Here is a 113473-nt window from a genome sequence, read left to right as displayed (position 1 = left end):
GGCACCTTCGAGGCCCAGCTGGCCCGCACCGAGGGACCGCCCGCCCCCGGCACCACCCTCTTCGACACCCAGACCGGGTTCGCCGTACGCCGCTGGTGCCCGCCCCTGCTCGGCCTGGAGCCGCACTGCCCGCCCGCCCGGTACCTCGCCCGGCGCCGCGAACTGGGCATGCTCGAGGCCGGGCGCCGGCTGCTGCGGGGCAGCGGCATCACCGCCTACCTCGTCGACACCGGCCTGCCCGAGGATCTCACCGGGCCCGCCGAGCTGGGCCGGGCGGGCGACGCGGACGCGCACGAGATCGTGCGCCTGGAGCAGCTCGCCGAACAGGTCGCCGACACCTCCGGCACGGTCGGCTCCTTCCTCGCCAACCTCGCCGAGTCCGTGCACGGCGCCGCCGCCCACGCGGTCGCCTTCACCTCCGTCGCCGGGCCCCGGAACGGGCTGGCGCTCGCCCCCGAGGCGCCGGGCGCCGGGGAGGTGCGCGGTGCGGCGGGGCGCTGGCTGGCCGGGCGCCGGGCCGGGGACGAGCTGAACGACCCGGTGCTGCTGCGGCACCTGCTGTGGATCGCGGTCGCCTCCGGTCTGCCCCTGCAGCTCCATGCCGGGCTCGGCGCCCCGGGCGCCCGCGTCGACCGCACCGACCCGGTGCTGCTGACCGACTTCGTCCGGGCCACCGCCGGGCTCCGCACCGACCTCGTGCTGCTGCACGGCTACCCGTACCACCGGCACGCCGCTCACCTCGCCGGGGTGTTCCCGCACGTCTACGCCGACTGCGGGGCCGCCCTGGTGCGCACCGGCGCCCGCGCGGCGACCGTCCTCGCGGAGATCCTGGAACTCGCCCCCTTCGGCAAGATCCTCTTCTCCAGCGGCGCCCGCGGCCTGCCCGAGCTGCACGTGGTCGGCGCGCAGCTGTTCCGCGAGGCGCTGGACCGGGTGCTGGGCACCTGGGTGGCCGAGGGGGCGTGGTCGCTCGACGACGCCCAGCGGGTGGCCGGCCTGATCGCCTCGGGGAACGCGGGCAGGGTGTACAGACTGCACTGACCTGTGAAGACTGGGCGGATGCCGACCGACGCGTTACTCGACCGCTTCCTCACCGGCCTGGCGCCGCTCACTCCTGTGGCCGTATGGGCGCACGGCTCGCTGGCCGCCGGTGACTACCGGGAGGGCCGCAGCGATCTGGACGTGATCGCGGTCCTGGACCACCCGGTCACGGCCCGGACCCTGTGGCGCGTCGCGCTGCTGCACGCCCGGCTGCGGGACGAGCCGCTCGCCGACCGGCTGCACTGCACCTATCTGACACCGGGAACCGCGGCGGGTGCCGAGCGGCGCCACCTGACCTGGGCGCACGAGCAGCTCTTCAAGCGCCCCGTCACCCCGGTCACCCGCACCGAGCTGCACCGCTTTGGCCGGGTCCTGCGCGGGGTGCCGCCCGCGGACGTACTGCCGCCGGTGCCGGACGGCGAGCTCGCCGACTTCGTGGTGCGCGACCAGCGCGACTACTGGCGGCGGGAGGTGGACCGGGCCGCCAACTGGACCCAGGACGTGTGGGTCGACCTGGGCCTGCTGACCTTCGCCCGCGCCACCGTGACCCTGCGCGAGGGCCGTCTGATCTCCAAGCGGGAGGCCCTGGACGTGCTGCCCGGCCTCGGCGCGCCCGGCGAGGTCGTCGAGGACATCAGGCGGCGGCGCTACGACGATCCCGCGCCGCCCGCCGGGGGATGGACCGTACGCCGGGCCCGGCTGACCAGGGACTACCTGGGGCCGGCGATCGACGCGCTGGTGGCGGGCGCCTGAGCAGCCGGTACGGCCGCCTCCGGCACCGCGGCCTCCGGCCGCTCGCGCAGCGACAGCAGCACCCGGAGCACCCAGATCCACATCACGCACGAACCGAACATGTGCAGGCCGACCAGGACCTCGGGAAGGTCGGTGAAGTACTGGACGTAGCCGATGGCTCCCTGGAGAAGCAGAATGACGAACAGCTCTCGGGTGCGGGCCAGTGGGCCCTTGGGGGCGTCGACCGCCTTCAGCACGAACCAGAGGGCGAACGTCAGCGTCACCACGATCCACGCCAGCACGGCGTGCAGCTTGCTGACCGTCTCCCAGTCCACCGGCATCCGCGGGACCTCGCTGGAGTCACCCGCGTGCGGACCCGCCCCGGTGACCACCGTGCCGACCGCGATCAGCAGCACGGAGGCGGCCACCATGAACCACACCAGCTGCCGCACGGCCTTGCCGACCAGCGGACGGGGCTCGGCGTCGCCCTCACGTGTGCGCTGCCACATCACCGTCGCCACCGCGATCAGCGCCGAGGAGAGCAGGAAGTGCGCCGCGACCGTGTACGGGTTCAGGCCGACGAGAACCACGATGCCGCCGAGGACCGCGTTGCCCATGACGATCCAGAACTGGGCCCAGCCCAGCCGGGTCAGGCCGCGCCGGTGCGGCTTCCGGGAGCGCGCGGCGACGATCGCCCAGCCGACGGCGGCGCACAGCACGTACGTCAGCAGCCGGTTGCCGAACTCGATGACGCCGTGCATCCCCATCTCGCGGGTGTTGGTCAGCGAGTCGTCGGTGCACTTGGGCCAGGTCGGGCAGCCCAGGCCGGAACCGGTGAGCCGGACGGCACCGCCGGTGACCACGATGACCACCGCCATGGTGAGCGCGGCGAGGGCCGCCCTGCGGACGGTCCGGGGATCCGGGGTCCAGCGGGCGGCGATGAAGGCGAGCGGGTTGCGCAGGACCGTCGGGGTGTCGGCGCGGGTCACGTTTGGCACGCGTCCCATCGTAAGGCGCCGCTTGTGCACGCTTTCACGAGGGTCGGTTCCGGGCACGGGGCCTACTCCCAGCGGAAGAACTTCCCGGCCGCCGCGAGCCCCGCGACCGCCCACACGGCGAGGACGGCGAGGTTGCCCCACGGCATCCCGGCGCCGTGCTGGAGCACGTCCCGCAGGCCCTCCGAGAGGGCCGAGATGGGCAGCAGGCCGAGCACGTCCTGGGCCGCGTCCGGGAACCTGTCCAGCGGCACGACCACCCCGCCGCCGACGAGCAGCAGCAGGAAGACCAGGTTGGCGGCGGCGAGCGTCGCCTCGGCCTTGAGGGTGCCGGCCATCAGCAGACCGAGCCCGGAGAAGGCGGCCGTGCCCAGGAGCAGCAGCAGGGCGACGGACAGGGGGTCGCCCTGCGGGGACCAGCCGAGCGCGAGGGCGATGACCGTCACGAGGAGTACCTGGAGCACCTCGGTGACCAGGACCGACAGCGTCTTCGCGGTCATCAGCCCCCAGCGGGGCAGCGGCGAGGAGGCGAGCCGCTTCAGCACCCCGTAGCGGCGCTCGAAGCCGGTCGCGATGGCCTGCCCGGTGAACGCCGTCGACATCACCGCGAGGGCGAGGATGCCGGGGGCGAGGAAGTCCACCGGCTCGCCCTCGCCGAGGTCCACGACGTCCACGGTGCCGAACAGCACCAGCAGCAGCGTGGGGATGATCACGGTCAGCAGCAGCTGCTCGCCGTTGCGCAGCAGCATCTTCGTCTCGAGCGCGGCCTGGGCGGCGATCATGCGGGCCAGGGGGGCGGCCCCCGGCTTCGGGGTGTAGGTGCCGGTGGCGGTCACGCGCGCAGCTCCTTGCCGGTGAGTTCCAGGAAGACGTCCTCGAGGGTGTGGCGTTCCACCGAGATCCGGTCCGGCATCACGCCGTGCTGTGCGCACCAGGACGTCACCGTGGCGAGCAGCTGCGGGCCGACGTCGCCGATCACCCTGTACGTGCCCGGGAGCACCTCGGCGGCCGTGCAGCCGTCGGGCAGGGCCTTCAGCAGCGAGGCCACGTCCAGTCCCGGCCGCCCGGAGAAGCGGAGCGTGTTCTCGGCGCCGCCCCGGCACAGCTCCTCGGGGGAGCCCTGGGCGATGACCCGGCCGGCGTCGATGACCGCCACGTCGTCGGCGAGCTGCTCGGCCTCGTCCATGTAGTGGGTGGTGAGGATCACGGAGACGCCGTCGGCGCGCAGGTCCCGTACCAGGTCCCAGGTGGCGCGGCGGGCCTGCGGGTCGAGGCCGGCCGTCGGCTCGTCCAGGAACACCAGCTCCGGGCGCCCCACCACGGCCATCGCCAGCGCGAGCCGCTGCTGCTGGCCGCCGGAGAGCCGCCGGTAGGTCGTACGGCCGCAGGAGCCGAGCCCGAGGCGCTCGATCAGCGCGTCCACGTCCAGGGGGTGCGCGTGCAGCTTCGCCACGTGCCGGAGCATCTCGTCGGCCCGCGCGCCCGAGTAGACGCCGCCGGACTGGAGCATCACGCCGACGCGCGGACGCAGCGCCGCCGACTCCCGCACCGGGTCGAGGCCCAGGACGCGTACGGTGCCGGAGTCCGGCCGCCGGTACCCCTCGCAGGTCTCGACCGTGGTCGTCTTGCCCGCCCCGTTGGGGCCGAGCACGGCGGTCACGCCCTGCCGGGCCACCAGGTCGAGGCCGTCCACCGCGGTCTTCGTGCCGTACCGCTTCACCAGGGCCTGCACCTGGACCACGGGCTCACTTCGCATGGGACACGAGTCTAGGGAGGCGGCCGGGGTCTCAGACCGTGGGGTGCTGGAACTCCTCCTCACGGGGCCGGTGCGTCGCCAGCCGGCCCTCCGCGTAGGCCACCGCGTCCGCCACCCCGAACAGCCGCGCTGCGGCGGCTCCGACCCGGCCGCGTACGACGGGACGGTCGCGTTCGAAGTCGTGCCCCAGCTCGTCGAAGCCCTCGGAGGTGATCGACACCTCGGTGACCGTCTCCCAGCCGTCCGGGCCGGGGCGGCCCACCTCCACGCGTGGAGAGGGAACGCGGTATTCGGCCAGGTGGAAGGCGGTGCAGGTGTCGTATCCGGCACCCAGCAGCAGCACCCGCGCGGCGAGCCGTTCCAGTGTCGCCAGCGGACTCCGCTCACCGAGCCGGCAGTCGGCGGCGTGCCCGGCGACGATCTCCGCCGCGCGGGAGCCGACCGCCGCGAACGAGGTCTGGGGGTGACCGCTGCGCAGGGCTCCCGGCCAGGTCCGTACGGTCTCGGGTATGACGCCGACACCGCGCGAGGGAGTGGTCAGCGGGTCGTAGGCGGGCATCGTGGCCCGGATGGTCTCCCACCACTCCTCCGGCACCGGCGGTGCCTGCCACAGCGCAGGATCGGAGAGATCGCCGGACTGGGTGGGAACCACCAGCGTGCCGTCCGGGCCGAGCACGTCGAGCAGCGCGCGGACGACCGTGACCGGTCCGCCGTTGACCCAGCCGAGGGAGCTGAGCGAGGAGTGCGCGAGGAGGGTCTCGCCCGGCCGGACGCCGAGCTCGCGCAGGTGCGCCGTGAGGGTGTCGCGGGTGACGAGTGGGCCGGTCGGAGCGGGTGCGGTCATGGTCGGGGAGTGTGCGGGAAGCAGCCGCCGGGCGCCACCGGTTTGATCGATCAGAGATCGTTTCCGCAGGTCGGATTAGGTTTGCCTAAGTGACGCAGGGCACCGTCGGGCCGTCCGGTCGCGGCTTGCCGGTCGCGGATGAATTACGCAACAATGGCGTTGTGAAAAACGTTGGCGAGGCTCCCCACGAGGAACTGGCAACCGGTGAGCGGTCCACCCGCAACCGCGTCGCCCGCTCCATCCTGGACCACGGCCCGTCGACCGTCGCCGAGCTGGCCGAGCGTCTCGGTCTCACCCAGGCGGCCGTACGCCGGCACCTGGACACGCTGACCGGTGACAACGTCGTGGAGGCCCGCGAGCGGCGCGTCTACGGCGCCCGTACGCGCGGCCGGCCGGCGAAGGTGTTCGCCCTCACCGACTGCGGACGGGACGCCTTCGACCAGTCCTACGACAAACTGGCCGTGGACGCCCTGCGGTGGATCGGAGAGCGGGAGGGCGGCGGCGAGGCGGTCGCCGCGTTCGCCCGTGCCCGGATCGCCGCCCAGGCCGAGACGTACCGCAAGGCGGTCGAGGGCGTGGCGCCCGAGGAGCGGACGGAAGCACTGGCCAAGGCGCTGAGCGCGGACGGGTACGCTGCAACCGCGCGCAGCGCACCGGTCGGCGAACAGCTCTGCCAGCACCACTGCCCGGTCGCCCACGCCGCCGAACAGTTCCCGCAGCTGTGCGAGGCCGAGACGGAATTCTTCGCCGAGCTCCTCGGTACGCATGTACAGCGGCTGGCGACGATCGCGCACGGCGACGGCGTCTGCACGACGTTCATCCCCAAGATTTCCCACCAAGCATCTGAAAGCACGTCCGGGAGGAACCCCGCATGACTCTCCCCACGGAGACTGCCCACCCCGAGCTGGAGGGTCTGGGCACCTACGAATACGGCTGGGCCGACCGTGACGAGGCCGGTGCGGCGGCGCGCCGCGGCCTGAACGAGGACGTCGTCCGGGACATCTCCGCGAAGAAGGACGAGCCGGAGTGGATGACCAAGCTCCGTCTCAAGGGCCTGCGCCTGTTCGAGAAGAAGCCCATGCCGAACTGGGGCTCCGACCTCTCCGGCATCGACTTCGACAACATCAAGTACTTCGTGCGCTCCACGGAGAAGCAGGCGCAGTCCTGGGAGGACCTGCCCGAGGACATCAAGAACACCTACGACAAGCTGGGCATCCCCGAGGCCGAGAAGAAGCGCCTCGTCGCCGGTGTCGCCGCCCAGTACGAGTCGGAGGTCGTCTACCACCAGATCCGTGAGGACCTGGAGGAGCAGGGCGTCATCTTCCTCGACACCGACACGGCCCTGAAGGAGCACCCGGAGCTCTTCAAGGAGTACTTCGGCACCGTCATCCCCGTCGGTGACAACAAGTTCGCGTCGTTGAACTCCGCCGTGTGGTCCGGCGGCTCCTTCATCTACGTGCCGCCGGGCGTGCACGTGGAGATCCCGCTCCAGGCCTACTTCCGGATCAACACCGAGAACATGGGCCAGTTCGAGCGGACCCTGATCATCGTCGACGAGGGTGCCTACGTGCACTACGTCGAGGGCTGCACCGCCCCGATCTACAAGTCGGACTCGCTGCACAGCGCCGTCGTCGAGATCATCGTCAAGAAGAACGCCCGCTGCCGTTACACGACCATCCAGAACTGGTCGAACAACGTGTACAACCTGGTCACCAAGCGTGCCGTGGCCTACGAGGGCGCGACCATGGAGTGGGTCGACGGCAACATCGGCTCCAAGGTGACGATGAAGTACCCGGCCGTCTACCTGATGGGCGAGCACGCCAAGGGCGAGACCCTGTCCATCGCCTTCGCCGGCGAGGGCCAGCACCAGGACGCGGGCGCCAAGATGGTCCACATGGCGCCGAACACCTCGTCCAACATCGTCTCCAAGTCGGTGGCGCGCGGCGGTGGCCGCACCTCCTACCGCGGACTGATCGAGATCGGCGAGGGCGCCCCCGGCGCCAAGTCGAACGTGCTGTGCGACGCGCTGCTCGTCGACACCATCTCCCGCTCGGACACCTACCCCTACGTGGACGTCCGCGAGGACGACGTGTCCATGGGCCACGAGGCGACCGTCTCCAAGGTCTCCGAGGACCAGCTCTTCTACCTGATGAGCCGCGGTCTGAGCGAGTTCGAGGCGATGGCGATGATCGTGCGCGGCTTCGTCGAGCCGATCGCCAAGGAACTGCCCATGGAGTACGCGCTCGAGCTCAACCGGCTGATCGAGCTGCAGATGGAAGGCGCGGTCGGCTGACACCGGCCGGGGGCGGCCACCGGCCGCCCCGCCGTTCCGTCAAGCCCCCTTACGTAAGGAAAGCGAGCACTACGACAGCCATGGCTGAGGCTCAGAACATCCCGGTGGGCTCCACCACCGCCGGCTCGATCGCGGTGGCCGCCGAGTCGACCGTCGCCACCCGTATGAGCGCGCCCCCGTCCTTCGACGTGGCGGACTTCGCCGTCCCCCACGGCCGCGAGGAGGAGTGGCGGTTCACCCCGCTGGAGCGGCTGCGCGGGCTGCACGACGGCACCGCCACCGCCACCGGCGAGGGCGTCAAGGTCGCCGTCGAGGCGCCCGAGGGCGTCACCGTCGAGACCGTCGGCCGCGACGACGCGCGGCTCGGCCGCGCCGGTACCCCGGTCGACCGCGTCGCCGCCCAGGCGTACTCCGCCTTCGAGCAGGCCTCGGTCGTGACCGTGCCGAAGGAGGCCGTCCTCACCGAGCCCATCCGCATCGCGGTGCACGGCGAGGGCGGTACCGCCTACGGCCACCAGCTGATCGAGCTCGGCGCCTTCGCCGAGGCCGTCGTGGTCATCGACCACACCGGCGACGCGGTGCTCGCCGCCAACGTCGACTACGTCCTCGGTGACGGCGCCAAGCTGACCGTCGTCTCCGTCCAGGACTGGGACGACAAGGCGGTGCACGTCGCCCAGCACAACGCCCTCGTCGGCCGTGACGCGACCTTCAAGTCGGTCGTCGTCACCTTCGGCGGCGACGTCGTACGCCTCCACCCGCGCGTGGCCTACGCCGGCCCCGGCGGCGAGGCGGAGCTGTTCGGCCTGTACTTCACCGACGCCGGCCAGCACCAGGAGCACCGCCTCCTGGTCGACCACAACGTGCCGCACTGCAAGTCCAACGTCGTCTACAAGGGCGCGCTCCAGGGCGACGACGCGCACGCCGTGTGGATCGGTGACGTGCTCATCGAGGCCAAGGCCGAGGGCACCGACACCTACGAGATGAACCGCAACCTGGTTCTCACCGACGGCGCCCGCGTCGACTCCGTGCCCAACCTGGAGATCGAGACCGGCGAGATCGTCGGCGCCGGCCACGCCTCCGCGACCGGCCGCTTCGACGACGAGCAGCTCTTCTACCTGATGGCCCGCGGCATCGCCGAACAGGACGCCCGCCGGCTGGTCGTGCGCGGCTTCTTCGCCGAGCTCGTCCAGCAGATCGGCGTCCCGGACATCGAGGAGCGCCTGATCGCCAAGATCGAGGAGGAGCTGGAGGCGGCGGTCGGATGACCTTCCAACGCGCCTGCGGGCTGAGCGAGCTGGAGGAGGACACCCCGAAGCGGGTGGAACTCGACGGCACGCCGGTCTCCATCGTGCAGACCGGGGGCGAGGTGTTCGCGATCAACGACATCTGCTCGCACGCGAACGTCTCCCTCTCGGAGGGCGAGGTGGACGACTGCCACATCGAGTGCTGGCTGCACGGCTCGCGTTTCGACCTCCGTTCCGGCAAGCCCGACGCCCTTCCGGCGACGCGCCCCGTCCCCGTATACCCCGTAAAGATCGAAGGGGACGACGTGCTCGTCTCCCTCACCCAGGAGTCCTGAGGCACCCATGGCAACGCTTGAAATCCGAGACCTGCACGTCACCGTCGAGGCCGACAACGCCACGAAGGAGATCCTCAAGGGCGTCGACCTCACCGTGAAGCAGGGCGAGACGCACGCCATCATGGGCCCCAACGGCTCGGGCAAGTCGACTCTCGCCTACGCGCTCGCCGGTCACCCCAAGTACACCGTCTCCGGCGGCACCGTCACCCTCGACGGCGAGGACGTCCTGGAGATGTCCGTCGACGAGCGCGCCCGCGCCGGCCTCTTCCTCGCCATGCAGTACCCGGTCGAGGTCCCCGGCGTGTCGGTCTCCAACTTCCTGCGCACCTCCGCCACCGCCATCCGCGGCGAGGCCCCGAAGCTGCGCACCTGGGTGAAGGAGGTCAAGGAGGCCATGGAGCGCCTCAACATGGACCCCGCCTTCGCCGAGCGCAACGTCAACGAGGGCTTCTCCGGCGGTGAGAAGAAGCGCCACGAGATCCTCCAGCTCGAACTGCTCAAGCCGAAGATCGCGGTCCTCGACGAGACCGACTCGGGCCTGGACGTCGACGCCCTGCGCATCGTCTCCGAGGGCGTCAACCGCGTCCGCGAGTCCGGCGAGGTCGGCACCCTGCTGATCACGCACTACACGCGCATCCTGCGGTACATCAAGCCCGACCACGTCCACGTCTTCGCCAACGGCCGTATCGTCGAGTCCGGCGGCCCGGAGCTCGCGGACAAGCTGGAGGCCGAGGGCTACGAGGCATACGTGAAGGGTGGCGCATCCGCGTGACACAGCTGCCGGGCCTCCTCGACACAGAGGCGATCCGCAAGGACTTCCCCATCCTGGACCGCCAGGTCCACGACGGCCGGAAGCTCGTGTACCTGGACAACGCGGCGACCTCGCAGAAGCCGCGCCAGGTGCTGGACGCTCTCGCCGAGTACTACGAGCGCTACAACGCCAACGTCCACCGCGGTGTGCATGTGCTCGCCGAGGAGGCCACGGCGCTGTACGAGGGCGCGCGCGACAAGGTCGCGGAGTTCGTCAACGCGCCCTCGCGCGACGAGGTGATCTTCACCAAGAACGCCTCCGAGTCGCTCAACCTCGTGGCCAACATGCTCGGCTGGGCCGACGAGCCCTACCGGGTGGACCACGAGACCGAGATCGTCATCACGGAGATGGAGCACCACTCCAACATCGTGCCGTGGCAGCTGCTCGCGCAGCGCACGGGAGCGAAGCTGAAGTGGTTCGGCCTCACCGACGACGGCCGGCTCGACCTGTCGAACATCGACGAGATCATCACCGAGAAGACGAAGATCGTCTCCTTCGTGCTGGTCTCCAACATCCTGGGCACGGTCAACCCGGTCGAGGCGATAGTGCGCCGCGCCCAGGAGGTCGGCGCGCTGGTCTGCATCGACGCCTCGCAGGCCGCGCCCCACATGCCGCTGGACGTCCAGGCCCTCCAGGCCGACTTCGTGGCCTTCACCGGCCACAAGATGTGCGGCCCGACCGGCATCGGCGTCCTCTGGGGCCGCCAGGAGCTGCTGGAGGACCTGCCCCCGTTCCTCGGCGGCGGCGAGATGATCGAGACCGTGTCGATGAGCTCGTCGACCTACGCGCCCGCCCCGCACAAGTTCGAGGCGGGCACCCCGCCGATCTCCCAGGCGGTCGGGCTCGGCGCGGCGATCGACTACCTGTCGGCCATCGGCATGGACAAGGTCCTCGCCCATGAGCACGCCATCACCGAGTACGCGGTGAAGCGCCTCACCGAGGTCCCGGACCTGCGCATCATCGGCCCCGCCACGGCCGAGGACCGCGGCGCCGCGATCTCCTTCACCCTGGGGGACATCCACCCGCACGACGTGGGCCAGGTCCTCGACGAACAGGGCATCGCGGTACGCGTGGGGCACCACTGCGCCCGCCCCGTCTGCCTGCGGTACGGAATTCCCGCGACCACGCGAGCGTCGTTCTATCTGTACTCCACGCCGGCCGAGATCGACGCACTGGTCGACGGCCTGGAGCACGTACGGAACTTCTTCGGATAGGGGCTGAGGCGTGAAGCTGGACTCGATGTACCAGGACGTCATCCTGGACCACTACAAGAACCCGCACGGGCGTGGTCTGAGGGACGGCGACGCCGAGGTGCACCACGTCAACCCGACGTGCGGTGACGAGATCACCCTGCGTGTGAAGTACGACGGTACGAAGATCACTGACGTCAGCTACGAGGGGCAGGGCTGTTCCATCAGCCAGGCCTCCGCCTCGGTGCTGAACGACCTGCTGGTCGGCAAGGACCTCGCCGAGGCGCAGCGGATCCAGGGCACCTTCCTGGAGCTGATGCAGTCCAAGGGGAAGATCGAGCCCGACGACGCGATGGAGGAGATCCTGGAGGACGCGGTCGCGTTCGCCGGGGTGTCCAAGTACCCGGCCCGGGTCAAGTGCGCCCTCCTCAGCTGGATGGCGTGGAAGGACGCGACGGCCCAGGCGCTGGGCGCCGACGCCGAAAGGACAACGGCATGAGTGAGACCGTGGAGATGAAGCCGGCCTCCGAGGAGGAGGTCCGCGAGGCCCTGATGGACGTCGTCGACCCCGAACTGGGCATCGACGTCGTCAACCTCGGGCTGATCTACGGCGTCCACATCGACGACTCCAATGTGGCGACCGTCGACATGACCCTGACGTCGGCGGCCTGCCCGCTGACGGACGTCATCGAGGACCAGGCGAAGTCCGCCACGGACGGCCTGGTCAGCGAACTGCGCATCAACTGGGTCTGGATGCCGCCGTGGGGACCGGACAAGATCACCGACGACGGCCGTGAGCAGCTCAGGGCGCTCGGCTTCAACGTCTGACCCCCCGCACCGCAGCCAGGAACGGCGACGCCCCGCATCGGGCGCCGCCGTTCCTCTGTTCGCGCGCCCTTCATGTGTACGCTCGTACACATGGGATATCTGCTGCTGGCCGGCGCCATCGTCGCCGAGGTGTGCGCCACGACCGCCATGAAGTACAGCGACGGCTTCAGCAGGCTCTGGCCCTCGGTGCTGACCGTACTCGGATACATCGTGTCCTTCGCCCTCCTCGCCCAGACGCTCCGCACCGTCGCCGTCGGTACGGCCTACGCCATCTGGGCCGGGGTGGGCACCGCCGCCATCGCCACCATCGGCGTGGCGTTCCTCGGGGAAGGGCTGACCGTCACCAAGGCCGCCGGGATCGCCCTGATCATCATCGGTGTCGTGGTGCTGAACCTGGGAGGCGCGCACTGATGGCCCGGCGCCACGACCCCGAGCGGCGGCAGCGGATCATCGACGCGGCGATCCGGGTCGTGGGCCGCAGGGGCATCGCCGGGCTCAGCCACCGCACCGCCGCCGCCGAGGCCGACGTTCCGCTCGGCTCCACCACGTACCACTTCACGACCCTCGACGAGCTGCTGGTCGCCGCCCTGCGGCAGGCCAACGAGGGCTTCGCCGGGCTGATCGCCGCGCGCGGGGGCCTCCAGGACCCGCACACCGATCTGGCGGCCGAACTCGCGGCCCTGACGGGCGAATGGCTGGCCGGTGAACGCACCGGCGTCGAGCTGGAGTACGAGCTGTACCTGGCCGCACTGCGCCGCCCCGCCCTGCGCCCCGTCGCGGCCGAATGGTGCGAGGACATCGCCGAACTGCTCTCCCGCCGCACGGACCCCGTCACCGCGCGGGCGCTGGTCGCGCTGATGGACGGCATCTGCCTCCAGGTGCTGCTGACCGACACCCCCTACGACGAGGCGTACGCGCGGGAGGTGCTGGGGCGGCTGATCCCGCCGGAGTGACGCCGCGCGGGCGGGCCGTTTCCCGGCGGGGGCGGGCCGGTGGGCCCGGCACGTGAGATGCCCGGGGACCGGTTCGCATCCGTGGCCGCCGGGCGGTTAGGTTGCCCTCATGACCGACACGACTGCTCAGAGCACCACCGGCGCGGTGGCCGCCGGCCTCGCCACCCTCGCCGCCGACGGCACCGTCCTCGACACCTGGTTCCCCGCCCCCGAACTCGTCGCGGAGCCCGGCCCCTCCGGCACCGAGCGGCTCTCCGCCGAGCGGGCCGCCGAACTGCTGGGCGGCGGCGCCACCGCGGCGGTCGGCCCGGACGCCCGCCGGGGCGTCGAGGTCGTCGCGGTCCGCACGGTCATCTCCTCGCTGGACGAGAAGCCGGTGGACGCGCACGACGTCTACCTGCGCCTGCACCTGCTCTCGCACCGCCTGGTGAAGCCGCACGGCCAGAACCTGGACGGCGTCTTCGCCCACCTCGCCAACGTCGCCTGGACCTCGCTCGGCCCGGTCGCCGTGGACGACCTGGAGAAGGTCCGGCTGAACGCCCGCGCCGAGGGCCTGCACCTCGCCGTGACGTCCGTCGACAAGTTCCCCCGCATGACGGACTACGTGGCCCCCAAGGGCGTCCGCATCGCCGACGCCGACCGGGTGCGGCTCGGTGCGCACCTCGCCGAGGGCACCACCGTCATGCACGAGGGCTTCGTCAACTTCAACGCCGGCACGCTCGGCACGTCGATGGTCGAGGGCCGTATCTCCGCCGGTGTCGTGATCGGCGACGGCTCCGACATCGGCGGCGGCGCCTCCACCATGGGCACCCTGTCCGGCGGCGGCAACGTGCGCATCTCCGTCGGCGAGCGGTGCCTGGTCGGTGCCGAGGCGGGCGTCGGCATCGCCCTCGGAGACGAGTGCGTGGTCGAGGCCGGGCTGTACGTCACCGCCGGCACCCGGGTCACCATGCCCGACGGCGAGGTCGTCAAGGCGCGTGAGCTGTCCGGCGCCTCCCACATCCTGTTCCGCCGCAACTCCGTGACCGGCACCGTCGAGGCGCGCCCGAACAACGCGGTCTGGGGCGGCCTGAACGACGTTCTGCACAGCCACAACTGACCGTTTTGTCACGCCCGAACGGGTTACTCCCCGTGACCTTCGGGTCGTTTTGGCAGATGAGCGGGTGGACACAGAGTCCGATCAGAAGCCGGGACGGCCGAAGTACAGGAAATGGGGACGGGCGATGGTGAACAAGTGGGTGTGGGGCATGCTCCGGCACGCGGTCGGAGTGATGGGCGTCGCGGCCATGCTGGTGCTGTGCGGAACGCTGGCGGGCACCGCACACGCGGACGAGAGCTCCGTCGACTCGGGCAACGGTCACCGGGTGGCCCTGCTCAACGCCGACGTCGGACAGATCGACGACCCGGCGGAGGATGTGCTGGAGCACTTCCTGCTGTTCGGTGACGGGTACGTCTGGGACTGACGCGCGGGCCGGACCGCACCGGACCGCCCCGCGGGCCGGATCCCCACTCGGTGGGGGTCCGGCCCGTTCGCCGTCAGGCGGTCACCAGGTCGTACACCGTCCTGAGCTCCTCCGCCGTGCGGGGGTCGGCCGGCCGCAGCGGCGGGCGGACCGGGCCCGCGGGAAGGCCCAGGCCGGCGAGGAGGGCCTTGGCCGTGACCGTGCCCGGGAGCCCGTTCGCCATCACCGCCTCGATCAGGGGCGTCAGCCGGTGCTGGAGGCTTGTGGCACGGGCCGTGTCGCCCGCGTCGAAGGCGTCCAGGACGGCGCGCACGAGGCCCGGGGCCACATTGGCGACGGTGCTGACACAGCCCGCGCCGCCGACCGCGTAGAGGGCCAGGTTGTGCTCGTCGCAGCCCGCGTAGTACGCGAGGTCGGTGCGGGACATCAGCTTCTGGGCCGACAGGAAGTCGTAGGAGCAGTCCTTCACCGCCACGATCCGGGGATGCTCCGCGAGGCGCAGCAGCGTCTCCGGTTCGACGCGGATGCCGGTGCGGGCGGGGATGTCGTACACCACCAGGGGGAGGCCCGTGGAGTCCGCGACCCGCAGGAAGTGGTCCTCGATCGCGTCCTGCGGGGGCCGGCTGTAGTACGGGGCGACCACCAGGAGGCCGTCGGCGCCGGCCTTCTCCGCCGCGCGGGCGAGTGCGACGGTGTGGGCCGTGTCGGGGGTACCGACGCCGGCGACGATCGTGGCCCGGGTGCCGACCGCCTCGCGCACCGACGCGACGAGGGCCGACTTCTCGGCGTCCGTGGTGGTGGGGGACTCGCCCGTGGTGCCGGACAGCACCAGCCCGTCGCAGCCCTGGGTGACCAGACGGTCGGCGAGGCGCCGGGCGCCGTCCAGGTCGAGCGCGCCGGCGGGGGTGAACGGGGTGATCATCGCGCAGAGGGTGCGGCCGAAAGGGGTCATGGGGGTAGTGTCGGCCGTCCGGTAGTGAAGTTCCACTTACAGGTGATGACGGATACCGGTAAGCATTGCTTTATGGATAGGCGGAGGTGCGCAGGGGTACTCGGGCTTCCCGACCCGAGAGGAGACGCATCGTGACCGGAACCATCGAGCGACGGCCGGTCCGCGACGAGCACACCGTGGGCGAGCTCGTCGGGCAGGCCACCGAACAGATCTCACGGCTCGCACGGCAGGAAGTGGCGCTCGCCAAGGAGGAACTGGCGGAGAAGGGCCGCCGTGCCGGGAAGGGCGGCGGGATGCTGGGGGCGGCGGGCGCGTTCGGCTACGCCGGGCTGCTGGCCCTGGCCGGTACGGGTGTCGCTGCGCTGGACCTGGTGCTGCCCCTGTGGGCCGCGGCGCTGATCGTCACGGGTGTGCTGTTCCTCGTCGCCGGTGTGCTGGCCATCGCCGGCCGCGGGCAACTGCGCCGGGCCACGCCCCCCAAGCCGGAGCGGACGCTCGGCAGCGTGAAGGCCGACGTGGAGGAGATCAAGGGAAGGGCGCACCGATGACCCACGATGTGAGGCGCGCGGGATCCGCTGCGGGGTCCCATGTCGACGCGGGCGCGGAGGCCGCCGCGGCCGGACGGGGCGCCAAGGGACCCGACGAGTTGCGGCGCGAGATCGAGCGGACGCGGCACGAACTCGGCGACACCGTCGAGGAACTGGCCGGGAAGATGGACGTCAAGGGACGCGCCCGGGCACGGGCGGAGGACCTCCGGGACCGGGCCGGGGCGATGAGCGTGCAGATGCGCAGCAGCGCCGCGCACGCCGGTCGGACCGGGATGCGCTACCGCAAGCCCGCCATGATCGCGGCGGCGGTCGTCGCCGTGGTGACGGGCGCGGTGATGGTGCGGCGCCACCGCTGCTGAGCGGGCCGCGCCTTCGGCCGAGGGGCCGTGAGGGGACGGACGGCAGGACCCGCCCGCCCCCTCACCGGCGTGCTGCTGGCCCTACGGCCGGAAGCGCAGGATCTGCGGGTCGTGGTCGCTGATCTGGTCGTGGAACTCCGCGTTGATGTGCACGCTGTCGTAGCTGAAGCGGCGGATCGACGGGCTGATCAGGATCTGGTCCAGGACCTGGCTGTTGCCCTGGTAGACGTAGGAGTAACGCTCCGACTTCGGCAGCGACTTGACGGCCGACCAGAGCACCCCCCGCCCCTCGAGGATGTCGGTCGTCTCCGAGAACTCGAAGTCGTTGATGTCGCCGAGGGCCACGACCCTGGCGTTCTTCTGCGTCTTGAGGATCTTCGCGGTGAAGTCGTGGACCGCCTCGGCCTGGAGGTGACGCTGGGTCTCCGAACCGCGGGACGGCGGCTGGTACTGGGACGTCAGGCTCTGGTCCCCGCCCTTGGAGGCGAAGTGGTTGGCGATCACGATGACCGTGCGGCCCCGGAAGACGAACTCGCCCGCCAGCGGCTTGCGGCTGTCCGCGAACGCCTCCGAGGCCGGGTCGACCCGGCCGGGGGAGAGGGTCAGCGCCGCCTTGCCCCGGACCTCGACGACATCGGTGGGGGTGGTGGCGTCGCCGCCCGGGCGGTCCGTGAAGGAGACCCGCGCCGGGTTGAAGAGGAACGCCTGGCGGATGTTGCCGCCCGGCTGGCCACCGTCCGCCTTGTCCGCCGGATCGACGGAACGCCACTCGTAGCGCGGGCCGCCCGCCGCCTCGATGGCGTCGACGAGCAGACCCAGGGTCCGGTCGGCGGCGACCGTGCCGTCGTCGGTGGCGCCGTTGTTGTCCTGGATCTCCTCCAGGGACACGATGTCGGGGGACCGGAGGTTGTCCACGATCGCGCCGGCGTGGGCGGCGAAGGTGTCGTCCGAGGGGTCGAGGTTCTCGACGTTGTAGGTGGCGATCGCCAGTTCGGAGCGGTGCTGCGCGCGGGTCGTCTCGCGCCGCAGGTCACCGGGGTCCAGGTCGCCGAGCTCGTTCGCCACCAGCGTGTAGCCGCCGAACTGGTTGTAGTCCAGGGGGCCCGCGGTCCTGCCGGTGAGGGTGTCGCCGACGTTCGCGTCGGGGAAGTCGGCCGCCCTGCCGAGCGACTGGATCTGCAGACGCCCGGTGTTCTGGGAGTCGTACGAGCCGTAGACCGTGCCGCCGCGGAGATTGCGGTGCTCCCACGGCTTCACCGTGACCCACAGCTCCGTGTACGGGTCGGTGGCGCCCACCACCCTGGTGTCCGAGACCTGGACGTTCATGCCCTCCAGGGACTCGTAGAGGTCCAGCGCGTACCGGGTGGGCCGCAGGCGGAGATCGTTGACCGAGCCGTTCGGGGTGGGGGCGTAGGCGGCCGGGACGGATCTCGCCGTGACCGGTGTCGCGGCCGGGACCGCGTTGCCGCGGGAGACGACCGTGAAGGTGGGGCGGGTGATCTCCGTCAGGGACTGGTTGCCGGACGCCGTGCCGCCGGGGACGTACTCCGTCACCGTGCCGGAGACGCTGACGGCGTCGCCCACCGCGACGCCCTGCGGCGTGGACCCGGTGAAGACGAAGACGCCCTCGCTGGTGGCCGGGTCGGAGTCCGGGGCGGGGTCCTGGATCCAGAAGCCGCGGGACGATCCGTAGGTGCGGACGCCGGTGACGATTCCGGTCACGTCGGTGACCTGCTCGCCCGCGTACGGCGATATACGGGTGTCGCCCTGGATGTCATGGATGCGCGGCGAGTCCGCGTGCGCGGGCGAGGTGAGGACGACGGTGGACGCCGCGGTGCACACGGCGGCGACGGTGAGCGCGGCGAGACGCGCGGACGACATGCTCGGCAACGGATTCCCTCCGGGAACGTGATCTACGCCGGGACGAGGGTGGAGCGTGGGTCACTCCCTGTCTACGCGCGTCAATCTCCAGCCTGGCCAAGCCACTTGTCAAGGTTTCGGCCATGTACGGTCGCCGAAGGAGAGATGAAGCGGGCGGCATGGGTGGAAATCCGTCTAGGCTGAGCGGCCGAGTAGCGAGAGGCCTAGGAGAAACAAGCCGATGTCAGACAGCTCCATCCTGCCGCCGGCGCGGCTGCGTCCCGAAGCGGAGCTGGCGCGCGACGCCCTGGCCGCCCCGGTGCTGTCCCGCGCCGCCCGGCTCGCCCGCTGGGCCGGACCCGGAACCCGCGTGGACGCCGGCGGCGTGCTCGTCGAGGAGCAACTCCCGCAGGCCGCCGCGGAACTCGCGCTGACCGGGGACGACGCCGCGGCCCTCGCCAGTGAGGCCTGGCGCGTCGCCGTCGACACCGGACTCGTCGAGATCGCCGACGAGGAGGAGGGGACCGTCACCGCGGGCGCCGAACTGGCGCTGCTCACCGGCGGATCGCCGCGGGACGTGCTGGGGGTCTGGCTCGCCGCCCTGGAGACGGTGATCGGCGACGCGAGCGTCCCGGACCTGGGCGGACTCGTCGACGCCATCGCCGAGGGGGAGGGCTCCGGGGAGCTCGACCTCGACGCCCTGGACTGGGACCCCGAGGCCGAGGCCGACTTCCTGGACGGCGTCCTCGGCAACCTCTACCTGCTCACCGTCGGGGCGGAGGGGCCCGGCGGCGCTCCCGTGCCGCTGCCCGCGCTGGCCGCCTCCGTGATCGTGCCCGACGACATGGCCGAACCCACCGACGACGTCCTGGAGCAGATCTCCGACGCGATGATGCGGCTCGACGACCAGTTCCGCGTGCTGGAACCGGCGGGCCTCGTCGAGTACCACCCGGTCGACGAGGCGCTGATGGCCGACGCCGACGAGGAGCCCGCCGCACCGGGCGACGACACCGACGTCTCCCGCTACGGCATGGTGCGGCTCACCCCGCTCGGGCTCTACGGACTGCGCGCCCGGCTGCTGGAGGCCGGGTTCGAGGCGCCGGTGGTCGGGGACCTCGCGGACAAGGGCGCCGACGCGCTGCTCGACGGCACGGCCGTCTTCCCGCCGGAGGCCGCCCACGCGGAGACCGAACAGTGGCTGGCCCGGCGCGAACCCCTCGCCTCCGCCCGGGAGTTGCTGGCCGCGGCCCGCGGCAGCGACCGGGGCGCCCCGCTGCGGCGGCTGCGGTGCCAGCAGGCACTGTCGCTCGTCGGCGCCTCCGCCGAGCCCGCCCTGCGGGAAGTCCTGGCCGATCCCGAACTGGGCGGGCTGGCACGGGTGTGGCTGGCCGAGCACGGGGCGGCCGATGTGCCGCCGCCGTCCGAGGCCCTGATCTTCTGGCTGACCATCGACACCGTCGCCGCCCAGCTTGCCGCGGAGGGCAACTCCGAGGAACTGCGCTCCCTGGTCGAGGGCCTGGCCCGGCAGCACAGCGGCTTCTTCGACACCGCCTGGCGGGTGGACCACCCGGCCACGGCGGACGTGCTGGAGGCCATGGGACGCCTGCACCCGGACAAGAAGGTGGCCAAGGAAGCACGGAAGGCGGCGTTCAAGGCCCGCTCGCAGCACGGGGGTTGAGCTTCACGGGAGCGAGGCGTGCCGTGACCCCGGCCGTTCAGCCGGCGTTCAGGTAAGGGCGGGAGCGTGACGGACGCACCGCCCACGGTCTGCCCACCGCCACCTGGAGACAGCATGCCGCTCACCCGCAGGGACTTCGCCAGGACCTCCGCCCTCACCGGTGCCGGGGTCGCCCTGGCGGGCACCGCCGGTGCCCTCGCCTCCGCACCCCACGCCCTCGCCTCCGCCGACGTCGCCGGGGCAGCGGCCGGCCGGCCCGGCGGTGCCGGGTACGGGCCGCTCGTGCCGGACCCGGAAGGGCTCCTCGCCCTGCCGGCCGGATTCACCTACCGCGTCCTCACCCACACCGGGCGCACCCGCCTGGAGACCGGTGAGTTCACGCCCGCCGAGCACGATGGAACGGCCGCCTTCCCCGGCCCGCGCGGCAGCACCCTCCTGGTCAACAACCACGAGATGGACGGCCCGCGCGACGAGGCCGAGTTCCCCGTGCCGCTCACCGAGGGCCTGGTCTACGACCCGGCCGCACCCGGCGGCTGCACGATCGTCGAGGTGCGCCCCGACGGCGGCGTCGCCGAATGGGTCGGCATCGCCGGCACCGCCAACAACTGCGCGGGCGGCAGCACCCCCTGGGACACCTGGCTCACCTGCGAGGAGAACTCCGACCGGGCCGGCGAGAACGGCATGACCAGGGACCACGGCTACGTCTTCGAGGTTGACCCCGCCGACCGGCGCGCCAACCGCGACCCCAAGCCGCTGAAGTTCTTCGGCCGCTACGACCACGAGGCCGTCGTCATCGACCCCCGGCGCGGCCACGCCTACCTCACCGAGGACGCCGACGGACCCAACGGCCTCTTCTACCGCTGGACCCCGCCGCAGGGCTTCCGCCACGGCCCCCGCGGGTTCCGCGCCCTCGCCGACGACGCCGGCGTCCTCCAGGCCGCCAAGTGCTACGACTCCGGCGGCCGTTACGTCGACGACCTCTCCCGCGCCACCCGGGCCGGCACGGTGTACGGCGTCGACTGGGTGGACGTCCCCGACCGGGACGCCCGCGAGGTGGCGGTCCGCGAGCAGTTCGGCCCCGGCGAGGTCACCCGCGGCCGCAAGCTGGAGGGCATGTGGTGGGGCGACGGCGGGGCGTACCTCGTCTCCTCCTACGCCCGTGAGGAGAGCCCCGGCCGGCACGACGGCCAGGTCTGGTTCTACGACCCGAGGCGCCGCACCCTGACCCTGAAGGTGCTGCTCGGCGCCGACCGGGACCCGGCGCCGGGCGGCGCCTTCGACGGCCCCGACAACATCACCGTCTCGCCGTACGGCGGACTGATCATCGCCGAGGACGGGGACGGCGCGCAGCACCTGTTCGGGGCCACCGACAGCGGACGCACCTACCCCATCGCCCGCAACGAACTGAACATCGGTACCGAGGAGGAGCCGGAGTACAGCGAATTCACCGGCGTGACCTTCTCCCCGGACGGCCGGACCCTGTACGCCAACATCCAGGAGCCGGGCATCATGCTGGCGATCACGGGGCCCTGGAAGCGGCAGAAGCTGCGCTGATTAATTCGCTCGCCCGGACGAGGGCCGCCCTCTTAGAGTGATGCACGTCCAGGTGCGAAGGCAGGACCTACTTCCACTCATAATGGGGCGGTCACGGGTTCGAGTCCCGTCACCGGCACAACGCGCCGGTGTAGCTCAGGGGTCAGAGCACCATCGTCGGTTCCGCCGGCCTCGATCTCTGGACACCACAACTTCATGCACCTCCCGGTGCGCGGGCGACGGCTCCTTCACTGTAAATGAATCCAGGCCGCCGCCGATTCGATCTCGGGAGGCGCAGCAGATGGGTGCCCGGTGTGCAGGCAGCGGATACTTCTCGACCAAGTGATTCCGCAGCCGACCCTTTTTCTCGGGCACCCCTTTGTCGCGCCTCCTTCCGGAAACAGACATGAATTCGGGGGAATTCAGCATGGCGCGTTTCAACACCCGGGCGGCCAAGCCGCAGCCGACGTCGCGCGTGACGTCCACCGGCCGTGTGCTGCGTACGTACGAGGGCGGCCGCGGCCGCGAGCGGGACGCACGCTCCGAGCTCTTTCTGCTCGCGGTGTCCAACCTCGTGAACCAGCAGACCTTCTACGAGAGCGGCGAGGGCCGTGACGAGCGGTTCGTGAAGCTCGTGCGCAAGCTCGCCGTGACCGACCCGGACTGGACGGCGGGACTCCTCGGCTGGCTGCGCGGTGAGGGCAACCTGCGGACCGCCTCGCTCGTGGGCGCCGCCGAGTACGTCAAGGCCCGCCTGGACACCGGCGTGACCGACGGCCCGTCGAACCGGCAGGTCGTGGACTCCGTACTGCGACGGCCCGACGAGCCCGGTGAGCTGCTCGCCTACTGGACCGCGACCTACGGCCGGAACATCCCCAAGCCCGTCAAGCGCGGTGTCGCCGACGCCGTGCGCCGGCTCTACGGCGGCAAGGCGCTGCTGAAGTACGACACCGCCTCCAAGGGCTACCGCTTCGGAGACATCCTGAACCTGGTGCACGCCGCTCCCGACCCGGACAAGCCGTGGCAGGGCGAGCTGTTCCGGTATGCCCTCGACCGCCGGCACCACCCCGACACCGCGGAGCCTCCCGCCTCGAACCGTGTCCTCATCGCGCACCGCGAGCTGATGGCGCTGCCCGTCGAGGAGCGGCGCGCGGTCGTCACGGAGCCCGGCGGCGCCGAGCGGCTCGCCGCCGCCGGCCTCACCTGGGAGGCGCTGGCGGGCTGGCTGCGGGGGCCGATGGACAAGGCGGCCTGGGAGGCCGTCATCCCGTCGATGGGTCCGATGGCACTGGTGCGCAACCTGCGGAACTTCGACGAGGCCGGGGTCTCCGACGAGGTCGCCGCGGAGGTCGCCGCGCGCATCGCCGATCCGGCGGAGGTCGCTCGGTCTCGGCAGTTCCCCTTCCGCTACCTCGCCGCGTACCGGCACGCGCCGTCGCTGCGCTGGTCGTACCCGCTGGAGCAGGCGCTCGGCCATTCGCTGGCCCATGTGCCCGCGCTGCCGGGCCGCACGCTGGTCCTCGTGGACCGCTCGGGTTCGATGTTCCACTCGCGGATGTCGGACCGCTCCGAGCTCACCCGCGCGGACGCGGCGGCGGTCTTCGGCGCGGCGCTCGCGCTGCGGGCCGCGAAGGCGGACCTCGTCGAGTTCGGCTCGACCAGCGAGCCGGTGCGGTTCCGCCGGGGCGAGTCGGTGCTGAAGGTCCTCGGCCGGTTCGGTGACCTCGGCGGGACCGATACCACCGAGGCGGTGCGCCGGCACTACAAGCGGCACGACCGGGTGCTGATCGTCACCGACGAGCAGTACGCCCACAACCGGCACGGCGACCCGACCGAGCAGGTCCCGGCGCGGGTGCCGGTCTACACCTGGAACCTCGCCGGACACCGCGCGGGTCACGGCCCGTCGGGCACGGCGAACCGGCACACCTTCGGGGGCCTGTCGGACGCCGCCTTCCGGATGGTCCCGCTGCTCGAGGCAGGGCGGGACGCCGACTGGCCGTGGACGGCTGCGTGACATGACACCGGGCGCCCCGCGACAGGGGCGCCCGGTGTCGCATACGGGTGGTTACAGGGCCTGGGCGGCCGGCTTGACCATGCCGCGGACCGTGCGGCCCTTCACGAAGTCGCCCATCGCCGTCATCTCCCACTCGCCGGAGAACTGGCGGATCAGCTTCGCCATCATCACGCCCGTCTGCGGTTCGGCGCTCGTGAGGTCGAAGCGGACCAGTTCCTCGCCGGTGGTGGCGTCGAGCAGACGGCAGTACGCCTTGGCGACCTCGGTGAACTTCTGGCCGGAGAAGGAGTTGACGGTGAAGACCAGGCCGGTGACCTCCTGGGGGAGCCGGCCGAGGTCCACGGTGATCACCTCGTCGTCCCCGCCGCCCTCGCCGGTGAGGTTGTCACCGGAGTGGCGGATCGCGCCGCCCACGATCTGGAGCTTGCCGAAGTAGCAGCTGTCGATGTGGTTGCGCTGCGGGCCGTAGGCGATGACCGAGGCGTCCAGGTCGATGTCCTTGCCGCGGTAGGCCGGCTCCCAGCCGAGGCCCATCTTGACCTGGGAGAGCAGCGGGCGGCCGCCCTTCATCAGGGAGACGGTCTGGTTCTTCTGGAGGCTGACCCGGCCCTTGTCGAGGTTGATCTTCCCGGTGCCGGGGGCCGCCGGGGCCGCCGGGGCGGCGGCGGGCGGGGCCGGGGGTGCGGCGGGGGCGGGGGGTGCCTGCGGAGTGGACATCGGCGGGGCGGCCGGCTGGGCGGGCGGTGCCACGGGCTGGGGGGCGGGGGCGGCCGGTTCCTCGACCGTGACGCCGAAGTCGGTGGCGATGCCGGCGAGGCCGTTGGCGTAGCCCTGGCCGACGGCGCGGGCCTTCCAGGCGCCGTTGCGCCGGTAGATCTCGACGACCACCAGTGCCGTCTCGGAGCCGAGGCCCGGGGGCGTGAACGTCGCCAGGACGGCGCTGCTGTCCGCGTCGCGGAGGGTGGCCGTCGGCTCGATGCCCTGGAAGGTCTGGCCGGCGGCGTCGGGGCTCGCGGTGACGACGATCTTCTCGATGCCGGGGGGTACGGCGGTGGTGTCGACCGTGATGGCGTCGGGGGTGCTGCCGCCACCGGAGCGGTAGGTCACGCCGGGGCCGGCGGGCTGGTTGTAGAAGATGAAGTCGTCGTCGGAGCGCACCTTGCCGTCGGCGGTGAGCAGCAGGCCCGAAACGTCGAGGCGCACGGGGGCGGCGACGTCCACCGTCACTCGGGCGGTGGGGAGGGGGATGTTCGAGCCGGGGGTCATAGCTGTCATGCCGGGTGAACGAGCGAGGGCGTTTTACTGTTCCCTTACCTGTGGGCCGATCGGGGGGACGCGGGTCCCCCGGGGCCCGAGGGGGATTTCGCCCCCGCCGCCCCTTCCCATTCCCGTCCCCGGGGGCGCTGCCCCCGGACCCCCGCTCCTCAAACGCCGGAGGGGCTGGAATCAGCCCTCCGGCGTTTGAGGAGCGGGGGTCCGGGGCGGAGCCCCAGGTTCGGGACGGGAAGGGGCGGCGGGGGCGAGGAAAACCTATGGCACCACCACGATCTTCCGGCCCACGCCCGCCGCGAACTGGTCCAGCGCCTGGGGGTACTGATCCAGCGGAAGACGGTCGCTGATGAAGACGTCCGGGTCCAGCACACCCCCGGCGAACAGCTCCGCCGCCCGCTCGTAGCTGTGCAGCACGGCCATGGACCCCGTGATCGTGATCTCCTGGTTGTAGATCCGGTACGGATCGATCTGCACCCGCGTCGCATAGTCCGCGACCCCGAACTGCAGGAACGTCCCCGCCTTCGCCACCCGCTCCAGTCCGTCCTGGATCGCCGCCGCGTTCCCCGTCGCGTCGATGACGAGGTCCCAGCCCTGCGGCCGGTCCAGCTCGTCCGGTGTGGCCGCCGAGGCCGAGACCCCCAGCTGCCGCGCCGTCTCCAGTCGCGCGGCGTTCAGGTCCACCACGTCCACGCTCGCCGCGCCGGTCCGCTTGGCCAGCTCCAGCATCATCAGCCCCATGGTCCCGGACCCGTAGATCAGCACGTGCGCGCCGAGCCGCGACTGGAGCACGTCGTAGCCGCGCACCGCGCAGGACAGCGGCTCGATCAGCGCCGCGTCCTGCGTGCGGACGTGCTCGGGGAGCTTCACGCAGTTCGCCACCGGCGCCACCGCGTACTGGGCGGCGCCGCCCGCGGTGGAGACGCCGATCGCGGCCCACCGCTCGCACATGTTGTTGTGGCCGGTGCGGCAGTAGCGGCACTCGTAGCAGTAGAGGGAGGGGTCGACCGCCACCCGGTCGCCGACCGACACCTCCGTGACCCGCGCGCCCACGCCGACGACCTCGCCGGCGAACTCGTGCCCCGGCACGATCGGCAGGCTGGGGGCGAACTCGCCCTGGAGGATGTGCAGGTCGGTGCCGCACAGTCCGCAGGCCGCGACCTCGACGACGACTTCGCGGGGCCCCGGCGTCGGGTCGGGGACCTCGGTGACGAGGGCCTTGCCCACGGACTCGATGACGGCGGCCTTCATTTGACGGCTCCCAACGACAGGCCCTGGACGAGTTTGTCCTGGGCGGCGAACCCCGCGGCGAGCACCGGCAGGGAGATGACGAGCGACGCGGCGCACACCTTCGCCAGGAACAGGCCCTGGCTGGTGATGAAGCCGGTCAGGAAGACGGGGGCGGTCTCGGCGACCACGCCCGTCAGCACCCGGGCGAACAGCAGTTCGTTCCAGCTGAAGATGAAGCAGATGAGCGCCGTCGCCGCGATACCGGGCAGGGCGATCGGGGCGACCACGCGGGCCAGCACCGTCGGCAGCCGGGCGCCGTCGATCTGGGCGGCCTCGATGACCGCGACCGGGACCTCGGCGAGGAAGGACTGCATCATCCACACCGCGATCGGCAGGTTCATGGAGGTGTAGAGGAGGACGAGCAGCCAGATGTTGTCGAGCAGCCCGGCGTTCTTGGCGAACAGGTAGATCGGCAGCAGGCCGGCCACGACCGGCAGCATCTTGGTGGAGAGGAAGAAGAACAGGACGTCGGTCCACCGCTTCACCGGGCGGATGGACAGCGCGTAGGCCGCGGGGAGGGCCAGCAGCAGGACGAGGAGGGTGGAGGCGACGGACGCCACCGTGGAGTTGATCAGGGCCGGCCAGGGGCTGGCGCCGCCGCCCGCGCCGAAGAACTCGCGGTAGCCGTCGAGGGTGAGGGCGGCCGTGAAGGACGGCGGGTTGGTGGCCGCGTCCGTCTCGGAGTGGAAGGACGTCAGGGCCATCCAGGCGATGGGCAGGAAGAACACGATGCCGGCCAGCCAGGCGACCAGGCCCAGGCCCGCTCCGCCGCGGAATCGGCCGCGGGTGCGTACGGCGATGCTGCTCATGCGCGGGACACCTCCTCGCGGAACAGGGACGACACCACGCGCAGGGCGAAGGTCGCGATGACGATGGAGCCGATGACGACCAGGACGCCGGCGGCCGAGGCGAGGCCGTTCTCGTGGGCCTGGTAGAAGGTCTGGTAGACGGTGTAGGGGAGGTTGGCGGTGCCCAGGCCGCCGGAGGTGATGGTGAAGACGGCGTCGAAGTTCTGCACGATGTAGATCGAGCCCAGCAGGGCGCCCAGTTCGAGGTAGCGGCGCAGGTGGGGCAGGGTGAGGTGGACGAAGATCTGCCAGTCGCTCGCCCCGTCGACCCGGGCGGCCTCGAGCTGCTGCTGGTCCCGGCTCTGCAGTCCGGCGAGCAGGATCAGCATCATGAACGGGGTCCACTGCCACACCAGCGCGGCCTCGACGGCGAGCAGCGGGGTGTTCGAGACCCAGTCGGGCTGGGGGCCGCCGACGTAGTGCAGCAGGCCGTTGAGGAGCCCGTACTCGGGGTTGTAGAGGACGTGTTTCCACAGCAGGGCCGCCGCCACGGGGACCACCAGGAACGGGGCGATGAGCAGGGTGCGGACGACGCCCCGGCCGCGGAACCTGCGGTCCAGGAGCAGGGCGAGGAACAGTCCGAGGACCAGGCTGGCCAGGACGACGCCCACGGTGAGCAGGATCGTCGTCCATACGGACTGGCGCAGGTCCGAATCGGTGAGGACCTCCTGGTAGTTGGCGAAGCCGGCGAAGCTGCGGGCGTCGGGGTAGAGGGAGTTCCAGTCGAAGAAGGAGATCACCAGGGTCGCCACGAAGGGCAGCTGGGTGACCAGGATCATGAAGATCAGGGCGGGCAGCAGCGGGCCGCGGGCGGCCCAGGCGCGCAGCCGGCCGGAGGACCGGCGAGGGGCCGGGGGTGTCTCGGGTGCGGCCGCGGGGGCCGTGGTCGTGGCGGTCATCGTCCCTCGTACTCCTCGGAGATCTCTTCTGCGAGCTGCTGGGACTTCCTCAGGGCCGATTCGACGGACTGGCGTCCGGCGATGGCCGCGCTGATCTCCTGGGAGACCTGGGTGCCGAGGTCGGTGAACTCGGGGATGCCGACGAACTGGATGCCGGGCGCGGGGCGGGGCTGCACTCCCGGGTCGTCGGGCCGGGCCTGTTCGATGGCCTCCTTGGTCATCTCCTGGAAGGCGGCGGCCTCCGCGTGGTAGTCGGGGTTGGCGTAGGTGGAGGCGCGTTTGCCGGCCGGGATGTTGGACCAGCCGATCTCGTCGCCGACCAGCTGCTCGTACTCCTTGCCGGAGGCCCAGGAGACGAACTTCCAGGCGTTGTCGGGGTTGCGGGAGGCGTCCTGGATGCCCCAGGCCCAGGTGTAGAGCCAGCCGGAGGACTCGGTCTTCTCGACGGGAGCGGGGGCGTAGCCCACCTTGTCCTTGACGGGGGAGCCGTCGGCCTCGAGGGAGCCGGCGGCGGAGGTGGCGTCGTACCACATGGCGACCTTGCCCTGGGTCATGTTGTTCAGGCACTCGGCGAAACCGGCCTGGGGGGCGCCGGATTCGCCGTGCTCCCGGACCAGGTCGACATAGAACTTCGTCGCCTTCTGCCACTCGGGGGAGTCGAGCCGCGCGTTCCAGTCCTGGTCGAACCAGGTGCCGCCGAAGGTGTTCACCACGGTGGTGAGCGGGGCCATGACCTCGCCCCAGCCGGGCAGTCCGCGCAGGCAGATGCCCTTCATGCCCGGTTCGGCGCCGTCGAGTTCGGCGGCGAGGCCGGCCACCTGCTGCCAGGTGGGCTCGGCCGGCATCGTGAGGCCCTCCCGTTCGAAGATGTCCTTGCGGTACATCAGGAAGGACGACTCGCCGTAGAAGGGCTGGCCGTAGAGCTTGCCGTCGTCGCCGGTGAGGGACCGGCGCATCGGTTCGAGGACGTCCTGCTGGTCGAAGCCGGGGTCCTCGGCGACGTAGGAGTCCATCTCCTTCAGCCAGCCGTTGCGGGCGTAGATGGGGATCTCGTAGTTGGACAGGGTGGCCACGTCGTACTGGCCGGCCTGGTTGGCGAAGTCCTGGCTGATCTTGTCGCGGACGTCGTTCTCCGGCAGCACGGTGAAGTTGACCTTGATGCCGGTGTCCTTGGTGAAGTGCTCCGCGGTGAGCTTCTGGAGTTCGACCATCTGCGGGTTGTTGACCATCAGGACGTTGACGGAGTCACCGCCGGAACCGGCGCCGCCCGCCCCGGCCCAGCAGCCGGAGAGCAGCGGGGCGAGCAGCGTCCCCGCGGCGGCCGCGGCGAGTGCGGCGCGCGGGGGCCGCCATCGGCTGTGGGTTTGCATGGATCACTCCTCGGCGAAAGCGGCGTATGGGGAGAGGGCGGGCGGCGCCCGGCATGGCTCCGCCCCGGGGGGACGTGCGTCGGTGTGCTGCTGTGGTGGCGGGTTCCGGCTCAGACCCGGACGACCTGCGGTCCGAGCAGGGAGTAGCGGTGGGCCTCGGCGGCCGGGAGCAGGGTGCTGGTGACGATCGCCTCCAGCGCGCCGATCTCGGCGAACCGGCAGAAGCTGACCGCCCCGAACTTGGTGTGGACACCGGCGAACACCACCCGGCGGGCGGCCCGGACGGCCTGTGCCTTGACCTCGCTGACGGCGGGGTCGGGTGTGGTCAGCCCGTGTTCGCGGGAGATGCCGTTGGCGCCGATGAACGCCAGGTCGATGACGAAACCGGCCAGCATCTTCGTGGTCCAGTGGTCGACGGTGGCGAGGGTGCCGGAGCGGACCCGGCCGCCGAGCAGCAGGACGGAGACGGTGCCGGTCTCCGCGAGCGCGCCCGCGACCGGCAGGGAGGCGGTGACCACGGTGAGCGGCCGGTCGGTGGGCAGGGCCTCGGCGATGAGCCGCGGGGTGAAGCCCTCGTCGACGAAGACGGTCTCGGCGTCGCCGAGCAGTTCGGCCGCGGCGGCCGCGACCCGGCGCTTCTCGGGGACGTGGCTGGTGGCGCGGAAGGCGAGCGTCGTCTCGAAGCCGGCGCTCTCCACGGGGTAGGCGCCGCCGTGGGTGCGGCGGACCAGACCGTGGTCCTCCAGGGCGCGCAGATCCCGTCGTACGGTCTCCTTGGCCACGCCCAGGTCGGCGGCGAGCGCGGTCACGTCGACCGAGCCCGTGGTGCGTGCCACGCGCACGATCTCCCGCTGGCGCTCTTCGGCCGTCCTGTTGCCCATGGCCGCACACCTGCCTTCTGATCTCCGTGCCCGTTCGGGCCCGGTGCGGCCCATGCAGGAAGTTGTACAGCGGGTGTTCGATGCTGACCAGGCCTGTTGCCAGTCCGTTCCTGCCCGGTTGTGCCCGGTTCGGCTCGGGCGTGCCCGGCGCGGACCTGGGAGGGCGCGGGGAAAGGCGTGGGAGCGGGCAGGGCGGATGCCCGCATACGGCGGCGGGGGGGGGGGGGGGGGGGGGGGGGGGGGGGGGGGGGGGGGGGGGGGGGGGGGGGGGGTGGTTTTTTTTTCCCCCCCCCCGCCGCCGTGAGCGCTCATTTCGCGCCGACATGGCGCGGACGGGTCGCCCGTCAGTACGGCCACAGGGGCGGGTCGGTGACGAAGTGGCCGCCCAGACGGGCGTGCGCCGGATCGTCGGCGGCCGGCTCGCCCTGTTCGGCGATCAGCTTCTCCGCGTACGGCTCGGAGTCGTCCTGCGGCTCGTAGCCGAGCGCCCGCGCGGAGGTGAGGTCCCACCACAGGCGGGTGTTGGCGGAGGAGCCGTGGACCACGGTGTGGCCGACGTCCTCCGCCGTCAGGGCGGCGTGGAAGAGGCGGGCGCCGTCGGCGGGGCTCATCCACAGCGAGAGCATGCGCACGCTGGTCGGTTCCGGGAAGCAGGAGCCGATGCGCACGGAGACGGTCTCCAGTCCGTGCTTGTCCCAGTAGAGCTGGGCGAGGTCCTCGCCGAAGCACTTGGACAGGCCGTAGAAGGTGTCGGGGCGGTGCGGGGTGTCGACGGTGATGAGGGGATCGTCGTCCCGCGGGCGCGGGGTGTGGCCGACGGCGTGGTTGGAGGAGGCGAAGACGACGCGTCCGACGCCCTCCTCGCGGGCCGCCTCGTACAGGTTGTACGTGCCCTCGATGTTGGCCCGGAGGATCTTGTCGAAGGAGGCCTCGAGCGAGATGCCCGCGAGGTGGACGATCGCGTCGACGCCCCGGACCGCCTCGCGCACGGCGTCCCGGTCTGCGAGGTCCGCGACGATCGCGTCGGGTTCGCCGTCGACGGGGAGCAGGTCGAGCAGGCGCAGGGAGTAGCCGTACCGGGGGAGCAGGTCCCGCATCAGGGTGCCGAGGCCGCCGGCGGCGCCGGTGAGCAGAACGGTGCGGGGAGCGGTGCGGGGAGCGGGCATCCTCGGGTCTCCTTGCGGCGCCGGCCGGGCCACTCGTACGGAGAGATCGTACATATCGGCGCACGGCATTCATATTCGTGGACACGCTAAGGAGGTGGGGCGCGGCGCGTCAAGTATCCCGCGTCCCTCTCGCCGCGTCCGTGGAATGCGGAAATTGCCTGGTGTGCGCCGGGGCGCGGTGCTTGACCGGCGTCCCTGAGGCGCCTTAGCGTGGGGCCGGTTCAGAGACATGGACATGAATTAAGAACATGGACCGGGAGGAGCTCGCGACGTCAGCCCCTCTCGCCGCCCGACTCGACGCGGGCGCCGGCCACGGGATCATGTCAAGCAGCTCGCTCAACTGATCGAGCGGGGACACGCGTTGCTCGAGGAGGCCATGTGAAGGCGTCGGCGTTCGTCTACCCCTGGGACGTCAACGGGGATCCGGAGGCACCCGCGCGGATCGCCGCGCTCGGCACCGCACAGGTGACGCTCGCCTCCGCCTACCACTCCACCCGCGCGCTGACACCCCGCCATCCCCGTCACCGTGTCGTCACCGCCGAGTACGCGGCCGTGCTGTACCCGCCGGGGGAGGACCGCTGGTCCGGCCGCGCCCTGCGCCCGTACGCGGCCGGTGCCTGGGCGCCCGGGGACGCCTTCGGTGAGGCCGCGGCGGCGCTCGCGGACGCGGGCCTGGAGGTGCACACCTGGGTGGTGCTCGCCCACAACTCCCGCCTCGGCGCGGAACACCCCGACACCTCGGTGGTCAACGCCTACGGCGACCGCTACCCCTGGGCGCCGTGCATCGCCCAGCCCGCCACGCGCGCGTACCTGACCGACCTGGCCGCCGAGGCGGCCGTCCGCCCCGGTGCCCGCGGCACCGAGCTGGAGTCCCTCGGCTGGTACGGGCTGGCCCATCTGCACGCCCACGACAAGACCGCCGGCGTCGGCCTCGGGGACGCCGGACAGTACCTGATGTCCCTGTGCTTCTGCCCGTCCTGCCGCGAGGGTTACGGGGCCCGCGGCCTGGACGCCGACGTGCTGGCCGCCTCCGTACGCACCGCACTGGAGCCGGTGTGGCAGGGGGCGCCCTCCGACGGAGGCTGGGCGGGCGTCGGGAAACTCCTCGGCGAGACCCCGGCGACCGTCACCCGCGCGTGGCGCGACGAGACGGCCCGCACGCTCCAGGAGGCGGCGGTCACCGCCGTACGGCAGGCCGCGCCCGAGGGCTTCCAGGTGCTGCTGCACGCCGACCCGGTCTCCTACCACTGCGGCGCCAACGCCGGCGTCGACCCGGCGCACATCCTCTCCGTCGCCGACGGCGTGGTGGTGCCCTGCACGGGGGGCGCCGGCCTGCTGACCCCCTTCGCCCGCGAGGCCGCCCCGGACACCGTCCTCGCCGCCAACCTCACCGTCGTCTCGGGCATGGGCGGCAGCCCGGGCACCCTGGCGGCCGACGCGACGGAGGCCCGCCGCCTGGGCGCGACGGAACTGCGGCTGTACCACGCGGGGTTGGCGTCGGACGCGGACCTGGCGGCGGTGCGCTCCGCCCTGGCCGGGCTCTGAGGCGCCGGGGCCTCGGCCGACGGACGGGACCGGATCCGCGATCCGCCCGGCACCTACCGTGAACTGCCCTGTTCTGTCTCGTTCTGCCGAGAGCATCTCGCCCCGATCACCGCCAGGTTCGGGATCTCGGTCGGCCCGGTCGTTCCTGGCCCGGTGCACCGTCAACCGTGCCCGCCACGGCCCGCGGGCCCGCACGTTTCAGACGGTGCCCCTGGCGGTGAGAAGACGAAGCAGCCGGAGTGCCCTCCGCCCTGCTCCCTTGTCTCACGAGGGCTCTACGCGGACGGCCTCGCCCAGCGCCGCTGCGGGCAAAGACATCGGCGCCTTCTCCGCGTCGTGGCGGGCGTACCGTGGCAGCGTGGCAAATGAAGACCTGGGGAAGACTCTGCGCCGCTTGCGACGTCTGGCCTCCCTGACGCAAGAGGAGCTGGCGGAGCGCTCTGAGGTGTCCGTCGATGTGATTCGCCATCTCGAACAGGGGCGGAAGTATTCGGCGCGCCTGCCCACGCTGCACGCGCTGGCGAACGGCCTCGGTGTGGAGCTGACCACGCTTCTGGGCGACCCGCCTGCGGTCTCCTCGACTGGGGAGAACGACGGGCCCCGTTTCGTGTCGGTGCGCCGCGCCGTCATGCCGGCGCTGTGCGGACCGGAGCCCACGCCGCCGGGGCCCGGCTTCTCCTTGGGCCGGCTGCGGGAACAGATCGCGGACGGTTGGACGCGGTACCACTCCGCCGAGTTCGACACGGTAATGAAGGTGCTGCCGGACTTGATCGCGGATGCGCGCGCCGCCACGGTCCCAGGTGATGACGACGAGCGCCGGGCTGGTTTCGCAGCACTGGGCAAAGTCCTCCAGCTCGCCGGACACGTCGCCGTGCGGATGGGAAAGACGGATCTTGCTCTCGTCAGCCTGGAGCGCGCGATAGACGCTGCGAGGCATTCCTCCGATCCGTTGCTTCTGCCGATGATCGTCAACTCCACGGCGTGGACGTACCAGGGACAGGGGCGACTGGAGGACGCGTTGAGTATCGCGCTCCGGGCCGCCGAGGACATGGCGAGCGCGGGCCGTACCGACACAGCCGATGGCATGAAGGTGTGGGGGGCGTTGACGATGAGCGCCGCCACGTCGGCCGCACGGAGCGGCGACTACGAGCGTGCGGCAGCGATGATGGAAACGGCCGAGAAGGAAGCCGCCCGCGTCGCCAGGTTGCCCGAGGGCGGAGACAGCCGCATGGTCAGCGTCTTCAGCCCGTCGTCGGTCCGCATTGAACGCGTTCGGCTCGCGGTGGAGTACGGACACCCGCAGGAGGCGCTGGTGTTGGCCAAGGGGATGCGGCTGAGCAAGGACACGCCGCCGTCCTGGCGGACCTGGCTACTGCTGGACGTAGCGCGAGCCCACACGGACATGGGGGACGCGGCCGGAGCGGTGAAGACCCTGGAGTCCCTGCGCCGTGTGGCGCCGACCTGGATGCAGCACCACACATTGGCCGTGGCCATCGTGCGTGACCTCTGGGCACTCCCCAATCATCCGCCGGGGCTGCGGCCGTTGGCGGAGTTTCTGGGGATCGGTGAGTAACGTGGAAAAAGTGGGGCGTTACGTCCCTGTGAGCGTTCCCGGCATGTCGCTTCCATGAGAGGACAGTGCCCGGCGGCCGTGCGAGCAGCCCCGGGCTCGGCCGATCCGAGAGAGCAGACCGACATGCCGCAACCTGCAACGCGGGTTCGCAGGACCGGATACCCCGGGTACGGCGAGACCCTGCCGCGTCGGCCCGAGAGCGCCGCGCCCGCCCGGCGCCTGGTCCGCGCCGCGTGTGCCGCTTGGCGCCTGGACGACTTGGCCGAGGACGGCGCACTCATCGTCTCCGAACTGGTGTCGAACGCCGTCCGGCACGCCCGGCGGGACTCCATCCGGGTGATGGTCGAGAGGACCGACACGGCGTGCGTGCGCATCGGTGTCGTGGACTTCTCGAAGGATCCGCCGGTGCGCAAGGCGCCGGGCCTCGAGGACGAAGGCGGCCGCGGCCTTGCTCTTGTCGCGATGCCGGCGAAGCACTGGGGTACCGAGCCGCTGCCGTGGGGGAAGCAGGTGTGGGCGGAGCTGCACAGGCAGGGACAGGAATGACCGGCGAGCAGGAGCGGCGCGCGTGGGTGGGCGATCTGATCCACGACGAGGACGCCGACCGGCGCGGAATCGTGGCGGACGTGCGCGGTGGCGTGACGTGGGTGCTGCGGCCGGAGTCCGGGCCGGACCGGCTGACCTCGCAGTTGCCGGAGCGGCTGCGGGTGATCAAGACGCGGGAGGAGAGGGTGCGGGACCGCGACGCCTGACGACGTGGGCACAGGGGGCAGGCCGGCGATGAGTTCCGCTGTCCGGATCGGTCCACCCTCTGTGAGGACCGTCGAGAGGAGCAGACCATGACCGACACCCCGCTCGACCTGGGACCGCAGACCCTGGCCGTGGCGCGTCTCGCCGAGGGAGTCGACGACGCGTGCCTCGCGGACGCGACGCCCTGTCCGCAGTACGCCGTACGCCACATGCTGGGCCACCTCCTCGGACTGGCCGTCGCCTTCCGGGACGCCGGGCGGAAGGAGCTGGGCGGCACCACGGACACCAGCCCGGAGGCAGCCCTGCCGGACATCGGGCCCGGCTGGCGCGAGGAGCTGCCCAGGGTGCTCGACGAGCTCGCCGCGGCCTGGCGGGATCCGGCGGCCTGGACCGGCATGACCCGCGCGGGCGGAGTGGACCTGCCGGGCGGGATCGCCGGTGCCGTCGCCGTCGACGAACTGGTGATCCACGGCTGGGACCTGGCCCGCGCGACCGGTCAGGCGTACACGCCCGACCCCGCCGCGCTGGAGTCCTCGCACGCCTTCCTGCTGGCCGCAGCCGAGGAGGGCGACCGGGGCGACGGCATCTTCGGCCCCGTCGTGCCCGTCCCGGCCGGCGCCCCGCTCCTGGACCGGACGATCGGCCTCAGCGGCCGGGACCCGGGGTGGACCCGGCCCGCGTGACGCGGACTCGCGGGCCGACGAGGGGCGTGTAGCCTTCCCGCGCTACTCGCACCCTTCCCGCCCCTCGGCTCCGGGCACCTCCTGCGCGGAGAAGGGACGCCGAGGTGTGGGTCGGGCACGGAGCCCCGGTGCGTTCGCCGAGTTGCGGCGGCACACGGACACGGCGCGGATCGGCGCCGTACGGGTCTCCGCTCCGCCTGCCGACCGCTGACCACTCCGGTGGCACCTCCCGCGCGCCGGGCGACGGGGCGGCCCGCCGGGTTCTTCCGGCGCCGGGGCACCGGCGCGCGTCGCGACAGCGAACCGGTTCGATCCGCGGTGCCCGCACGCCAGTGCAGTAAGCGCTTTCCCCGGAGCCCGACTTCCTTTGTCAGAAGCATTGACGAAACCCCGGGCCACTTCTACGGTCATCCGCGTCGTACTTCGTACGTCATATATGAGACGCGATATGCGAGATCCGAGAGGCGCGCATGACCTCTGTGCCCACGCCGATCCCCTCACGCACGCAGTTCGTGCTGGAGGAGATCAAACGCCGCATCCTCACCGGCCGGTTCACACCGGGCCAGGCCCTGGTCGAGACCGACCTCGCCGCACAGTTCGGGGTGTCCAAGACCCCGGTGCGGGAGGCGCTCAAGACCCTGGCCGGCACGGGTCTGGTCGTGATGAGCCAGTACAAGGGCGTCACGGTGCGCATGGTCGACGCGGACATGGCGCGCGAGGTCTACGACGTGCGGCTGCTCCTCGAACCCGAGGCGCTCAAGCGCGCGGTGCGCCGCGGCGCCTCCCTCGACGCCGCACGTGACGCGCTGACCCGGGCCGACCAGGCCACGGACACCGCCGAACGCTCCCTCACCAACCGCGAGTTCCACCGCGCCCTGTACCTGCCGTGCGGCAATCCGCTGCTCGCCAGGATGCTCGACGAGGTCCGCGACCAGGCCGCTCTCGTCTCCGCCGTCGCCTGGGCCGCCGACCCCTCGTGGGAGCAGGAGGCCGACGAGCACCGGGAGATCCTGCGGCTCGCCCTCGGCGGGGACGCGGACGGCGCGGCGCACGCCCTGCACTCGCACATCGCGTCGTTCGTGCGACGGGCCTTCCCCGAAGCGGAGTGCGGCGGGGAATTCGTCGCCCCGGAAGCCCAGAAAGAGGACGGTCAGGCATGACAACGACGTTCGAGACCCAGCGGGCGGCCCTGGCCGACGTGGTGGCGATCCCGGTGACCCCGTTCGCCGAGGACGGCACCGTCGACCCAGGCACCTACCGGGCCCTGCTGCGTCGTCTCCTCGACGGTGGCATCACCACCCTCACCCCCAACGGCAACACCGGGGAGTTCTACGCACTGACCGCCGAGGAGCGCCGCCTGGTCACCGAGGTGACCATGGAGGAGGCCGGCGGCCGCTCGGCGGTCCTGGTCGGTGTGGGCCACGACGTGCCCACCGCCATCGACTCCGCACGGCACGCGCGTGAACTCGGCGCGCAGATGGTGATGGTGCACCAGCCCGTCCACCCCTACGTCTCCCAGAGCGGCTGGGTCGACTACCACCGCGCCATCGCCGAGGCGGTGCCCGACCTGGGCGTCGTCCCCTACATCCGCAACGACCGGCTCACCGGCGCCCGCCTCGCCGAACTCGCCGACACCTGCCCCAACGTCATCGGCGTGAAGTACTCCGTGCCGGACGCGGCCCGGTTCGCCGCGTTCGCCCGGGACGCGGGACTGGAACGGTTCGTGTGGGTGGCGGGGCTCGCCGAACCGTACGCCCCCTCCTACTTCTCGGCGGGCGCCACCGGCTTCACCTCGGGCCTGGTCAACGTCGCCCCGTCCGTCTCGCTGAACATGATCGAGGCGCTGCGCTCCGGCGACTACCCGACCGCGATGAAGCTGTGGGAGCAGATCCGCCGCTTCGAGGAGCTGCGCGCCGCCAACGGCTCAGCCAACAACGTCACCGTCGTCAAGGAGGCCCTCGCCTCCCTCGGCCTGTGCCGCCGCGAGGTCCGCCCGCCGAGCAAGCCGCTGCCCGAGAACGAGCGCGCCGAGGTCGCCGCCATCGCCGCCGGATGGTCGATATGAAGTCCCCCGAACAGCTCCGCAGCCACCAGTGGTACGGCAGCGGCGTCGCGTCGGGGCTGCGTTCCTTCAGCCACCGCGCCCGCACCCGCCAGCTCGGCTACCTGCCCGAGGAACACCTGGGCAAGCCCGTCATCGCGATCCTCAACACCTGGTCGGACATCAACCCCTGCCACGTCCACCTGCGCGACCGCGCGCAGGCCGTGAAGCGGGGGGTGTGGCAGGCCGGCGGCTTCCCCCTGGAGTTCCCGGTCTCCACCCTCAGCGAGACCTTCCAGAAGCCGACCCCCATGCTCTACCGCAACCTCCTCGCCATGGAGACCGAGGAACTGCTGCGGTCGTACCCGGTCGACGGGGCCGTGCTGATGGGCGGCTGCGACAAGTCCACGCCCGCCCTGCTGATGGGCGCCGCCAGCGCCGACCTGCCCACCGTGTTCGTGCCCGCCGGGCCCATGCTGCCCGGGCACTGGCGCGGCGAGACCCTGGGCTCCGGCACCGACATGTGGAAGTACTGGGACGACAAGCGGGCCGGTGTCATCGGCGACTGCGAGATGCAGGAACTGGAGAGCGGCCTGGCCCGCTCGCCCGGCCACTGCATGACGATGGGTACGGCGTCCACGCTGACCGCCGCCGCCGAGGCCCTCGGCGTCACCGTGCCGGGCGCCTCCAGCATCCCGGCCGTCGACTCCGGGCACGACCGGATGGCCGCGAAGGCGGGCCTGACCGTCGTCGACCTGGTCCACAAGGACCGGAAACTGAGCGACATCCTCACCGCGGACGCCTTCGAGGACGCGGTCACGACCGTCCTCGGCCTCGGCGGCTCCACCAACGCCGTCATCCACCTGATCGCCATGGCCGGACGCGCCGGGGTCGGGCTCACCCTCGACGACTTCGACCGCATCGCCCGCACCGTCCCGGTGCTGGCCAACGTCCGGCCCGGTGGACAGACGTACCTGATGGAGGACTTCCACTTCGCGGGCGGACTGCCCGGGTTCCTCTCCCGGATACCCGACCTGCTCCACCTCGACCGCCCCACCGTCTGTCACGACTCCCTGCGCGAGCAGATCGCCGGCGCGCGGGTGCACGACGACGACGTCATCCGCACCCGCGACAACCCGGTCGCGGACGAGGGCGGGCTCGCCGTACTGCGCGGCAACCTCTGCCCGGACGGCGCCGTCATCAAGCACATCGCCGCCGAACCGCACCTGCTGAAGCACACGGGCCCCGCCGTCGTCTTCGACGACTACCGGCAGATGCAGCGGACCATCAACGACCCGGCGCTGAACATCACCGCCGACAGTGTGCTGGTGCTGCGGGGCGCCGGCCCCAAGGGCGGCCCGGGCATGCCCGAGTACGGGATGTTGCCCCTGCCCGACCACCTGCTCAAGCAGGGCGTGCGGGACATGGTGCGGATCTCCGACGCCCGGATGAGCGGCACCAGTTACGGCGCCTGCGTCCTGCACATCGCCCCCGAGTCGCACGTCGGCGGGCCGCTGGCCCTGGTGCGCACCGGCGACTCGATCACCCTCGACGTCGACAACCGCCTACTCCGGCTCGACGTCGACGACGAGGAGCTGGAACGCCGCAGGGCGCGGTGGACGCCGCCGCCCGCACGCTACGAACGCGGATACGGCGCGCTCTACAACGACCAGATCACCCAGGCCGACACCGGCTGCGACTTCGAGTTCCTCGCCCGCCCGGGCACCGTCCAGGACCCCTACGCGGGCTGATCCCCGCGGCACCGGGGGATCCCGCACAGCCGCGAAGAAAGCGCTTCCCCCCGGTGCTCCGGCACCCCGGCACCCGCACCGCACAGCACACAGCACGACGTACCGAGAAACGGAGAACAGTCATGGCCCAAGCCGCAGCCGTGGCGAAACCGCCCAGGCCACCCCGGCGGCGCCGTGCCTCCGCCACGCCCCGCAGGCTGCCCTATCTGCTGATCGCGCCGGCCGCCCTGCTCATGCTGGGGTTCATCGCCTACCCGGTCATCAGCGTCTTCTACTACAGCCTGCAGGACTACAACCCCACCAAGCCCTGGCGGAACGGCTTCGCGGGATTCGACAACTTCACCCACATCTTCACCGAGGACCCGCTGTTCTGGGACACCCTCGTCTTCAGCGCCAAGTGGGTGTTCGTCGAGGTCGGCCTGCAACTGCTGTTCGGCCTCGCCCTCGCCCTCATCGTCAACCAGACCTTCGTCGGCCGGGCCCTCGGCCGCGCCCTGGTCTTCTCGCCGTGGGCCGTCTCCGGCGTGCTCACCTCCGCGATCTGGGTGCTGCTCTACAACTCCCAGACCGGCATCACCCGTTACCTCGCGGACATGGGCATCGGCGACTACGGCGTCAGCTGGCTGTCGGACACCTCCACCGTCTTCCCGGCGGCGATCGTCGCCGACCTGTGGCGCGGAGTCCCCTTCTTCGCGATCCTCATCCTCGCCGACCTCCAGTCCGTCTCCAAGGACCTCTACGAGGCCGCCGAGGTCGACGGGGCCAGCCGCTTCAGGCAGTTCCTCCACATCACCCTGCCGCACCTGAAGGACGCCATCATCCTGTCCACGCTGCTGCGCGCGGTGTGGGAGTTCAACAACGTCGACCTGCTCTACACACTGACCGGCGGCGGACCGGCGGGAGTGACCACGACCCTGCCGCTGTACATCGCCAACACCTCCGTCGACGCCCATGACTTCGGCTACGCGTCGGCCCTGACGACGGTCGCGTTCGTGATCCTGCTCTTCTGCTCGATGGTCTACCTGCGCCTGAGCAAGTTCGGAGGCGAGAAGTGATCACCAAGGAGGCCACCGTGGCCGCCCCCGCGCCCCCGCGCACCGCCCCCGAACCTCCCCGCCCGGCGAAGCGGCGCCGGGCCTGGGACGAGGCACCCCGCTGGCAGATCTACCTGCCCCTGGGCATCTACCTCGTCTTCACCCTCATCCCCTTCTACTGGATCCTGCTCTTCGCGCTCCGCCCGGCCGGCTCCACCTCGCTGGTGCCCTGGCCGATGACCACCGCCCACTTCGAGAAGGTCTGGACGGACCGCAGCTTCGGCGTCTTCTTCCAGAACAGCGTGCTGGTCGGCGTCGCCACCCTGATCATGACGACCCTGGTCGCGCTGGCCGGCGGCTACGCGCTCGCCCGGTTCGACTTCAAGGTCAAGCGGGGGTTCATGCTGGCCCTGCTCTGCTCCCAGTTCGTGCCCGGCGCGCTGCTCCTGGTCCCGCTGTTCGAGATCTTCGCCGAACTCCAGCTGATCAACTCCCTGGTCAGCGTCATCATCGCCGAGACGGTCTTCCAGCTGCCGCTGTCCATGATCCTGATCAGCAACTTCATCAAGAACGTGCCGTACTCGCTGGAGGAGGCCGCCTGGGTCGACGGCTGCAACCGGTTCAAGGCCTTCCGGGTGGTCGTCCTGCCCCTGCTGCGGCCCGGCCTGATCGCCGTCGGCTCCTTCGCCTTCGTCCACTCCTGGAACCACTTCCTGTTCGCCCTGATGTTCCTCAACAACCAGGAGAAGCAGACCATCCCGGTCGGCCTCAACACCCTGATGAGCGCGGACAGCGTCGACCTCGGCGCACTCGCCGCGGGCGGCATCATCGCGGCCGTCCCCGTGGTGATCGTGTTCGCCTTCATCCAGAAGTGGCTGATCACCGGGTTCAGCGCGGGGGCGGTGAAGGGATGACGCCCACCACCGAGCGGACGACGCCCACCACCGAGCGGACGACGCCCACCACCGAGCGGACGACGCCCGCCACCGAGCCCCTCCCCGTCGTCCTCGCCGGCGCCCGCGGCCACGGCCGCTGGCACCTGGAGAACATCCGTCGGCTCCAGGAGAAGGGAGTCGTACGGACGGCCGGCATCTGCGAGCTCACCCCGCTCACCGAGGACGAGTACGGCGGGGAACTCCCCGAGCAGTCCGCCGACTTCGGCGCGCTGCTCGACTCCACCGGCGCCCGGATCGCGGTGATCTGCACCCCGATCCCCACCCACACCGGCCTCGCCCTCGCGGCGGCCGCCCGGGGCGTGCACCTCCTGCTGGAGAAGCCGCCGGCACCGTCGTACGCGGAGTTCCGGCGGATGGCCGACGGGGTCGCCGCGGCCGGTGTCGCCTGCCAGATCGGCTTCCAGTCGCTCGGCTCGCACGCCGTGCCGGCGATCCGCGAACTGGTCGCCGAGGGCGCCGTCGGCCGGGTGACCGGCATCGGCGGAGCCGGTGCCTGGGTGCGGTCCGAGGCGTACTTCCGGCGGGCACCCTGGGCGGGCCGGCGCCGGCTGAACGGCGTCGACGTGATCGACGGCGCGCTCACCAACCCGCTCGCCCACGCGGTCGCCACCGCCCTCGCCCTCGGCGGGAGCACCCGCGCCGAGGACGTCGCCGGCATCGAGACCGAGCTGCTGCGCGCCAACGACATCGAGTCCGACGACACCTCCTGCGTACGGATCACCACCGCGCGGGGCGGTTCGGTCACCGTCGCCGCGACGCTGTGCGCCGAGCGGGCGGACGAGCCGTACGTCATGGTGCACGGCACCAGCGGCCGGATCACCTTCTGGTACAAGCAGGACCGCGTCCTGCTCCAGCGGGCCGGCCACGGCCCCGAGGAGCTGCGGTTCGGCCGCACCGACCTGCTGGAGAACCTCGTCGCCCACCTCACCGACGGCACCCCCCTGCTGGTCGCCCCGGACGACACGGGCGCCTTCATGCAGGTGGTCGAGGCGATCCGGGAGGCCCCCGACCCGGCCCCGCTGCCCGCCGACGCCTGGCACCGCGTCCCCGGCGAGGACCGCCGGGTCGTGCCCGGCATCGACGCCCTGGTCGCGTCCGCCGCCGACACCCTGTCCCTCTACTCCGAGCTGGGCGCCCCCTGGGCGCCCACCGTCCACCACCTGCCGAAAGAGGTGAGCGCCCGATGACCGGCAACGACGACGCGGTGCTGCGCGTCGCCGGCCGGCCCGTCGGCCGGTACGTCACCCGGCCCGACCTGCCTGCCCGGCTCTCCCCGCGGCCGTATCTGCACCCCGTCACCACCCTGGCCGGCACGGCCGTCACCGAGCTCCGCCCCGCCGACCACGCACACCACCTCGGCGTCGGTGTCGCCGTTCCCGACGTCGAGGGGTTCAACTTCTGGGGCGGCCGCACCTACGTCCGCGACCGGGGGCCCACCGAGCTGGACAACCACGGCACCCAGCGGCACACCGCCTGGCAGCGGTGCGACCCCGGCGGGTTCGTCGAGGAGCTGCGCTGGACGGCCGCGCCGGGCGAACTGCTGCGCGAGCGCCGTACGGTCGCCGCCACCGGGCTCACCGACGCCGCGTGGGCGCTGGACCTCACCTTCTCCCTCACCAACGTCACCAGCGCGCCGCTCTCCTTCGGCAGCCCCGCCACCAACGGCCGCCCCGGCGCCGCCTACGGCGGCTTCTTCTGGCGGGCCCGCAAGGAGGCGACGGCACCGGACGTCTTCACCGCCCACGCCGAGGGCGAGAGCGAGGTCCACGGCCGGACCGCCGACTGGATCGCCCTCGCCGGCTCCGGCTGGACCCTCGCCTTCGCCGGGGCCACCGCGGCGACCCGGCAGGACCCCTGGTTCGTCCGCACCGCCGACTACCCCGGCGTCGGCTCCTCCCTCGCCCACGACGCCCGGCTGCGCCTGCCGCCCGGCGGGACCGTGGTCCGCCGGATCGTCACCGTGGTCGCCGACGGCCGCCCCGGCCGGGACGAGGTCGCCGCCCTGGTCCGCAAGGCGGTGAGCGCATGAGCGCCGCGCCGGCGGACACCGTCTACCGCAACCCGGTCCTGAACGCCGACTGGTCCGACCCGGACGTGATCCGCGTCGGCGACGACTTCTACCTGACCGCCTCCAGCTTCGGCCGCGTCCCCGGGCTGCCGCTGCTGCACTCCCGGGACCTGGTCGACTGGACCCTCGTCGGACACGCCCTCCCACGCCTCGAACCCGAGGCCGAGTTCACCACCCCCCGGCACGACTGCGGGGTCTGGGCACCCGCCCTGCGCCACCACGACGACCGCTTCTGGATCTTCTGGGGCGACCCCGACCAGGGCATCTTCCAGGTCAACGCCCCCGGGATCCGCGGCCCCTGGACCCGGCCGCACCTGGTGAAGGCCGGCAAGGGCCTGATCGACCCCTGCCCCCTGTGGGACGACGAGACCGGCGAGGCGTACCTCGTGCACGCCTGGGCCAAGTCCCGCTCGGGCGTCAAGAACCGCCTCACCGGCCACCGGATGCACCCGCACGGCACCGAACTCCTCGACGAGGGCAAGGTGATCGTCGACGGCGACCGCATCCCCGGCTGGTTCACCCTGGAGGGGCCCAAGCTCTACCGGCACGACGGCCGGTTCTGGATCCTCGCCCCCGCCGGGGGAGTGGAGACCGGCTGGCAGGGCGCCTTCCGCTCCCGCGACTTCTTCGGCCCGTACGAGGAGAAGGTGGTCCTCGAACAGAAGGACACCGACGTCAACGGCCCCCACCAGGGCGGCTGGGTGCGCACCCCGTCCGGCGAGGACTGGTTCCTGCACTTCCAGCAGCGCGGCCCCTACGGCCGTGTCGTGCACCTGCAGCCGATGCGCTGGGACGGTCCGGGAGGCTGGCCGGTCATCGGCGACGACGGCGCCCCGGTCGCCGTGCACCGCCGCCCGGACCTGCCCCCGCAGCCGCCCGCGGCGCCCGCCACCGACGACGACTTCCCCGGCGGACGGCACGGCCGCCAGTGGCAGTGGACCGCCAACCCCGGGGACGGCTGGACCACCCAGCACTCCGCCGACGGACTGCGGCTCACCTGCGTCCGCTCCGCAGCGGCGCACGACCTGCGCACCCTGCCCAACGTCCTCACCCAGCGGCTGCCCGGCACCCCGTGCACCGTCGAGGTGGACCTGCGCCTCGAGAGCGAGGAACCCGGAGCACGCGCCGGACTCGTCGTCCTCGGGGACGCCTACCGCTGGATCGGTCTCCAGCGGGACACCGGCGGCACGGTGCGCCTGGTGCACCGGTTCGCCGAGACGGCCGCCGAGAGCGAACGGGACGCCGCTCACCCGCGGCCCGCCCCGGACGGCCGGGCACGGCTGCGCATCGACATCGACGCCGACGCGCGCTGCCGCTTCTCGTACGACACCGGGGACGGCCCGTGCCCCTCCGGCCAGGTGTTCGCCGCCACGCCCTGGCGCTGGGTCGGTGCCCTGCTCGGTCTGGTCGCGGTCGCGCCCTCCGGTCAGGGACACGCCGGCACCGCCACGTTCACGCAGTTCAGGATCAGTATCCGGAAGAAGAGAGCCGACCAATGAAGATCAGCATTCTCGGGAACAGCACCGGCAGAGGCCGCCGCACATCGGCCGCCGTCGCCCTCGGGGCCGTCCTCGCCCTGACCGCCACCGCCTGCGGTGACGACGGAAGCGGCGCGGGCGACAGCGGCGCCGAGGGCAGCGGCAAGGGCAAGATCGTCTTCTGGGACAACAACGGCGGTGTCCGCACCGAGATCTGGAAGGAGATCATCGCCGACTTCGAGAAGGCCAACCCCGACATCGACGTCCAGTACGTCGGGATCGCCTCCACCGAGTACCAGTCCAAGGTCGACACCTCCATCCAGGCCGACGGCCTGCCGGACGTCGGCGGCATCAGCGCCTCGATGCTCGCGGGCTTCGCCGCGCAGGGCGCGCTCGACCCGCTGGACGACCGGCTGGGCGCGTCGTCCCTGAGCGGCAGGCTCAACAAGGACATGGTCGAGTCGCTGCGGGCGGCGGGCGGCGGCGACGACAAGCTCTACTCCGTCCCGACCTCGGCCAACAACGGCGTCCTCTACTACCGCACCGACCTGTTCGAGAAGGCGGGCCTGGAGGAACCGACCACCTGGGACCGGTTCTTCATGGCGGCGGAGAAGCTCACCGACAAGGGCGGCAACAAGTTCGGCTACACCATCCGCGGTGGCTCCGGCTCCATCGCCCAGGCGCTGGACGCGATGTACGGCCAGTCCGGCATCACCTCGTTCTGGGACTCCACCGGCAAGAAGACCACGGTCGATGACCCGAAGAACGTCGAGGCGCTGGAGAAGTACGCGGCCCTGTTCAAGAAGGTCACCCCCGCCGCCGACCTCAACAACGACTTCACCAAGATGGTCGCGCAGTGGGACTCCGGCGAGATCGGCATGGTGAACCACAACCTGGGTTCGTACCAGGACCATGTGAAGGCGCTCGGTGCCGACAAGTTCCGGGGCATTCCGCAGCCGACCGGGCCGGGCGGCAAGCGGGTCCAGGTCTCCAACCCGGTCGACGGTCTCGGCCTGTTCAAGACCTCGAAGAACAAGGAGGCCGCCTGGAAGTTCATCGAGTTCGCGGCGTCGGCGCAGTCGAACTCGAAGTTCAACGAGTCGGCGGGGCAGGTGCCGGCGCACCTGGACGCCGCGAAGGACGAGTGGATCGGCAAGGCGGAGCCCACCAAGCTGGCGGCTGACGCGCTGAGCGACGGGTCCACGACGATCGTGCAGCTGCCGTACTACCTCCCGGACTGGAACACGATCTCCAAGGCGGAGAACGAGCCGAACTTCCAGAAGGTGCTGCTGGGGGACATGACGGCGAAGGCGTTCCTGGAGGGGCTGGCCGAGCAGTTGAACGAGGCGCAGGCCGAGTGGGACGAGCAGATGGGTTGACCGGGTTCCCAGCCGCCGTGGGACGGCCCGTCCGCTTCGGGCCGCGGGCCGTCCCCGGTGTCGCGCACCACCCCCTGGACCACGTGAGAAGGAGAGCCGCACCATGCACGGAACCGAATGGCATGCGCATGCCACATTGAGAGCCGCCTCGCTGGCCGGCTGCGCCGCCCTCGTGCTGGCCCTGACCGGCACCGGCGCCCAGGCCCACTCCCCGTCGCACCACCACCGTGACGCCGCCCGCCAGACGCTGGGCGCGGGAGACGGCTGGGGCTCCCACGGCACCGGCACCACCGGAGGCGCCCGCGCCGCCGCCGGGCACGTGTACACCGTGACCGACTGGGCGGAGTTCAAGGCGGCCCTGGCGGACGGCGGCGACGCGCCGAGGATCATCAAGGTGAAGGGCACCATCGACGCCGTGTCCGAGGGCTGTTCCGCGCTCGCCGCACCCGGCTACGACTTCGACGCCTACCTCGAGAAGTACGCGCCCGAGACCTGGGGCCTGGAACGGGACCTCGGCGCCGAGCCCGACGACAGCCCGGAGGGGCTGCGCAGGGCGTCCGCCGCCCGCCAGGACGCCGCCGTCAAGGCGTACATCCCCTCGAACACCACGATCATCGGTGTCGGCCGGAACGCCGGGATCAAGGGCGCCAGCCTGCAGATCAAGGGCGTGGACAACGTCATCGTCCGCAATCTCACCCTCGAGAGCCCGATCGACTGCTTCCCGCAGTGGGACCCGACCGACGGCGACAAGGGCAACTGGAACTCCGAGTACGACACCGCCGTGGTGTACGGCTCCACGCACGTGTGGCTGGACCACAACACCTTCACCGACGGCGAGCACCCCGACAGCGCGGCCCCGACCCACTTCGGCATGCTCTACCAGCAGCACGACGGCGAGCTGGACATCGTCCGGGGCGCCGACTACATCACCGCCTCCTGGAACGTCTTCACCGAGCACGACAAGACGATCCTCATCGGCAACAGCGACAGCGAGTCCACGGCAGCCGGCGACCGGGGCAGACTGAAGGCGACCTTCCACCACAACCTGTTCTCCGGCCTGGTCGAGCGCGCGCCACGCGTCCGCTTCGGACAGGTCGACGTGTACAACAACCACTTCGTGGCCAAGCCCGGATACTCCTACAGCTTCGGCATCGGCAAGGAGTCCCGGCTCGTCGCCGAGCACAACGCGTTCACCCTGCCGAAGGGCACGAGCCCGGCCAAGATCCTCAAGCGGTGGAACGACTCACCGCTCACCGCCCGCCACAACCTCGTCAACGGCAAGCGGACCGACCTGATCGCCGCGCACAACGCGGAGTTCCCCGACACACCCCTGACCTCCGGCGCCGGCTGGACCCCCACCCTGCGCACCGCGGTCCACCCCGCCTGGGCGGTCCCGCCGCTGGTCAAGCTCGGCGCGGGGGCCGGCCGCATCCGCTGACCCCGCCCCACGGCCGGCCGGCGCGGCCCGCCCCCACCGCGGACCGCGCCGGCCCGTCCCCGCCGCCCAAGGAGCACCCGCATGCCCTCGCCCCTGTCCCGAAGGAACCTCCTGCTCACCCCCTCCCGCACCAGGGAGCCCCACCCGCGCGACGGGCGGCCCCGGCGATGACCTCCGTACCCGGTCCGCCCGGTCTGCACGAGGCGCTCAAGGGCGACCTGACGTTCCCGCTCGCCTGGGGCACCTCGCCCCTGCGCGACGTCGGCCAGTGGCGCCGGACGGCCCGCGCCAAGGTCGAGGAACTCCTCGTCGTCCCACCGCAGGACGACGTCCCGTACGCGCCCGCCCACACGGCCGGACCTGAAGCGGACGGCTACAGCCGGGAGTTGGTGACGCTCTCGCTCACCCGGCACACCCGGGTCCGCGGCGCCCTGCTCACCCCGCACGGCACCGGCCCCTTCCCGGCCGTCCTGCTGCTGCACGACCACGGCTCCCGCTTCGACATCGGCAAGGAGAAGTGCGTCCGGCCCTGGTACGACGACACCCGGCTCGCCTCCGCCGAGGAGTGGGCCGGGCGGAACTTCGACGGACGCTTCACCGGCGACGAACTCGCCCGGCGCGGCCATGTCGTGCTCTGCCTCGACGCGCTCGGCTGGGGCGAACGCGGGCCCCTCGCCTACGAGCAGCAGCAGGCCCTGGCGAGCAACCTGTACCACCTCGGCTCCTCCCTCGCCGGACTCCACGCCCGCGAGGACCAGCGGGCCGCGGCCTTCCTGGCGGGGCTCGACCGGGTGGACGCCCGCCGGGTCGCCGCCGTCGGCTGGTCCATGGGCGGCTACCGCGCCTGGCAGGCCGCCGCGCTCAGCGACCACATCGCGGCGGCGGCGAGCGTGTGCTGGATGACCGGGCTGAAGGAGATGATGGTCCCCGGCAACAACACCCTGCGCGGGCAGTCGGCGTTCCACATGCTCCACCCCGGGCTCGCCCGGCACCTCGACATCCCCGACGTGGCGAGCATCGCCGCACCGAAGCCGATGCTGTTCTTCCACGGCGGGCTCGACGCCCTGTTCCCCGCCGACGGCGTACGGGTCGCCCACGACAAGCTGCGCGCCGTCTGGCGTGCCTGCGGAGCCGGGGAACGGCTGCGGCTGAAGGTGTGGCCGGAGCACGGGCACACCTTCGACGCCGTGATGCAGGACGAGGTGTACGCCTGGCTCACTCGCACCCACACGTGACGGGCCGCCCCCGGGGGGAGGGGGGCGGCCCGTCCGTAGAGACGTCCCGGCGGCCGGGAAGGTTCAGTCCCGCAGCGCCGCCTCCATCGCGGCCCTGGCGACCGGCGCCGCCAGACCGTTGCCGCTGACCTCCGAGCGGGCCGCGTCGGACTGCTCCACCACCACCGCCACGGCCACCTCCTCGCCCGAGGAGTCCGAGGTGGCGTACGAGGTGAACCACGCGTACGGGATCTTGCTGTTGTTCTCGCCGTGCTGCGCGGTGCCGGTCTTGCCGCCCACGGTGGCGCCGGAGATCCGCGCGTTGGACCCCGTGCCCTCCTCGACGACCGTCTCCATCGCCGACCGGAGCTGCTCGGCGGTGGAGGCGCTGACCACCCGCCGCGTCTCGTTCGCGGCGCCGTAGTCCCGCAGCACGTCGCCGCCGCTGTCGGTGATCTGCCCGACCATGTGCGGCGCGGCCAGCTCCCCGCCGTTCGCCAGCGCCGCCGACACCATCGCCATCTGCAGCGGGGTCGCCGTCACGTCGAACTGGCCGATGCCGGTCAGCGCCGTCTGCGACCGCTCCATGCCCGAGGGGTAGACGCTGGTGTGGGCGCGCACCGGCACGTCCTGCGTCCCGTCGTTGAAACCGAACCTCTCGGCCATCGCCCGTACCTTGTCCTGCCCCAGGTCAACGGCCATCTTCGCGAAGACGTTGTTGCACGAGTACTGCAGCCCGACCCGGATCGAGGCGTCCTCACAGGGCGCGTCCGGGTTCTCGTTGGTGAGTTCCGTGACCGTGCCCGGCAGGGTGTACGGGTCGGGGCTGTCGGTCCGCTCGTCCACCGACCCGTACAGCCCGTCCTCCAGCGCGGCCGCCGCGACCACCAGCTTGAACGTCGACCCCGGGGGCAGCGGCTGACGCAGCGCCCGGTTGGTGAGCGGCTTGTCCGGGTCCGCGGTGAGCTTCTCCCACGCCTCGCCCGCCGTGCCGGTCCCGGCCAGCGACGCCGGGTCGTACGACGGGGTCGACACCACCGCGAGGATCCGGCCCGTCCCCGGGTCGATCGCGACCGCCGCGCCCTTCTTGTCGCCCAGCGCCTCGAACGCCGCCTTCTGCACCGCCGGATCGATGGTCGTCACCACCGTGCCCGGCTCGGCGCGCCGGCCGGTGACGGTGTCCGTCACCGTCCTCAGCCGGGGGTCCGTGCCGTTGAGCACGTCCTGGTAGATGCCCTCCAGCTGCGTCGGTGCGTAGACCTGCGAGGCATAGCCCGTCACCGCCGCGTACAGCGGGCCGTTCTCGTACGTCCGTTTGTAGGCGAGGTCGCCTCCTTCCGTCCGCGCCGAGCCGGTGACCGGCTCCCCGGCCACGACGATGTTCCCGAGCGGCTCTGCGTACGTCTCGATCGCGTTGCGCCGGTTTTCGCTGTCGTCCGCCAGTGCCCGGCCGTCGTGGAACTGCACCCAGGTCGCCCTGATCAACAGGGCGAACACCAGGAGCAGCGTGAACACCGAGGCACGCCTGATCGTCTTGTTCATCGCGTCCGGACAGACGAACGAGGAGGGACGAATCGTTCCCCACCGGGCGATTTCTCATCGAACGTTCATCGGGGCGGGACGGCTGCCGGCCCCCCGCGCGGGAGGGCGGGGGTCAGCCCTCCAGCGTGAGCACCAGTTCCTCGGTCTCGCCGCCCCGCCCCGGCGCGTACGCCGTGGCGCGCCCGGAGACCTCGAAGCCGCAGCGCCGGAGCACCCGCAGCGACCCCTCGTTGTCGGCCGCCACGCGCGCGTACAGCGGCCGCTCGGCCACCTCGGCCAGCAGCGCGCGCAGCGCGGCCGTGGCGATGCCCCGGCCCCAGTAGGCGCGGTCGACCCAGTACGTCACCTCGCGCTCGCCGGCCTCCCCGTACACCGCCGCGTTCCCCACCACGTCGCCGTCGCCCAGCACCGTGCGCGCCACGATCTCCGGCGAGCTGCGGATGTGCGCCCAGTGGGCGTCGAAGCGGCCCCGGTCCGCCGGGTCCTCGGGGGTGAAGGCGGCCATGCGCAGCGCCTCCGGGTCGTTCAACTGGCGGTAGAAGACCGGCAGGTCGCTGTCGTGCACCGGTCGCAGGGAGATGTTCACGGGTCAGAGCCTCCGAGTGGCCAGGGTCAGCCGGTCGCGGGCGTCGAACAGGGCGTCCTTGACCGTCTGCTCGTGTGCGGGGGTGAGCCGGGCCACCGGCACCGAGCAGCTGATCGCGTCCCGCGCGGGGGTGCGGTACGGGATCGCCACGCCGAAGCAGCGCAGCCCCAGCGTGTTCTCCTCGCGGTCCACGGCGAAGCCCTGCTCCCGTACCTGGTGCAGCTCCTCGATGAGCCGCTCCCGGTCGGTGAGGGTGTTCTCGGTCAGGGCGGGCAGGGTCTCCGGGAGCATCTTGCGCACCTGCTCGTCGGAGTAGGTGCTCAGCAGCGCCTTGCCCAGCGACGTCGAGTGCGCGGGCAGTCGGCGGCCGACCCGGGTGAAGGGGCGCAGATAGTGCTGCGACTGGCGCGTGGCGAGATAGACGACGTTGGTGCCGTCGAGGCGGGCCAGGTGGATGGTCTCGGTGGTGTCGTCCGAGAGCCGGTCCAGCGTCGGCCGGGCGGCCGCGACGACCTCGTCGCCGTCGATGTACGACGTGCCCACCAGCAGCGCCCGCACGCCGATGCCGTACCGCGTGCCCGTCGCGTCCGTCTCCACCCAGCCGAGCTCCACGAGGGTGCGCAGCAGCATGTAGAGGCTCGACTTGGGGTAACCGACGGCCTCCTGGACCGCCGCGAGGGAGTGCATGCCGGGGCGCCCGGCGAAGTATTCGAGCAGTTCAACGGTCCGCACCGCGGACTTGACCTGCGCCCCGCCGCCCGTCTCGCCAGCCGACATCGCCCTTGACCCCTTCGTTCGCCGGAAATAGTCTCCAAGCGCATTCATCTACAGAGACATCGTTCAGCATATCGAACACCGCTGTCGGATGCCGTGCATCCTGCGGCATCGCACGCGGCGATCAAGTGGAGGGACCCCGGTGGCAGCAGCACCAGTCTGGAGTGTCGACCCCCGAACCGGGAAGCGGCGTGAGAGGGTTGCGGTGGAGGCCACGGCCCAGGACGTGGGCACCGCCGTCCGTGCCGCGCACGACGCGCGCGCCGCGCTGACGGACCGTACGGTCCGCGCGGCCTTCCTGCGCACGGCCGCCGACGAACTGGAGGCCGCCCGGGACCGGCTGGTCGAGGCCGCCGACGCGGAGACCGCGCTCGGCCCGGCCCGGCTCACCGGCGAACTCGCCCGCACCTGCTACCAGCTGCGCGCCTTCGCCGGCATCGTCGACGAGGGCGCCTTCCTCGACGTCGTCATCGACCACCCCGACGACTCCGCCACCCCGCCCGTCCCCGACCTGCGCCGCTACAAGATCCCGCTGGGTGTCGTCGCCGTCTACGCGGCGTCCAACTTCCCCTTCGCGTTCTCCGTGGCCGGCGGTGACACCGCGAGCGCGCTCGCGGCCGGCTGCCCGGTCGTCGTCAAGGCCCACCCCGACCACCCCGCCCTGTCCGAGCTGGTCGCCGGGGTGCTGCGCCGGGCCGCCGCCGGGCACGGCATCCCCGGCGACGTCCTCGGCCTGGTGCACGGCTTCGAGGCCGGCATCGAGCTGATCGGGCACCCGCTGGTCGCGGCGGCCGGATTCACCGGCTCCGTCCGCGGGGGCCGCGCCCTCTTCGACGCGGCCGCCGCCCGGCCCGTGCCCATCCCCTTCCACGGCGAACTGGGCTCCCTGAACCCGGTCGTCGTCACCGAGGCCGCCGCCGCCGAGCGCGGCGAGGCCATCGGCGCCGGACTGGCCGGCTCGATGACGCTGGGCGTCGGCCAGTTCTGCGTCAAGCCCGGACTCGTCCTCGCCCCGGCCGGTCCGGCCGGGGACGCGCTGCTCAAGTCCCTGACGGAGACGGTCGCCGACACCGACGCGGGCGTCCTGCTCGACCACCGCATGCGCGACAACTTCGTCGCCGGTGTCGCCGAGCGCGCCCAGTTGCCCGACGTGGAGTCCCCGGTCGTCCCGGGCGCGGGCGGCGAGCACACCGTCAGCGCCGGCTTCCTCACCGTCCCCGCGAGCCGGCTGGCCGGGGAGGGCGCGCACGACCTGCTCCTGGAGGAGTGCTTCGGGCCGGTCACGGTGGTGGCCCGCTACGAGGACGACAGCGAGGTGCGCGCCGTGCTGTCGCGGCTGCCGGGCAACCTCACGGCGACCGTGCAGCTGTCCGCCGAGGAGACGGAGGGCGAGGGCCGCGGCGCCGACCTGGTGCGGGAACTGACGCCGCTCGCCGGACGCGTGCTCGTGAACGGCTGGCCGACGGGCGTGGCGGTCGCCCCGGCCCAGCACCACGGCGGCCCGTACCCGGCGACCACCTCCACCTCCACCTCGGTGGGCGGCACGGCCATCGAACGGTGGCTGCGGCCGGTCGTCTACCAGAACACCCCCGAGGCGCTCCTGCCCGCGGAACTCAGGGACGGCAACCCCCTGGGGCTGCCCCGCAGGTTCAACGGCGGCCTGGAGCGCTGACGACGACGCTCACCCCGCGGTCGGCTCCAGGCCCGCGTCCCGGGCCAGGAGCGCCGCCTGCACCCGGTTGTCGCAGTCGAGCTTGGTCAGGATGCGGCTGACGTACGTCTTCACCGTGGCCTCGCTCATGTGCAGCCGGGCGCCGGCGTCCGCGTTGGACAGACCCTCGCCGAGCAGGGCCAGCACCTCGCGTTCGCGTCCCGTCAGGCCGGCCAGACGCCGGCGCGCCTCCTCGCCGCGCACGGTGGCGGCGGGCGAGGCGAGGGTGTCCACCACGTGCCGGGTGGCGGCCGGGGACAGATAGGCGTTGCCGGCCGCCGCCGCGCGGACCGCGTGGATCAGTTCCTGCGGCGCGGAGTCCTTCAGCAGGAAGCCCGCGCTGCCGTGGCCGAGCGCCCGCAGGACGTTGTCGCGCTCCCCGAACGTCGTCAGGATCAGCACCCGCACCCCCGGCGCGGCCCGGCCCATCTCGGCCAGCGCGGACAGCCCGTCCATCTCCGGCATCTGGATGTCCAGCAGGGCCACGTCGACGGCGGTGCCGCGCGCGGTCTCCACCGCCTCCCGGCCGTTGCGGGCCTCGGCGACGACATCGATGTCCTCGGCCGAGGTGAGGATCATCCTGATGCCGGCCCTGATGAGCGGCTCGTCGTCGGCGACGAGAACCCGGATCACACGGCCTCCTGCGCGGGTTCGGTAGTAGGACAAGCGGACGATGAAGCCCGCCCATCATGCCCGATCCCGGCAGGGGCGCGGTGACGTACCGCCCGGTCATATCTTGTGCGGGTAGGACTCCTTGGCGGACAGCTTCCCGTCGGTGAAGCAGAACCGGTAGACGATATCGGCCTCGTCGTCCACGAAGTGCTCGCAGGTCGCGCCCTCGGGCAGCGGCGGGCCGTCCTTCTCCACGCCGTCGGTGAGCAGCGAGTCGCCCTCGGGGAAGTCCTCGCGGATGTCCGCCTCGGCGTCACCCACCCGGGCCGACTCGTACACACTCGCCGGGATGACACCCGCCTCCACCTCGTCCAGCAGCTTCGACACCCCCCACACCAGCAGGGCGATGATTCCCGTGACGAGGACGACGGCGGTGAGGGCACATCCCAGGGCGGCGTTCTTCCTGCTGCTCATGATGGCGGCGAGCTCCTTCTGCGGGTCGGATCGGTGGTCGATGTCGGCTCCAGCCTCACCCGCGGCGGCCTCTCCGGTCTGCCCCCGGAAGTCGTTGTCCGCGACGACGGAAGTCGCATCCCGCGGACGGGAGCGGGCGTCGCCGTCGCCGTAGGGCAGCACACCGGCGAGCCGGAAACCCCCGTCGGACGTGGGGCCGGTGTGCACCATCCCGCCGACCAGCCGGGCCCGCTCCGCCAGGCCCGCCAGCCCCTGGCCGCCGCTGATCGCGGGCGGACCCGCCGGGGCGCCGGCCGGTACCGGCCCGTTGGCCACCTCGACGACCAGGCTGTCCGGTTCGTAGCGCAGGGACACGGTGATCGGGGCGCCCGGCGCGTGCTTGTGCGCGTTGGTCAGGCCTTCCTGGGCGATGCGGTACACCGCGTGGTCGGCGGCGGGCGCGAGGGCCCGTTCGGTGCCGGAGCGGCGCAGCTCCACCGCCGTGCCCGCCGCCCGCGACGACTCGACCAGCCGGTCGACGGAGGCCGCCACCCGGGCCGCCGAGGACCCGTCGCCGTCCCGCGGGCCCGGTACGGGTGCCGCCACGCCGTCCCGGGGGCCCGGTGCGGGTGCCGCCACGCCGTTCCGCGGGCCCGGTGCGGGCTCCGCCACGCCGTCCCGCAGGATGCCCACCGCCTCCCGCAGCTCCCGCATCGCCGTCCTGGAGGCCTCCCGGAGGATGCCCACCCCTTCCCGCTGCCGGTCGTTGAGTTCCGGGTCCACCTCCAGCGCACCGGCGTGCACGGCGATCAGGGCGAGCTGATGGCCGAGGCTGTCGTGCATGTCCTGGGCGATGCGCTGCCGCTCCAGCAGCCGGGCCTGGTGCGCCACCATCGTCTGCTCGCGCACCAGTTGGGCGTTGTGCCGCTGCAGTGCGTCGAGCAGGTCGTGGCGCTGGGCGCGGTACCGGGAGGCGAGCCCCGGCACGACCGCCAGCACCAGGAACGGGCTGCTGCTCAGCACGGCCGTCATCAGCAGCGACAGCCCGAGGTCCTCGCGGGCCGTGCTGCCGGCGGTGGCGGCGAAGAAGAGCACCAGCCCGGCGGCGTACGCGGCCAGCGCGCGCCCCGGCCGCCTGATGCGGCTGCCCGCCGACCAGCTCGCGTAGATCAGCAGCGGCACCGCGCCGACGACCGGTCCGGCCATCGCCGACGAGATCATCAGCACCGTCGCGGGCAACGCGCGGCGGGCGAGCGACAGTACGGCGACGGCCAGGGCCAGGCCGGCGGACCGGAGCGCGGACTCGGAATCCGCCGCCTGGAGGAGGCCCGCGAGCCCGGAGAGCACCAGGGTGAGGACCACCTCCCCGACGACGCGTCGGCGGGTCCAGGGGGAGGAGGCGGCGAGCCGCGAACGGAGCGGCAGGTCGGTGCGGGGTGTCTCGGCTACGTCCACGCGCCGACGATAGAGGGCCGCTCCCGGGCGCCCGCATCCCCCCTTCGGTGCGCTGCCGCACGACCAAAGTGAACACGCCGGCCCCGCTCACCGGTGAGGAGTGGCAGCCGAGGGAATGAAGACAGCTGCTTGAACGTTCATCGAGTTACGGAGGGAGTCTCCGCAGCCGCACCACCGTGCCCGTACGACCCTGGAGAGAGCCGACTCATGCGCGTCGAGATCTGGAGCGACATCGCCTGCCCCTGGTGCTATGTCGGGAAGGCCCGTTTCGAGAAGGCGCTGGCGTCCTTCCCGCACCGTGAACAGGTCGAGGTGGTGCACCGCTCCTTCGAGCTCGATCCGGGCCGGGCCAAGGACGACATCCAGCCCGTGATCACCATGCTGAGCAGGAAGTACGGCATGAGCGAGGCACAGGCCGAGGCCGGCGAGGACAACCTGGGCGCCCAGGCCGCCGCCGAGGGGCTCCCCTACCGCACCCGGGGCCGCGACCACGGCAGCACCTTCGACATGCACCGCCTGCTGCACTTCGCCCGCGAGCGGGGCCGCCAGACGGAGCTGCTCGACCTTCTCTACCGGGCGAACTTCGCCGAGGAGCGGTCCGTCTACAACGACGACGAGCGGCTCGTCGAACTCGCCGGCACCGCCGGCCTCGACACCGATGCCGTCCGCGAGGTCCTCGCCGACCCGGAGGCCTACGCCGCCGAGGTCCGCGCCGACGAGCGCGAGGCCGCCGAACTCGGCGCCAACGGGGTGCCGTTCTTCGTCCTCGACCGCACGTACGGTGTCTCCGGCGCCCAGCCCGTCGAGGTGTTCGGCCAGGCGCTGACCCGGGCCTGGGACGAGCGCCCGCCGCTGAAGCCGGTCGACGGCGACGCGGAGGCCTGCGGCCCGGACGGCTGCGCGGTGCCGCAGCGGTAGAACCCGCAGGCCGGCGCGTACGCATAAGCCGTCCTTTGCGGTATCGCGCAGAAATCGGCAATGGACGGGGAGGTCCGGGGACCGCAGAGTGGTGCCATGGAGACCTTCGACCACCTCGTCCGTGCCGAGTTCGCCCCGAGGACCACCTACCTCAACACCGCGAGCAGCGCCCTCCTGCCCGCCCGCACCGTGGCCGCGCTCCAGGACGCCGCGCGGCTGCGCGCGGAGGGCCGACCGCTGGACCCGCTCTTCGCCGACGTGGAGGCCTGCCGTGCCGCGTACGCCCGGCTGGCCGGGGTGCCGGTGGAGCGGGTGGCGACCGGCTCGACGGTCGCCCTGCACACCGCGCTGGTCGCGGCCTCACTGCCGCCGGGCGCCGAAGTCCTCACCGCCGAGAACGACTTCACCTCCGTACTGAACGCCTTCCACACGCGCGGCGACCTCAAGGTGCGTGCCGTGCCGCTGGAGCGGATCGCCGACTCCGTACGGCCCGGCACCGCGCTCGTCGCGGTGAGCGCCGCACAGTCCGCCGACGGCAGGGTCGCCGACCTCACCGCGCTGCGCGAGGCGGCCCGCGCCCACGGGGCGCGCACCTACGTCGACTTCTCCCAGGCGGCCGGCTGGCTCCCGGTGACGGCGGACGCGTACGACTACAGCGTCACCATCACCTACAAGTGGCTGCTCGGCCCGCACGGCGCGGCCTTCCTCGTCGTCCCCGAGGACTTCGGCGATCTGACGCCGGTGCTGGCGAGCTGGGTCGCGGGGGAGAACCCCTGGGACAGCTGCTACGGCCCCCTCGCCGAACTCGCCCACTCCGCCCGCCGGTTCGACTCCAGCCCCGCGCTCTTCGACTACGCCGGACTGCGGGCCTCCCTCGAACTCGTCGAGGAGATCGGTGTGGACGCCGTCCGCGCCCATGACCTGACGCTCGCCGCCCGCTTCCGCGCGGGGCTCGCGAACCTGGGCCACACCCCCGTGCCCGCGCCCGGTTCACCGATCGTGTCCGTGCCCGGACTCGGCCGCCTCCAGCCGGAGCTGGCGGCGGCCGGCATCCAGGTGTCGAACCGCGCCGGCCATCTGCGGGCGTCCTTCCACCTGTACAACACGGCCGACGACGTGGACCGGCTGCTGGACGCCCTGCCCGGCTGATCCGCACGCCGGGCACACGGCAGCGGGCCGGTGCCTCCCTGTCCCACACGGAGAGGCCCGGCCCGCAGTCTGTACGAGGCGCCTACTTCACCGGAGTGAAGTCCCGCGCCCCAATGCTGTGTCATCCCGGGGGGCAACCCCCGGACCCCCGGCCGGGGTCTGCTCAGCGCACCGGAGTGAAGTCCCGCGCCCCAATGAAGTCGGGGCGCCGGATCGGGGCCGCGAAGGGTTCGACCGCCGCGTTCTCGACGCTGTTGAAGACGATGAACACATTGCTGCGCGGGAACGGCGTGATGTTGTCGCCGGAGCCGTGCATGGCGTTGCAGTCGAACCAGGTCGCCGAGCCGGCCTTGCCGGTGAACAGCTTGATGCCGTACTCCGACGCCATCTTCGTCAGCGCCTCGTCGGACGGCGTCCCCGCGTCCTGCATCTGCAGGGACTTCTTGTAGTTGTCCTTCGGCGTGGCCCCCGCGCACCCGAGGAACGTCTTGTGCGACCCCGGCATGATCATGAGACCGCCGTTGGTGTCGAAGTTCTCGGTGAGCGCGATCGAGACCGAGATGGTGCGCATGTTCGGCAGGCCGTCCTCGGCGTGCCAGGTCTCGAAGTCCGAGTGCCAGTAGAAGCCGCTGGCCCCGAAGCCCGGCTTGACGTTGATCCGCGACTGGTGGACGTAGACGTCCGAGCCGAGGATCTGCCGGGCCCGCCCGACGACCCGCTCGTCACGCACCAGGTTCGCGAACACCTCGCTGATCCTGTGCACTTCGAAGACCGAGCGGATCTCCTTGGACTGCGGCTCGACGATCGAGCGCTCGTCCTCGCGGATGGCCGGGTCGGTGATGAGCCGCTCCAGCTCCCGCTGGTACAGGGCGACCTCGTCCGGCCCGATGAGCTGGTCGATGGCGAGGAAGCCGTCGCGGTCCAGGGCCTGGAGATCACCGGCCGAGACGGGGCCGGGAGTGTCCGGGGAGCCCCAGACGACCGGGTCCTGGCGCGGGGTCGCCACCTCGGTGGCGCCGCGGGTGGGATAGAGGTCGGTGACGTTCGTGGTCGTGGTCACGGTGACTCACACCTCCTCGGTGAGCAGCGGGTATACGCCGTTCTCGTCGTGGTCCTCCCGTCCGGTGACGGGCGGGTTGAAGACACAGATGCAGTGGAAGTCCTCCTTGACCTTGAGCGTGTGCCGCTCGTGGCCGTCGAGGAGGTACATGGTGCCCGGGGTGATGTGGTACGTCTCCCCGGTCTCGCGGTCGGTCAGTTCGGCCTCGCCCTTGGTGCAGACGACGGCCTCGATGTGGTTCGCGTACCACATCGACGTCTCCGTACCCGCGTACAGGATCGTCTCGTGCAGGGAGAAGCCGACCTTCTCCTTGGCGAGGACGATGCGCTTGCTCTCCCATGTGCCGGACGCCGATTTGACGTGCCGGTCGGTGCCTTCGAGCTCCTTGAACGAACGGACGATCACGGTGTTGCGATGCCTCCTCGACTCGTGTGCGTGTTTCAGGCGGTTTCGCGGACGGCGCGGGCGAGGGTGGTGAGCCCCTCGTCCAGCTCGTCCGCGGTGATGGTCAGGGACGGGAGCAGCTTGACGACCTCGCTCTCCGGGCCGGACGTCTCGATGAGCAGCCCGAGTTCGAAGGCGCGCCGGGCGATCCGCTCCGCGCGGCCCTTGTCGTGGAACTCCATGCCCCACACCAGGCCGCGGCCGCGGTACTCCTTGACGTCGGCGAGGTTCTCCTCGGTGATGGCGATCAGCGCCTGTTCGACCTGCTCGCCGCGCGAACGGGTCTGCTTCTCCATCGCGGAGCCGTCGGCCCAGTACGCCTCCAGCGCCGCGGTGGCGGTGACGAAGGCGGGGTTGTTGCCGCGGAAGGTGCCGTTGTGCTCGCCCGGCTCCCACACGTCCAGCTCGGGCTTGAACAGGGTGAGCGCCATCGGCAGTCCGTAGCCGCTGATCGACTTGGACACGGTGACGATGTCGGGCGTGATGCCGGCCTCCTCGAAGGAGAAGAAGGCACCGGTGCGGCCGCAGCCCATCTGGATGTCGTCGACGATGAGCAGCATGTCCTGGCGCTCGCACAGGTCGGCCAGGGCGCGCAGCCACTCGGGCCGGGCGACGTTGATGCCGCCCTCGCCCTGCACCGTCTCGACGATCACGGCGGCGGGCTTGTTGAGGCCGGAGCCCTGGTCCTCCAGGAGCCGCTCGAACCACAGGAAGTCCTCGACCTTGCCGTCGAAGTAGTTGTCGAACGGCATCGGCGTGCCGTGCACCAGCGGGATACCGGCGCCGGCCCGCTTGAAGGCGTTGCCGGTCACGGCGAGCGAGCCCAGCGACATGCCGTGGAAGGCGTTGGTGAACGACACGATCGCCTCGCGCCCCTTCACCTTCCGCGCCAGCTTCAGCGCGGACTCCACGGCGTTGGTGCCCGTCGGGCCCGGGAACATGACCTTGTACGGCAGGTCGCGCGGGCGCAGGATCCAGTTCTGGAAGGACTCCAGGAAGGCGCGCTTGGCCGTCGTCGACATGTCGAGGCCGTGCGTGACGCCGTCCCGCTCCAGGTAGTCGATCAGCGCCCGTTTCAGGACGGGGTTGTTGTGCCCGTAGTTGAGTGAGCCGGCTCCGGCGAAGAAGTCGAGGTACTCGTGGCCGTCCTCGTCGTACATGCGGCTGCCGTGCGCACGGTCGAAGACGGTGGGCCAGCCGCGGCAGTAGCTGCGCACCTCGGACTCGAGGGTCTCGAAGACGCTGAGGTCGGGCTGGGTGATGGTCACGACGAATCGCTCCTCGGTGGCGTGGGAGGTCAGAGGGAGTCGGAAGATCTGGGGGGGGCGGTCCATACGGGCCGGTCAGAGCGCGAACGGTCCGATGCGGTACAGGACCTCGGGGTCGTGCGGGCCGTCCGGGAACTGGCCGGCGTCGAACAGCACCTCGCGCTCCAGCAGGGCGCCGTGGCGCTCCGCGAACGCGGTGAACAGGCGCTCGGAGGCGGTGTTGCCCGGCGTGATGGTGGTCTCCACCGTGTCCACCCCGTGCTCCGCGGCGGTCCGGGCGGCCAGCCCGTCGAGCAGGGCGGCGGCCAGACCTCGGCCGCGGTACGTCGCGTCGACCGCGACCTGCCAGACGAGCAGGGTGCGCGGGCTGTCCGGCCGCAGGTATCCGCTGACGAAGCCGATCGGCTCGCCGCGCTCGTCACGGGCGACGGCCGACGTGGCGGCGAAGTCACGGCACCACAGCAGATAGCTGTACGACGAGTTCAGGTCGAGGACCTTCGAGTCCCTGGCTATCCGCCACAGCACGGCTCCGTCCGCCACGGTGGGGCGGTCGATTTGCAGGTCTGCTTGTGCGGCAGTCATGCGAATTGAACTTACCGAGGTAAATTCAAAATTGCATCGTCTGTCGGGGTTACGTGCGAGCTTGATCTGTGTTATCGCGCGGGCGGGTGGGTCCGCGCGAGAGTCCGGCGATATGCCCCGTTTCTCCTGGTGCATAGGACGCAAAACGGGCGCGGTGTGGAACCGGTCACAAGTGTGTAACTCCCGTAACGCCCCGCTTCCCGTTCTTCAAATCGTGGCGTTTAGGGCCGGAGAAAGCGGGCAGAAGAAGACGGGAAGCTGCCCCGTAAGGTAATCGAGGAATAAGCGCAAGAATGGCGTTGGAGAATCCGTGCGAAGGATTCTGATAATCGCATGGAATTCATGTCCCGGTCACCCGGGGGCGGGCGGGGCGGAGAAGAACCGGAGACCTCGGCCCGCGGTCAGCCCCAGGCCGTTTCCACGGCCCGCAGGGCTCCGGCGGTGTCCACGTCCAGCCCCGCCTCACCGAGCGCGGCTCCCAACGCCGCCAGGCTCGCCCGCACCGCGCCCCGCGTCGCCTCCGGGCCGTAGTGGTTGACGCGGATCATCTCCTTGGCCAGCGCGCCCCCGCCCGCGGCCAGCGGAACGGCCGGGTCGGCGGCCAGCGCGCGGGCCACCAGGTCCGACGCCACCGTGCCGGACGGCGCCCGCAGGGTCGTCGCGACCGGCGCCGCGTCCGCCGCGTCCCGCACATACGGCTCAAGACCCCCGCCCAGCGCCAGCGCCCCCGCCCGCGTGGCCGCCGCCGCCGACGCGTGCCGGGCCATCACCGCCTCCGGGCCCGCCGCCTCGAAGCGCTCCGCGCACGCCTCCAGCGCCAGCATCTCCAACTGCGCCGGCGCGTGCGGCAGCGCCCTGCGGCCGCCGTCGATCCACCGTTCCTTCCAGTCCGGCAGCGACAGGTACGAGCGGCGCGGCGCCCGCGGGTTCGCCGCCATCCGCGCCCACGCCCGCTCGCTCACCGACACCGCCGACACCCCGGCCGGACCGCCCAGCGCCTTCTGCGCCCCGATCACGCACAGGTCCACACCCCACGCGTCCGGCAGCACCGGCTCCGCCCCGATCGACGCCACCGCGTCCAGGTAGAACAGCGCCCCGTGCGCCCGCACCACCTCGCCGATCCCCGCGACCGGGTTGGTGTTCCCGGTGGCCGCCTCCGCGTGCACCAGGGACACGAAGTCGATCTCCGGGTGCTCCGTGAACGCGCCGTGGACCTGCTCGGCCGTGACCGCCGTGTGGAACGGCACCGTCAGGTCGATCACCGTGGCACCGCAGTCCCGCAGCCAGTCGCCGAAGGTCTGACCGTAGGGGCCGGTGATGACGTTCAGCGCGGTCGTGCCCGGCCCGGCGGTCGCACGGATCGCGCCCTCCAGCGGCAGCAGCGCCTCACCCTGCATGATCACGACGTCCTGCCGGGTGCCGAGCAGCCGTGCCACCCGGTCCTCGATCGAGGCGAAGTGCGCGGCGCCCATCGGGGGAAGATCGAGGAGAAGGTGGTTCACGGCGGTGCTCTCTTTGCTCGGCGGCGCGGGTACGTACGACGAGGTCGAGGGTAGACCGTCGCCGGCCGCGTCCCCTCCCGCCTCCTCGGCCCCGCGACGGCGGACGCGGAGGGGGGGAGACCCCGGACCGGGCGGACAGGTCCGGGCGGCGCCTGACTAGGGTGCGGTGCATGAGCGAACGCGCGGTGCTGCACGTGAAGGGGCGGATCCTCGTCGGCCCGGACGAGGTCCGCGACGAACTCTGGGTGGTCGGGGGGAGGATCTCCTACGACCGTCCCGCCGGCGCCCGCGACATCCGCACGGTCGACGGCTGGGTGCTGCCCGGACTGGTCGACGCCCACTGCCACGTGGGCCTGGACCGGCACGGCGCGGTCCCCGCCGAGGTCGCCGAGAAGCAGGCGCTCACCGACCGCGACGCCGGTGCCCTGCTGCTGCGCGACGCCGGCTCACCCTCCGACACCCGCTGGACCGACGACCGCGACGACCTCCCGAAGATCATCCGAGCCGGGCGGCACATCGCCCGCACCCGACGCTACATCCGCAACTACGCCTGGGAGGTCGAGCCCGAGGACCTCGCCGCGTACGTCGCCCAGGAGGCCCGGCGCGGCGACGGCTGGGTGAAGCTGGTCGGCGACTGGATCGACCGCGACCTCGGTGACCTGGCGGCCTGCTGGCCGCGCGGCGCCGTCGAGGCGGCCATCGCCGAGGCGCACCGGCTGGGCGCCCGCGTCACCGCGCACTGCTTCGCCGAGGACTCCCTGCGGGACCTGGTGGAGGCCGGCATCGACTGCGTCGAGCACGCGACGGGCCTGACCGACGACACCATCCCGCTCTTCGCCGAACGAGGCGTCGCGATCGTCCCCACCCTCGTGAACATCGCCACCTTCCCCGCGCTCGCCGACGGCGGCGCGTCCAAGTTCCCGCGCTGGTCGGCCCATATGCGCCGGCTCCACGAACGCCGCTACGACACCGTGCGCTCCGCCTACGACGCCGGCGTTCCCGTCTTCGTCGGCACGGACGCCGGCGGGTCGCTCCCGCACGGGCTGGCCGCCGACGAGGTCGCGGAACTGACCAAGGCCGGCATCCCGCCCGTCGAGGCCCTGGCCGCCGGCACCTGGGCGGCCAGGAAGTGGCTCGGCCGGCCCGGTCTGGAGGAGGGCGCCCCGGCCGACCTCGTGGTCTACGGCGCCGACCCGCGCGCGGACGTCACCGTGCTGACCGCTCCGCGCCGGGTGGTGCTCAACGGGCGCGTGGTCGGATGACGGCCGCGCCCCCGTGAGGCGTACGAGGGTGACGGCGGGGAACAGCCGTACCCCGGGAATCGAACGGATCCACTGGATCTCCTCGAAGGAGTGAAGAGTCGGCGGATCGCTGACGGCCCGCTGTTCGCGCGGACATCCTTTCCGGGTCCCAGTCATGTCTCATGGGGGTCCCACCACCTTGAACACCATCAACTTCCGTATGCCCGCACACCGTTGGGCCGCCGTCGCCGCGGCCACCGCTCTCGCCGCGGGGCCCGCCGCCCTGGCCGGAGCGGGCTCCGCGCACGCCACCGAGGGGCGCGGCAGCGCGAGCGCCGCCGTGCTGCGCACCGGGCTCGACGTGTCCCTGCTCAACAAGACCGTGCACGCCCCGCTCGCCGTCTCCCTCAACGAGGTGCGGGCACCGGAGAGCGCGCGGAAGACGGCCCTCACCGCCAGCCTCGACGGCGTCGACGGCGGCAAGCCCTTCAGCGTGCTGCGGGCGGAGGTGGCCGACGCGAAGGCGACGGTCGAGGGCGAGCGGGCGGAGGCGTCCACCACCCTCAGCAAGGCCCGGCTCCATGTGCCCGGCCTGCCGCTGCTGTCGGTCGTCGAGCTCGAGGCGGTGAGCTCCAAGGCGGTCTGCGAGGCAGGGGAGACCCCGCACGCCTCGGCGACCCTGCCCGCCTCGGTGACGGTCCTCGGCAAACGCGTGGCGCTGACCGCCGGCGGTCCCACGCAGGTCGAGGTGCCGGGGGTCGGGTCGGTCCGGCTGGACCTGTCGAAGACGGAGACCACGTCGAGCACGGCCGCCGCCACCGCGCTCCAGCTGAAGGTGTCCATCAACCCGTTGAAGCTCAATGTCGCCGAGGTCGACGGCACGCTGACGCTGGCCGAGGCGAAGTGTGAGGCGCCGGCGCCGGTGCCGGCAGCGGCGGTCGAGCCGCAGGCGGCGGCGCCCGAGGCCGCGGGGGTGCAGCCGCAGGGGGCGCGGGCGGAGGAGGCCGCACCCGCGGAGGCCAACCTTGCCGAGACGGGTGGGGACTCGATGACGCCGTATGTCGCGGGCGGGGCGGTCGCGCTGCTGGCGGCGGGCGGCGGAGCGGTGGCGCTGGCGCGCCGGGGGCGCAGGGGCTGAGCCGCCCGAGGGGTTTCGCCCCCGCCGCCCCTTCCCGTCCCGTCCCGGGGCTCCGCCCCGGACCCCGCTCCTCGAACGCCGGAGGGGCTGAACTTCAGCCCCTCCGGCGGGGGCGGATCACGTCAGGGCTCGGCCCAGCGCGCCGAGGAACCCGTCCACCGTCCCCCGGTCCCGCACCGCCAGCCGCAGCCACTCCTCACCCAGCCCCGGAAACGTGTCCCCACGGCGCACCGCGTAGCCCAGCCCGCGCAGCCGCCGTCGTACCACCGCCGCACCCGGCAGCCGGACCAGGACGAACGGACCCTCCGCGGGCTCCACGACCCGCAGACCACGGCCCGCGAACTCTCGGAGCCCGTCGATCAGATGGGCGCGGTCCACCGCGATACGGCGAGCCGCCTCCGCCGCCTCCACCAGCGCCGCCGCCCCCACGCACGCCTCCGCCGCCGCCAGCGCCGGAGTGGACACCGGCCACAGCGGCTGGGCGCGTTCCAGTTCCGCGACGGTCTCCGCATCCGCCAGGACGTAGCCGATCCGCAGCCCCGCCAGCCCCCACGTCTTGGTGAGGCTGCGCAGCACCACCAGGCCCGGTACGTCCGTACGCCCGGCCAGCGCCTCCCGCTCACCCGGCACCGCGTCCATGAACGCCTCGTCCACCACCAGCGTCCGCCCGGGGCGGGCCAGCCCGGCCACGGTGGCGGCCGGGTGCAGCACCGACGTCGGGTTCGTCGGGTTGCCGATCACCACCAGGTCCGCGTCCTCGGGCACCGCCGCCGGGTCCAGCCGGAACCCGTCCGCCTCCCGCAGCAGCACCCGGTCCACCGTGTGCCCGGCGTACCGCAGCGCCGCCTCCGGCTCGGTGAACTGCGGATGCACCACCACCGGCCGGTTCACCTTCAGCGCCCGCGCCAGCAGCACGAACGCCTCCGCGGCGCCCGCCGTCAGCAGCACCTGCTCCACCGGCAGCCCGTGCCGCGCCGCCACCGCGGCCCGCGCGGCCCGCCCGTCCGGGTAGGCGGCGAGCCCGGACAGCGACCCGGCGATGTGCTCCCGCAGCCACACCGGAGGCGTGTCCGTACGGACGTTCACCGCGAGGTCGACCAGCGCGGAACCGCCGTCGCGGACCTCGGCGTCGCCGTGATGGCGCAGATCGTGCCCGCGGGCCCCCGGATCAGTGCGCATGGGAGTGGGCGTGGCCGTGCCCGTGGTGGTGGTGCCCGTCGTCGTCGGGGTGGAAGTGCGGCTGCTGCGGCAGACCCACCTTGTCCTCGAAACCGGGCAGCGCGATCCGGTACACACACGAGTCGCAGTTCATCCTGAGATCACCCTTCACGGCCTCCTCGTACCGCTCCATCACCAGGTCCAGCAGTTCCGGCTCCGGCCCGATGACGTCCGCCGACCGTACCTCGGTCTCCGGATGCGCCGCCGCCCACCCGTCCGTCTGCCGCCGCACCCGGTCCGGCAGGATCCCGGTGAACAGGAAGTACGGCAGGACCACGACCCGCCGGGCACCCAGGCGTGCGCACCGGGCCAGCCCGCTCGGCACATCGGGCGCCGCCAGCGACACGAACGCCGTCTCCACGCCCGCGTAGCCGCGCCCCTCCCACAGCAGCCGCGCCGCCTTGAACACCTCGGCGTTGGCGTCCGGGTCCGTCGAGCCGCGGCCCACGAGCAGCACGGTCACCTCGGCCGGGTCCCAGGACGGATCCATCGCCTGGGCCAGCCGCCGCTCCAGCACCTTCAGCAGCGCGGGATGCGGACCCAGCGGACGGCCGTAGGTGTACGAGATCCCCGGGTGGCGTTCCTTCTCCCGGGCCAGCGCGGCCGGGATGTCCCCCTTGGCGTGCCCGGCGGACACCAGCATCAGCGGAACGGCCGCGAACCGCCGCACCCCCCGCTCCACCAGTTCGGCGACGGCCTCGCCCAGCGGCGGCGGGGACAGCTCGATGAAACCGCCGGCGACCGGAAGCCCGGGGTGGCGGCGCCCCAACTCCCGCACGAAGTCACGGAACGCCTCCGCTCCGGCGTCGTCCCGGGTGCCGTGGCCGGCGATGAGCAGGGCGGGCGGGGTGGTCACAGGTACTCCTCGGATGCGGATGCGGATGCGGATTTGGATATGGATATGGATGCGGACGCGGATGATCGGGCTGTGACAGCGAGTTCGGACCAAGTGGGCCGGCACGGCGGTGGGTTGACCCGCACGTCCCCGCGGACGCCGCGGCGCACCGTGCCGTTCACCGCGGCTCCTCCTGCCAGCGGTAGCCGCGCGGGGTGACCATGCGCCCCGCGATCTCCCGGGTCGCCGTGTTGCCCACGGTCACGACCGTCATCATGTCGACCGTCGCCGGGTCCAGCGCGGCCAGCGTGGTCAGCCGGCTCGACTCGTCCGCGCGGGACGCGTTGCGCACGACCCCGACCGGCGTCGCCGGCTCCCGGTGTCCGGCGAGGATCGCGAGCGCCTTCGGCAACTGCCAGTCACGGCCCCGGCTGCGCGGGTTGTAGAACGTCACGACGATGTCCGCCTCGGCCGCCGCCCGCACCCGCCGCTCGATGACCTCCCACGGCGTGTGCAGGTCGGACAGGCTGATCGACACATGGTCGTGGCCCAGCGGCGCCCCCAGGATCGCCCCGGCCGCCAGCGCCGCCGTCACACCCGGCACCCCGACCACGTCGATGTCGTCCGACGCCTCGGCCAGCGCCGGGGAGGCCATGGCGTACACCCCCGCGTCGCCGCTGCCGATCAACGCGACCGCCTGCCCGCGCCGGGCCTCGGCGACGGCCGTACGGGCCCGCTCCTCCTCCGCGCCGAGACCGGACTCCAGCACCCGTGTACCGGGCCGCAGCAGATCGCGGACCTGGTCGACGTACTGGTCGAGCCCCACCAGCACGGAGGCGCGCCGCAGTTCGGCCTTCGCGCGCGGGGTGAGCAGGTCCCGGGCGCCCGGCCCGAGCCCGACCACCGCGAGCCGCCCGCGCCCCGGACGCCGTACGACGGCACAGGTCGCCATCGCGGGCCGCGCCGCCGACTTCCGCTTGGGCACCAGCAGTTCACCCCCGCCCACCAGCGCGGCGGCCTCCGCGACCGACGGGGTGCCGACGGCGGCCAGCGGCGCGTCGGAGGGGTTGGGCACCTCGACGCGCGCCAACTCCCCGGCCGCGTACGTCAGCAGAGGCACGCCGAGTCGGCGGGCCGCCGCCACGATGCCGGGCTCGTCGGCCTTGGCGTCCACGGTGGCCAGCGCGGCGAGCGAGGCGCCCGACAGTCCCGCCTCGCGCAGCGCCCCCTCGATCAGACCGAGCACCTCCTCGGCGGGGGCACCCTTCGAGGCCCCCACCCCGACGACGAGGGTCGGCGGCCGCAGCAGCACCTCCCGCTCGCCCGGCTCGACCAGCCGGTCCGTGACCCGGATCGTGTACGCCCCCTCGTCGGCGACCGGCAGCGGTGGCAGCGGCCAGGCCACCTCCGCGCGCAACGCCACCGCCTCACCGTCCAGCAGGGCACGCGACACGGCGGCGACAGCCCCCTCCACCGGCAGCCCGAGGGTGTCGAGACCCGGCAGGTGCGCCGCGTCCGTCGCCGTCGTCACCACCGGCTCCGCGCCCAGTACGTCGCCGACCGCGCGGGCGAGCTCGTTCGCCCCGCCGCCGTGCCCGCCGACCAGCGACACCGCGAACCGTCCCGCCTCGTCGACACAGACCACGCCCGGGTCGGACGTCTTGCCGTCCAGCAAGGGCGCCACCAGCCGCACCACGGCCCCCGTGGCGAGGAAGCACACGAGCTGCTCGCACTCGGCGAACGCGGCCCGCACGGCGTCCGCCACCGGTCCCTCGTAGACGCGCGTACGGTCCGGCCACGCGGCGGCCAGCCGGTCCCGCGCCACCGCTCCCGCCGCCGTGGCGGAGATGAGGCCGATCACTGCTCGACTCCTTCGGTACGGCCGTGGAGCCGGACGCCCCACAGCAGGAAAACGGGATTGGCCGCCGCCAGCCGGGTCACGTCCCCGGGCAGCGGCGCCAGCCGCGACGACTGCAACAGCACCCCGTCGCAGGAGAGACCGGCGTCCGTCAGCGCCGCACGGGCCGCCGGGACCCGGTCGAGCGCGGCCACGGCGACGACGACCGTCCGCCGCGCCCGCCGCGCGCACGCGGTGACGACCGCCGGCAGTTCGCGCCCCCCGCCGCCGACGAACACCGCGTCGGGGTCCTCGTCCAGGCCGCCCAGGACCTCCGGCGCCGATCCGTGCACCACGCGCACGTCGACCCCGTGCGCGGCGGCGTTGGCGCGGACCCGCTCCACCCCGTCCGGGGTCCGCTCCACGGCGGTGACGGCGGCACCGAGCCGCGCGCACTCCACCGCCACCGAGCCCGATCCCGCGCCGACGTCCCACACCAGCTCACCCGGGCGCGGCCCGAGCCGGGCCAGCGCCAGCGCCCGCACCTCGAACTTGGTGATCATCGAGTCGCGGTGCGCGAACTCCGCCTCCGCCAGCGCCCATTCGGCCGGCCCCGCCACCGGCCCCGCGACCGTACGCACCGGACCCAGCGCCCGCGCCTCGTCCAGGCACAGCACCACGTTCACCGCCGTCCCCCAGTCACGGCCGGCGGCCTCGGCGGGCGTCACCCGCTCCACCCGTTCCCCGGCGGAACCGAGCGCGGAGGCGACGACCAGCACACGCGGACGCCCCCGCAGCGCTGTCCCCAGCTCCGCCGGTCCGGCCCCCGGCCCCGTCAGCACGGCGACCTTCGGATACGCCCGGCACAGGTTCACCGCCGTACGCGGATCACGCCCGTGCGCGCTGACCACCACGGCGTCGTCCCAGGGCAGCCCGACCCGCGCGAACGCGGCGGCCACGGCGGGGACCCCCGGCCGCACATCGAGCCGCTCCGGCCCGAACCGCTCGGCCAGCGCCCGCACGATCCCGAAGAACCCGGGATCCCCCGACGCCAGCACCACGACCGGCCGCTCCCCGGCGACGTACTTCCCGACGGTGTCGAGCGCGGGCGCCAGCGGCCCCAGCACGACCCGCTCGGCCCCCTCCGGCACCCGCACGGCGTCCAGATGCCGCCGCCCGCCCACGACCAGCTCCGCACCGGCCGTGACCTGGGCGTCGACCGTCGCACCGGCCCCCATCCCGACAACCGTGATCACGTGCTCGCACCCCGCGAACGCAACGCCCGGCGCGCCTCCGGATCCGCCTTGCGGAACCCGTGGAAGTGACCGGGGTGGTACAGGTGCGAACGCGTGCCGTGCGCGTCGAGCGCCGGACCGACCAGGAACAGCGTGTGCTTCCACAGCTTGTGCTCCTTGACCGTCTCCTCCAGCGTGCCGACCGTGCACTTCACGACCAGCTCCTCCGGCCACGTCGCCTGATACGCGACGACGACCGGCGTGGACGTCGGATAGCCGCCCTCCAGCAGCTCCCGCACCAGCTGTCCGCTGCGGGCGGCCGACAGGAAGACCGCCATGGTGGTGCCGTGCCGCGCGAACTCGCGGACCTCCTCACCGGGCGGCATCGGCGTCTTGCCACCGCCGAGCCGGGTCAGCACGACCGACTGCGCCACCTCGGGAATGGTCAGCTCGCGCCGCGCGATCGCCGCGACGGCCGAGAAGGACGACACCCCGGGCACGATCTCGGTCGCGATGCCGAGCTCCGCACACCGGTCGACCTGCTCCTGCGTACCGCCCCACAGCGCCGGATCGCCCGAGTGGATCCGCGCGACCCTCAGCCCGTCGGCGCGGGCCCGCTCGTAGACGGCGACGACGTCCTCCAGGGACATCGTCGCCGAGTCGAGGATCTCGGCACCCTCACGCGCGTGCCGCAGCACCTCCTCCTGCACCAGGCTGGCGGCCCAGATCACCACATCGGCCTCGGCGATGGCACGGGCGGCACGGAACGTCAGCAGATCGGCGGCGCCGGGACCGGCCCCGACGAAGGTCACCTTGCCGGTGGGGGCGTCGGCCATGGGAAAAGGTCCTCTCCTGGGAGTGGTCGAAGTCGGTGGGCGGCGGGCGGCCGTCACACGTGCGCGACGGGCCGCCGATCGGATACGAAGAGCACATGGCGGTCCTCGTCGCGCTCGGCGCGTTCCTGATGACGCTGGCCGGCGGCTGGTCGGCACACCGCGTGACCGACCGCCGCCATCTGGTGCTGGGCCTGGCCGGCGGCCTGATGCTGGGCGTCGTCGGCCTGGAACTCCTCCCGGAGTCCCTGGAAGCGGCCGGCACCGAGATCCACGGCGTACCGGCGGCCCTGCTGCTCTTCGTGGGCGGCTTCCTCCTCGCCCATCTGGTGGAACGCCTGCTCGCCCACCGGCAGGCCGCCCACGGCGCCGCGGAAGCCGACGGCCGCACCCCCGAGGTGGGCCTCACGGCCGCCGCGGCCATGGTCGGCCACAGCGCCATGGACGGGGTGGCGATCGGCGCCGCCTTCCAGGTCGACGACGGCATGGGCGCCGCCGTCGCGGTGGCCGTGATCGCCCACGACTTCGCGGACGGCTTCAACACGTACACCCTCACGCGCGTCTACGGAAACGCCCGCCGCCGCGCGCTGACGATGCTGTTCGCGGCCGCGGCCGCACCCGTCGCCGGCGCCGCCTCCACCCTGATCCTCACGATCCCGGAGCCCCTGCTCGGCGGCTACCTCGGCCTGTTCGGCGGCGCGCTGCTCTACCTCGCGGCGGCCGAGATCCTGCCCGAGGCCCACCACGAACACCCGGCCCGCTCCACACTGCTCTGCACGGTCGCGGGGGTGCTGTTCATCTGGCTTGTGGTGGGCGCCGCGCACTGACCACGGCCCGGCCCCGCTCACAGTTTGCCGCCCCGCCCGCCGTCGCGCCGCGGCGGCGCGATGAGCGTCGACAGATACGGCAGCGGAGCCCCGTCCAAATCAGCGGCCGGACGCACCGACTCCTCCGGCAGCCCGAGCGCCGACCCCCACACCGCGTCACCGATCCGCCCGGTCTCCCGCAGCGCCTCGGCCACCTCACCGGCCTGCCGCCCGAACTTGTACGCGACGACGGTCCCGGGCCCCGCCAGCGCCTCCTTGAGCACGGCGGCCCCGGCGGTCACCGGCACCAGCGTGAGCGGCTCCGTCCCCTCGGTCAGCACGGCCCCGGAACGCGCCGCCAGATCCTGCATGGCGGTGATCCCCGGCACCGTCTCCACGACCGTCCCCGGCACCAGCCCGCCGACGGTCTGCGCGAGATACGTGAACGTCGAGTACACGTTCGGATCCCCGATCGTCGCGAAGGCCACGGCCCCGTGCTCCCGCAGCAGCCCCGCGACCCGCTCACCGGCGGCGTCCCACGCGGCCTCGCGCCGCGCCCGGTCGGTCCGCTCGTTCAGCGCGAACACCACCCGGACGACCTTCCCGGCGGGCACGTAGTGCAGCACGGTCGCCTCGGCCCGCCCCCGCTCGCCCGTGTCCATCACGGGTACGACGACGACATCCGCCGCCCGCAGCGCGTTGACCCCCTTGACGGTCACCAGCTCCGGATCCCCGGGCCCCACTCCGACCCCGACCAGCCTGCTGCTCATGACGTCCGGCACCTCTCCACGAACCGACGGGCGACACCGGGCTCGGACGCCCAGTGCGTGTGCAGATAGCTCGCGTGCACACCGCGCTCCACGAATCCCTCGACCCGCCGCTCGGGCACCCGCATCCCCCAGGCGGGAGCGTCCCCGGCGCCCGGCTCGACCACGGTCCGGTGGAACTCGTGCCCCCGCATCCGCGTACCGGCCCCGGCCAGCGCGCTGTCACTCACGGCCACGGCGTCCCGGTATCCCAGGGTCAGCCGCTCCGACATCCGCGCGGAGGCGTCCAGCACCCCGCACATGGGCAGCCCGTCCAGCTCCCGGCACAGATACAGCAACCCCGCACACTCGGCGGCGACGGGAGCCCCGCTCTCCGCGAGGGCGGCGACGGACTTCCTGAGCCGCTCGTTGGCGGACAACTCGGCGGCGTACACCTCGGGAAACCCACCGCCGATGACGATCCCGCGGGTCCCCTCGGGCAGTTCCTCGTCCCGCAACGGATCGAAGCCGACGACCTCGGCCCCGGCAGCGGACAACAACTCGGCATGCTCGGCATAGGAGAACGTGAACGCAGCCCCACCGGCAACGGCAACCCGAGGGGCGCGGGGAACTGCGCGAAGGGGGTCCGGGGGCGAAGCCCCCAGGGACGGGAAGGGAAGGGGCGGCGGAGGCGAAGAAGCCAAAGCCTCACCCGCATCCCACCCCGCACCCGCCAAGGGCCCCGCACTCGACGCCAGCGCGACCAACGCCGACAGATCACACCCGGCAGCCACCCGCGCAGCCATCGCCTCAACGGCGTCGACAGCCAAAGCACCCCGCTCCGCAACCGGCACCAACCCCAGATGCCGAGCCGGCGTCTCCACCTGCGCGGCCCGCCGCAGCACCCCGAGCACCGGCACCCCGACGGAGTCCAACGCCTCCCGCAACAACCCCTCATGCCGATCCGAGGCGACCTTGTTCAGGATCACACCCCCGACCCGCACCCCCGGATCCCAGCTCACGAACCCGTGCACCAACGCCGCCACCGACCGGGACTGCGACGACGCGTCGACGACCAGCACGACCGGCGCCCGCAACAGCTTCGCGACCTGCGCGGTGGACGCCAGTTCACCTTCCCCCGCAGCCCCGTCGAACAGCCCCATCACCCCCTCGACGACGGCGATGTCGCACCCCCGCGCACCATGCGCGAACAGCGGAGCCACCAGCTCAGGACCGCACAGATACGCGTCGAGGTTCCGCCCCACCCGCCCGGTGGCCAGCGCGTGGTACCCGGGATCGATGTAGTCGGGCCCCACCTTGTGCGGGGACACGGCGAGCCCCCGCGCGGACAGCGCGGCCATCAACCCCGTGGCAACGGTGGTCTTCCCGCTCCCCGACGAGGGCGCGGCGATCACCAGCCGTGGAACGGAGCTCACCACTCGATGCCCCTCTGCCCCTTCTGCCCCGCATCCATCGGATGCTTGACCTTGGACATGTCGGTCACGAGATCGGCGAACTCCACCAGCTTCCCTGGCGCGTTCCGCCCGGTGATCACCACATGCTGCGTCCCCGGCCGCTCCCGCAGCACGGACACCACCTCATCGGTGTCCACCCACCCCCAGTGCATCGGGTAGGCGAACTCGTCCAGCACATACAGCTTGTACGTCTCGGCGGCCAGGTCCCGCTTGACCTGCTCCCAGCCCTCCCGGGCCTTCTCCTCGTTGTCCAGCTGCGCGTCCCGCTGGACCCACGACCAGCCCTCGCCCATCTTGTGCCAGTCGACGGACCCGCCCTCACCGGAGGCGCCGAGCACCCGCAGCGCGTTCTCCTCGCCGACCTTCCACTTCGCCGACTTGACGAACTGGAACACCCCGATCGGCCACCCCTGGTTCCAGGCCCGCAACGCCAGCCCGAACGCGGCCGTCGACTTGCCCTTCCCGATCCCCGTGTGCACGACGACCAGCGGCCGATTGCGCCGCTGCCGCGTCGTCAGCCCGTCATCGGGTACGACATCCGGCTGCCCCTTCGGCATTACGCGGCCCTCCTCTGTACGTCCTTCACCAGCCCGGCGATGCTGTCCGCCCGCAACTCGCCCAGCGTCACGGCACTGCCGCCCAACTCCCCGGCCAACCGCCCCGCGAGCCCCAGCCGCACCGGCCCCGACTCGCAGTCCACGACCACCGACGCGACCCCGTCGGCCGCGAACAGCCGCGCCGCACGCGAGGCCAGCGCGACCGGCTCCGGCCCACCGGTGGCCCGTCCGTCCGTGACCACCACGACCAGCGGACGCCGCGCCGGATCCCGCAACCGCTCCACCCGCAGCACCTCGTGCGCCCTGAGCAGCCCCGCCGCGAGCGGAGTCCGCCCACCCGTCGGCAACGACTCCAGCCGTGCCGCCGCCGCGTCCACCGACGACGTGGGAGGCAGGGCCACATCGGCCGCCGAGCCCCGGAAGGTCACCAGACCGACCTTGTCCCGCCGCTGATAGGCATCGAGCAGCAGCGACAGCACGGCACCCTTCACCGCACTCATCCGCTGCCGCGCGGCCATCGACCCGGAGGCGTCGACGACGAACAGCACGAGATTGGATTCATGCCCCTCGCGCACCGCTTGCCTCAGATCGTCCCGGCGCACCAACAGCCCCGGCCCCCTGCGGCCCCGCGCCCGCTGATGCGGCGCCGCGGCCTGGACGGTGGCGGCCAGGTGCAACGTGGTCAGGGCACCCTGTGGCCGCCGGGCGCCCGTGGTCCGCCCGTGCTCGGTCCGCGCCCGCGAACGCCGCCCGGCGGCACCCTCGCCGAGCCCGGGCACGCTCAGCACCTTCGTCCGGAACGGCTCGGCAGCACCCACGGGCGACCGCTCACCGGAACCGGCCCCGGCCGGCTGCGACTCCCCGGACTCCCCGGACTCCTCGGCCTCGGCCGACGCCCCCGCGTCACCACCGCCCTCCGGCCCCTCCTCGGGCGGCTGCCCGCCACCCCCGTCGGGGCCGCCCGGCCCGTCCGGATCGGGGTCTGGCTCGTCGTCGCCCCCGAACTCCTCGAGCGTCTCGTCGAGCTTGTCCTCGTCGAGGCCGGGGGCATCGAACGGCGAACGCCGCCTGCGATGCGGCAGAGCGAGCAGCGCCGCCTGCCGCACGTCCTCGGCGAGCACATCCGTCCGCCCGGCCCAAGCGGCCAGCGCGGTCGCCGTACGCGCCATCACGATGTCGGCCCGCATGCCGTCCACCTCGAACGCCGCACAGGTCGCCGCGATCTGCCGCAACGCCCCGTCCCCGAGCCGCACCGACGGCAACAACTCCCGCGCCGCCACGATCCGCGCCCGTACGGCGGCCTCCTCGTCGGCCCACCGCGCGGCGAACCCGGCGGGATCGTCGTCGTACGCGAGCCGCCGCCGCACGACTTCCACACGCTGGTCGGGCTCGCGCGAGGCGGCGACCTCGACGGTCAGCCCGAACCGGTCGAGAAGCTGAGGCCTGAGTTCCCCCTCCTCGGGGTTCATGGTTCCGACCAGCAGGAATCGCGCGGCATGCCGCACGGAGACACCCTCGCGCTCGACGTAGGAGGCGCCCATCGCCGCCGCGTCCAGCAGCAGGTCGACCAGATGGTCATGAAGGAGATTGACCTCGTCGACGTACAGAATCCCGCGATGCGCGTCGGCCAGCAGGCCCGGCTCGAAGGCCTTCACGCCCTCCGCCAGCGCCCGCTCGATGTCCAGCGCCCCGACCAGCCGGTCCTCGGAGGCACCGACGGGCAGTTCGACCATGCGGGCGGACCGTGCGGCACCGCTCCCGCTCTCGTGCGGCCCGTCCGGGCACGCGGGGTCCGGGGCCGAGGGGTCACAGGAGAACCGGCAGCCGGACACCACGGCGACTTCCGGCAACAACGCCGAAACGGCGCGTACGGCCGTGGACTTCGCGGTGCCTTTCTCGCCGCGCACCAGCACCCCGCCGACCGTCGGGGAGACGGCGTTCAGCAGCAGTGCGAGCCGCAGATCGTCCTGACCGACGACGGCCGTGAACGGAAAGGGGACACTCATGCCGGAATCACTCCTTCGAGCGGCTGGTGCGATGGATGAGCGCTGTAAGCAGGAGCAGTTGACACACTGGGGGTGTGTTCCCCGCCGGCGCGGGGGTGGTCCGGACGTCGACACTCGGGAACACGACCTTGTTGACTGCTCCCCGCCGACGCGGGGCTGCGGGGGAGAGTCACTCCTCTTCCTCCAGATCTCCCTCGAGTTCGAGGTAGGTCACCCGGAGCCGGTCGAGGGTCTCCTGGTCCGGCTCCGCCCACAGGCCGCGGTCCGCCGCCTCCAGCAGCCGTTCCGTGATGCCCCGCAATGCCCACGGATTGGACTGGCGCATGAACTCCTGGTTCTCCGGCGAGAACACGTACTCGGCCGACAACTTCTCGTACATCCAGTCGTCCACGACCCCGGCCGTGGCGTCGTACCCGAAGAGGTAGTCGACGGTGGCCGCCATCTCGAAGGCGCCCTTGTACCCGTGGCGCCGCATGGCCGCCATCCAGCGGGGGTTGACCACGCGGGCCCGGAAGACCCGGTGCGTTTCCTCGCCCAGAGTTCGGGTCTTCACCTGGTCCGGTGTCGCCGAGTCCCCGACGTACGCCTCCGGGCTGGCCCCCGTCAGATGCCGCACCATGGCGACCATGCCGCCGTGATACTGGAAGTAGTCGTCCGCATCCGCGATGTCATGTTCACGCGTGTCGACATTCTTCGCCGCCACCGCGATCCGCCGGAACGCCGTCTCCATGTCCCCGCGCGCCGCCCGCCCGTCGAGCCCGCGCCCGTAGGCGTAGCCGCCCCACACCGCGTACACCTCGGCGAGGTCCGCGTCCGAGCGCCAGTTCCGCGCGTCGATCAGCGGCAGCAGGCCCGCCCCGTACGCCCCCGGCTTGGAACCGAAGATGCGAGCCGTCGCGCGTCGTCGGTCACCGTGGTCCGCCGTGTCCTCCTCCACGTGCGCCCGCACGTAGTTGGACTCGGCCGGTTCGTCCAGCTCCGCCACCGCGCGTACCGCGTCGTCGATCAGCCCCACGACATGCGGGAACGCGTCCCGGAAGAACCCGGAGATGCGGACCGTGACGTCGATGCGCGGCCGGCCCAGTTCCTCCAGGCCGACCACCTCGAACCCGGTGACCCGCCGGGACGCGTCGTCCCACACCGGACGGCACCCCAGCAGCGCCAGGATCTCGGCGATGTCGTCGCCCTGGGTGCGCATCGCCGACGTGCCCCACACCGTCAGGCCGACGGACTTCGGATACTCACCCGTGTCCTGCACGTACCGCTGCACCAGCGAGTCCGCGAGCGACTGCCCGACCTCCCAACTCAGCCGGGACGGAATGGCCTTGGGGTCGACGGAGTAGAAGTTCCGCCCGGTCGGCAGCACGTTGACCAGCCCGCGCGTCGGCGAACCCGAGGGCCCCGCAGGGACGTACCCCCCGTCCAGCGCCCGCAGGATGTTCCCGATCTCGTCCGTGGTACGGGCCAGCCGGGGCACCACCTCCTCGCAGGCGAACCGCAACACGGCGACCGCGTCGGGGAGTTCGTCCCCCAGTACCTCCCGCACCAGCGCGGGGACCGCGTCGGCCGCCCAGCCGCGCTCCTCCATGCCCTCCGCGAACCGCCGGCACAGCTGCTCCAGCAGGTCGATCGTGTCGGCGCCCGTCCGTGCCGGTCCGTCCACCAGCTCCGTCAGCTCCGCCGCGACCTTCACCGGAGCGCCCGGCTCGGCCAGCAACTCCTTCTCCACCAGCCCGAAGTGCTCGGCCAGCGCGGCCCGCAGCCCCGGCAGGGCGTTCGCCTGCCCGCCCCACACCTGTGAGGCACGCAGCACCGCCAGCACCAGATTCACGCGCGGTTCGCCGACCGGCCCGCCGCCCAGAATGTGCAGGCCGTCGCGGATCTGCACGTCCTTGATCTCGCACAGGTAGCCGTCGATGTGCATGACGAACTCGTCGAAGTCGTCGTCGTCCGGCTGGTCGTCCACGTGCAGGTCGTGGTGGAGCTCGGCCGCCTTGACCAGCGTCCAGATCTGCGCGCGGACCGCCGGTGCCTTCGCCGGGTCCAGGTCGGAGACCAGCGCGTACTCGTCGAGCAGCTGCTCCAGCTTCGCCAGGTCGCCGTAGGTGTCGGCGCGTGCCATCGGCGGTACGAGGTGGTCGACCACGGTCGCGTGCCCGCGCCGCTTGGCCTGCGTCCCCTCACCGGGGTCGTTGACGATGAACGGGTAGATCAGCGGCAGGTCGCCCAGCACCGCGTCCGGTGCGCACCCGGCGCTCAGCCCGAGCCCCTTGCCCGGCAGCCACTCCATCGTGCCGTGCTTGCCCATGTGCACGATCGCGTCGGCGCCGAAACTGTTCTCCAGCCAGCGGTAGGCCGCCAGGTAGTGATGCGAAGGCGGCATGTCGGGGTCGTGGTAGATCGCGATCGGGTTCTCCCCGAAGCCGCGCGGCGGCTGGATCATCACCACGACGTTCCCGAACCGCAGCGACGCGAGCACGATGTCGTCCCCGTCGACGTACAGCGAGCCCGGCGGTTCGCCCCACGCCTCCCGCATGCCGTCCCGCAGTTGCGGGTCCAGCTTCTCGAACCACGCCCGGTAGTCCGCCAGCGGCACCCGTGCGGGCGCGGCGGCCAACTGCTCCTCCGTCAGCCACTCGACGTCGTGGCCGCCGGCCTCGATCAACCGGTGGATCAGCTCGTCGCCGCCGGACGGGTAGCCGTCGACCGCGTACCCGGCGTCGCGCAGCGCGTCCAGGACGCGCACCGCCGAGGCCGGGGTGTCGAGCCCCACCGCGTTGCCCACGCGCGAGTGCTTGGTCGGGTACGCGGTGAAGACCAGCGCGACCTTCTTCTCCGCGTTCGGGGTGTGCCCCAGCCGGGCGTGCCGCACCGCGATCCCCGCGACCCGGGCGGCCCGCTCGGGGTCCGCCACGTACACCGGCACGTCGTCCGGGCCCTGCTCCTTGAAGGAGAACGGCACCGTGACCAGCCGTCCGTCGAACTCCGGGATGGCGACCTGCATCGCCGCGTCCATGGGGGACAGGGCGGCGTCGGACTCCTCCCAGGCCGCGCGCGACGACGTGAGGCACAGCCCTTGCAGCACCGGCACGTCCAGGTCGGCCAACGCGCCGATGTCCCAGGCCTCCTCGTCACCGCCCGCCGACGCCTGCGAGGCGTGCGTGCCGCCGGCCGCGAGCACGGTGGCGACGAGGGTGTCGGCCTTCGACAACAGGGAGTACAGCTCGGGATCCGCGCCGCGCAGCGAACCGCAGTACACCGGCAGGGCGTTGGCGCCCCGCGCCTCGATCGCGTCGCACAGGGTGTCCACGAAGGCGGTGTTGCCGCTCAGTTCGTGAGCCCGGTAGAAGAGCACGCCGACGGTCGGGCGTCCCGGTTCCAGGGGCCGGGTGCCGTGGACGCCGTACTCCGGCATCTTCCGCGGCTGTTCGAACCCCTCGCCGGTCAGCAGCACGGTGTCGGACAGGAACCGGGCCAGTTCGGTGAGGTTCTCCGGGCCGCCCTCGACGAGGTACCGCAGTGCTTCGGCGACCACCCCGGCCGGCACCGTCGACTCGGCCATCAGTTCCGCGTCCGGCACGCTCTCCCCGCCGAGCAGCACCGTCGGGACGCCGGACGCCTTCAGCGCCGCCAGCCCGTCCTCCCAGGCACGCTTGCCGCCGAGCAGCCGTACGACGGCGAGGTCCGCCCCGTCGAGCAGCGCGGGCAACTCGTCCGTCACGTCCACGCGGGTCGGGTTGCCGATCCGGTAGGCGGCGCCGGAGGCCCGGGCGGCCAGGAGGTCCGTGTCGGCGGTCGACAACAACAGCACAGTGCTCATGCGGGCGCTCCCGGTTCGATGAAGGGCAGGTCTCGCGGTGCGCCGGACTCGATGAGCCGCCACAGCGCGTCCGTGTCCGCGTGGTGTTCGATCAGGTCGCCGAGCCGGTCGAGCTGCTCCTCGCGCAGCGCGGCGAACGAGGTGTCGGGGGCCGGTACGAAGCGGCGGCCCGAGGCCCGCGCCACCTCGCGCAGGAAGGCCCGCCGGAAACCGTCCGACTCCAGTGAGCCGTGCCAGTGCGTGCCCCAGGTCTGGCCGACCCGGCAGCCGTCCAAGAAGGGTTCGCCCGCTGTGACCTCGGCGATCCCGTGATGGATCTCGTACCCCTCGACGGGCTCCCCGAGGGCCTGTCCGACGGGCCGCGTCAGAGTCTTCTCGCGGGCGAACCGCACCCGTACGGGCAGGACGCCGAGCCCGTCCACGTGCCCGGCGCGGCTCTCGACCTCGTCCTCGATGTGCTCGCCGAGGATCTGGAAGCCGCCGCAGATGCCCAGCACGGGCCGTCCCTCGGCCGCCCGCCGCCGCAGCGCGTCCGCCAGCCCGCGCTCCCTCAGCCACTCCAGCGCCCGTACGGTGCCGCGCGTACCCGGGACGACCACGAGGTCGGCGTCGGTGAGTTCCTCGGGCCGGTCCACGAACCGCACCACGACCCCCGGCTCGGCGGCGAGGGCGTCGACGTCCGTGAAGTTGGACATCAGCGGCACCGCGCACACGGCGACCCGCAGCACGTCCTCACCGGCCGGCGCGGTCACCGCGGACTCCCGGACGGCTCCCCGCAGGGACACCCGCAGTCCGTCCTCCTCGTCGATGCCGAGCCCGTGCCGGAACGGCAGCACCCCGTACGTCCGGCGCCCGGTCAGGCCGTGCAGCATGCCGAGCCCCGGCTCCAGCAGCGACACGTCGCCCCGGAACTTGTTCACGAGGAACCCGGCGACCAGGTCCTGGTCCTCGGGGGACAGCAGGGCGACGGTGCCGAAGAAGGACGCGAAGACGCCGCCGCGGTCGATGTCGCCCACGATCAGGACGGGCAGTCCGGCCGCCCGGGCGATCCCCATGTTCACGATGTCCGTGCGCCGCAGATTGATCTCGGCCGGGCTGCCGGCGCCCTCGCAGATCACCGCGTCGTGCGTGCTCCGCAGCTGCTCCAGGCAGTCCAGCACCGTGCCGAGCAGCCGCTGCTGCCGCCCGCCGTGGTAGCCGCGCGCGCTCATCTCACCGACGGGCTTGCCCAGCAGCACCACCTGGCTGGACCGCTCGCCGCCCGGCTTGAGCAGCACCGGGTTCATCAGCGCCGTCGGCTCGAGGCGGCAGGCCTGGGCCTGCATGGCCTGCGCCCGCCCGATCTCGGCGCCCTCCCGGGTGACGAACGAGTTCAGCGACATGTTCTGCGCCTTGAACGGCGCGACCTTGACGCCCTGCCGCACCAGCCACCGGCAGATCCCGGCGGTCACCACGCTCTTGCCGGCGTCCGAGGTGGTCCCGGCGACCAGCAGCCCCCCACCGCTCATGGCCTGCGTCCCTTCACGATGCTCCGCGCGAGCACACCGGCGCCGAGCGCCAGCCAGCCCACGCGCCGCGACAGCCGTACCGCCCGGTCGATGTCGGACACGGCGACGGCCCGCCCGCCGCCGTTGAGTACCGGCCGGTGCTCGACCCGGCCGCTGTAGGAGAGCGTCCCGCCGAGCCGTACCCCGAGCGCGCCCGCGAAGGACGCCTCGACGGGACCGGCGTTGGGGCTCGGATGGCGGTGCGCGTCGGCCCGCCAGGCCCGTACCGCGCCGCGCGGGTCCGGTCCGCCGGCCGCGGCGAGTACGGCGGTCAGCCGCGCCCCCGGCCAGCCGGCCACGTCGTCGAGACGGGCGGAGGCCCAGCCGTAGCGGCGGTGGCGGGGGGACTTGTGGCCGACCATCGCGTCCAGGGTGTTGACGGCCCGGAACCCGAGCAGGCCCGGCACCCCTGCGGCGGCGCCCCACACGAGCGCGCCCACCACGGCGTCGGAGGTGTTCTCGGCGACCGACTCCACCACCGCGCGGGCGATGCCGTCGGCGTCCAGCGCCTGCGGGTCACGGCCGCACAGGTGCGGCAGCCGCTCCCGCGCCGCCTCGACGTCCCCGGCCTCCAGGGCCCGCCCGACGGCGCGGGCCTCCCGGGCCAGCGAGGTGCCCCCGACGACCGCCCAGGTGGCGGCGGCCGTCAGCGCGACGGAGGCGGCGGGGGAGGAGCGCACACAGCGGGCGGCGACGCCGCCCAGCGCCACGGCGCCGCCGACGCACACGGCGGTGTGCACGGCACCCCGGCCCCGGTCGTCGCGCCACAGCACTCGTTCCACGGCAGCCGCGGCCCGCCCGAAAGCGGCGACCGGGTGCCCACGGCGGGGATCGCCGAGCAGCAGGTCGCCGAGGAGGCCGGCGGCGGCGCCGTACGCGAATACGCGATCGGCACCCATGGGGTCAGCCGGTGACGGATCCGGAGGGACCGGCCCCGAAGCGGGGTGGGGTGTCGCTGATCGACCTCGACAGGCAGCCGCGCATGGCGATATGTCCTCACTCAGGGTGTCCACGCCCTGGTTCGACGAGACCGGCGGTGAGAGTTCCTGGCTCCCGGGTGTTCACCCGGTGACAGTGGCGGGACCGCGCCGGAATCGCACCGGCTTCCTCTCCTGCCGCCGTATTGGCTGAGGCAGTCCACCACGGCCCCCGAAGGGCCGTCAACTTGCCGTTGACCTGCGAGGCTGAAGTGTGCTGAGGCCCACAGAGGGGTTCCGGTGGGTGAACCGCGGGCGGGGTGCGCACACGACGGCGGGCGGTGCGGGTGCCGGGGCTCCCGCACCGCCCGCCGGACGGTGACGATCGTGGATCAGGGCATGATCCGGGCCGGGGTCAGGCCATGATCAGGTAGATCCCGTAGCCCACCGCCGCCGCGCACGCCGCGAAGCATGCCCAGGCGCCGGTGACGGCCAGGACCGCGGACTGGCCCTGGGCGGCTGCCCGCTCGCGGCGGGACAGTCCGGTGATGCCGAGGGTGAACAGGGCCACCAGCGCCACGGTGACCACGAGGCTGACGCCGAAGACGGAGCCGAGGGCTGCCCAGTCGATCTGCATGGTGCTCTTCTTCCTTCGTACCGGGTCGCGGTCAGACGGCGGTCTTGGCCGGCGCCGCCGGGTCGTTGGGGGCCGGGATCGTGGCCGCGAGTTCATCGGTCACGGTGCCCGCCGGGGGAGGGGTGACGGCGGCCATCGCCTGCGTCACCACGCCGGACGGCTCCTCGCCGGACGGCGCCTCGCCCGGGACCTCGTGGTCGTTGACGTTGGTGTGGTCGACGATCTCGCGGCGGGAGATCTTCCAGATGGCGAAGCTGGAGGCGACCAGGAAGACGGCCACGACCGCGGTGCCCCAGCTGCCGAAGCCGCAGACCCACTCGGCGACGGCCGCGACGAAGGCCGCCGCGGGCAGCGTCAGACCCCAGGCGACGAACATGCGGGTGGCGGTCGACCAGCGGACGACACCGCCCTTGCGGCCGAGGCCCGCGCCCATCACGGCACCGGAGACGGAGTGCGTGGTGGAGAGGGAGAAGCCGAGGTGCGAGGAGGCCAGGATGACCGTCGCGGCGCTGGTCTGGGCGGCGAAGCCCTGCTGCGGCTGGAGGTCGGTCAGGCCCTTGCCCATGGTGCGGATGATGCGCCAGCCGCCGAGGTAGGTGCCCAGCGCGATGGCGACACCGGCCGAGACGATGACCCACATCGGCGGGTCGGAGTCGGGGGCGAGGGCGCCGCCGGCGACCAGGGCGAGCGTGATGATGCCCATCGTCTTCTGGGCGTCGTTGGTGCCGTGGGCCAGGGAGACCAGGCCGGCGGAGGCGATCTGGCCGGCGCGGTAGCCCTTCTCGGAGGCCTTGCCGTCGGCCTTGCGGCCCAGGCGGTAGGTCAGCCGGGTCGCGAACATCGCGGCGAGACCGGCCACCAGCGGGGCGGCGATCGCGGGGATCAGTACCTTGGTGACGAGGACGTCGCCGTGCACCGCGCCGAAACCGGCGGAGGCGACGGTGGCGCCGATCAGACCGCCCATGAGGGCGTGCGAGGAGCTGGACGGCAGTCCGACCAGCCAGGTCAGCAGGTTCCAGAGGATCGCGCCGACCAATGCGGCGAAGATGACCTCGGGACGGATGCCCGCCTCGTCGACGAGGCCTTTGGAGATCGTGTTGGCGACCTCCACCGAGAGGAATGCGCCCACGAGGTTCAGTACGGCGGACATGGCCACCGCGACCTTGGGTCGCAGGGCACCGGTCGAAATGGTCGTTGCCATCGCGTTCGCGGTGTCGTGGAAACCGTTCGTGAAATCGAACGCGAGTGCGGTTACCACCACAATCGCGAGGATCAGCGAGAAGCTTTCCATTTACCCAGGCAATCGTTCGAGGTCATTGGCTGGTCGAACGTAGGTAACCAGGGTGAACGGAAGATGAACTGGAATGGGCATCGTGGTGACCGTAAGAGGGGGTGGCCGCTCCGCCGGACGGCCCAGTGCGCAGGCCACCTGGCAGGATCGCGGTATGACCGGGCGGCAGCGGGACGGACGGGAAGCGGAGGACGCCGGGCACCCCACGGGGAGCCGGCGGGTCGGCGAGGAGGAGGCGCACGCCTGGCGGGAGCTCGTCGAGACCGCGCGCCGGACCGTCGCCGACGGACTCGTCGTCGGCACCTCCGGCAACGTGTCGGTGCGGGTCGGCGAGACGGTGCTGGTCACGCCGTCGGGAGTGCCGTACGACCGGCTGACGCCGGACGATGTGACGGGCGTCGACCTCGCCGGCCGGCAGGTGCTCGGCTCGCTGGTCCCGACCAGCGAGCTTCCCATGCACCTCGCGGTGTACCGCACCACCGCCGCGCGCGCCGTCGTGCACACGCACGCCGTCCACGCCACGGCCGTCTCCACCCTCGTCGGCGAACTGCCCCCGATCCACTACATGGCCGCCGCGCTGGGCGGCCCCGTCCGGGTCGCCCCCTACGCCACGTACGGCACCGACGAACTGGCCGGGAACATGCTCCGCGCCCTCGACGGCCGCACCGGCTGCCTGCTCCGGAACCACGGCACGGTCACCCACGGCACGACCCTCGCCCAGGCCTACGACCGCACCGCCCAACTGGAGTGGATGTGCCGCCTCTGGCTCACCGCGTCATCGGTCCCGGGCCTGACCCCGCACCTCCTGACCCGGGAGCAACTGGAGGAGGCGGGCGAACACCTGCGCGGCTACGGCCAGCCGGGCTGAGGAACAGCCCGTCCGGCGCTTGAGGACGAGGCCCGAAGGGCCGAAGGGGGTCTGGGGCGCAGCCCCAGGGACGGGACGGGAAGGGGCGGCGGGGGCGAAGAACCCCTTGCCGGCACCCCCACCCTCCCGCACCGGCGGAGCCACCCCGCCCCGGCCGAATCCCCACCGCAGCCACCCCCACTGGCCGGGTACCCGTCCCCCCATGACACTGGAAAACGTGCGCACTGTCAGAGCGACGGCCGCTGCCGTCACCGCCGTGATAGGCGCCGGCGCCGCCGCCGTGGCCGCCGGCCGGTTCGCCAGTGATTCCGCCCTCAGGATCCCGCCGGGCGGCCCCCTGCCCACCGAACCCCGGCTCACCGTCCACGCCACCGCCGCCGGCCAGGTCACCCTCACCCGGGACCTCGCCGCCCTGCGGCCCGGCCGCCACGGTCTCACCGGGGACGGGTTCCACGCGGTCGTCGGACCCGTGCTGTCCGGCACCGCGCGATCCGCCGACACCGTCGTCCGCCGGCTGGAACGCGTCACCTACGGCACCCCGGAACCCGGCGACCGGGCCTGGCTCACCCCGAACCTGTACGCCGGCGACCCCGGCACCGCCCTCGGCCTGGACCACACCGCCCTGGAGGTCCCCGGCGAACTCGGACCCGTACCCGTATGGTTCCTGCCCGGCGTCCGGAACACCTGGGTGATCGTCGTCCACGGCCTCGGCACCACCAGGGAACACACCATGAACCTCATGGAGTTCCTGCACCGCCGGCGCGTCCCGGTGCTCGCCCCCGCCTACCGCGGCGACCCCGGCGCGCCGCGCTCCCCGGACGGCCTCAACCACCTCGGCGAGACCGAGTGGCGCGATCTCGACGCCGTGCTGCACCACGCGGTGCGGTCGGGCGCCCGGCAGGTGGTCCTGCACGGCTGGTCCAGCGGCGCGACCATGGCCCTGCGCGTCACCGCCCGCTCCGAGCTGCGCGACCGCGTCGCCGGTCTGATCCTCGACTCGCCCGTGCTCAGCTGGGAGGCGACCCTGCGCGCCCTCGCCGCGGCCCACCGCACCCCGGGCCCGCTGCTCCCGCTCGCCGTCCGCGCCGCGCAGGGCCGCACGGGCCTCTACGGCGAGCGCAGCCCCGGCGCCGTCCACCTGGACCGGATCGGTGTCCCCACGCACATCTTCCACGGTCCCGACGACATGGTGGCCCCCTGGCGGTACTCCCGCCGTCTCGCCGCCGCCCACCCCGACACGGTCACCCTGCACACCGTCCGGGGCGCCGCCCACGCCGCCATGTGGAACGCCGACCCGGAGGCCTACGAGGAGGCCCTGCGCCGCTTCCTCACCCCGCTGCTGTGAAGCCGGTGCCAACGGTTCCGGTTGGCGTCGCACCACTGGCCTGATCCGGCCCCTCCGACCGCATCCCGGCCCGGGGCGCGGACCGTCCCCGCGCCCCCGCCGGCATTCCGTTTGGGATTTCGGACCGTCAACCGCAAGACTGCACCCGTGACGTCCCGTATCCCGCGCGACTCCAGGCTTCGACTCGTCCGCCCCCGACCCCTGGCCGCCGCCCCCACAGCGATCAACCAGCGGCGCGCGCGCCGCCCCGCGCCACGCCCCCCGGAGGGCACCCCCGCACCGGGGGAGCTGGCCAGAATGGCGCGCTCCGGTCTGGCCGCGGCCGCCCGCGTCGCCCGCTGGGCCGACGCCGCCCTCGGCCCCGGCGGGGACAGCGCCACCGCCGACGGCAAGGCCACCCTCTCCGACGCGACCGCCGAACGGGCGGCCCGGGCCCTCGGCCTGACCCCCGCTCAGGTGCGTGCCGACTGGGACACCGCCCGCCTGGCCGGCCTCGTCGAGGTGCACGGCGGCACCGCCCGCCCCGGCTGGCGGCTGCGCGCCTGGAACCGCGACGACAGCGCCGTGCTGCGCGGCTGGGTCGCCCTGTGCGACGCCTGGTCGCTGGCACATCCCGAACCCGAGGAGTACGAGCCGGCCGCCGTCGCCGAGGTCGTCACGGCCATGCCGCAGGTGCTCTCCTTCCTCCAGCTCTCCGCCGGCCCCGTCCCCGTGCCGCAGCTCCTCGACCTCCTCCAGCAGCGCGTCACCGAGCTCCGTACGGAACGCTGCGAGATCGACTACGCGCCGCAGGCCGACGTGCCCCGTCCCGCGCCGGCCGAGCCGGCCTCCGACGACGCCCCGCTGGAACCGCTGCTCGACTGGGCGCTGCGCGCCCTCGCCTCCGTCGGCGCCCTCACCTACGGCGACGGGCAGGCCACGCTCACCCCGCTCGGCAGCTGGGCGGTGTGGGTCAAGCTGGAGCAGATCTGCGTCGCCGCGCAGAGCCCCGCCGGGAACATCGAGCAGGGCGCCGAGGACATGCTGCGCGGCTGCGGCCGGCTGCGCCCCAACGCCGCCCGCGCCGAATACCGGGCCTGGCTCGCCGCCCGGCCGGTCGGCAGCGCCGTCACCGAGCTGATCCGCGCCGCCCGCGGCGAGGACGCCCTGCTGCGCGGCCTCGCCTTCGAGGCGCTGCGTGTGGTCGGCGCGCCCGCGGAGCCCGAGGTCCGCACGGTGCTCGACGAACCGACGCTGCGGCCGTACGCCCTGCTGTGGCTGGCCGAGCACGACGGTGCCGACCCCGAGGACGCCCACGAGGTGCTCACCCGCGAGGAGGCCACCTGGCTGTGGGTGGACACCGCCGCGGCCGTCGCCGACCACGGTGAGGCGCCGCTGCTGGTCCGGCACCTGGAGTCCGCGGTGCAGCCGACGGTCCCCGCGCTGCTCAGCGAGGTCCGCGCGGTCGGCCACCCGCGCACCGTGCAGGTCCTGGTCGCCCTCGCCGCCGCCCACCCCGACCCGGCCCTGGCCAAGGCGGTCCGCCGGGCAGCCTTCCAGGTCCACACCGGCGGCTGACCCACCCGCCCCCGGGGAGGCCCACAACCTCCCCGGCCCACCCCACCCGCCCGACGCCGGGCGAACGCCGCTCCCCTCCGGGGGCACCCGAACCCACACGAGCCCGTCCGCGGCGCGGAGGTACGTGTCCTCCGCCGGTGTGCGGCCCGCCTCCGTTTCGGCAACGGATCCGGTCCCGATGCCGGGGGACGGGGCACCGAATCCCGCACGAGCGCGGTCGTCGTCCGGCTTCCGCGGGACGGGCCTCGCGCCCGAACCCGGTACCCGTGGCGCGGGAGGCGCGTGTCCTCTGCCGGTGTGCGGCTCGCTTCCGTTCGGCAACGGCTTCCGCCCCGATGCCGGGCGGCCGGGGCATCCGTCTCGCGTCGGTCGGCGTCCGGCTACCGCGGGGCGGAACCCGGTGACAGGGACAGGGGCGTCGCACCCGAGCCACGGCCACCTGCTCGGCTCCCGGGACGCCGGTCCGTAGACCCCTCAGCCCGGCCGGGCGCGGTCTCAGCCTCCGGTTTCCGGTGCGTACGTGCCGAAGGTCCAGATGTTGCCCTCGGTGTCCCGGGCCATGTAGTCCCGTGAGCCGTAGTCCTGGTCCGTCGGTGGCATCAGGATCTCCGCGCCCTGTTCCACCGCGCGCCGGTGGTGTGCGTCCACGTCGTCCACGACGACGTACACCGCCGCCGGGCCCGCCCCCTTCATCGCCGTGTCGAACGCCCCGCCGCGGCCCTTGGAGCCCAGCATCACCACCCCGTTGCCCTGCACCAGCTCGGCGTGCATCACCGCCCCGTCCTCGCCCTCGTACACCGACAGCTCCCTGAAGCCGAAGGCCTCCGTGAGCTGCCGGATCGCCGCCTTCGCGTCCCCGTACAACAACGTCGGAACGATGCTCGGACGCCCGCCGCCCGTTCCTGCCATGGCGATCACTTCCCTGTGTCTCGCGTACACCGGAATGTCCAGTTGCCGCCCAGTCTGGCACCGGGCACTGACAACCGCCGGGGCTCCCGCGCGCGGAAAAGCTGTTGCACGGCCCCGTTAGAATGGCTCGCATGGCCATTCTCCTCGCGCATTAGACGGCGGGAACGTCCTCAGCCGCCCACCGCACCCCCCGATACCCGCCCTGGAGTCTGACCGTGATCTCCGCCTCCGGCATCGAGCTGCGCGCCGGTGCCCGCGTCCTCATCGAAAGCGCCACCTTCCGCGTCGCCAAGGGCGACCGCATCGGCCTGGTCGGCCGCAACGGCGCGGGCAAGACCACCCTCACCAAGGTCCTCGCCGGCATGGGCATCCCCGCCGCCGGCACCGTCACCCGCTCCGGCGAGGTCGGCTACCTGCCCCAGGACCCCCGCACCGGTGACCTCGACGTCCTCGCCCGCGACCGCATCCTCTCCGCCCGCGGCCTGGACGTACTGATCCGCAAGATGCGCGACAACGAGCAGCGCATCGCGAACGGCCAGGGTGCCACCCGCGAGAAGGCGCTCCGGCAGTACGAGCGCCAGGAGACCGAGTTCCTCACCAAGGGCGGGTACGCCGCCGAGGCCGAGGCCGCCACCATCGCCGCCGCGCTGAACCTGCCCGACCGCGTGCTCGGCCAGCCCCTGCACACCCTCTCCGGCGGTCAGCGCCGCCGTGTCGAGCTCGCCAGGATCCTGTTCTCCGACGCGGACACCCTGCTGCTCGACGAGCCGACCAACCACCTCGACGCCGACTCGATCGTCTGGCTGCGCGACTACCTCAAGACCTACCGCGGCGGCTTCATCGTCATCTCCCACGACGTGGACCTGGTCGAGACGGTCGTCAACAAGGTGTTCTACCTGGACGCCAACCGCGCCACCATCGACGTCTACAACATGGGCTGGAAGCTCTACCAGCAGCAGCGCGAGGCCGACGAGAAGCGCCGCCGGCGCGAGCGGCAGAACGCCGAGAAGAAGGCCGCCGCCCTCAACGCGCAGGCCGACAAGATGCGCGCCAAGGCCACCAAGACGGTCGCCGCGCAGAACATGGCCCGCCGCGCGGAGCGCCTGCTGTCCGGCCTGGAGGAGGTCCGCCAGTCCGACAAGGTCGCCAAGCTGCGCTTCCCCGAGCCCTCGCCCTGCGGCAAGACCCCGCTGATGGCCGAGGGCCTGTCGAAGTCGTACGGCTCCCTGGAGATCTTCACCGACGTCGACCTGGCCGTCGACAAGGGCTCCCGGGTCGTCATCCTCGGCCTCAACGGCGCCGGCAAGACCACCCTGCTGCGGCTGCTGGGCGGCGTGGAGCAGCCGGACACCGGCGCCGTCGTCCCCGGCCACGGCCTCAAACTCGGCTACTACGCCCAGGAGCACGAGACCCTCGACCCCGACCGCACGGTCCTGGAGAACATGCGTTCCGCCGCACCCGACATGGACCTCGTGGAGGTCCGCAAGGTGCTCGGCTCGTTCCTGTTCTCCGGCGACGACGTGGACAAGCCGGCCGGGGTCCTCTCCGGCGGCGAGAAGACCCGTCTCGCGCTCGCCACCCTCGTCGTGTCGTCGGCGAACGTGCTGCTGCTCGACGAGCCGACGAACAACCTCGACCCGGCCAGCCGCGAGGAGATCCTCGGCGCCCTGCGCACCTACAAGGGCGCGGTCGTCCTCGTCACCCACGACGAGGGCGCCGTCGAGGCGCTCCAGCCGGAGCGGATCATCCTGCTGCCGGACGGCATCGAGGACCTGTGGGGCGCCGACTACGCGGACCTGGTCGCCCTCGCCTGAGGCGCCCCGGTGTCAGCCGGGGTTGATCGAAGGTGTGATCCACTGCGTATGGATCATTCGGCCCATCGGTGATCCATCATTCGTGTGAGATCTCCTCATCCCGAGGTGTGTCCTACACCGATTTCACGGCCGAGCTCCCGGTGAACCGGGGCTCGGCCGTCGCGCCTTTCTGACCTGGCACTTCTCGGAAGAACCCGATTGGAGGCATCGACGGCACCCGCCGGAATCGTCGATTCCGTATGTGGGGACGCGCTCCCGTCGTCACAACCTTGTCTCATCGACCTTGCCGAATGGGTGGCCATGGAGGCCCGGAGGGGTGATCATGAGGAGACCAGAGCGCACTTCCCATGAGGAGGCACGGGTGGCCGAGACTCTGAAGAAGGGCAGCCGGGTGACCGGCGCCGCGCGCGACAAGCTCGCGGCAGACCTGAAGAAGAAGTACGACGCCGGTGCGAGCATCCGGGCGTTGGCCGAGGAGACCGGCCGCTCGTATGGCTTTGTGCACCGCATGCTCAGCGAGTCGGGCGTCACGCTGCGAGGGCGTGGCGGAGCGACACGGGGTAAGAAGGCCCCCTCGGCCTGACCCCCGGGCGCCCCGAGAACCCGATGGTGGCCACCCGGTCGGCCGACTGACCGGCCGGGTGGTTACTGTGCAGTCACTTAGACGACCGCACCCATCGGAGGCGCCCCATGGCTTCGTCCACCCCGGACCTCGTGCCGGTACTCGACAAGGACGGCGTACGGCTCACCGTCGACGACGCGATCGCCACGGTGACGCTGACCAACCCGGCCAAGCGCAACGCGCAGAGCCCCGCTCTGTGGCGGGCGCTCACCGAGGCGGGCCGGCTGCTGCCGGGCTCCGTCCGGGTCGTGGTGCTGCGCGGGGAGGGCAAGTCCTTCTCCGCCGGGCTCGACCGGCAGATGCTCAGCCCCGAGGGGATCGAGGGCGAGCCGTCGTTCATCGACCTCGCGCGGAGCGACGACGCCACGCTCGACGCGGCCATCGCCGAGTACCAGGAGGCGTTCACCTGGTGGCGGCGCGGCGACATCGTGTCCATCGCCGCTGTGCAGGGACACGCCATCGGGGCCGGTTTCCAGCTGGCCCTCGCCTGTGACCTGCGTGTCGTGGCGGACGATGTGCAGTTCGCCATGCGCGAGACCAGCCTCGGTCTCGTCCCCGACCTGACCGGCACGCACCCCCTCGTCGGCCTCGTCGGTTACGCCCGCGCGCTGGAGATCTGCGCGACCGGGCGCTTCGTCACGGCCGAGGAGTCCGTGACGACCGGCCTGGCCAACGTGGCCGTACCGGCCGCCGACCTGGACGCGACCGTCCAGGACCTCGCCGCGGCGCTGCTGGCCGCGCCCCGGGACGCCGTCATCGAGACCAAGACCCTCCTGCGCGGTGCCCAGAGCCGCACCTACGAGGAGCAGCGCGCCGCCGAACGAGCCGCCCAGGCCCGCCGCCTGCGCGACCTCGCGGGCCTCGGCGAGTAGCCCACGACACCGCCGCCCGGGCCGGCCGGGCCGGCCTCGGGGCCTGGCGGTCTGCGTCCAGCAGGGCCGTGCGCTGGACGACGGTGCGGTGGGTGCGCCGTCCGGCCGGAGTTGCTCCGGCGGTGCCCGCCCGGGGGACCGCCGGCAGCCCACGGCACGGTTGTCCGGGCCGGCCTCGGGGCCTGTCGGTCTGCGTCCAGCAGGGCCGTGCGCTGGGCGACGGTGCGGTGGGTGCGCCGTCCGGCCGGAGTTGCCCCGGCGGTGCCCGCCCGGGGGACCGCCGGCAGCCCACGGCACGGTTGTCCGGGCCGGCCTCGGGGCCTGGCGGTCTGCGTCCAGCAGGGCCGTGCGCTGGACGACGCTGCGGTGGGTGCGCTGTCCGGCCGGAGTTGCTCCGGCGGTGCCCGCCCGGGGGACCGCCGGCAGCCCACGGCGCCGTTGTCCGGGCCGGTTGGGGTTGTCTTGGGGCTGTCGGTCCGCGTTCAGCAGGGCCGCGCGCTGGGCGACGCTGCGGTGGGCGCGGCGGCTGTCCGGACTTGCCCAGCGACGGCCGCCCCAGCGACGGCCGCCCCAGCGACGGCCATCCCAGCGACGGCCACCCGGGCGGTGGTCGCCCCAGCCGGTTCGAGACCCACCGGCGGTGACGGCACCCGGCCGGGCCGGGAGGAAGCCCGGGCCGGCGGCCCGGGTAGCCGGCTCGCGGCCGGATGGCGGTGGGCGCCGGTGTTCCGGCCGGGGCTCGGGCGAGCGAGTCCCGGTGACGGCCGGTCCCGGACGATCCGGACCGCCGGGCGGGTGATGTCGTTGCCCCACACGTGTGGGGCAACGGGCAGCGGCCCGCCGCAGCGGTCGGCCGGTCAGTCGAGGGCTGTGACCAGGACCGTCGCCGTCGGGTGGTCGGGCAGGGATGCCGACACCGCCTCACGGACCGCCAGGGCCACCTCCAGGGGGCGGTGGTCCGCCCGGACCGCGAGGTCCACGCGGGCGTGGCGGCGGGGGAGAGCGGCGCCGCCCGCGCGGTCGGACAGGTGGACCGGACGGCCGAACGTGCCCGTCAGCCGGCTCACCCCCGGGACGGCGAGCGCGGCGGCCGCGACCCGGTCCCCCTCCGCGTCACCGACGGCCGGCGCACCGGCCTCGCCGGCCGGCTCGTCGGTCGGCTCGGCGGCGGGCGGCACCGGCGCCTCCGCGTCCAGCAACTCCGTCACCCGCAGGCCCACCTCCGTCACCGCCAGCCCGATCCGTTCCGCCGCGGCCTCGGCCAGCACCGTGCGCAGACGGGACGCCGTCACCGGCAGCGGCTGCGCCGCCGTCGCCGCGAACTCCACGGCCAGCCGCAGCGCACCCGGCGGCAGCGCACTCGGCGGCGCCGGTACCACCGGCTCGTCCGCCTCCTCCGGCCGCCCGGCGAGCCCGAGCCGCAGACCGTCCAGGCGCACGCCGGGCGCGCTCCGAGCCACCGCGCGCCGCAGCAGCACCGCCACCGCCCGCTCCGTGATCCACGCGCCGTCCCGCGCTCCGCCCAGGGGCACGATCCTGCCCAGCCCCACCTGCTGACGCACCGCGTGCGTCCATCCGTCCGCCGTCACTCCTCCAGCCTGCCGTATTCCTGGCGCGGGACCGGGCAACCGTGCTTACGGTTGTCGAAGAAGGACGATCGAAGGGACGTACGGCGATGACCGACATGACCGACGGAGGCTCGGTACGGGCCTCCGATCCCGAGAAGAACCCCGCGGAGACCGGCACGCGCAAGGGCCCGGGAACCCGGCGCGGCGGCGGTGACCCCGCCACCCGCGGCCGCACCACCATTGCCGACGGTGTCGTGGAGAAGATCGCAGGACTGGCCGCACGGGACGTACTCGGTGTCCACGCCATGGGCAGCGGACTGTCACGGACCTTCGGCGCCGTGCGCGACCGGGTGCCCGGTGGGGGCAAGTCGGTGACGCGCGGGGTGAAGGCCGAGGTCGGCGAGGTGCAGACCGCGCTCGACCTGGAGATCGTCGTCGACTACGGCGTGTCCATCTCCGACGTGGCCAAGGCCGTGCGGGAGAACGTCGTCGCGGCGGTCGAGCGGATGACCGGCCTCGAGGTGGTCGAGGTCAACATCGCGGTGAGCGACGTGAAACTTCCCGATGAGGAGGACGAGGAGGAGCAGGAGACCCGCCTTCAATGAGGCTCGGTGAGCGGAGGAGCGCACCATGAACATGGCCGTGGTCGGCATGATCGCCGGCATGGCGCTGGGCTTCGCCGGATACTTCGGCGGATTCGGGGCCTTCCTGCTGGTGGCGGCCCTCGGCGCCGTAGGGTTCGTCGTCGGGCGGTTCCTCCAGGGGGACCTGGAACTCGGCGACTTCTTCCGTCCGCGTGACGAACGGCGACGGTGACGGCGGTGAGTACGACGGCCGTCGGACCCGGCGGGAATCCGGCCGCCGTCGCGGCGGGCGAACGCGGGGCGACCAGGATCGCCGACCGGGTGGTCGCGAAGATCGCCTCGCAGGCGGCCCGCGAGGCGATCGGCACGCTCCCGCCGGGTGCGGCGCCACCGCACGCGAACGTGGTCGTACGCCACGACGCCGCCCGCGTCCGCGTGCACATCGAACTCGACTATCCGGGTGACATCGGCGGCCGGTGCCGGCAGGTGCGGCGCCGCGTGGTCGAACGGGTGCGCGCCCTCGCGGGCATGGCGGTCCCGGAGGTCGTCGTCCAGGTGGAACGACTGCACCCGGCCGCCGCGTTCGGCGCGGAGCAGGGGAGGACGCGATGAGCGAACCCCGGGGCACGGCCGTGGAACAGAGCCCGGCACCCCCACAGGACCGGGCCGACAAGGCGGACCGGGCCGACGACGGACACCGGCGCTTCTGGTCGGCCCGCCGCGTCCCCGCGGGCCTGCTCGCGCTGCTGCTCCTGCTGATCGCGGGCGTGTTCCTGTACGACATCGTCGCCGTGCGCGCCCACCGGGACGGAATGAGCTGGCGCCGTGAGCTGGCGCGGCAACTGGCCGAACGGCCCCTGGACGACGTCTGGGTGCTGACCGGCGCGGGCGTCGCGGCCGCGCTCGGGCTCTGGCTGTTCCTGCTCGCGGTGACGCCCGGCCTGCGCTCCCTGCTCCCGATGCGCCGCACCCACCCCGACGTCCGCGCGGCACTGCACCGCGACGCCGCCGCGACGGTGCTGCGCGACCGGGCCATGGAAGTGGCCGGCGTACGGTCGGCGCGGGTCAGGGTGAAGCGCTCCCGCACCGACGTCCGCGTGGTGTCGCACTTCCGTGAACCGGACGACGTACGGACCGACTTGACCGCGGTGCTCGACGACGCGGTCGAGGGGCTGGGCCTGGCCAGAACCCCCGCACTGTCGCTGCGTGTGCGGCGGCCCGGACGGAAGGGGCGGTAGCGGTGCTCAAGGCTGTCAACCGTGTGCTGCTCGCCATTGTCGGCCTGGTGCTGATCGCCCTCGGCGGTTCCGTGCTGGCGATCGGGCTGGGCGCACCGGCGCCCTCCTGGTGGCTGCACGACGGCCGGCACGACGTACTTCTCAGCGAGGCCGAGCGGACCCGGTGGCGGGACGAGGGCTGGTGGTGGCCGGTCGTCATCGCGGCGCTCGCCGTACTGGTCCTGCTCTGCCTGTGGTGGCTGCTCGCGGTACTGCGCAGGCGGCGGCTGACCGAGGTGCTGGTCGACACCGGCGACGGGGAGGGCGCGTCGCTGCGCGGCCGGGCGCTGGAGCATGCCCTGGAGGAGGAGGCGAACCGCATGGAGGGCGTCGCCCGGGCCCGCGTGCTGCTCACCGGCCGCCGCGGCACCCCCCGGACGCGGTTCCGCCTCACCCTGGAACCCCACGTCGACCCCGGCACCGCCCTGCGCACCCTCACCACCGGCGCCCTCACCCACGCCCGCGACTCCACAGGCCTTCCCACCCTCCCCACGGAAGCCCGCCTGAAAGCCACCAAGCACCCCCCGGAACGCGTGACCTGACCCGCCGCCGCCCTCCGCGTGCAGTCGTGCCGCGGAGGGCGGCACGGGTGGGCGCGACGGCACCCCGCAAGCGCCGGGCCGCGTGACCCACCCCCGTCCCGCACCAGCACGGCGCACCGACGCACACCCCGGCCACACGAACCCTCACCCAAGCACCGGCACCGGCACTCAGCTCAGAACCCGTGCCGGAACCCCCCGTCCACCGGCACCATCACCCCCGACAGATACGACGCCGCCGGCGACAGCAGAAACGCCGCCGTACGCCCGAACTCCCCCGGCGTCCCGTACCGCCGCAGCGGAATGCGGGACTCCGCCGCCTGCCGCGTGGCCTCCGGATCCGCGGACAGCGCATCCAGCTCCCGCACCCGGTCCGTGTCGATCCGCCCCGGCAGCAGCCCCACCACGCGGATCCCCCGCGGCCCCAGCTCGTCCGCCAGCGACTTGGCGAACCCCGCCAGCCCCGGCCGCAGGCCGTTCGAGATCGTCAGCCCCGGAATCGGCTCGTGCACCGACCCCGACAGCACGAACCCGATGACACCTCCCTCGCCCAGTTCCCCCGCCGCGGCCCGCGCCATCCGCACCGCGCCCAGGAACACCGACTCGAACGCCGACCGCCACTGCTCGTCGGTGGTGTCGGCGACGAACCCCGGCGGCGGCCCGCCCACGCTGACGAGAACGCCGTCGAAGCGCCCGAACCGCTCCCGCGCGGTGGCGATCAGCCGCGCCGGCGCCTCCGGGTCGGCGTTGTCGACGGCCACCCCGACCGCGTCCGGCCCCAGCTCGGACGCCGCCCGTGCGACGGACTCCTCCCGCCGTCCCGTGACGACGACCTTCGCCCCGTCCGCGACGAGCTCCCGCGCGGAGGCGTGCCCCAGTCCGCGGGTCGCCCCGGTGACGACGTACACCCGGTCCTTCAGTCCAAGATCCATGGAACTATCCTGCCCCCAGGGCCTGTCTGACAATTCCCGCCTGCCCCGCGACGCCATGCACGTACTCTCGCCGCACCGGGCGCAGAGCCAAGTACATCCAGTACGAGGCTCTACGCCCGGCACTCCCCCAGCCTTCGGCCGGGGGGACCCCCAGAGCACGCACCTGACGCCGCGGGGCCGCCCTCCGGGCGACGGCGGGAATTGTCAGACAGGCCCTAGGCCTGTCCGGAGTCCCCCGCCTGCGCCCCGACGCCCGGCACGCACCCTAGCCGCCGAACAGGGCGAGAGCCGTGTTCACCAGCCCGATGTGGCTGAACGCCTGCGGGAAGTTCCCCAGTTGCCGTTCGCCCACCGGGTCGTACTCCTCCGCCAGCAGCCCCACGTCGTTGGCGAGCCCCAGCAGCCGTTCGAACAGCTCGCGCGCCTCCTTCGTCCGCCCGGTCATGTGCAGGGCGTCCGCCAGCCAGAACGAGCACACCAGGAACGTTCCCTCCTGGCCGGGCAGCCCGTCGACCTGTGCCGCGTCCGGTGTGTAACGGCGTACGAACCCGTCCTGGCCCAGTTCCGAACGGATCGCCTCGATGGTGCCGAGCACCCGCGGATCGTCGGGCGGCAGAAAACCCGCCCGGGGGATCAGCAGCAGCGCCGCGTCGAGCTCCCGCGAGCCGTAGGACTGCGTGAACGTGTTCCGCGCGGGGTCGTACCCCTTCTCGCACACCTCCCGGTGCACCTCGTCGCGCAGTTCCCGCCAGCCCTCCAGGTCCCCCTCGAGCTCCGGGGACTCCTCCATGGCGCGCACCGCGCGGTCGGCGGCCACCCACACCATCACCTTGGAGTGCACGAAGTGGCGCCGGCTGCCGCGCACCTCCCACAGCCCCTCGTCCGGCTGCCGCCAGGCCGTGCGCAGGAACGTCAGCAGCACCGACTGCAGGGCCCACACGTCCGGATGCGCCGACAGCCCCGAACGCCGGGCCAGCGCAAGGGAGTCCACGACCTCGCCGTACACGTCCAGCTGAAGCTGGTTCACGGCGTCGTTGCCGATCCGCACCGGCGTGGCACCGCCGAAACCGGGCAGCCACGACAGCTCGAACTCCGGCAGCCGCCGCTCGCCCGCCAGCCCGTACATGATCTGCAGGTCCGCCGGGTCACCGGCGACCGCGCGGAGCAGCCAGTTGCGCCAGGCCTCCGCCTCCTCCTGGTACCCGGCGGCCAGCAGCGCGCTCAGCGTCAGCGTGGAGTCGCGCAGCCAGCAGTAGCGGTAGTCCCAGTTGCGCACCCCGCCGGGCTCCTCCGGCAGCGAGGTGGTGGGCGCGGCGACGATGCCGCCGGTGGGACGGTAGGTGAGCGCCTTGAGCGTGATCAGCGACCGGACGACCGCGTCCCGGTGCGGGCCGTCGTAGCGGCAGCGGGCCGCCCAGGACCGCCAGTCCTTCACGCTGTGCCGCAGCGAGGAGTACGGGTCCACCAGCGGCGGCCGAGGCTCGTGGGAGGGATGCCAGGTCAGCACGAACGCGACCCGCTCGCCCTCCTTCACCGTGAACTCCGCGTGGGTGCCCAGGTCCTCGCCCCACATGGGCACCTCCGGCACGCTGCGCAGCCACGCCGAGTCCGGCCCGGCCACCGCGACCCGGTGACCGTCCTCCCTGCGCACCCAGGGCACGACCGAGCCGTAGTCGAAGCGCAGCCGGAGCGTGCTGCGCACGGTCACCTCGCCCCGTACGCCCTGCACGATCCGCACCAGGTCGGGTGCGCGGTGGCGTTGCGGCATCAGGTCGGTGACCAGCACGGCCCCCTCGGGGGTCTCCCACTCGGTGTCCAGGACGAGGGTGTCCTCGCGGTAGGAGCGGCGGGTGCACCGGCCGGCGTCGGCCGGCGCGATCCGCCAGTGCCCGTGGTTCTCGTCGCCGAGCAGCCGGGCGAAGCAGGCCGCCGAGTCGAAGCGGGGCAGGCAGAGCCAGTCGACCGAGCCGTCCGCGCCCACCAGGGCAGCGGTCTGTTCGTCGCCGATGAGCGCGTAGTCCTCGATACGGTGCACGGGGTGCGGGTTCCCGCCCTCCGGGCGTGGCAATCAGGGGTGGAGCCGGGGGAGTGACGGTCCGTCGGCTGCCGCGGCGCCGTTGCCGCCGAAGATCACACCGGGGTTCGCGGGGGCCTGGTTGAGCACCCACAGGCCGATCAGCGTGGCGAGCGCGAAGACCACGGCGACGAGCACGGCGAGGACGAGCCGCCGCCGGCGTTCCCGGCGCAGCCACGCGCCGCGCGCGGTGCGGTAGGCGTCGGGGTCGGGCAGCACCCCGCCGGCCAGGGCCCGCAGGGCGTCGCGCAGTTCCCGTTCGGTGCGCTCCGCGCCCGGCGGCAGGGGCGGTCCGTCCCGGTCGTGGTCCGCGCGGTCCGGGCTGGTGCCACGCGACGGAGTCGCGTCTCCATGCGTCATCGCCGGGCCTCCATCGCCTGGGTCAGCGCGGCGATCCCGCGCGAGGTGTGCGTCTTGACGGAACCACGGGAGATTCCCATCGCGGCGGCGATCTCGCTCTCCTTCAGCCCGAGCCAGTGCCGCAGCACCAGCGCCTCGCGCTGCCGGGCCGGAAGGTGCTGGAGGGCGTCGATGAGCACCCGCTGGTCGTCGTGGAGCAGCGCGGTGTTCTCCGCGGAGGCCACGGTCTCGTCGGCCGGGGCCGGCGGGCGCTCCGCGTGCCGGCGGGCGACCTGGAGGTGGCGTATCCGCATCCGGGTCAGATTGCAGACGGTGGAGCGCAGATACGCCTCCGCCGCGGCCACGTCCTTCAGCCGCCGCCACTTGCGGTAGATCTGGTAGTACGCCTCGGCCACCACGTTCTCCGGGTCGTCGGCGCCGAGCAGCACGGCGAGCCGCAGCATCGAGGAGTAGTGCAGCTCGAAGAGGCGGGCGACGCCGGCCTCCCGCTCCAGATCGGCCGGGGCGGTGACGGCGGGCCCGAGCGGCGCGGGAGGGGGGACCGCGGCGGCGGGCGGGGGCGCCGCGGGGGCCGGGACCGACGGCAGCGTCGTCCGGGGGTGCTGTCTGCGTCTCACGTGTTGTTCGCTCCCGTCTGCGGACGTCGCCCGGCCCCCGGCCGGGACGGCAGGTCGGTGGCGTCGGCGCCGCGCGGGACGCCGAGCCGGGCGAGGGCCGCGGTGCACGCCACCGCGACGGTCAGGTTGAGCAGCAGGGCGGCGACGCCGGCGTAGATCTCCAGCGGTCCGGTGCCGGTGCCGAGCGGCACGATCGAGGAGAACCCCTCGCGCACCACCAGGTAGGTACCGGCGGCCATGCCCACCGCCCAGCCGGCGAGCAGCGCCCGCGGATGCAGCCACCGCGTGTACAGGCCGACCGCCACCGCCGGGAAGATCTGCAGGATCCACACCCCGCCGAGCAGCTGGAGGTTGATGGCGTCCTGGTCGCGCAGCCCGAACACGAACGCCACGGCACCGAGCTTCGCGGTCAGCGACACCGCCTTGGCGACCCGCACCTGCCGTTTCGGTGTGGCCGTCGGATGCACGTACTCGACGTAGACGTTCCGTACGAAACTGGTGGCCGCGGCGATCGACATCACCGCCGCCGGCACCAGCGCCCCCACGACGATCGCGCCGAACACCAGTCCGGCGAGCGGGCCCGGCATCAGCCGGTCGACCAGCATCGGCACCGCCGCCTCGGCGCCGCCCTCCGGAGCGCGCACCCCGGCCGCCAGCGCGGCGATGCCGAGGAACCCGAACAGCGCGAGCAGCGCGGTCCAGGCGGGCAGCCCCACCGACACCTTGCGCAGGGTGCGCGTCCCGTCGGCGGCGAACCCGGCGGTGAGGACGTGCGGGTACATCAGCAGCGCCAGCGCGGAGCCCAGCGCCAGCGTGGCGTAGGCGGGCTGCTGCTCCGGTGCGAGCAGCAGCGGGGAGTGGGCCGTGTCACTGCCGCCGAGGGCGCGCGCCGCCCCGTCGAAGACCGGGCCGGGCCCGCCGAGCCGTTCGAGGACCAGCCAGCAGACGGCGGTCAGGGAGACGAACACCGCCACCGCCTTCAGGGCGGAGATGACGGTGGGCGCCCGCAGCCCGTGCCGGTAGGTGGCCACGGCGAGTCCCGCGAACACCGCCACCATCACCAGGTCCCCGGTGGCACCGCGCGGATACAGTCCGCCCGCGGTGAGCACCGCGCGGATGCCGAGCAGCTGGAGCGCCAGATACGGCATCGTCGCCAGGATCCCGGTGAGCGCCACGACCAGGGCCAGCGGCGGTGAGCCGTAGCGGTCGCGCACGAAGTCGGCGGCGGTGATGTGACCGTGCCGCCGCGCGACGCTCCACAACCTGCTGAGCAGCACGAACGCGAGCGGGCAGACGATCACCGTGTACGGCACCGCGAAGAACGCGGGCGCGCCGTTGCCGTACGCCAGACCCGGTACGGCGGTGAACGTGTACGCCGTGTAGACGGTCCCGCCGAGCAGCAGCCAGGTCCAGCCGGCGCCGAGGCTGCGGTCGGCCAGCGCCCAGCCCTCCAGCGAGGGCAGCCGGTCGCTCGGGCGGAGCCGCCGCGCGGTGACGGCGAGCAGCGACGCCCCGCCGATCACGGCGAGGAACGTCGCGGTCATGGCGCCGTCGGCCATGCGTCACCCTCCCCGTCCCTGGTGTGCTGTGCCCTCGGGGGAGAGTTGCGCCAAGGGCCCGTCCGGATGACGGCGCACGGGCGGGACGTCCGTCCGGTGCGCCGCGTCACTCTCGCACAGAGGGCCCCGCGGGCGGGAGGGGAGCGCGGCTCACGGCACGGACCGGTGCTTCCCGGCCACGGCGCGTGTCCCCGGGGACGGGTGGGTTCAGACCGCGGCCGGTTCGGGCGCCTCGGCGTCCGGCTCGCGCGCCGCCTGCGTCCGCTCCCGGATCTCACGGCGGACCAGCACCACCCAGCCGACCGGTACGGCGGCGGCGAACAGCCACCACTGGATGGCGTACGCGTAGTTCAGCGCCGCGTTCTCCTTGCCGGGGTTCCCGAGCGACTCCGGGGTGCCGTCCTTCGGCTCGGGCGCCGTCTGCGCCACGTAGCCGCCGAGCACCGGGGCGCCGAGCCGCTCGGCCTGCTGCTCGCTGTTGATCAGCATGATCTGCCGGTCCGGCAGGCCCTCGAGGTCCTTGATCCCGCTCGCCTCGGTGGTCTCGTCGGGCATGAGCCGGCCCCGGATGGTGATTTCGCCGCGCGGCGGCGCGGGGACCTCGGGGAACGCGGTCTGGCTCGGTCCGTCCGCCGGGATCCAGCCCCGGTTGACGAGCAGGATCTTGCCGTCGTCGAGGACGAAGGGGGTGAGGACGTGGAAGCCCACCTCGTCGTCGGCGTTGGTGCGGCGGCGGACGACGACCTCGTCGTCCGTGTCGAAGCGGCCCTCGGCGGTGACGGTGCGGTACCGCTCGGTGCGGGTCACCGCGTCACCCGGGGCGGCCAGTTCCTCCACGGGGACCGGATCGGCGGTCAGCGCGTCGGCGACCAGCTGGTTCCGGGCGGCGCGCTCGTCGTGGCGGTCCATCTGCCAGAAGCCCAGCCAGATCATCGTGGGGATGAGAAGCAGGGCGACCAGTGTGATGGTCACCCATTGCCGGGACAACAGAAAGCGGTACACCCCACGACGGTACAACTCGGCCGTGGGGTGCTTTCAGGCGGGTACGTCCTTTCACACCCGGTCGACGATCCCCGCCTTTCCCTCCGCGCGGGCGCAGTGGGCGCCGCAGTACCAGTGACCGTCGGCCTCGACGCCCTGGCCGATGATCTGCACCCGGCAGTGCTCGCAGATCGGGGCCATGCGGTGGATCGCACAGGAGAAGCAGTCGAAGACGTGCACCGCGCCCTGCGCGTGCACCTCGAAGGTCATTCCGTAGCTGTTGCCGCATACTTCGCATGTCGCCATGGGGCACAGGGTGGGCCGCCGGACCGGCGGGGGGCGAGCGGGCGGCAGGCGAGTCGCCCGCCAATCACCCGTCCGTACGGTCGTGCGCGCGCCCGCTCAGCCTTCCGACGCGGGTTCGACGTCCCCGAGCAACTGCCCGAACGCCGCCTCGTCGACCACCGGCGTGCCGTACTGCCGGGCCTTGACCACCTTGGACGTGCCCGAGTCCGGGTCGTTGGTGACCAGGAGGCTGGTCAGCCGGGAGAGGCTGGTGGCGACATGCAGCCCGGCGTCGGTCGCGCGGTCCTCCAGCAGGTCGCGCTCGACCGAGGTGTCCCCGGAGAACGCCACCCGCATGCCCTGCTTGAGCCGCTTGCCCGGTTCGTAGCGCCCCGGGTTCGGGTGGGGGCACGCGGGCCGCTTGCGGGACGGGCGCCAGCTGGCCGGCCGGTAGCCGCCGGGGCCCGCCTGCTGCCCGATGCGGGGCCGGTCCGTCCACTCGGTCAGCGGCAGGCACTCGTGCAGCGGCAGCCGTACACCGGCCGCCGCCGCGGCCCGCAGGCTGGGCCGGAACGCCTCCGCGAGCACACGCGCGTCGTCCAGCGCGTGGTGCGCCCGCTGCTGTACGACGCCGAAGTGCGCGGCGAGCGACTCCAGCTTGTGGTTGGGCAGCGGAAGCCCCAGCTCCTTGGAGAGGGCGATGGTGCACAGCCGCTGCTTCACCGGTGCCTCGCCGCGCGCGCGGGCGTACTCCCTGGCGATCATCTGCCAGTCGAAGACGGCGTTGTGCGCGACCAGCACCCGGCCCTCCAGCCGGGACGCGAACTCCGCGGCGATGTCCTGGAAGAGGGGTGCCCCCTCGAGCGTCTCGCTCGTCAGACCGTGGATCCAGACGGGGCCCGGGTCCCGCTCCGGGTTGACCACCGTGTACCAGTGGTCCTCGACCTCCCCGCGCGCGTCCAGCCGGTAGACGGCCGCGGAGATGATGCGGTCGTCCCGGGCCAGCCCCGTGGTCTCCACGTCGACGACCGCGTATCCCCGGGGATACGCGGCCGGCCACGCGGTGCGGGAGGGGACTGCGGCGGTGAGGTCTTCGAGCATGGTTCATGAGGATACGGGCCGTGACTGACACTGCGGTCCGTCAGGTACCCGGTACGGCCCGCCCGTTCGCATGCCGGACATGTCCGGAAGTGCGGCCCCGGAACGCCGGAACCGTTCCTGACCCCCGGTCACCAGCGGATCGGCACCGGCAGCGCGGTCAGCAGTCCCGACACCGCGACCACCAGTCCGAGCAGGTACACCTCCGCCCGCGCGGGGGAACTCGCGCTCAGCGGGTCGGCCGCGCGGGCCAGCCGGATCCGCGCCCACAGCGCCAGCGCGGCGACACCGGCCATCAGGATCACCTTGGCGAGCAGCACCCGCCCGTACGCGGTGTCCGTCAGCTGCTCCAGAATCGTCTCCGCCGGCATCCGGCGCAGCGAACTGCCCACGCCCGTCGCGGTGAGGGCGGCGAGCAGCACGGCCGCCACGCGCGCGTAGCGCCCCAGCAGGGCCGCGCCCGCCTCCCCCCGCTGCCACAGCTTCATGGTGCGCAGCGCGTGGACCAGACCGCCCACCCAGAGCGACGCGCAGGTCAGGTGGACGAGGGTCAGCGCGGAGCCGATCAGGGGGCTGTACTCGGTCGTCGGATGCGCGCGCAGCGCCTCCGCGACGATGATCGCGGCCAGCGGCCACGCCTGGGTGCCGGGACGGCCGGAGGCGGCGCACAGGGCCGCCGCGAGGAAGCCGTTGACCTCCAGGAGGGCGAGTTTCCCGTCCCGGGAGTCGTAGAGCCCGCCGACGTCGATGTCGGCGAGGCCGGAGGGGATCAGGTTGCCGGTGGCCACGACGGAGGCGAGGCCGAGGGCGGCCGCCAGGCCGACGCAGTTCGCCGCGGTGGACCAGCTGCGGGGCAGGGCGGCGGGAGCACCGGGCACGGAGCGGGCCAGCCGTCGTACGAACAGTTCGCCCACGGGTACGGCCAGGGCCGCGAACAGCACCGTGCGCAGCAGGGCTATGCCTCCGGTGCCGGGTGCCTCGTCCTCACCCGTGCCGTGCAGGGCGGGGGACGGGCCGAGGAGCGGTATCAGCGCGCCCAGCGCCACCAGCACGATCACCGCGATGGCCCGCCCGGCACCGGGGCGCCGCGCGCCCCTGTGTGCACCGGTCGCCCCGGACCTGGGTTTCATCAATGTCACCCCAGGATCTTCACAAGATCACAAGAACAGAGCAAGTGGCGGGCGATATGCGAATATTGTGCGGGCATGCGGACGCGCCGGTTCCGTCCGCCCGCACGCGCCGGTCGTGCCGTCCGGCACGCGCCGGCTCCGTCGGCCCCCGCGCGCCGGTTCGCCCGGCCCTCCCGCGCGCCGGTTCGCCCGGCCCCCGCGCGCCGGTCCGTCAGCTCCAGTGCGCCGGGTCGGCGCCCCAACTCCCCGGCGGGCGCCTCCAGTCGCGCGGCCCCCCGGCGAACGTCACCGGCGGCAGGGCGTACCGGAGCCGGCCCAGCGGACTGTCCGTCTCCGCCAGCCACGGCCCGGGGTCCGCATCGTCGGCGCCCGGCCCGTCCCCGCGTCCCGCCCCCTCCAGCAGCCACCCCGCCGTCCGCGCCAGTGCCACCCGTACGAGCCTGCTCCCGCCCTCGGCCGTCTGCTCGGTGAGTGCCCGCAGCACCCCCGCCGCCAGCAGATACCCGGAGCCGTGGTCGAGCGCCTGGGCCGGCAGCACGCCCGGCCGCCCCTCCGCCCCCTCGGCGGCGGCGATCCCCGTGGCCACCTGGACCAGGCTGTCGAAGCCGCGCCGGCCGCCCCACGGCCCGTACGCGCCCCACGCCGACAGCTCGGCCACCACCACTCCGGGCCGCCGCCCCGCCAGCGCCCGCGGGGTCAGCCCGAACCGCTCCAGGGCGCCCGGACGGTACCCGGTGACCACCACGTCCGCCGTCGCGAGCAACTCCTCGAAGGTGTCCCGGCCGGCGCCCAGATCCAGCCGCGCCGACCGCTTCCCGAAGCCGGTGTCGGCGTGCTGGTCGGGGAGTTCGGGCAGCCACGGGGCGTCCACGCGCAGCACGTCCGCGCCGAGCAGGGCGAGCGTGCGGGTGGCGACCGGGCCCGCGACGACCCGGGTGAGATCCAGCACCCGCAGCCCGGCAGCGGGCAGCAGCGGATCGCGGCCCACCCGCGTGAGCGCCCGCGCGGGGGACGCGTCCAGCCGCGCGCACTCCACCAGCGGACGGGACCGCAGCGCCGCGGCCTGTTCGTGCGCCGCCCACTCCGCGGACGTGCGCAGGGCGACGGCGAGCCCTCCCGCCGCGTACACGGCCTCCTCCACCTCACGCGCGGAGCGCTCCGCCAGCGCCGCCGCCACCGCCTCCGGGTCTTCCGCCGCGTCCAGCGCGGCGAGCAGCCGCGCCCGGTGGTGCGGGTAGTTGGCGTGGGTGCGCACCCAGCCGTCGGCCGTCCGCCAGAACCGTGACAGCGGCGCGAAGGTCTCCGGGGCGCGCCCGCCGACCAGCAGGTGCCGCTCGCTGACGAACGCCGTCGCCACCGCCCCGTCGTCCACCCGCACCGCCGGCACCTCCCCGCCGCCCGCGCGCAGCGCGCCGAGCTCGGCGGCGGCCAGCGCGCACGCGCCCACACAGGCGCGCGCCGCCTCCCGTACCGGCAGCCGCGCGTGCAGCACCCCGGGCCGTTCGACGGCCGACACGTGGGCGAGAAGGGCGGGATCGCCGCCGAGGGCGGACCAGACGGACGCGATATCGGGCATGGGTGCACTGTGCCGTACGGACTCGGTCGACGGAACCGGACCCCGGACGCCACGGGGGCCGGGCGCGTCCGCCCGGCCCCCGTGCTCACCGCTCCCGCGTGACTACCGCGTCACCGCGTCCAGCGCGTCGGTCATGCCCCAGCCGTAGAAACCGTTGCGGTTCCTCGGGCCCTCGCACACCGCGTCGACCTTGCCGTCGCCGTTGATGTCGTACGGGTCCGTGCACGCCGTGGCGTCGGCCTGCGCGTACAGCAGGGCCTTCACCATCGCCGGCGGGGCGTAGGGGTGCGTCGACTTGATCAGCGCGGCGACGCCCGCGACATGCGGGGACGCCATCGACGTACCCGCCATGTAGCCCCACTTGCCGCCGGGCAGCGTGCCCAGGATCAGCCCGCTGGTGGCGGGCGGGGCCGGCGTCTGATAGGCCGTCGAGTCGCCGCCGGGCGCGGCGATGTCGATGACGCCCCGGCCGTAGTTGGAGAAGGACGACTTCAGACCCTTGGCACCGGTCGACGCGACCGTCACGACGCCCGGCAGCTGCGTCGGGATGTCGAGGCACTCGGACGGGTCGATCACCCGGTCCGACGGGGTGCCGTCGTTCGGCGAGACCGGGTCGGTGATCTCGTCGGCCGCGAGGTCGTAGTTCTCGTTGCCGGCCGCCGCCACATTGACCGCGCCCTTGCGCTCCGCGTACCGCGTGGCCCGGGTGAGGGCCTCGAGGAGCGCCTTCTGGTCCGGGTCGTCCTTGCAGTTGAAGTACCAGGGGTCGGTGTAATAGCTGTTGTTGGTGACGTCGACCCCGTGCTCGGCCGCCCACATGAAGCCGCACACCACGGCCTCCGTGTAGAAGTAGCCGTCCGGGTTGGACACCTTGATGCCGGAGACCTTCACACCCGGCGCGACACCGGTCATGCCGACGCCGTTCTTGGCGGCGGCGATCTCACCGGCGACATGCGTGCCGTGCGGGCTCTCCTGCGCGCTCGGCCGCCAGGCGCCCTCGCTCGTGTCCGGCTTGCCGGTCACACAGTTGACCGACGCCTTCCGGTCGAAGTTCGGCGCGATGTCCGGGTGGGTGTCGTCCACGCCGGTGTCGATGACGGCGACGGTGACCTTCGGGCTGCCCAGCGACTTCTCGTGCGCCTTGTCCGCCTTGATGGCGGGCAGGTCCCACTGCAGCCCCTGGAGCGGGTCCTGCCCGTCCGCGGCCTCCGCCCGCGCCTCGGCGACCTCGGAGGCGCTGAGCACCTTCGGGGCGCCCGTGTCCGTGGTGGCCGCCGACGGCAGCGGCGCGTTGCGGGTGGCACCCGCCGACTGCACCCCGCGCACCGTGCGGATGGTCTTCGCGAAGTCGGCGTTCGAGGAGTGGACGACGATGACGCCGATCCTGTCGTACGACGTGACGATCGTGCCGCCGGCCTTGGTGATCGCCTTCTTCACATGCGCCGGCGCGCCGTGTCCGCCCCTGACGTTGACCACATAGCTGAGCGAGGCCGCGCCGGCGTCGGCGGCGGCCGTGACCGGCCGCTCCTGGGCCGGGGCGGCGGTGGCCGCGGTGCTGGGCAGGAACGCGAGCGCGGTCGCCATGGCCATGCCGGCCGGGACGACGAGCGCGCGACGGTGGCGCGGGTGGGACGCTGTCATGAAGTCTCCACTTCGTTCACTGGTGCGGGCGGACGGGACGTGCGGGAGAGCGGGGCTCACTTGACGGCGCGCAGCGCGTCGACGATGCCGAAGCCGTAGAAACCGTTGACCCGGTCGCCGCCCTCGCATGTCGCGTCCTGCGTGCCGTCACCGTCCTGGTCGTACGACTCCGGGCAGCCCGGGTTGTTCGCCTGGGCCTTGAGCAGGGTCTGCAGCACCGCCGGAGAGGCCCACGGGTGCTTGGACTTCAGCAGCGCGGCGACACCGGCGGCGTGCGGCGAGGCCATCGACGTGCCCTGCAGGAAGGCATACTCGCCGTTCGGCATCGTGGACAGGATGCGCCCGTCCTTCGACGGCGTGTCCGGCAGCTGGTAGCGGCGGTCGCCGCCCGGCGCGGCGACGTCCACGACACCGTGGCCGTACGTGGAGTAGTACGACTTCAGGTTCTGCACGCCCGTCGCGCTGACCGTGACCACGCCCGGCAGCTGGGTCGGCAGGTCGTAGCACTCGCTCGGGTCGATGGTGCGCTCGACCGGGGTGGTGTCGTTCGGGCTGGACGCGTCGTCGATGGCGTCCGAGGCCAGGTCGTGGTTGGAGTTGCCGGCCGACGCGAGGTGCAGGGTGCCCTTGCGCTGCGCGTACAGCTGGGCCCGGTTGACCGCGTCGACGATCGCCTTCTGGTCCGGGTCGTCCATGCAGTTGTACAGCCACGGGTCCACGTAGTAGCTGTTGTTCGTGATCTCCACACCGTGGTCGGCGGCGAACACGAACGCGCAGACCACGTTCTCCGGGTAGAACAGGCCGTTGTCCGGGTCGCTGACCTTGATGCCGGCCACCTTGACGCCCGGCGCGACACCGGCGACACCGATGCCGTTGCGGGCCGCGGCGATCTCACCGGCCACATGGGTGCCGTGGTAGTCGTCGTCGGTGTAGGGGCGCCAGGCGCCCTCGCTGGTGTCGGCCTTGCCGCCGACGCAGTTGGCCGACTGGGAGGCGGAGAAGTTCGGGGCCAGGTCCGGGTGGGTGTCGTCGACGCCGGTGTCGATCACGGCGACGGTCACCCGGCTGCTGCCCGGGTTGATCTTCGCGGCCTTGTCGGCGCCGATCGCCCGCAGGTCCCACTGGTCGGCTTCGAGGGGCTCGCTGCCGGGGGTCTTCGCGGAGGCGGCCTCCGTCCGCGCGGCCTCGGCGGCCGTCACGTAGTCGGCGGCGCCGGCGTCCGTCGTCCCGGCGCGGGTCAGCGGTGCGGTACGGGTGGCGCCGGCCGACTGCACGCCGCGCGCCTCGCGGATCTCCTTGCCGAAGTCCGGGTTCGCCGAGTGCACGACGATCACACCGATCGTGTCGTACGTGACCACGACGGTCCCGCCGGCCTTGGCGATCGCCCGCTCCACCGAGGCGATCGTGCGGCGGTCCGCCTTGGTGTTGACGACGTACGCCAGGGCGGGCGCGTCCGCCGCCTGCTCGGCCGAGACCGTCCGCGGGGCCGCGGAGGCCGCCGCCGGCAGGAAGCCGAGCGAGGCGGTCAGCGACAGCACGACGGGGACGGCGAGGGCGAGCCGGCGTCTGGAACGCAGATGAGCCATGGGGTCTCCACATCATCCGGAAACGAAACCGGCCCGAGACACGGGTGGTGCTCGGGCAGGTACATGACGGGTGGTGCCAGGGTGAAGCTATCCCGCTCGCTCGCTGGCCAGCAATCATTTGCCGGAAACGGCTTCGCAAAACGGCCGGGGAAAAGAAGTGCCGGGAGTTGAACCGCCCCTCGCGTGGCGCCGTGCCCTTGGACAGGAAGCGCGAGGACACTCGCCTTCGTCCCCGCCCGATCAGAACCGCAACGCGAGGAGACTCCGTGGCCGCCGAAGCACCGCCCCCCTCGACAGGACAACACAAACTCCCCTCGCCCGAGGAGTTCACCGAGGTGCAGGAGAGCGCTGAGTTCGGTGAACTGCGCCGCTCCTACCGCTCCTTCGCCTTCCCGCTGACCGTCGCCTTCATCATCTGGTACCTGCTCTACGTCCTGCTCTCCAACTACGCGGGCGGCTTCATGGGCAGCAAGCTGTTCGGCAACATCAACGTCGCCTTCGCCTTCGGCGTACTGCAGTTCGTCACCACGTTCCTCATCGCGTGGTGGTACTCCCGGCACGCCGCGGCCAAGCTCGACCCCAAGGCCGAGGCCATCAAGACCCGTATGGAGGGCGGCGCATGAGCCCCGCGATCACCCATGTCACCCTCGCCGCGAACGAGGCGAGCGAACACCGCGCGCTGATCATCACGCTGTTCGCGCTGTTCGTCGTGGCGACCCTCGGCATCACCGTCTGGGCGGGCCGGCAGACCAAGGACGCCGCCGACTTCTACGCGGGCGGCCGCCAGTTCAGCGCCTTCCAGAACGGACTCGCGGTCTCCGGCGACTACATGTCGGCCGCGTCCTTCCTCGGCATCGCGGGCGCCATCGCCCTCTTCGGCTACGACGGCTTCCTGTACTCCATCGGCTTCCTGGTCGCCTGGCTGGTCGCCCTCCTCCTGGTCGCCGAGCCGCTGCGCAACTCCGGCCGCTACACGATGGGCGACGTCCTCGCGTACCGCATGCGCCAGCGCCCCGTGCGCACCGCCGCCGGCACCTCCACCATCGTCGTGTCGATCTTCTACCTGCTGGCCCAGATGGCGGGCGCGGGCGTCCTCGTCTCGCTGCTGCTCGGCATCACCTCCGACGCGGGCAAGGTCCTCATCGTCGCCCTCGTCGGTGTCCTGATGATCGTGTACGTCTCCATCGGCGGCATGAAGGGCACCACCTGGGTGCAGATGGTCAAGGCCGTGCTGCTCATCGGCGGCACGATCCTCATCACCTTCCTGGTGCTGCTGAAGTTCAACTTCAACATCTCCGACCTGCTGGGCAGCGCCGCCGAGAACAGCGGCAAGGGCGACGCCTTCCTCGAGCCCGGCCTCCAGTACGGCGCCGACGGCACCACCAAGCTGGACTTCATCTCCCTCGGCATCGCCCTGGTGCTCGGCACCGCCGGCCTGCCGCACATCCTGATCCGCTTCTACACCGTGCCCAACGCCAAGGCCGCCCGTAAGTCCGTGAACTGGGCCATCGGCATCATCGGCGGCTTCTACCTGATGACCATCGCCCTCGGCTTCGGCGCCGCCGCGCTGATCTCCCAGGACGAGATCATCGCGTCCAACCCGTCCGGCAACACCGCCGCCCCGCTGCTCGCCCTCCACCTGGGCGGCGTCGACTCGGCCTGGGGCGCGATCCTCCTCGCCACCATCTCGGCGGTCGCCTTCGCGACGATCCTCGCCGTGGTCGCCGGACTCACCCTCGCCTCGTCGTCCTCCTTCGCGCACGACATCTACGCCAACGTCATCCGCAAGGGACAGGCCACCGAGAAGGAGGAGATGCGGGCGGCCCGCTGGGCGACCGTCCTCATCGGCATCGTCTCCATCGCGCTCGGCGCCCTCGCCCGCGACCTGAACGTGGCCGGCCTGGTCGCGCTGGCCTTCGCGGTCGCCGCGTCCGCCAACCTGCCGACCATCCTCTACAGCCTCTTCTGGAAGCGGTTCACCACCCAGGGCGCCCTGTGGTCGATCTACGGCGGCCTCATCGTCGCCGTCGGCCTGGTGCTGTTCTCGCCCGTCGTCTCCGGCTCGCCCACGGCGATGTTCCCGGACGTCGACTTCGCCTGGTTCCCGCTGAAGAACCCGGGCCTCATCTCCATCCCGTTCGGCTTCCTGATGGGCTGGCTCGGCACCGTCCTGTCCAAGGAGGAGCCCGACGCCAAGAAGTACGCGGAGCTGGAGGTCCGGTCCCTCACCGGCACCGGCGCCCACTGATCCGCACCCCGCGCGGGGGGGGGGGGGGGGGGGAGAGGGGGGGGGGGGGAGGGGGGGGGGGGGGGGGTGGGTGGGGGGGGGGGGGGGGGGGGGGGGGGGGGGGGAGAAGGGCAAGCAACAACACAACAACCAAAAACAACCCAACACCAGAGAAACAAACCCACCACAACACAA

Annotated in this window: 105 protein-coding genes, 1 tRNA gene and 1 riboswitch (1 of these 107 cut by a window edge); of the genes, 55 read left to right on the top strand and 51 right to left on the bottom strand. The window is 72.6% G+C overall.

Annotated features, from left to right (window positions below; all coding sequences use genetic code 11):
* Both ACZ434_RS17485 and ACZ434_RS17480 read left to right on the top strand, forming a co-directional pair.
* A protein-coding gene (locus tag ACZ434_RS17485; protein WP_468456611.1) for an amidohydrolase family protein crosses the window boundary here: on the top strand, positions 1 to 1041 show its 3' portion. 66 nt of this gene lie to the left of the window's left edge; the window shows 1041 of its 1107 coding nt (coding positions 67–1107); the start codon falls outside the window, past its left edge; its stop codon occupies positions 1039 to 1041.
* 18 nt (positions 1042 to 1059) lie between these two features.
* Entirely contained in the window at positions 1060 to 1794 is a 735-nt protein-coding gene (locus ACZ434_RS17480) for a nucleotidyltransferase domain-containing protein (protein WP_468456609.1), read from the top strand.
* Here ACZ434_RS17480 and ACZ434_RS17475 read toward each other — a convergent pair.
* Genes ACZ434_RS17475 through ACZ434_RS17460 form a run of 4 tightly spaced genes read right to left on the bottom strand, consistent with a single transcriptional unit; the run spans position 1752 to position 5368 of the window.
* Positions 1752 to 2780 (bottom strand): COX15/CtaA family protein, encoded by a 1029-nt coding sequence (locus tag ACZ434_RS17475; RefSeq protein ID WP_468456607.1) that lies wholly within the window; start codon positions 2778 to 2780, stop codon positions 1752 to 1754. The two genes, ACZ434_RS17480 and ACZ434_RS17475, sit on opposite strands and share 43 nt — an antisense overlap.
* Positions 2781 to 2833: 53 nt before the next feature.
* The gene (locus ACZ434_RS17470) at positions 2834 to 3604 is read right to left on the bottom strand and encodes an ABC transporter permease (RefSeq protein ID WP_468456604.1); all 771 of its coding nucleotides are present in this window, start codon (positions 3602 to 3604) and stop codon (positions 2834 to 2836) included.
* Positions 3601 to 4524 (bottom strand): ABC transporter ATP-binding protein, encoded by a 924-nt coding sequence (locus ACZ434_RS17465; protein WP_468456602.1) that lies wholly within the window; start codon positions 4522 to 4524, stop codon positions 3601 to 3603. The genes ACZ434_RS17470 and ACZ434_RS17465 overlap by 4 nt, the downstream gene beginning before the upstream one ends.
* 31 nt (positions 4525 to 4555) lie before the next feature.
* On the bottom strand, positions 4556 to 5368 hold the full coding sequence (locus ACZ434_RS17460; protein ID WP_468456600.1) for an AAC(3) family N-acetyltransferase: 813 nt from the start codon (positions 5366 to 5368) through the stop codon (positions 4556 to 4558).
* 161 nt (positions 5369 to 5529) lie between these two features.
* Between ACZ434_RS17460 and ACZ434_RS17455 the strand changes: the two genes are divergently transcribed.
* From ACZ434_RS17455 to ACZ434_RS17400, 12 genes are all read left to right on the top strand, one after another.
* Entirely contained in the window at positions 5530 to 6243 is a 714-nt protein-coding gene (locus ACZ434_RS17455; RefSeq protein WP_468456598.1) for a helix-turn-helix transcriptional regulator, read from the top strand.
* Positions 6240 to 7661 (top strand): Fe-S cluster assembly protein SufB, encoded by a 1422-nt coding sequence (gene sufB, locus ACZ434_RS17450; RefSeq protein WP_468456596.1) that lies wholly within the window; start codon positions 6240 to 6242, stop codon positions 7659 to 7661. The genes ACZ434_RS17455 and sufB overlap by 4 nt, the downstream gene beginning before the upstream one ends.
* An 80-nt stretch (positions 7662 to 7741) precedes the next feature.
* Positions 7742 to 8926 carry a Fe-S cluster assembly protein SufD gene (gene sufD, locus ACZ434_RS17445; RefSeq protein ID WP_468456594.1) on the top strand — a complete coding sequence of 395 codons (1185 nt, stop codon included), beginning with the start codon at positions 7742 to 7744 and terminating at the stop codon, positions 8924 to 8926.
* Positions 8923 to 9240 (top strand): non-heme iron oxygenase ferredoxin subunit, encoded by a 318-nt coding sequence (locus ACZ434_RS17440; protein ID WP_468456592.1) that lies wholly within the window; start codon positions 8923 to 8925, stop codon positions 9238 to 9240. The genes sufD and ACZ434_RS17440 overlap by 4 nt, the downstream gene beginning before the upstream one ends.
* Positions 9241 to 9247: 7 nt before the next feature.
* A complete protein-coding gene (sufC, locus tag ACZ434_RS17435) occupies positions 9248 to 10012 on the top strand; it encodes a Fe-S cluster assembly ATPase SufC (RefSeq protein ID WP_468456590.1) in 765 nt (254 codons plus the stop codon).
* On the top strand, positions 10009 to 11265 hold the full coding sequence (locus tag ACZ434_RS17430; RefSeq protein ID WP_468456588.1) for a cysteine desulfurase: 1257 nt from the start codon (positions 10009 to 10011) through the stop codon (positions 11263 to 11265). The genes sufC and ACZ434_RS17430 overlap by 4 nt, the downstream gene beginning before the upstream one ends.
* A 10-nt stretch (positions 11266 to 11275) precedes the next feature.
* Complete coding sequence (sufU, locus tag ACZ434_RS17425; RefSeq protein ID WP_468456585.1) at positions 11276 to 11740, top strand: Fe-S cluster assembly sulfur transfer protein SufU; 465 nt, start codon at positions 11276 to 11278, stop codon at positions 11738 to 11740.
* Entirely contained in the window at positions 11737 to 12069 is a 333-nt protein-coding gene (locus ACZ434_RS17420; RefSeq protein ID WP_468456583.1) for a metal-sulfur cluster assembly factor, read from the top strand. Before sufU ends, ACZ434_RS17420 begins: the two co-directional genes overlap by 4 nt.
* Before the next feature lie 90 nt (positions 12070 to 12159).
* The gene (locus tag ACZ434_RS17415) at positions 12160 to 12480 is read left to right on the top strand and encodes a DMT family transporter (protein WP_468456581.1); all 321 of its coding nucleotides are present in this window, start codon (positions 12160 to 12162) and stop codon (positions 12478 to 12480) included.
* Entirely contained in the window at positions 12480 to 13022 is a 543-nt protein-coding gene (locus ACZ434_RS17410) for a TetR/AcrR family transcriptional regulator (RefSeq protein WP_468456579.1), read from the top strand. The genes ACZ434_RS17415 and ACZ434_RS17410 overlap by 1 nt, the downstream gene beginning before the upstream one ends.
* Positions 13023 to 13131: 109 nt before the next feature.
* Positions 13132 to 14121 carry a 2,3,4,5-tetrahydropyridine-2,6-dicarboxylate N-succinyltransferase gene (gene dapD / locus ACZ434_RS17405; protein WP_468456577.1) on the top strand — a complete coding sequence of 330 codons (990 nt, stop codon included), beginning with the start codon at positions 13132 to 13134 and terminating at the stop codon, positions 14119 to 14121.
* Between the two features lie 124 nt (positions 14122 to 14245).
* Positions 14246 to 14485 carry a hypothetical protein gene (locus ACZ434_RS17400; RefSeq protein WP_468456575.1) on the top strand — a complete coding sequence of 80 codons (240 nt, stop codon included), beginning with the start codon at positions 14246 to 14248 and terminating at the stop codon, positions 14483 to 14485.
* Between the two features lie 73 nt (positions 14486 to 14558).
* Here ACZ434_RS17400 and dapA read toward each other — a convergent pair whose 3' ends face one another.
* Positions 14559 to 15437 carry a 4-hydroxy-tetrahydrodipicolinate synthase gene (dapA, locus tag ACZ434_RS17395; protein WP_468456573.1) on the bottom strand — a complete coding sequence of 293 codons (879 nt, stop codon included), beginning with the start codon at positions 15435 to 15437 and terminating at the stop codon, positions 14559 to 14561.
* A gap of 131 nt (positions 15438 to 15568) precedes the next feature.
* On the opposite strand from dapA, the gene ACZ434_RS17390 reads away from it, so the two are divergent.
* Both ACZ434_RS17390 and ACZ434_RS17385 read left to right on the top strand, forming a co-directional pair.
* Positions 15569 to 15985, top strand: coding sequence for a phage holin family protein (locus ACZ434_RS17390; protein ID WP_468456571.1), 417 nt, complete (start codon positions 15569 to 15571; stop codon positions 15983 to 15985).
* Positions 15982 to 16344, top strand: coding sequence for a DUF3618 domain-containing protein (locus tag ACZ434_RS17385; RefSeq protein ID WP_468456569.1), 363 nt, complete (start codon positions 15982 to 15984; stop codon positions 16342 to 16344). The genes ACZ434_RS17390 and ACZ434_RS17385 overlap by 4 nt, the downstream gene beginning before the upstream one ends.
* Positions 16345 to 16425: 81 nt before the next feature.
* Here the strand turns inward: ACZ434_RS17385 and ACZ434_RS17380 are convergent, their stop codons facing one another.
* Positions 16426 to 18234 carry an endonuclease/exonuclease/phosphatase family protein gene (locus tag ACZ434_RS17380; RefSeq protein WP_468456567.1) on the bottom strand — a complete coding sequence of 603 codons (1809 nt, stop codon included), beginning with the start codon at positions 18232 to 18234 and terminating at the stop codon, positions 16426 to 16428.
* 211 nt (positions 18235 to 18445) lie between these two features.
* Here ACZ434_RS17380 and ACZ434_RS17375 point away from each other — a divergent pair, with 211 nt between their 5' ends.
* The 4 genes from ACZ434_RS17375 to ACZ434_RS17360 all read left to right on the top strand — a co-directional run bounded on the left by ACZ434_RS17375 (position 18446) and on the right by ACZ434_RS17360 (position 23429).
* Positions 18446 to 19882, top strand: a complete 1437-nt coding sequence (locus tag ACZ434_RS17375; RefSeq protein ID WP_468456565.1) for a hypothetical protein — start codon at positions 18446 to 18448, stop codon at positions 19880 to 19882.
* Positions 19883 to 19996: 114 nt separating this feature from the next.
* Positions 19997 to 21436 carry an alkaline phosphatase PhoX gene (locus ACZ434_RS17370; RefSeq protein WP_468456563.1) on the top strand — a complete coding sequence of 480 codons (1440 nt, stop codon included), beginning with the start codon at positions 19997 to 19999 and terminating at the stop codon, positions 21434 to 21436.
* A gap of 45 nt (positions 21437 to 21481) precedes the next feature.
* A tRNA-Met gene (locus tag ACZ434_RS17365) sits at positions 21482 to 21551 on the top strand.
* A gap of 291 nt (positions 21552 to 21842) precedes the next feature.
* A complete protein-coding gene (locus tag ACZ434_RS17360) occupies positions 21843 to 23429 on the top strand; it encodes a TROVE domain-containing protein (protein WP_468456561.1) in 1587 nt (528 codons plus the stop codon).
* A 51-nt stretch (positions 23430 to 23480) separates the two neighbouring features.
* Here the strand turns inward: ACZ434_RS17360 and ACZ434_RS17355 are convergent, their stop codons facing one another.
* The 7 genes from ACZ434_RS17355 to ACZ434_RS17325 form a co-directional block, all read right to left on the bottom strand.
* Positions 23481 to 24695, bottom strand: a complete 1215-nt coding sequence (locus ACZ434_RS17355) for a TerD family protein (protein ID WP_468456910.1) — start codon at positions 24693 to 24695, stop codon at positions 23481 to 23483.
* A 264-nt stretch (positions 24696 to 24959) separates the two neighbouring features.
* Positions 24960 to 25949, bottom strand: a complete 990-nt coding sequence (locus ACZ434_RS17350) for a zinc-dependent alcohol dehydrogenase family protein (RefSeq protein WP_468456559.1) — start codon at positions 25947 to 25949, stop codon at positions 24960 to 24962.
* Entirely contained in the window at positions 25946 to 26797 is an 852-nt protein-coding gene (locus tag ACZ434_RS17345) for a carbohydrate ABC transporter permease (protein ID WP_468456557.1), read from the bottom strand. The genes ACZ434_RS17350 and ACZ434_RS17345 overlap by 4 nt, the downstream gene beginning before the upstream one ends.
* Complete coding sequence (locus ACZ434_RS17340; protein ID WP_468456555.1) at positions 26794 to 27735, bottom strand: carbohydrate ABC transporter permease; 942 nt, start codon at positions 27733 to 27735, stop codon at positions 26794 to 26796. Before ACZ434_RS17340 ends, ACZ434_RS17345 begins: the two co-directional genes overlap by 4 nt.
* Entirely contained in the window at positions 27732 to 29105 is a 1374-nt protein-coding gene (locus ACZ434_RS17335; RefSeq protein ID WP_468456553.1) for an ABC transporter substrate-binding protein, read from the bottom strand. Before ACZ434_RS17335 ends, ACZ434_RS17340 begins: the two co-directional genes overlap by 4 nt.
* 110 nt (positions 29106 to 29215) lie before the next feature.
* Positions 29216 to 29986, bottom strand: a complete 771-nt coding sequence (locus ACZ434_RS17330; protein WP_468456551.1) for a DeoR/GlpR family DNA-binding transcription regulator — start codon at positions 29984 to 29986, stop codon at positions 29216 to 29218.
* Positions 29987 to 30330: 344 nt separating this feature from the next.
* Entirely contained in the window at positions 30331 to 31152 is an 822-nt protein-coding gene (locus ACZ434_RS17325) for an NAD-dependent epimerase/dehydratase family protein (RefSeq protein WP_468456549.1), read from the bottom strand.
* Between the two features lie 378 nt (positions 31153 to 31530).
* On the opposite strand from ACZ434_RS17325, the gene ACZ434_RS17320 reads away from it, so the two are divergent.
* The 16 genes from ACZ434_RS17320 (at position 31531) to ACZ434_RS17245 (ending at position 49083) form a co-directional block, all read left to right on the top strand.
* The gene (locus tag ACZ434_RS17320) at positions 31531 to 32697 is read left to right on the top strand and encodes a hypothetical protein (RefSeq protein WP_468456547.1); all 1167 of its coding nucleotides are present in this window, start codon (positions 31531 to 31533) and stop codon (positions 32695 to 32697) included.
* 358 nt (positions 32698 to 33055) lie between these two features.
* A complete protein-coding gene (locus ACZ434_RS17315) occupies positions 33056 to 34270 on the top strand; it encodes a helix-turn-helix domain-containing protein (protein WP_468456545.1) in 1215 nt (404 codons plus the stop codon).
* A 123-nt stretch (positions 34271 to 34393) separates the two neighbouring features.
* Complete coding sequence (locus ACZ434_RS17310; RefSeq protein WP_468456543.1) at positions 34394 to 34816, top strand: ATP-binding protein; 423 nt, start codon at positions 34394 to 34396, stop codon at positions 34814 to 34816.
* Positions 34813 to 35022 carry a hypothetical protein gene (locus tag ACZ434_RS17305; RefSeq protein WP_468456541.1) on the top strand — a complete coding sequence of 70 codons (210 nt, stop codon included), beginning with the start codon at positions 34813 to 34815 and terminating at the stop codon, positions 35020 to 35022. Before ACZ434_RS17310 ends, ACZ434_RS17305 begins: the two co-directional genes overlap by 4 nt.
* Positions 35023 to 35109: 87 nt before the next feature.
* A complete protein-coding gene (locus ACZ434_RS17300; RefSeq protein ID WP_468456539.1) occupies positions 35110 to 35703 on the top strand; it encodes a TIGR03086 family metal-binding protein in 594 nt (197 codons plus the stop codon).
* Between the two features lie 470 nt (positions 35704 to 36173).
* A complete protein-coding gene (locus ACZ434_RS17295) occupies positions 36174 to 36863 on the top strand; it encodes a GntR family transcriptional regulator (RefSeq protein ID WP_468456537.1) in 690 nt (229 codons plus the stop codon).
* Complete coding sequence (locus ACZ434_RS17290; protein WP_468456535.1) at positions 36860 to 37768, top strand: dihydrodipicolinate synthase family protein; 909 nt, start codon at positions 36860 to 36862, stop codon at positions 37766 to 37768. Before ACZ434_RS17295 ends, ACZ434_RS17290 begins: the two co-directional genes overlap by 4 nt.
* Entirely contained in the window at positions 37756 to 39495 is a 1740-nt protein-coding gene (gene araD, locus ACZ434_RS17285; RefSeq protein WP_468456533.1) for an L-arabinonate dehydratase, read from the top strand. The genes ACZ434_RS17290 and araD overlap by 13 nt, the downstream gene beginning before the upstream one ends.
* Positions 39496 to 39617: 122 nt before the next feature.
* Positions 39618 to 40550 carry a carbohydrate ABC transporter permease gene (locus ACZ434_RS17280; protein WP_468456531.1) on the top strand — a complete coding sequence of 311 codons (933 nt, stop codon included), beginning with the start codon at positions 39618 to 39620 and terminating at the stop codon, positions 40548 to 40550.
* Positions 40547 to 41443 carry a carbohydrate ABC transporter permease gene (locus ACZ434_RS17275; RefSeq protein ID WP_468456529.1) on the top strand — a complete coding sequence of 299 codons (897 nt, stop codon included), beginning with the start codon at positions 40547 to 40549 and terminating at the stop codon, positions 41441 to 41443. Before ACZ434_RS17280 ends, ACZ434_RS17275 begins: the two co-directional genes overlap by 4 nt.
* Positions 41440 to 42672 (top strand): Gfo/Idh/MocA family protein, encoded by a 1233-nt coding sequence (locus ACZ434_RS17270; protein WP_468456526.1) that lies wholly within the window; start codon positions 41440 to 41442, stop codon positions 42670 to 42672. The genes ACZ434_RS17275 and ACZ434_RS17270 overlap by 4 nt, the downstream gene beginning before the upstream one ends.
* Positions 42669 to 43514 (top strand): DUF6807 domain-containing protein, encoded by an 846-nt coding sequence (locus tag ACZ434_RS17265; protein WP_468456524.1) that lies wholly within the window; start codon positions 42669 to 42671, stop codon positions 43512 to 43514. The genes ACZ434_RS17270 and ACZ434_RS17265 overlap by 4 nt, the downstream gene beginning before the upstream one ends.
* Positions 43511 to 45052 (top strand): glycoside hydrolase family 43 protein, encoded by a 1542-nt coding sequence (locus ACZ434_RS17260; RefSeq protein ID WP_468456522.1) that lies wholly within the window; start codon positions 43511 to 43513, stop codon positions 45050 to 45052. Before ACZ434_RS17265 ends, ACZ434_RS17260 begins: the two co-directional genes overlap by 4 nt.
* Entirely contained in the window at positions 45049 to 46410 is a 1362-nt protein-coding gene (locus tag ACZ434_RS17255) for an ABC transporter substrate-binding protein (RefSeq protein ID WP_468456520.1), read from the top strand. The genes ACZ434_RS17260 and ACZ434_RS17255 overlap by 4 nt, the downstream gene beginning before the upstream one ends.
* A gap of 103 nt (positions 46411 to 46513) precedes the next feature.
* Entirely contained in the window at positions 46514 to 47848 is a 1335-nt protein-coding gene (locus ACZ434_RS17250) for a pectate lyase family protein (protein WP_468456517.1), read from the top strand.
* Positions 47849 to 48015: 167 nt separating this feature from the next.
* On the top strand, positions 48016 to 49083 hold the full coding sequence (locus ACZ434_RS17245) for a dienelactone hydrolase family protein (RefSeq protein WP_468456515.1): 1068 nt from the start codon (positions 48016 to 48018) through the stop codon (positions 49081 to 49083).
* 63 nt (positions 49084 to 49146) lie between these two features.
* On the opposite strand, the gene ACZ434_RS17240 is transcribed toward ACZ434_RS17245, so the two are convergent.
* The 3 genes from ACZ434_RS17240 to ACZ434_RS17230 all read right to left on the bottom strand — a co-directional run bounded on the left by ACZ434_RS17240 (position 49147) and on the right by ACZ434_RS17230 (position 51967).
* Entirely contained in the window at positions 49147 to 50604 is a 1458-nt protein-coding gene (locus ACZ434_RS17240) for a penicillin-binding transpeptidase domain-containing protein (protein ID WP_468456513.1), read from the bottom strand.
* Positions 50605 to 50716: 112 nt separating this feature from the next.
* Positions 50717 to 51190: a GNAT family N-acetyltransferase gene (locus tag ACZ434_RS17235; RefSeq protein ID WP_468456511.1), complete on the bottom strand. Its 474-nt coding sequence runs from the start codon at positions 51188 to 51190 to the stop codon at positions 50717 to 50719.
* A 3-nt stretch (positions 51191 to 51193) separates the two neighbouring features.
* Complete coding sequence (locus tag ACZ434_RS17230; RefSeq protein ID WP_468456509.1) at positions 51194 to 51967, bottom strand: IclR family transcriptional regulator; 774 nt, start codon at positions 51965 to 51967, stop codon at positions 51194 to 51196.
* A gap of 202 nt (positions 51968 to 52169) precedes the next feature.
* Here ACZ434_RS17230 and ACZ434_RS17225 point away from each other — a divergent pair, with 202 nt between their 5' ends.
* The gene (locus tag ACZ434_RS17225) at positions 52170 to 53636 is read left to right on the top strand and encodes an aldehyde dehydrogenase (NADP(+)) (protein ID WP_468456507.1); all 1467 of its coding nucleotides are present in this window, start codon (positions 52170 to 52172) and stop codon (positions 53634 to 53636) included.
* Positions 53637 to 53645: 9 nt separating this feature from the next.
* Here ACZ434_RS17225 and ACZ434_RS17220 read toward each other — a convergent pair whose 3' ends face one another.
* Positions 53646 to 54308 (bottom strand): response regulator transcription factor, encoded by a 663-nt coding sequence (locus tag ACZ434_RS17220; protein ID WP_468456505.1) that lies wholly within the window; start codon positions 54306 to 54308, stop codon positions 53646 to 53648.
* Between the two features lie 96 nt (positions 54309 to 54404).
* A complete protein-coding gene (locus ACZ434_RS17215) occupies positions 54405 to 56195 on the bottom strand; it encodes a sensor histidine kinase (protein ID WP_468456503.1) in 1791 nt (596 codons plus the stop codon).
* A 207-nt stretch (positions 56196 to 56402) separates the two neighbouring features.
* Between ACZ434_RS17215 and ACZ434_RS17210 the strand changes: the two genes are divergently transcribed.
* Together ACZ434_RS17210 and ACZ434_RS17205 are read left to right on the top strand one after the other, a co-directional pair.
* A complete protein-coding gene (locus tag ACZ434_RS17210; protein ID WP_468456501.1) occupies positions 56403 to 57113 on the top strand; it encodes a DsbA family oxidoreductase in 711 nt (236 codons plus the stop codon).
* Positions 57114 to 57209: 96 nt separating this feature from the next.
* On the top strand, positions 57210 to 58262 hold the full coding sequence (locus ACZ434_RS17205) for an aminotransferase class V-fold PLP-dependent enzyme (RefSeq protein WP_468456499.1): 1053 nt from the start codon (positions 57210 to 57212) through the stop codon (positions 58260 to 58262).
* Positions 58263 to 58425: 163 nt separating this feature from the next.
* Here the strand turns inward: ACZ434_RS17205 and thpD are convergent, their stop codons facing one another.
* From thpD to ACZ434_RS17180, 5 genes are all read right to left on the bottom strand, one after another.
* Positions 58426 to 59322: an ectoine hydroxylase gene (gene thpD, locus ACZ434_RS17200; RefSeq protein WP_468456497.1), complete on the bottom strand. Its 897-nt coding sequence runs from the start codon at positions 59320 to 59322 to the stop codon at positions 58426 to 58428.
* Positions 59323 to 59328: 6 nt separating this feature from the next.
* A complete protein-coding gene (locus ACZ434_RS17195; RefSeq protein WP_468456495.1) occupies positions 59329 to 59727 on the bottom strand; it encodes an ectoine synthase in 399 nt (132 codons plus the stop codon).
* A gap of 35 nt (positions 59728 to 59762) precedes the next feature.
* Positions 59763 to 61034 (bottom strand): diaminobutyrate--2-oxoglutarate transaminase, encoded by a 1272-nt coding sequence (gene ectB, locus ACZ434_RS17190; protein WP_468456493.1) that lies wholly within the window; start codon positions 61032 to 61034, stop codon positions 59763 to 59765.
* A 75-nt stretch (positions 61035 to 61109) separates the two neighbouring features.
* Positions 61110 to 61616 (bottom strand): diaminobutyrate acetyltransferase, encoded by a 507-nt coding sequence (gene ectA, locus ACZ434_RS17185; RefSeq protein WP_468456491.1) that lies wholly within the window; start codon positions 61614 to 61616, stop codon positions 61110 to 61112.
* 401 nt (positions 61617 to 62017) lie between these two features.
* Positions 62018 to 63118 carry a pyridoxal-phosphate-dependent aminotransferase family protein gene (locus tag ACZ434_RS17180; RefSeq protein WP_468456489.1) on the bottom strand — a complete coding sequence of 367 codons (1101 nt, stop codon included), beginning with the start codon at positions 63116 to 63118 and terminating at the stop codon, positions 62018 to 62020.
* 170 nt (positions 63119 to 63288) lie between these two features.
* Between ACZ434_RS17180 and ACZ434_RS17175 the strand changes: the two genes are divergently transcribed.
* On the top strand, positions 63289 to 64380 hold the full coding sequence (locus tag ACZ434_RS17175; protein ID WP_468456487.1) for an amidohydrolase family protein: 1092 nt from the start codon (positions 63289 to 63291) through the stop codon (positions 64378 to 64380).
* 199 nt (positions 64381 to 64579) lie between these two features.
* Complete coding sequence (locus ACZ434_RS17170; protein WP_468456485.1) at positions 64580 to 65497, top strand: SCO1860 family LAETG-anchored protein; 918 nt, start codon at positions 64580 to 64582, stop codon at positions 65495 to 65497.
* A gap of 117 nt (positions 65498 to 65614) precedes the next feature.
* On the opposite strand, the gene cobC is transcribed toward ACZ434_RS17170, so the two are convergent.
* From cobC to cobM, 5 genes are all read right to left on the bottom strand, one after another.
* Positions 65615 to 66676 carry an Rv2231c family pyridoxal phosphate-dependent protein CobC gene (gene cobC / locus ACZ434_RS17165; RefSeq protein ID WP_468456483.1) on the bottom strand — a complete coding sequence of 354 codons (1062 nt, stop codon included), beginning with the start codon at positions 66674 to 66676 and terminating at the stop codon, positions 65615 to 65617.
* Positions 66666 to 67571, bottom strand: a complete 906-nt coding sequence (locus ACZ434_RS17160; protein ID WP_468456481.1) for a sirohydrochlorin chelatase — start codon at positions 67569 to 67571, stop codon at positions 66666 to 66668. The genes cobC and ACZ434_RS17160 overlap by 11 nt, the downstream gene beginning before the upstream one ends.
* A gap of 157 nt (positions 67572 to 67728) precedes the next feature.
* Positions 67729 to 69411 carry a precorrin-3B C(17)-methyltransferase gene (cobJ, locus tag ACZ434_RS17155; RefSeq protein WP_468456479.1) on the bottom strand — a complete coding sequence of 561 codons (1683 nt, stop codon included), beginning with the start codon at positions 69409 to 69411 and terminating at the stop codon, positions 67729 to 67731.
* Positions 69408 to 70643, bottom strand: coding sequence for a precorrin-6y C5,15-methyltransferase (decarboxylating) subunit CbiE (cbiE, locus tag ACZ434_RS17150; RefSeq protein WP_468456477.1), 1236 nt, complete (start codon positions 70641 to 70643; stop codon positions 69408 to 69410). Before cbiE ends, cobJ begins: the two co-directional genes overlap by 4 nt.
* Complete coding sequence (gene cobM / locus ACZ434_RS17145; protein ID WP_468456475.1) at positions 70640 to 71458, bottom strand: precorrin-4 C(11)-methyltransferase; 819 nt, start codon at positions 71456 to 71458, stop codon at positions 70640 to 70642. Before cobM ends, cbiE begins: the two co-directional genes overlap by 4 nt.
* A gap of 95 nt (positions 71459 to 71553) precedes the next feature.
* On the opposite strand from cobM, the gene ACZ434_RS17140 reads away from it, so the two are divergent.
* Positions 71554 to 72282, top strand: coding sequence for a ZIP family metal transporter (locus ACZ434_RS17140; protein ID WP_468456473.1), 729 nt, complete (start codon positions 71554 to 71556; stop codon positions 72280 to 72282).
* 17 nt (positions 72283 to 72299) lie between these two features.
* On the opposite strand, the gene cobI is transcribed toward ACZ434_RS17140, so the two are convergent.
* The 9 genes from cobI to ACZ434_RS17095 form a co-directional block, all read right to left on the bottom strand.
* Entirely contained in the window at positions 72300 to 73031 is a 732-nt protein-coding gene (cobI, locus tag ACZ434_RS17135; RefSeq protein WP_468456471.1) for a precorrin-2 C(20)-methyltransferase, read from the bottom strand.
* Positions 73028 to 74446, bottom strand: a complete 1419-nt coding sequence (locus ACZ434_RS17130) for a cobyrinate a,c-diamide synthase (RefSeq protein WP_468456469.1) — start codon at positions 74444 to 74446, stop codon at positions 73028 to 73030. The genes cobI and ACZ434_RS17130 overlap by 4 nt, the downstream gene beginning before the upstream one ends.
* On the bottom strand, positions 74440 to 75039 hold the full coding sequence (gene cobO / locus ACZ434_RS17125; RefSeq protein WP_468456467.1) for a cob(I)yrinic acid a,c-diamide adenosyltransferase: 600 nt from the start codon (positions 75037 to 75039) through the stop codon (positions 74440 to 74442). Before cobO ends, ACZ434_RS17130 begins: the two co-directional genes overlap by 7 nt.
* Positions 75039 to 77045, bottom strand: a complete 2007-nt coding sequence (locus ACZ434_RS17120; protein WP_468456465.1) for a putative cobaltochelatase — start codon at positions 77043 to 77045, stop codon at positions 75039 to 75041. The genes cobO and ACZ434_RS17120 overlap by 1 nt, the downstream gene beginning before the upstream one ends.
* A 169-nt stretch (positions 77046 to 77214) precedes the next feature.
* Positions 77215 to 80865, bottom strand: coding sequence for a cobaltochelatase subunit CobN (cobN, locus tag ACZ434_RS17115; protein ID WP_468456463.1), 3651 nt, complete (start codon positions 80863 to 80865; stop codon positions 77215 to 77217).
* Positions 80862 to 82373: a cobyric acid synthase gene (locus ACZ434_RS17110; protein WP_468456461.1), complete on the bottom strand. Its 1512-nt coding sequence runs from the start codon at positions 82371 to 82373 to the stop codon at positions 80862 to 80864. The genes cobN and ACZ434_RS17110 overlap by 4 nt, the downstream gene beginning before the upstream one ends.
* The gene (locus ACZ434_RS17105) at positions 82370 to 83311 is read right to left on the bottom strand and encodes a cobalamin biosynthesis protein (protein WP_468456459.1); all 942 of its coding nucleotides are present in this window, start codon (positions 83309 to 83311) and stop codon (positions 82370 to 82372) included. The genes ACZ434_RS17110 and ACZ434_RS17105 overlap by 4 nt, the downstream gene beginning before the upstream one ends.
* Before the next feature lie 122 nt (positions 83312 to 83433).
* A riboswitch (cobalamin riboswitch) is annotated at positions 83434 to 83569 on the bottom strand.
* 175 nt (positions 83570 to 83744) lie between these two features.
* Positions 83745 to 83966, bottom strand: coding sequence for a hypothetical protein (locus ACZ434_RS17100; RefSeq protein WP_468456457.1), 222 nt, complete (start codon positions 83964 to 83966; stop codon positions 83745 to 83747).
* 31 nt (positions 83967 to 83997) lie between these two features.
* Entirely contained in the window at positions 83998 to 85257 is a 1260-nt protein-coding gene (locus ACZ434_RS17095; RefSeq protein WP_468456455.1) for an inorganic phosphate transporter, read from the bottom strand.
* A 154-nt stretch (positions 85258 to 85411) separates the two neighbouring features.
* Here ACZ434_RS17095 and ACZ434_RS17090 point away from each other — a divergent pair, with 154 nt between their 5' ends.
* From ACZ434_RS17090 to ACZ434_RS17080, 3 genes are all read left to right on the top strand, one after another.
* A complete protein-coding gene (locus ACZ434_RS17090; protein ID WP_468456453.1) occupies positions 85412 to 86125 on the top strand; it encodes a class II aldolase/adducin family protein in 714 nt (237 codons plus the stop codon).
* Positions 86126 to 86342: 217 nt separating this feature from the next.
* Positions 86343 to 87470, top strand: coding sequence for an alpha/beta hydrolase (locus ACZ434_RS17085; protein ID WP_468456451.1), 1128 nt, complete (start codon positions 86343 to 86345; stop codon positions 87468 to 87470).
* 147 nt (positions 87471 to 87617) lie between these two features.
* Positions 87618 to 89027, top strand: a complete 1410-nt coding sequence (locus ACZ434_RS17080) for a hypothetical protein (protein WP_468456449.1) — start codon at positions 87618 to 87620, stop codon at positions 89025 to 89027.
* Positions 89028 to 89522: 495 nt separating this feature from the next.
* Here ACZ434_RS17080 and ACZ434_RS17075 read toward each other — a convergent pair whose 3' ends face one another.
* Entirely contained in the window at positions 89523 to 89936 is a 414-nt protein-coding gene (locus ACZ434_RS17075) for a VOC family protein (protein ID WP_468456447.1), read from the bottom strand.
* A gap of 215 nt (positions 89937 to 90151) precedes the next feature.
* Here ACZ434_RS17075 and abc-f point away from each other — a divergent pair, with 215 nt between their 5' ends.
* The 3 genes from abc-f (at position 90152) to ACZ434_RS17060 (ending at position 93244) form a co-directional block, all read left to right on the top strand.
* Positions 90152 to 91750 carry a ribosomal protection-like ABC-F family protein gene (abc-f, locus tag ACZ434_RS17070; protein WP_468456445.1) on the top strand — a complete coding sequence of 533 codons (1599 nt, stop codon included), beginning with the start codon at positions 90152 to 90154 and terminating at the stop codon, positions 91748 to 91750.
* Positions 91751 to 92111: 361 nt separating this feature from the next.
* The gene (locus ACZ434_RS17065) at positions 92112 to 92333 is read left to right on the top strand and encodes a helix-turn-helix domain-containing protein (RefSeq protein ID WP_029385158.1); all 222 of its coding nucleotides are present in this window, start codon (positions 92112 to 92114) and stop codon (positions 92331 to 92333) included.
* A 107-nt stretch (positions 92334 to 92440) separates the two neighbouring features.
* Positions 92441 to 93244, top strand: coding sequence for an enoyl-CoA hydratase/isomerase family protein (locus ACZ434_RS17060; RefSeq protein ID WP_468456443.1), 804 nt, complete (start codon positions 92441 to 92443; stop codon positions 93242 to 93244).
* Between the two features lie 857 nt (positions 93245 to 94101).
* Here ACZ434_RS17060 and ACZ434_RS17055 read toward each other — a convergent pair.
* The gene (locus ACZ434_RS17055) at positions 94102 to 94833 is read right to left on the bottom strand and encodes a nucleopolyhedrovirus P10 family protein (RefSeq protein ID WP_468456441.1); all 732 of its coding nucleotides are present in this window, start codon (positions 94831 to 94833) and stop codon (positions 94102 to 94104) included.
* Positions 94834 to 94919: 86 nt separating this feature from the next.
* Here ACZ434_RS17055 and ACZ434_RS17050 point away from each other — a divergent pair, with 86 nt between their 5' ends.
* Genes ACZ434_RS17050 through amaP form a run of 5 tightly spaced genes read left to right on the top strand, consistent with a single transcriptional unit; the run spans position 94920 to position 97215 of the window.
* Positions 94920 to 95417 (top strand): Asp23/Gls24 family envelope stress response protein, encoded by a 498-nt coding sequence (locus ACZ434_RS17050; RefSeq protein ID WP_468456439.1) that lies wholly within the window; start codon positions 94920 to 94922, stop codon positions 95415 to 95417.
* Positions 95418 to 95442: 25 nt separating this feature from the next.
* Positions 95443 to 95628: a hypothetical protein gene (locus ACZ434_RS17045; RefSeq protein ID WP_468456437.1), complete on the top strand. Its 186-nt coding sequence runs from the start codon at positions 95443 to 95445 to the stop codon at positions 95626 to 95628.
* Positions 95625 to 96008, top strand: a complete 384-nt coding sequence (locus tag ACZ434_RS17040) for a hypothetical protein (RefSeq protein ID WP_468456435.1) — start codon at positions 95625 to 95627, stop codon at positions 96006 to 96008. Before ACZ434_RS17045 ends, ACZ434_RS17040 begins: the two co-directional genes overlap by 4 nt.
* The gene (locus ACZ434_RS17035; RefSeq protein ID WP_468456433.1) at positions 96005 to 96634 is read left to right on the top strand and encodes a DUF6286 domain-containing protein; all 630 of its coding nucleotides are present in this window, start codon (positions 96005 to 96007) and stop codon (positions 96632 to 96634) included. Before ACZ434_RS17040 ends, ACZ434_RS17035 begins: the two co-directional genes overlap by 4 nt.
* 2 nt (positions 96635 to 96636) lie before the next feature.
* Positions 96637 to 97215: an alkaline shock response membrane anchor protein AmaP gene (gene amaP / locus ACZ434_RS17030; RefSeq protein ID WP_468456431.1), complete on the top strand. Its 579-nt coding sequence runs from the start codon at positions 96637 to 96639 to the stop codon at positions 97213 to 97215.
* 173 nt (positions 97216 to 97388) lie between these two features.
* Here the strand turns inward: amaP and ACZ434_RS17025 are convergent, their stop codons facing one another.
* The 12 genes from ACZ434_RS17025 to ACZ434_RS16970 form a co-directional block, all read right to left on the bottom strand.
* A complete protein-coding gene (locus tag ACZ434_RS17025; RefSeq protein ID WP_468456429.1) occupies positions 97389 to 98144 on the bottom strand; it encodes an SDR family oxidoreductase in 756 nt (251 codons plus the stop codon).
* Between the two features lie 265 nt (positions 98145 to 98409).
* Positions 98410 to 100179, bottom strand: a complete 1770-nt coding sequence (locus tag ACZ434_RS17020) for a glycoside hydrolase family 15 protein (protein ID WP_468456427.1) — start codon at positions 100177 to 100179, stop codon at positions 98410 to 98412.
* 33 nt (positions 100180 to 100212) lie between these two features.
* Positions 100213 to 100578, bottom strand: a complete 366-nt coding sequence (locus tag ACZ434_RS17015; protein ID WP_468456425.1) for a hypothetical protein — start codon at positions 100576 to 100578, stop codon at positions 100213 to 100215.
* Positions 100575 to 101195 carry an RNA polymerase sigma factor gene (locus ACZ434_RS17010; RefSeq protein ID WP_468456423.1) on the bottom strand — a complete coding sequence of 207 codons (621 nt, stop codon included), beginning with the start codon at positions 101193 to 101195 and terminating at the stop codon, positions 100575 to 100577. The genes ACZ434_RS17015 and ACZ434_RS17010 overlap by 4 nt, the downstream gene beginning before the upstream one ends.
* Positions 101192 to 102754, bottom strand: a complete 1563-nt coding sequence (locus ACZ434_RS17005) for a sodium:solute symporter family protein (RefSeq protein WP_468456420.1) — start codon at positions 102752 to 102754, stop codon at positions 101192 to 101194. Before ACZ434_RS17005 ends, ACZ434_RS17010 begins: the two co-directional genes overlap by 4 nt.
* A 207-nt stretch (positions 102755 to 102961) precedes the next feature.
* The gene (locus ACZ434_RS17000) at positions 102962 to 103756 is read right to left on the bottom strand and encodes an SURF1 family cytochrome oxidase biogenesis protein (protein ID WP_468456418.1); all 795 of its coding nucleotides are present in this window, start codon (positions 103754 to 103756) and stop codon (positions 102962 to 102964) included.
* A gap of 51 nt (positions 103757 to 103807) precedes the next feature.
* Positions 103808 to 104041 carry a hypothetical protein gene (locus tag ACZ434_RS16995; RefSeq protein ID WP_142196184.1) on the bottom strand — a complete coding sequence of 78 codons (234 nt, stop codon included), beginning with the start codon at positions 104039 to 104041 and terminating at the stop codon, positions 103808 to 103810.
* Positions 104042 to 104137: 96 nt separating this feature from the next.
* Entirely contained in the window at positions 104138 to 105121 is a 984-nt protein-coding gene (locus ACZ434_RS16990; RefSeq protein ID WP_468456416.1) for a DEDDh family exonuclease, read from the bottom strand.
* Between the two features lie 128 nt (positions 105122 to 105249).
* Positions 105250 to 106248, bottom strand: coding sequence for a CopD family protein (locus tag ACZ434_RS16985; protein WP_468456414.1), 999 nt, complete (start codon positions 106246 to 106248; stop codon positions 105250 to 105252).
* A 211-nt stretch (positions 106249 to 106459) separates the two neighbouring features.
* The gene (locus ACZ434_RS16980) at positions 106460 to 107824 is read right to left on the bottom strand and encodes a CoA transferase (protein WP_468456412.1); all 1365 of its coding nucleotides are present in this window, start codon (positions 107822 to 107824) and stop codon (positions 106460 to 106462) included.
* A gap of 102 nt (positions 107825 to 107926) precedes the next feature.
* Complete coding sequence (locus tag ACZ434_RS16975; protein ID WP_468456410.1) at positions 107927 to 109465, bottom strand: S8 family peptidase; 1539 nt, start codon at positions 109463 to 109465, stop codon at positions 107927 to 107929.
* Between the two features lie 56 nt (positions 109466 to 109521).
* A complete protein-coding gene (locus ACZ434_RS16970; RefSeq protein ID WP_468456408.1) occupies positions 109522 to 111051 on the bottom strand; it encodes a S8 family peptidase in 1530 nt (509 codons plus the stop codon).
* A 266-nt stretch (positions 111052 to 111317) separates the two neighbouring features.
* Here ACZ434_RS16970 and ACZ434_RS16965 point away from each other — a divergent pair, with 266 nt between their 5' ends.
* Entirely contained in the window at positions 111318 to 111674 is a 357-nt protein-coding gene (locus ACZ434_RS16965) for a DUF485 domain-containing protein (RefSeq protein WP_468456406.1), read from the top strand.
* A complete protein-coding gene (locus ACZ434_RS16960) occupies positions 111671 to 113299 on the top strand; it encodes a solute symporter family protein (protein WP_468456404.1) in 1629 nt (542 codons plus the stop codon). The genes ACZ434_RS16965 and ACZ434_RS16960 overlap by 4 nt, the downstream gene beginning before the upstream one ends.
* The last annotated feature ends 174 nt before the right edge of the window (positions 113300 to 113473 follow it).

The organism is Streptomyces sp. NPDC030893, from assembly GCF_055571535.1.
The sequence above is the reverse complement of the archived record's forward strand: the minus strand, read 5'-3'. Positions and strand labels throughout refer to the sequence as shown.

Bases quoted from the DNA above. Each gene is read 5' to 3' on its own strand.
- ACZ434_RS17005 (WP_468456420.1), bottom strand. From the start codon at position 102,754: ATGGCCGACGGCGCCATGACCGCGACGTTCCTCGCCGTGATCGGCGGG.
- ACZ434_RS17105 (WP_468456459.1), bottom strand. From the start codon at position 83,311: ATGGGTGCCGATCGCGTATTCGCGTACGGCGCCGCCGCCGGCCTCCTC.
- ACZ434_RS17260 (WP_468456522.1), top strand. From the start codon at position 43,511: ATGAGCGCCGCGCCGGCGGACACCGTCTACCGCAACCCGGTCCTGAAC.
- ACZ434_RS17060 (WP_468456443.1), top strand. From the start codon at position 92,441: ATGGCTTCGTCCACCCCGGACCTCGTGCCGGTACTCGACAAGGACGGC.
- ACZ434_RS17300 (WP_468456539.1), top strand. From the start codon at position 35,110: ATGACCGACACCCCGCTCGACCTGGGACCGCAGACCCTGGCCGTGGCG.
- ACZ434_RS16980 (WP_468456412.1), bottom strand. From the start codon at position 107,824: ATGCCCGATATCGCGTCCGTCTGGTCCGCCCTCGGCGGCGATCCCGCC.
- ACZ434_RS17370 (WP_468456563.1), top strand. From the start codon at position 19,997: ATGCCGCTCACCCGCAGGGACTTCGCCAGGACCTCCGCCCTCACCGGT.
- ACZ434_RS17230 (WP_468456509.1), bottom strand. From the start codon at position 51,967: ATGTCGGCTGGCGAGACGGGCGGCGGGGCGCAGGTCAAGTCCGCGGTG.
- ACZ434_RS17090 (WP_468456453.1), top strand. From the start codon at position 85,412: ATGACCGGGCGGCAGCGGGACGGACGGGAAGCGGAGGACGCCGGGCAC.
- cobM (WP_468456475.1), bottom strand. From the start codon at position 71,458: ATGGCCGACGCCCCCACCGGCAAGGTGACCTTCGTCGGGGCCGGTCCC.
- ACZ434_RS17305 (WP_468456541.1), top strand. From the start codon at position 34,813: ATGACCGGCGAGCAGGAGCGGCGCGCGTGGGTGGGCGATCTGATCCAC.
- ACZ434_RS17250 (WP_468456517.1), top strand. From the start codon at position 46,514: ATGCACGGAACCGAATGGCATGCGCATGCCACATTGAGAGCCGCCTCG.
- ectA (WP_468456491.1), bottom strand. From the start codon at position 61,616: ATGACTGCCGCACAAGCAGACCTGCAAATCGACCGCCCCACCGTGGCG.
- ACZ434_RS17400 (WP_468456575.1), top strand. From the start codon at position 14,246: ATGGTGAACAAGTGGGTGTGGGGCATGCTCCGGCACGCGGTCGGAGTG.
- cobI (WP_468456471.1), bottom strand. From the start codon at position 73,031: ATGAGCAGCAGGCTGGTCGGGGTCGGAGTGGGGCCCGGGGATCCGGAG.
- ACZ434_RS17480 (WP_468456609.1), top strand. From the start codon at position 1,060: ATGCCGACCGACGCGTTACTCGACCGCTTCCTCACCGGCCTGGCGCCG.
- ACZ434_RS16975 (WP_468456410.1), bottom strand. From the start codon at position 109,465: ATGACAGCGTCCCACCCGCGCCACCGTCGCGCGCTCGTCGTCCCGGCC.
- ACZ434_RS16985 (WP_468456414.1), bottom strand. From the start codon at position 106,248: ATGAAACCCAGGTCCGGGGCGACCGGTGCACACAGGGGCGCGCGGCGC.
- ACZ434_RS17410 (WP_468456579.1), top strand. From the start codon at position 12,480: ATGGCCCGGCGCCACGACCCCGAGCGGCGGCAGCGGATCATCGACGCG.
- ACZ434_RS17280 (WP_468456531.1), top strand. From the start codon at position 39,618: ATGGCCCAAGCCGCAGCCGTGGCGAAACCGCCCAGGCCACCCCGGCGG.
- ACZ434_RS17140 (WP_468456473.1), top strand. From the start codon at position 71,554: ATGGCGGTCCTCGTCGCGCTCGGCGCGTTCCTGATGACGCTGGCCGGC.
- ACZ434_RS17175 (WP_468456487.1), top strand. From the start codon at position 63,289: ATGAGCGAACGCGCGGTGCTGCACGTGAAGGGGCGGATCCTCGTCGGC.
- ACZ434_RS17100 (WP_468456457.1), bottom strand. From the start codon at position 83,966: ATGCAGATCGACTGGGCAGCCCTCGGCTCCGTCTTCGGCGTCAGCCTC.
- araD (WP_468456533.1), top strand. From the start codon at position 37,756: ATGGTCGATATGAAGTCCCCCGAACAGCTCCGCAGCCACCAGTGGTAC.
- ACZ434_RS17465 (WP_468456602.1), bottom strand. From the start codon at position 4,524: ATGCGAAGTGAGCCCGTGGTCCAGGTGCAGGCCCTGGTGAAGCGGTAC.
- sufD (WP_468456594.1), top strand. From the start codon at position 7,742: ATGGCTGAGGCTCAGAACATCCCGGTGGGCTCCACCACCGCCGGCTCG.
- ACZ434_RS17110 (WP_468456461.1), bottom strand. From the start codon at position 82,373: ATGAGCGGTGGGGGGCTGCTGGTCGCCGGGACCACCTCGGACGCCGGC.
- ACZ434_RS17290 (WP_468456535.1), top strand. From the start codon at position 36,860: ATGACAACGACGTTCGAGACCCAGCGGGCGGCCCTGGCCGACGTGGTG.
- ACZ434_RS17205 (WP_468456499.1), top strand. From the start codon at position 57,210: ATGGAGACCTTCGACCACCTCGTCCGTGCCGAGTTCGCCCCGAGGACC.
- ACZ434_RS17245 (WP_468456515.1), top strand. From the start codon at position 48,016: ATGACCTCCGTACCCGGTCCGCCCGGTCTGCACGAGGCGCTCAAGGGC.
- ACZ434_RS17360 (WP_468456561.1), top strand. From the start codon at position 21,843: ATGGCGCGTTTCAACACCCGGGCGGCCAAGCCGCAGCCGACGTCGCGC.
- ACZ434_RS16970 (WP_468456408.1), bottom strand. From the start codon at position 111,051: ATGGCTCATCTGCGTTCCAGACGCCGGCTCGCCCTCGCCGTCCCCGTC.
- dapD (WP_468456577.1), top strand. From the start codon at position 13,132: ATGACCGACACGACTGCTCAGAGCACCACCGGCGCGGTGGCCGCCGGC.
- ACZ434_RS17460 (WP_468456600.1), bottom strand. From the start codon at position 5,368: ATGACCGCACCCGCTCCGACCGGCCCACTCGTCACCCGCGACACCCTC.
- ACZ434_RS17270 (WP_468456526.1), top strand. From the start codon at position 41,440: ATGACGCCCACCACCGAGCGGACGACGCCCACCACCGAGCGGACGACG.
- ACZ434_RS17475 (WP_468456607.1), bottom strand. From the start codon at position 2,780: ATGGGACGCGTGCCAAACGTGACCCGCGCCGACACCCCGACGGTCCTG.
- ACZ434_RS17120 (WP_468456465.1), bottom strand. From the start codon at position 77,045: ATGAGTGTCCCCTTTCCGTTCACGGCCGTCGTCGGTCAGGACGATCTG.
- ACZ434_RS17050 (WP_468456439.1), top strand. From the start codon at position 94,920: ATGACCGACATGACCGACGGAGGCTCGGTACGGGCCTCCGATCCCGAG.
- ACZ434_RS17210 (WP_468456501.1), top strand. From the start codon at position 56,403: ATGCGCGTCGAGATCTGGAGCGACATCGCCTGCCCCTGGTGCTATGTC.
- ACZ434_RS17375 (WP_468456565.1), top strand. From the start codon at position 18,446: ATGTCAGACAGCTCCATCCTGCCGCCGGCGCGGCTGCGTCCCGAAGCG.
- sufC (WP_468456590.1), top strand. From the start codon at position 9,248: ATGGCAACGCTTGAAATCCGAGACCTGCACGTCACCGTCGAGGCCGAC.
- ACZ434_RS17340 (WP_468456555.1), bottom strand. From the start codon at position 27,735: ATGACCGCCACGACCACGGCCCCCGCGGCCGCACCCGAGACACCCCCG.
- ACZ434_RS17385 (WP_468456569.1), top strand. From the start codon at position 15,982: ATGACCCACGATGTGAGGCGCGCGGGATCCGCTGCGGGGTCCCATGTC.
- dapA (WP_468456573.1), bottom strand. From the start codon at position 15,437: ATGACCCCTTTCGGCCGCACCCTCTGCGCGATGATCACCCCGTTCACC.
- ACZ434_RS16990 (WP_468456416.1), bottom strand. From the start codon at position 105,121: ATGCTCGAAGACCTCACCGCCGCAGTCCCCTCCCGCACCGCGTGGCCG.
- ACZ434_RS17310 (WP_468456543.1), top strand. From the start codon at position 34,394: ATGCCGCAACCTGCAACGCGGGTTCGCAGGACCGGATACCCCGGGTAC.
- ACZ434_RS17045 (WP_468456437.1), top strand. From the start codon at position 95,443: ATGAACATGGCCGTGGTCGGCATGATCGCCGGCATGGCGCTGGGCTTC.
- ACZ434_RS17330 (WP_468456551.1), bottom strand. From the start codon at position 29,986: ATGGGCAACAGGACGGCCGAAGAGCGCCAGCGGGAGATCGTGCGCGTG.
- ACZ434_RS17095 (WP_468456455.1), bottom strand. From the start codon at position 85,257: ATGGAAAGCTTCTCGCTGATCCTCGCGATTGTGGTGGTAACCGCACTC.
- ACZ434_RS17015 (WP_468456425.1), bottom strand. From the start codon at position 100,578: ATGACGCATGGAGACGCGACTCCGTCGCGTGGCACCAGCCCGGACCGC.
- ACZ434_RS17025 (WP_468456429.1), bottom strand. From the start codon at position 98,144: ATGGATCTTGGACTGAAGGACCGGGTGTACGTCGTCACCGGGGCGACC.
- ACZ434_RS17350 (WP_468456559.1), bottom strand. From the start codon at position 25,949: ATGAAGGCCGCCGTCATCGAGTCCGTGGGCAAGGCCCTCGTCACCGAG.
- ACZ434_RS17255 (WP_468456520.1), top strand. From the start codon at position 45,049: ATGAAGATCAGCATTCTCGGGAACAGCACCGGCAGAGGCCGCCGCACA.
- ACZ434_RS17355 (WP_468456910.1), bottom strand. From the start codon at position 24,695: ATGACCCCCGGCTCGAACATCCCCCTCCCCACCGCCCGAGTGACGGTG.
- ACZ434_RS17335 (WP_468456553.1), bottom strand. From the start codon at position 29,105: ATGCAAACCCACAGCCGATGGCGGCCCCCGCGCGCCGCACTCGCCGCG.
- ACZ434_RS17420 (WP_468456583.1), top strand. From the start codon at position 11,737: ATGAGTGAGACCGTGGAGATGAAGCCGGCCTCCGAGGAGGAGGTCCGC.
- ACZ434_RS17325 (WP_468456549.1), bottom strand. From the start codon at position 31,152: ATGCCCGCTCCCCGCACCGCTCCCCGCACCGTTCTGCTCACCGGCGCC.
- ACZ434_RS17170 (WP_468456485.1), top strand. From the start codon at position 64,580: ATGCCCGCACACCGTTGGGCCGCCGTCGCCGCGGCCACCGCTCTCGCC.
- ACZ434_RS17075 (WP_468456447.1), bottom strand. From the start codon at position 89,936: ATGGCAGGAACGGGCGGCGGGCGTCCGAGCATCGTTCCGACGTTGTTG.
- ACZ434_RS17035 (WP_468456433.1), top strand. From the start codon at position 96,005: ATGAGCGAACCCCGGGGCACGGCCGTGGAACAGAGCCCGGCACCCCCA.
- ACZ434_RS17265 (WP_468456524.1), top strand. From the start codon at position 42,669: ATGACCGGCAACGACGACGCGGTGCTGCGCGTCGCCGGCCGGCCCGTC.
- ACZ434_RS16995 (WP_142196184.1), bottom strand. From the start codon at position 104,041: ATGGCGACATGCGAAGTATGCGGCAACAGCTACGGAATGACCTTCGAG.
- ACZ434_RS17295 (WP_468456537.1), top strand. From the start codon at position 36,174: ATGACCTCTGTGCCCACGCCGATCCCCTCACGCACGCAGTTCGTGCTG.
- ACZ434_RS16960 (WP_468456404.1), top strand. From the start codon at position 111,671: ATGAGCCCCGCGATCACCCATGTCACCCTCGCCGCGAACGAGGCGAGC.
- cobN (WP_468456463.1), bottom strand. From the start codon at position 80,865: ATGAGCACTGTGCTGTTGTTGTCGACCGCCGACACGGACCTCCTGGCC.
- ACZ434_RS17240 (WP_468456513.1), bottom strand. From the start codon at position 50,604: ATGAACAAGACGATCAGGCGTGCCTCGGTGTTCACGCTGCTCCTGGTG.
- ACZ434_RS17415 (WP_468456581.1), top strand. From the start codon at position 12,160: ATGGGATATCTGCTGCTGGCCGGCGCCATCGTCGCCGAGGTGTGCGCC.
- sufB (WP_468456596.1), top strand. From the start codon at position 6,240: ATGACTCTCCCCACGGAGACTGCCCACCCCGAGCTGGAGGGTCTGGGC.
- ACZ434_RS17345 (WP_468456557.1), bottom strand. From the start codon at position 26,797: ATGAGCAGCATCGCCGTACGCACCCGCGGCCGATTCCGCGGCGGAGCG.
- ACZ434_RS17440 (WP_468456592.1), top strand. From the start codon at position 8,923: ATGACCTTCCAACGCGCCTGCGGGCTGAGCGAGCTGGAGGAGGACACC.
- cobO (WP_468456467.1), bottom strand. From the start codon at position 75,039: ATGCCGAAGGGGCAGCCGGATGTCGTACCCGATGACGGGCTGACGACG.
- cobC (WP_468456483.1), bottom strand. From the start codon at position 66,676: ATGCGCACTGATCCGGGGGCCCGCGGGCACGATCTGCGCCATCACGGC.